This is a genomic window from Pedobacter rhizosphaerae (assembly GCF_900111155.1).
Classification (GTDB): domain Bacteria; phylum Bacteroidota; class Bacteroidia; order Sphingobacteriales; family Sphingobacteriaceae; genus Pedobacter; species Pedobacter rhizosphaerae.
Window position 1 is genome coordinate 17,048 of the sequence record NZ_FOGG01000008.1, and the last position, 115,343, is coordinate 132,390.

Genomic DNA, 115,343 nt, shown 5'->3' on the forward strand with positions numbered 1-115,343 from the left:
TTTTGTTTAGGCACTATGTCTAATTACTTTATACTAAATACTAACGACTACAGAAATAAGTATCAAGATCTCACTTCAAAAACTCCACGTTCCAGATTTTTTCAGCTTTGCGTCCAATTAACCAGAAAGAGGCGGCGAGAACGGAGAAAAATAAGGCTTTGTGCCAGCTGTCCCAGAAATATTCAAAATACCTCGTGTAAAGGTTAATAAAGAGGAAGGTAATGCCAAACTCGCGGGCAACATCATCACGATATTTTAAACCAATGAAAGTACTCGCTACGCATACCGCGGCCGAGATCAAGGCCCAATAGAATAGACTTAATTGTCTAACCGAATACCATTCTTCCAAACTGGCAAAGTTTCCGAAAACGGAGAGCCCCCATAATGCTACAAATAGGTATACCATTCCGGCGATGTACGTAACCTGAAAAAAATGTTGAAGATTGGGCATCTTTTTCATTAGAAATGAGGCAGCCGTTATTATGGCTCCAAAGGCTACGAAGCGTAGGGGATAGTTCATGCCAAGAAAGTAATAGTTCCATCGGCTTAAGTATCCCGTTTCAGTGCCAAACCATGCACCCAGAGAAATTAATGCAAAAATCCAGATCAACCTTGATTTGAAGGCATACCCCAAAGCGCCGTAGATAATAACCGAAATCAAAATCAATATGGTGAAATTCCCCGAGCCATTATCTATCGACTTGCCGAAATAGGCAATTGCATTTGCAGTTAATAAAATAGCCGAAAATACAATTGCCTCATTACTGAATTTCAGATGGCTCTGATTCTTTTTTCTTCTAAAACCCAAAATGTATAGCCAGGCCGCAATACCAGCAGAGATGATGGCAATAACAATATTCGGCGTGTTGTAAATGCTTTGCAGGTATTTAAGAATGGTATTGTCTATCAGTAGAGAGCCTAAAGCAATTACTCCGCAGGCCAGCGCAACCCAGAAAGCATATTGCGCCAGGCGTAGCCAGTCGAAATCTTTAGCCTCATAGCTCTTGCGAAGCTTTGTACTGGTTTCTTCAGTGATTAAGCCATCATTTGTCCACTGCTCAATCATTTCATCCAGAAACTCACTCTTCTCGCGATCTACTTTCATCAGTTTTTAGTTTACATTTCGCAATTTACAGTTTCCAGTTCCCAGTTTTCAATTCCCAGTTTGCAATATTCAGCTTTCAGTTCAACAATTAAGCAATCAAACAGTTAAACAATAATAACAATAAAACCTCAGTTCTAAATAACCTCTTTAATCTTCTTATTGTTCCCTACAATCCAAATAACATCTCCTGTATCAAAAACAAAATCCGAAGAAGGATTCAAGATTCTGTCGCTGCCACGTTCGATACCAACAATTAGTGCCTGGGCCTTCTCTCTTATTCCTGCGTTTCGGATACTTAAACCGTGAACGGGCGACTCTGCATGAACAACTACTTTTTGGAGCGTCATTTCTTTATCTGGAAAGGTATTTTCCTGTTCTATCTCCGGAGCTTCAATTTCTAAGATGTGTTTTACTGCGGCTAACTGATCATCTGCTCCAATTAAAAGGAGCTTATCGTTAGGGTAGAGTCTTTCTTCTCTTCCCGGCGTAGGAATACTATTTCTTCCGCGCTCAATCAAGGCAATATTAACACCGTACTTTTCCCTAATCATCAGGCTGGCTAATGTTTGTCCTACCACCTCAGACTCAGGAGAAACGGTTAATTCAGTTAAGTGGGTATCCCAGGGTAAAATGGCCGGTTTTTGGTTCTCCCGTGCATTAAGATTAAGAATGAAGCGTTTCTCCAGCTTATTGTAAAAGGCCTGGAGCTTTCTGGAGAAAATAACCATCACCAATACAATTAATACAAGTGCGATGCCGGCAGCCACCCAGGTATCGAAGAATTCATACATTAAAAAGCCCACGAAAAATATGCCTAAGCCTATCCTGAAAATCTCAATGGCAATTAATGGACCGCGGGTATACTTTTTGTTTAGCCAAAGGTGAGAATAGGCCGTTTTCTGAATTCTTCTGATAGATAGGGCCCATAAAAAAGGTGCCATAATAATAAAGGAAACAATTAAGCTAATAATGGTAGATTGAATACCAATTACCACATTTTCGGCAATGAAAGGTTGTATATATCTCGATGCAAGGAAAATTACTGCAACAATAATTACCGAATGGATAATGGTATTGAAAGCATAACTGCGGAGGAGTATTTTCCAATCGCTTAAGGTTGTAATTCCTTCTGTACTAGAGCTGTATCTGCTAATTCCATCCAGCCATTTCTGAGGTAATATCCTAACAAGAAAATTATAAAAGGATTCAGAAGATTTAATGAGGTATGGTGTGGTGAAGGTAGTAATGGCTGATGCCGCAACCGCAATCGGATATAGAAAGTCGCTGGTTACCTTTAAGGTTAATCCCAATGTGGCAATAATAAAAGAAAACTCTCCAATTTGGGCTAAACTCATACCTGCCTGAACCGAAGTTTTTAAAGGCTGACCTGATAGTAATGCACCAAGGCTAGAGCTGATTAGTTTTCCGCAAATGGTTGCTAAGGTAACTACAATGATGGGAAGGCTATAATCTAATAAGATCTGAGGGTCTATCAACATACCTACCGATACAAAGAAAATAGCAGCAAATAAGTCTTTTACAGATTTAACCAGGTGCTCTATTTTTTCTGCCTGAGTAGTTTCTGCCAATATTGAACCCATAATAAATGCACCCAAAGCAGGAGAGAAGCCAACTTTTACCGCCAATAAAACCATAATTAAGCAAAGTGCCAATGATACAACCAGCATGGTTTCATCATTCATGAGTTTTCTGGTGGCCTTTAAAAATGTTGGAATCAGGAATATTCCGCCTAAGAACCATAAAACTAAGAAAAATGCCAGTTTAAGAATGGAGATGAGCATTTCGCTACCTGCAAATTGCTGGCTTACGGCCACAGTAGATAGGAGTACCAGGAGTAAAATAGCTACTAAATCTTCAACAATGAGTACGCCGAATACCAAGCCTGCAAACTTTTTGTGTTTTACACCGAGTTCTTCAAATGCCCGAATAATAATGGTAGTGGAAGATACAGAGAGGATACCACCCAGAAATATGCTGTCCATGGTTTTCCAGCCCATCAGTTTTCCTGCAGCGAAACCAATCAGGAGCATGAAAACAACCTCTACCACGGCTGTGATGGAGGCGGAACCGCCTACTTTAACCAGCTTCTTAAAGCTGAATTCGAGCCCCAGGCTAAAAAGTAAAAAGATTACGCCAATTTCGCCCCAGATGTTAATGCTTTTGGTATCGGTTACTGATGGTAGAAAATCAAAGTGCCTGCTAACCAGTATTCCGGCTAAAATATAGCCCAAAACGAGCGGTTGCTTAATTTTTTTAAATATAAGGGTGGTAATTCCTGCGGCAGCAAGTATTAAACCAAGATCGGCTATTAAGTCGGGTAAATGCATTTAAATAATAATAGGTTAAATATTGTTTAAGCGCAATGCGCTTGTTATTTGTTTCAGGAAAAATACTTGGATGAGAAGGCGGTCAATCTGCCGAAATTCAATTCCAGCTGTTCGACAAACGTCTTCATTCATTCAAATACACCATTTACCAAAAAGCGTGCTTAGGGAACAATATTTTAAACCGACAGCTGTAATTACTTTTCAGGTGCTTAATGAAAACCCTTAGTACTTTAACAAAAACAACAAAAGTCAATAAAAAAAATATTGCTGTAAACGCGATAATATTTTCAAACTGAGGATGATTGATGAAATCCTTTTGCAGGGTTTCATTTTCGGTGGACGATGAATTTAACTTGGAAAAAATTTTATGCTTAATGAGATACTCTTTTACAATAGGTCTGAGCTCATGAGAAGAACTTTCGGTTAAGTTATTGGCCAAACCGATGCTCAATACCACGAAAATAACCAAGTAAAAAAGCCTCATTGCCGCTAATATAACGAAAATGAGGCTTTTTTGAAAGTTAAAACTGTATTTTGTATTGCTATTAAATGGAATCAAAATAAGCTAATGTAGCTTCTTTGTCTTTTTGGAGTTGAATAGTCAGGGCTTCTAATCCGGTAAATTTTACATCATGACGCAGGAATTTTAAGAAATTCATTTTAATATCCTGACCATAAATCTCCTGGTTAAAATCAAATATGTTTACCTCGATATTTCGGGTCATGCCATTAATAGTTGGCCGCTGACCGATATAGGCCATACCTTTGTAAGTTTGGATTTTAGCATCTTCCACTGGAAGTGCTGATTCCATTTCCACTGTTACTGCATAAATGCCATCGCTTGGAATAAGCTTATATGTTTCTTCTACAAAAAGGTTAGCCGTAGGGAAACCAATTGTACGACCAATTTTATCTCCTTTAATTACCCGTCCGAAAACAGAAAAAGGATAGCCTAAATAATCTGCCGCTAAGCTCACATTACCTTCAAGCAAGGCCTGACGGATTTTCGTTGAGCTTACCGCAACATCATGAATATCCTGTTCCATAATTTCCTCTACCGAAAAGCCATATGTTTTTCCGGCAGCCCTTAAATCACTAAGATTTCCAGATCTATCCTTGCCAAAACGGTGATCGTAGCCAATAATAATGTGTTTGGTGCCAATGTTATCTACCAGGGTATTTTTGATGTAATCTTCCGGATTTTGGTTAGAGAAATCTCTGGTAAAGGGCGTAATAATTAAATGATCTACCCCTAAACTTTCCAGCATCTTTGCCTTTTCATCAATGGTATTGATCATTTTCAAGTCCTGATTCTCAGGATCGATAATCATACGGGGGTGTGGGAAGAAGGTTAGGATGACACTTTCTCCCTGATCTTGCCTGGCCCTTTCAACCAATTGCCTGATGATTTTTTGATGCCCAAAATGTACACCATCAAAAGTGCCAATGGTTACAATAGCATGGTCGAGTTTTTTAAAGTCTGAAAGGTGGTGATATATTTTCAATGGAATAAAGATTAATGTAATGCATGGCGCTTAACCACTCCGCCTTTTAAATCGGCAATTTGTTGCTGTATTACAAAAGCATCTGGATCAATCTGCCTGATCATGCTTTGCAATTTACTCATTTCAAGCTTAGTTACAACGGTGAAAAGAATGTCGATATCTTTCTTATCGCCATATCCGCCTTCGCCTTTGTAAATGGTTACTCCACGTTTCATCTCGTTAATAATAAAGCCTTTAATGGCTTCCCGATGATCGGATATTATGGTAACTCCAGTATATTGTTCTACACCATTAACAATAAAGTCAATTGTGCTGGAGGCCGATAAATAGGTAAGGATGGCATAGAGTGCCGTTTCTATATTTAAAAAGTAGGCAGCAAAGGCAAAGATGATGATGTTTAAGATCAGGATAATATTCCCAACCGTTAGGATACTATTTTTACTGATGTAAAGGGCGAGTACTTCCGTGCCATCAATTACACAGCCCCCGCGCATGGCTAAGCCAATTCCTCCGCCCAGAAAAAGTCCTCCGAAAAAAGCAATTAAAAGTTTGTCGTGGGTAATCGGCTGAAAAGGAATAACAATTAAAGCGATAGACAGACAGGCAATAGCAATAGCGGTTTTAATGGCAAAGGCTTTGCCAATTTGCCTGTAACCTAATATGACAAACGGAATATTAATGAATGCAATGAGATAAGATAAATTCCATTTGGTTAACGTGCTTACCAAGAGTGATATACCAGTAACGCCTCCATCAATGAAATGGCTGGGCATTAAGAAACTTTTTAAACCAAAGCAAGCAGAAGTTACACCAGCAATAATTAAAAGTAATTCTCTTATAAAACGGGTGTTTTTACTCTTGAAATGTCTGTTCATATTTCGGTTTGAATTTTAGCTTCTTCTTTCCTGCTACGAATATAATTAACAAGTTCTAGTACCTCAAACGCATCCTGGAGTAAAAAGTTTCCACTACGAGTGCGGGTAAGTTTAGAAAGGTAGGCACCGTTATTTAACTGTTTCCCGAAATCAGATACCAGCGAACGAATGTAAGTACCCTTGCTACATACTATTCTAAAATCAACTTCAGGTAATGCTATACGGGTAATTTCGAACTCCGGAACGCTTACAAAACGCTTGCGTAACTCTACCTCTTCGCCTAGCCGGGCTTTTACATAGAGTCTTTCACCATTTATTTTAACTGCCGAGTGCGCAGGAGGATATTGTTCTATGTTGCCAATAAATGGTTTGCAAGCCTCATAAATAGCCTCTTCTGTTAAGTGGCCGATATCAAAAGTATGGTCTACTTCCGTTTCCATGTCGAAAGAAGGCGTGGTAGCCCCTAAAACCATGGTTCCGGTATATTCTTTTTCTTCTGCCTGAAAAGTATCTATCTGTTTGGTTAGTTTTCCTGTACAGATAATCAGTAAGCCAGTGGCCAGCGGATCTAATGTGCCTGCATGGCCCACCTTAAGCTTTAAGGGCTTTAATGAATTACGGATTTTACCTACTACATCAAAGGAAGTCCATTTGTATGGCTTATTGATTAGCAGTAACTCACCCTCAGCAAAGTTGAAGTCTTTAAATTTTGAATTTTCTGTACTCACGAATCTTTTTTCGGCAAAGATACAGATTATATAATTTGTAGGTTATGTCCGGTAGCCAACAAGATAATGATTACCAGTCCAGCTATGATTCTGTACCAACCAAAAACCCTGAAACCATTTTTATTTAAATAGCCAATAAAGCTTTTAATAGCCAATAGTGCTACCACGAAAGCAACTACATTCCCAATAATTAACAGGTTTACCTGCTCGTGGGTAATGGCATTTCCTTCTTTATAAAAATCATAAAGTTTCTTGGCAGTAGCAGCAAACATTGTGGGTACGGCTAAAAAGAACGAAAATTCTGCAGCCACTTTTCTACTCAATTTCTGGCTCATTCCTCCAACTATAGTAGCTCCAGAACGGGAAACCCCGGGAAGCATAGCAATACACTGGAAGAAACCGATTTTTAAAGCAGTAAGGTAATTTACATCTTCTTCTTCATTAATAGTAGGTTTATCAAACCATTTATCTACAAATAGAAGGATAATTCCGCCAATCAATAAAGAAATTCCTACTGCCATCGGACTTTCCAGTAGTTCATCAATCTTTTTACTTAGTAACAGTCCAAAAACTGCGGCCGGAATAAAGGCAACGGCGAGTTTAAGGTAAAAGTTAATGGACTTAAAGAATCTTTTGAAATACAATACAAAAACAGAAAGTATAGCGCCGAGCTGAATGGCGATGGTAAATAACTTTACAAAGGGTTCTGTTGCAATGCCCATTGTTGATGAGGCAATAATCATATGCCCCGTACTAGAAACAGGCAAAAACTCTGTTAATCCCTCTACAATAGCCAGGACAATCGCTTCAAAAGAATTCATGTATTTTTATGAGATAGTAATCGCATTAACGATAACAGGAAAACCCTTGGGTAAAGATTTTCCTGTCATTCTGGTTAATATGAATGATGATAATCCGGAAGGATAATTATTTTTTTAGAATAGCATAGATACCAAAGGCAAACCCAGCCAATACCACCAATGGGGCAAGTAAGGTTTTTCTAAAATCGTAGATATCTGTAGTGCCCATCATTAAGATAAAGCCTAATACTACAATGGCCATGCTGATAATTAATAGCTGGTAATTTTTCTTGGTGAAAACCAAGTCGCTGTGATTGTCCTTTGAAATCGGACTAGTTTTTTTTTCTGTCATTATCTGTAAAGATGATAAGATTTTAAACGTAAATATCTGCTTACTGCAAACCAGGTACTAATTCCGGTAATAAAAATGCCAATGATTAATAATCCAACAAATACAAAACCAAATTCTTTGTAGTTATTAAGGATAATGATTTCCGGCACCTCTTTTCTGGCGTAAATCAAGGTGGCCAACAAAATAATAATGGCAATAAACGCAGCAATTAAACCATGAAGCGCAGCATACAATAGAAAAGGACGGCGAATAAAATTTTTCGTTGCACCAACCAGTTGCATACTCTTAATTAAAAAGCGTTGCGAGTATATCGCCAAACGGATGGTATTGTTAATCAAAGCTAAAGCAATAACCAAAAGTACTGCAGCAAAGGCAATGATAATTAATCCTATGGTATTGATATTCTTGTTTACCATATCAATTAATGAACTTTGGTACACTACTTCTTTGACAACCGGATTTTTAGAAATGCTGGTTTTTAGTGCATCAATACTTTTATTGTTTGCGTATTCTGCCTTAAGATAGATATCGAAGGTAGAGGTTAAAGGGTTGTATCCCAGGAAGTTTACAAAGTCTTCGCCTAAATCCTGAGTCAGGTTTCTTGCCGCAAGCTCTTTGTTAACGTACTGTGTTTGCTTAACTGCAGGGTTAGCATTGAGCTCTTTTTGAAAAGCTAAAACATCAGCTTCTTTAGCACCTTCATCTACAATGATATTTAAAACAATGTTTTCTTTAACATAGTTAGATAGGTTTTTGGCATGAACAAGTACCAAGCCAAGTAGCCCCAACATTAACAAAACCAAGGCTATGCTAAATATCGTAGAGATATATACCGTTTTGGTTTTCTTAGATGCGTCGCTTACTTCGAATTCTTCCATGTATTTCAATTTTGTTTTTGCGAAAATATAAATTATACCTGATAAACGCCAATTTAATGATTTAATGATGCCGATGGGAATTATTGAGTGCTGAACTATTGAATTCTGAATGATTGAATTTTGAATAAACAGTGATCATTTTCCGAATGAACGAATAAACCCTTGAACAAATGAACCAATGACTAATGACCTGTACAATAAATGCTTCAGAATAGAGTGATTACCAGAAAACTAAAATGCCCGAAAAAAGCACAATGAGAAAGGTTTTTCCTTTTTTTGTAAAAAAACGGTACGAAATTTGGTATTCAGGCGTTAATTATTAAAACCTAAAACAATTTAATCTGCTATGAAAGCAAAAATTACATCCCTTTGTTTATTTATTTTAACCGCTATCTCTATTGTTTCTTGTAAAAAAGATGATGAATCTGTAAAGGCCCGTATTATAGGCAAATGGAATGTTAATAAAGTTGAAGTTACTGGTTATACCGGTACTGAGGCAGCAACTAAAAATGGAACATTCGGCGTAACGGGTGATTACATGGATTTCAAAGCAAATAATGATGACCAGGTAGAATTGCGTCTTACTAATCCCTTAACATCTCAATCAACCACCAACATCGGAACTTACATTGGTACTCAAGATGGTTTCAATATGGTTTTTGCTGTAGATGGATCATCGTATTGCACAATTAATACCTTAACTGAAACTAAACTAACATTCACTGCAAAAATCGATAAAACGAATGTAGTAAAGGTTTATACCTTATCAAGATAAATAATAAAGTCCCAGATTTATTTACTTAAGCCATATGACAAGTTCGTATGGCTTTTTTTGTATTTACACCTTGCTAACGCATTATTGCTGAGGTAGTTTTTGCCGAATTGGTATTTCCCTTCAACAAGTTTCAAAAAACCCTTTAATTTCTGTAATTTCGCTGCTTTAACAATTAAAACTTGCAATGGATTATCAATTCAAAGAAATAGAGCAAAAATGGCAAAAATTTTGGGCCGAAAACCAAACCTTTAAGGCCGAAAGTAATTCGGTAAAACCCAAATATTACGTGTTAGATATGTTCCCTTATCCTTCTGGGGCAGGCTTACATGTTGGCCATCCGCTTGGATACATTGCATCTGATATTTTTTCGAGATATAAAAGGTTGAAGGGATTCAATGTGTTGCATCCTATGGGATATGATTCTTTTGGTTTACCAGCAGAGCAGTATGCTATTCAAACGGGGCAGCATCCGGCCATTACAACCGAAGCCAATATTGCTACCTATCGCCGTCAGTTAGACCAAATTGGTTTTTCTTTCGACTGGAGTAAAGAGGTTCGCACCAGTGAGCCATCTTATTACAAGTGGACACAGTGGATTTTTATGCAATTGTTCAATTCCTGGTATAATATCGAGAATGATCGTGCAGAAGATATCAGTACATTAATAGAGAAGTTTAACGCTTCTGGTACCGCAGATGTAAAGGCTGTGAGCGATGAAGATACAAAATCATTCTTACCGAGCGATTGGGCAACCTTTACTGATGAAGAGCGCCAGGAAGAATTATTAAAATACCGCTTAACTTATCTAAAGGAAAGTACCGTTAACTGGTGCCCGGCATTAGGAACAGTTTTGGCCAATGATGAAGTAAAGGATGGCTTCTCAGAGCGTGGAGGTTTCCCGGTTGAGCAAAAGAAAATGATGCAGTGGAGCATGAGGATCACTGCTTATGCCGACAGACTTTTAAGAGGTTTGGATACCATTGATTGGCCTGAGCCATTAAAAGAAATGCAACGCAACTGGATTGGTAAAAGTGTAGGTGCTTCCGTAAAATTCCAGGTGGAAGGTAGCGAGAAGCAGATTGAAGTTTTTACTACCCGTGTAGATACCATTTTTGGGGTTTCCTATCTGGTACTGGCACCTGAGCACGAATGGGTGGCCGAATTGACTACTGCAGATCAAAAAGCCGATATTGAAAACTATATTGCTAAAACTAAAAAGAAATCGGAATTAGACCGCATGGCGGATACTAAAACTGTTTCGGGCGCATTTACAGGAAGCTATGTTATTAATCCGGTGAGTGGCGAACGCATTCAATTGTGGATTGCTGATTACGTTTTAGCGGGATATGGAACGGGTGCCGTAATGGGTGTACCTAGTGGCGATCAACGCGATTGGTTATTCGCTACACATTTTAATTTACCTATTGTTCAAATTTTAGATGCACAAAAGGAAATTGAAGTTCAGGCCGACCCAACTAAGGAAGGAAAATATATTAATTCTGGATTTATCGATGGCATGACCTATCAGGAGGCTGTACCGTTTTTAAATAATTGGTTGGAAGAAAAGAGACTGGGTAAAGCAAAAGTTAATTTCCGTCAGCGGGATGCTATTTTCGGTCGCCAAAGATACTGGGGAGAGCCTATTCCGGTTTACTTTAAAGATGGCCTTCCTTATTTATTACAAGAAGAAGAGTTGCCTTTACTGTTACCAGAAATTGATAAATATTTGCCTACCGAAACAGGTGAACCACCATTGGGCAGGGCAGAAAATTGGAAATATGAAGACCAGTATGAATATGAACTAAGTACTATGCCAGGATGGGCAGGAAGTAGCTGGTATTGGTACCGTTATATGGATGCAAAAAATGATCATGCTTTTGCCTCAAAAGAAGCTGTTGACTATTGGAAATCAGTTGATTTATATATTGGAGGTTCGGAACACGCTACCGGACACTTGCTATACAGCCGTTTCTGGAATAAGTTCTTAAAAGATTTGGGCTATACCCATGAAGAAGAACCTTTTAAGAAATTGATTAACCAGGGCATGATTCAGGGTAGAAGTAACTTTGTTTATCGTGTAAGTGATGAAGATGGAAAACCGACCAATACTTATGTTTCTGCAGGATTAAGAAAGGATTATAAAACATCTGCTTTGCACGTTGATGTAAACATTGTAGAGAACGATATACTGGATTTGAATAAATTTAAAGCCTGGCGTGAAGAATATGCCAATGCTGAATTTATTTTAGAAGGTGGCAAATACATCTGTGGCGTAGAGGTAGAGAAGATGTCTAAATCAAAGTTCAATGTGGTTAATCCAGATGATTTGATTGAGCGTTACGGTGCTGACACTTTGCGCATGTACGAGATGTTTTTAGGTCCGCTAGAGCAAAGTAAGCCATGGAATACCAACGGTATTGAAGGGGTTTTCAAGTTCTTACGTAAATTCTGGCGTTTGTTCCACAACGAAGACTTAACATTCCACGTAAATGATGCCATTCCAACGAAGGCAGAATTGAAGTCATTGCATAAAATCATTAAAAAGGTACAGGATGATGTGGAGCGTTTTTCGTTTAATACCTCAGTATCTAGTTTTATGATTGCAGTAAACGAGTTAACGGATTTAAAATGCAAAAACCGTCAGGTATTGGAAGATATGGTGATTATTTTATCGCCTTATGCACCACATATCTGTGAAGAACTTTGGGTTTTATTGGGTAATGAAGCGGGAACACTTTCTTACACCGCATTCCCAACCTTCAACCCGGCTTACCTGGTAGAAGATGAGTTTGCTTATCCGGTTTCTGTAAATGGTAAAATGAAAATGAACATCAATTTGCCATTAACTTTAGAGCAAAAGGAAGCCGAGGCAATTGTTTTAGCCAATGAGCAATTCCAGAAATACTTAGAAGGCAAGACACCTAAAAAGATCATTTTTGTAAAAGGAAAGATTATTAACGTAGTGGTTTAGGTTGAGCCAAAGCTAAGCTTAAATACAGAAGCTGAAAGCGAAGTATAAAATAAAAGAAAAACCCGAGGAGTTTGTACTTCTCGGGTTTTTTATTAGGTAGTCAACTGATTGTTTAATTGTTGAACTGTTTAATTGTTTAACTGGAAACTGCAAACTGCATGGTGCTGGTGAGTTGCTTAGCTGTTGAGTTGGTTAGCGGTCCAATTGCTCAACTGTACATCGTCAACTGCAAACTGATTGTTTAATTGTTGAACTGTTTAATTGCTCAACTGGAAACTGATTGCTTAATTGTTTAACTGGAAACTGGAATCTGCCAACTGAAAACTGCCTACTGAAAACTGCCTTAAGCTTTTCTTCTGTTGCCGCCAAACTTTCTGTTATTGCTTGCATTTCTAGGTTTGCCGCTCATGTTACCATCACCGCTTTTACCGCCGCCGCCACCTTTTGATGGGCGTTGTGGTTTGCGTTTAACCTGAGCCTTAGCCAACATACTTTGCCAGCTTAAAGGATAAGGATGGTCTTCAACAATTGGAAGCGTAATCTTAATCAGTTTCTGAATGTCTAGTAAATATTCATTCTCTTCTGCATCACAGAAAGAAATGGCATTCCCATTTGCACCTGCTCTACCGGTACGACCTATACGGTGTACATAACTTTCAGGAATATTCGGTAATTCATAATTGAATACGTGAGAAAGTTGCTCAATGTCAATTCCTCTAGCAGCAATATCGGTTGCTACCAATACACGGATTTTCTTTTCTTTAAATTCTGTTAATGCTCTTTGACGGGCATTTTGTGATTTATTTCCATGAATGGCTGCGGCTTTAACGCCTGCGTGACCTAAATCCTTTGCAATTCTATCTGCACCGTGTTTTGTACGGGTAAAAACCAGTGCTGTTTCAATGCTCTTATCTCCTAAAAGGTGAATTAACAACTTCTTTTTATCTGGCTTATCAACGAAATAAATAGACTGATTAATGGTTTCAGCCGTAGAAGAAATAGGGGTAACCTCTACCTTGGTAGGGTTAGATAAAATGGTATTGGCTAATTTTTGAATTTCATCAGGCATGGTTGCCGAGAAAAATAAGGTCTGGCGTTTCGCAGGGAGTTTAGCCACCACTCTTTTTACATCGTGGATAAAACCCATATCCAACATCCTGTCTGCTTCATCTAACACAAAAAGCTCGATAGTGTTTAAATTAATGAATCCCTGATTCATCAAATCCAACAAACGACCCGGTGTAGCTACCAGAATATCCACACCTCTTTTAAGGGCATCAGTTTGCGGTGTTTGTCCAACGCCACCAAAAATAACCAAATGGCGCAGGTTTAAATTCCGCCCGTAAGCCTTAAAGCTTTCTTCAATTTGAATGGCAAGCTCTCTTGTTGGGGTTAAAACTAATGCTTTAATATTTTTTGAAGCTTTAGTGTTGATGTGCTTCTCATGTAAAAGTTGTAACATGGGAATAGCAAATGCGGCAGTTTTACCTGTTCCGGTTTGCGCGCAGCCTAATAAATCTTTTCCTTTTAAAATGGTAGGAATTGATTGTTCTTGTATGGGGGTTGGTTGTGTATAACCTTCGGTCTCAAGTGCCTTTAAAATAGGCTCAATGAGGTTTAATTCTTTAAATAACATGTATAATTTCTAAATATTTGCGAAGAAGCCGGAACAATCATCAGAGATGAAGGACTAGCTTGCGGAGAGAGCGATTTATTGTGATAGAGAAAAAATCACAAATGCCATATTCCTGCTTCGGGGGCAAAGATAGGTAAATTAATTTGTATTTAAGATTACTGTGGTATTCTAAGGAATTAGCATGCAACTAAACATAGCTAATGCTTTAAGGCAAAATCAGGCTGTTAAAAAATGCTAAAATTTTCAGGCCCAAAGCAATAAAACCGTATTATTGCACTTATACGTACATATTAATATGTGGAATAAGAATCTAAAAAATTTCATGCTTCTGGTTTTTTTACTGGGCTTCCAAACAATTGCTTTCGGACAAAGTAAAAAGGTACAACTTCCTGCCAATTGGTTTAATCTTGATCTAATAGAAAGTGGTTATTTTGGAATCAGTACCGAAAAGGCTTATCGCGAGCTACTAAAGGACAAAAAGCCTAAAGAAAAGATTATTGTTGCAGTAATTGATGGTGGAGTAGACACGAAGCACGAGGATTTGAAGGATGTGCTGTGGACGAATAAAAACGAAATTCCAGGAAACGGTATAGACGATGATGGAAATGGCTATGTTGATGATATACATGGCTGGAATTTTATAGGCTCAAAAAAAGGAAATCTGGAGTTTGATAACCTGGAATTGGTTAGGTTGTTGCGGATATACACGCCTAAATATCAGTCTACTACAAATTTAACTCCCTTAGATAGTGCACAAAAGGAGGAATTCAGGTTATACAAAAAAATGGTTGGCGATTTTGGTAAAAAATATGAAGATGCCAGCAAAACCTTTCCTGTACTCATTGCCATTAAGAAAGTAATGGATTCTGTTGCTAAAATTAATAACAAACCAGTAGCCAGTTTAGAAGATATTGATAAATATGTGCCCGATAATGAAGATGAAGAATATGTAAAAACCATTATTAAAAAAGGCACCAAGGAAGAGGGAAGTGTAGAGAAGTTTTATAAGAGTATTAAGGATGGGTACGATCAATACGATGCCATGCTTAAATACAATTTGAATCCAAAATACGATCCACGTGCAGCATTGGTAGGCGATGATTATAGCAATTCGAACCAGCGTAATTATGGTAACAATGATGTAAAAGGACCTGATGCAAAGCACGGAACCCACGTTTCAGGTATTATTGGTGCCAATCGCCTCAATAATTTAGGGATAATGGGAGTGGCTAATCATGTTGAGATCATGGCCATTCGAGTTGTACCTACTGGCGATGAACGGGATAAGGATGTAGCCAACGGAATAAGATATGCGGTAGATAATGGGGCGAAGGTAGTTAACATGAGTTTTGGAAAATCGTACAAGTGGGATAAGAAAGTGGTAGATGAAGCTGTCAAATATGCAGAAAGCAAAGGCGTTCTACTGGTTCACGCCGCTGGTAATGATAATCAGAACAATGATATTGAAGAAAACTACCCTAATAAATACTTTGATAGCCCTGAAGCGGAAGCTTATAAGGAAGCACATAAAAAGCCCTTTAACCCCGACTTTAGTCCGCCAAAGGCAATTAACCAGAATGGAATGGGAATGAGGCCACCATTAGAACGGAATGCGATTATTAAACCTGCTCCCTTAGATTCTGCTAAATATAAACTACCTCATGCTTCTAATTGGATAGAGGTAGGTGCCAGTGCCTATAAAGATGATGATAACCTAAAAGCCGATTTTTCTAATTACGGTAAATATAATGTAGATGTTTTTGCACCAGGTTTTTTAATTAACTCTACCATTCCGGAAGGTAAATATGAAGAATTGGATGGTACAAGTATGGCATCTCCTGTAGTGGCCGGATTGGCAGCCTTAATTTTAAGTTACTACCCTCAATTAAAGCCGGCTCAGGTACGGGAGATCATCATGAAATCTGTGAGCAAGGTGAATCACAAAATCAAGTATAAGAATGAAAAAGACGAAAATGTGAAAGTTCCTTTTTCTGATATCTGCGTAAGTGGTGGTATTGTCAATGCCTATCAAGCGTTGAAGCTGGCCGAAACTTATAAGTAGATCGGTTGGCAGTTTTCAGTTTTCAGTTCGCTGTTAACAGTTCAGGTTTGAATTTACAGTTCTTGGCATCAATTAAATGGTTTGGATAAAATCATGAAAAGTGCCAAATGGATAGCCTTTTGCCTTCATCCAGGCGATTAGTTGCTCCATGCGTTTAATCATTTTCGTGCCTGTATTTTTCCGAACATACCCCGGGAAACCAAAACGTTCAACATCATCCAAATCGGTAAATTCCCATGGGTGAAAGTAAATGTTAAGGTAGTTATCTTTTTTATAGGTCCACTGGGCTAAAAACTTGTAAATACTGAGCGGTAGGTTATGGAAAGAAAGCCAAAATAACGGGAATCTAATAACAGGACTTACTGAGGCAGGAATCTGCAATACCTCATTTTTTCTAAAAAAGGTTCTGGATATATGGAAGTTATTATATCTTCCTGGCAAATAAGTTGGGTTAATGGAGGTATTGTAAACATAGCCAGCTTTCTGAACTTCTTTTTCATCTACGGGCATCATTCTGGCCATGCGGTAACCTGTTATCTCTACCCCCGATAACTTTTGCAGTTTGCGTTTAGATTGGAGTAAATGTTCGGGTTTAAAATCGGAATGGTAATAGCCATGTGAAGCGAGTTCATGCCCGGTTTCTGTAATTCTTTTAATTAAGTCAGGAATATTTTCGGCAAAGGTAACAGTACAGAAAAAGGTAGCTTTAACATCATACCGATCTAAGAGGTCTAAAATGGCTATGGTGCCGGCACGAGATATGGCAATCTGGTCTTCAAATGCAATCTCCTTGCCGTATTCAAATGGCATATCAAACTCTTCTATATCAAAACTTAGTAATACCATTATCTAGTTGGAATGTTGGTTGAACGGATAATATAATTAGGACGGTTTTTGCTCTGCATAAACATTTTCCCCACGTAAATGCCAATAATCCCTAAGATAATTAATTGTAAACCTCCGAAGAAGACGATAGTCATGATGACAGAGGCCCAGCCAGAAACTTCTACATGGTTTAAAAAGGCATAAAGTACATAAGGAACGTATAATACTGAAGCAAATGAAAGGATAAAACCTAAATAAACAGCAGAATAAAGTGGCTTAATGCTAAACGAAGTAACACCATGCAGGGCTAACCTAAACATTTTTTTAATGGTATATTTACTTTTTCCAGAGAAACGGGCAGCAGGATTATATTTAATGGCATATTGCTTAAATCCTAACCATTTTACTAATCCGCGTAGGAAAGGTTCATTTTCCTGGAAATTGCGAAAAACATTCACAACTTTCTGATCAAGTAATCTAAAATCGGCTGCTCCAGCTTCTAATTCAATATCTGATAGCCAGTTTAACAATTTATAAAATAGACTGGAAGAACTTCTTTTACCTTTAGACAGGTTTTTATCCTCTTCTCTAATGGTATACACCACTTCGAAGCCTTCTTCCCATTTTTGAATCATCTGGGGAATCAACTCTGGTGGGTGCTGCATATCGCAATCCATAGAAATGACACAATCGCCAAAGGCATGGTCCATTCCGGCTTTAACGGCTAATTGGTGCCCGAAGTTTTTGGAGAACTCTAAAAAAAAGATGTTCTCGGCCGTTGCGGCATATTCTTTTATTCTTTCGAGCGTATGGTCTGCACTTCCATCATCTACTAAAATAATTTCGTAGTTATAATTAAGCGTCGCAAATACACCTTTAATACTCTCTGCAATTACAAAAATATTATCTGCTTCGTTGTAAGCAGGGATAACTATAGAAACTAATTTATTCATTTATTGGCAATCTGATAGGTTCCAAAATCTTCTTTCAGCATTTGATAGGTCAAAGTTAGCCAAATTACCACGCATGGTAGTGCTTTAAGCGAGTTTAAACGGATAAATTCTTTAACGGTGCGAGGGAAAATATCTGTAGGGGATAAGCTTGTAAGTAGAAAGGCGAAAACAAATAGGGCGATGATCCATGCCGGTTTAGGGCTCGGTTGAACGATAAACCAAATGGCTACTCCGGCAAAAGCAATAATATAGGTTGGAGATTCGGATCCGCTGCTAAAAATGACTGTGAAAATGAGCGTTGAAGCCAGAAGCATGAGCTGGAACCCTAGGTTTTTATATTGTTTGATTCTGAAATAAGGCAGCGCAAATAAGATAAGTCCGCCAATTAGAAAGGGACCGTTAGGAATAGTCACATCTCCAGATATCCTGCGTACCATACCCATAAGTGAAATATCCTGAAAAGAAGTTAGTGATGCATTTAAGGAATTTTTGTGGGTTAAAGATTGATACCAATCCTGATAACTCTGTATAATAAAGGCTGGTGAAGAGATGGCCATTGGCAATACAAACAACACCAGAAATGCCGCAATTCCTCCTAAAATGAATTTAAACTTATTTTTAGTAAAGAAGAAAAAAGCCAGTCCTACAATACCATATAGTTTAATTAATGTGCCTAAAGCAATAAAAAAAGCCGATTGAACCTCTTTCCTTTGAACTGCGTAAGAAAAGCTCAATAAAATTAAACCGGTAAGTGCAATATTAAATTGAAAGCTGAATAATGCCGTTAAAGTTTCGTGGGCACAGATCCAGGCAATTATTGTTTTTTTATTTTGGGAAAGTGGCAAGCTGTAAATTCCCCAAAGTAAGATAGCTACATTAGCAATGTTCCATAGGAAAGTTCCCAGGCCATCGGGTAGTAAGGCAAAAGGTGCTGCAAATAACGAGAAAACAGGCCCATAGTGGTTACTATCCAAGTATTCAGCGTAGTTCTTGTAAAGATTTTGGGCATCCAGCGTATGCCAGAAAACATATTTATAAATGAGGTAATTATTGAAGCTATGGTGTAAATATTGTTTGCTGGTTGCGATAATAGCCAGTAAAACATATAAAACAATAATACATTCCTTTCTCAATAGAAAAGCGATCGCTTTTTGAAAATTTGGTTTGCTCAACAGGGTCATTGTGATTTTGCCACAATATAAGGAATTTCTGTGTAGTGAATTACTTCAACAAGGCACATAAATTTCTTTTAAAGGGATTGGAGTGCTGTTTAGTAAGCGGTATGCAGGCTGAGTGTTTTTTCAAATGTGACTTTAAAGGTTGTTCCTATTTCTGGTGAAGAGCTAACCTCAATCTTCAAGTTCAAATAATTAGCGATACTTTTTACAATAGCAAGGCCTAAACCATAACCCATATTTTCGGCATGTCCGGTTTTTTTAAAGCGATCAAAAATGTATGGAATTGCTTCGGCTTTAATGCCAAAACCGCTGTCGATAACATATATTGTGTAATTACCTTTTTCTAAGCCGTCAGTAATTTTTATTGTGCCATTGTCTTTGTTGAATTTGATGGCATTATTAATCAGGTTGTAGAAAAGCTGAAATAAAAGGTCGTGATTTATATTTTTAATTTTTATCTGTTGATTAAGATTGACCTGTAAGTGAATGTTTTTTTCTTCCATTCTATGGCTTATTTCCTCTGCAATTTCATTAAATAATTTTTGTGGCTCTAGCTGTTCCAGTTTAGAAAATTGTTCATTTTCAATTCTTGAAATTAGAAGGAGTGAGCGGGAAATTTTCTTTAATCTTTCGAGGGTCCTCATCATATCCACAATGTGCTCCTGCACTGTCTCGGAAGCCGATTCTTCGGTAAGTAAATTTTCCATCTTATTTTGTAAGATGCTGATGGGGGTCATAAACTCGTGAGAAGCATTGGCCGTGAACTCTCGCTCCTTCTCAAAGGCTTCATTGATCTGATCCATTAAAGATATGAGCGACTCATCGAGGTACTTAAAATCATAGGTACTGGTTGTAATGTTACCCGGGTTCTTTTTAAAAGGAAACCTGGTATTAGCCAGCCTGAGTTTTATGATTTGGCTTAGGGGTTTAATCAATTGACGGGTAAAAATTAAATCGATAATAATGCTCAAGGCGATAAGGAAAATAAGAACATATAAAGCAAAGCGTTGCAAGGCATCATTATACAGGTTGATACTTGCAGTAGTTTTACCGATTTCTAAGAGATAATTTTTCTTATTCTTTTGAAAAGTAAAACTCAATACCCGGTAAGCCAATGTATCTTGCTCTACAATTCTTTTGGTATCGCGTATAGTATCCAGTTTAAGGCCTGGAACGGCAGCTTCCAGTGCGATATACTCATCTTTAAGCATGGTATAGCTTCCGTAATTTTCTTCACCTTCGAGATAATAATCAAGTCCCTTATTATTGATGTTTTGGAGAACTTTTTTTTGCTGGTTCCTGAGGGAAAAGTTGGTGTAGTTAGCAGCAATCTGCCCAACTAAGAAGGGAAGCAATAGCACAAACAGACCTACAATTGCCAGTTTAGATCCGGTAATAAATAAAGTAAGTTTAGTAGATAGTTTCAATTACTTTTTAATTCTATAGCCAACACCCCGAACGGTTTCCAGCCAATCAGTAGGTGCATAAATATTTAACTTCTTTCTGATATTTTTAATGTGGGCATCTATGTAATTCGAATCGTAATCATCATCTACAAAGTTTCCCCAGATATGTTCACTCAACTGTATTCTGGTGAGTACCCTGTTTTTATGAAGCAGCAGATAGCTTAATAAATCAAATTCTTTACGGGAAAGTTCAATTTGTTCTTCGCCAAAGAAAACGAACCGTTTTTGAAGGTCAACGTTGAAGTTGCCGAGGGGGAGGAGTTCTTCTGCAACTTTAAATTTTCTTCTGGCAATGGCTTGCATCCTGGATTGGAGCTCGGGCAAGAAAAAGGGTTTTGCCAAATAATCGTCAGCCCCCATATCCAAACCAGCCACTCTATCTTCGAGCTTTCCTCTGGCCGTAAGGATAATATACGCTGCATCAGGATTACTTTTTTTTGCTTTAGTTAAGAGATCAAAACCATCACCATCGGGTAAACCTAAATCAATCAATACATAATCATACTGGTTCATCTCCAGTTTTTCGAAACCCTGTTTAAAGTTATGTGCAAGATCACATAAGAAAAAAGCCTTTTTGAGAAATTTTTCCATCTCAAAGGCAAGCGTTTTTTCATCTTCTATGATTAATACCTTCATGCTAAAACTGATAATAAACAGCCAGACCAAAGAATGATTGTTGATGTTTAACCTCCTCTTGCTTTGAATTTCCCAATATCGAGAATTGATAACTGGCTTCTGCGAGAAAGTTTCCTGTACTATAATTTACAGGCAATTTGAAGTTATAGGCAAGCAATTTGAATTGATTCGTTGAGCTTTCTATGGTTTCAGTGGTATTGCCATTCACAATTCCTGGGGCCGAGCCGCTTTTTCCGTTGCCATTAGAATTTTGTCTTTTACTTTTTTCTACAATGTAGGTTTCATAAAAACGGGTTGTGCCTGCCGTTATTTCGATTGCTGGTGTAATCGAGATGAGGTTATTGTCGTTAAAGATTGTTCCAAGTTCGATTTCTTTTGAATTACCGAGGCTTAGAAACAGGTCCCGCTGCCTTCCGAAAGCAAAGTCGATACTCATATCTGTTTTAAACCAGGGCCATTGATAGGCAGCCGAAGTATTTATATTGTTGCTATTGGATGCTTGCAGCAAAGGCGAGTTAGTTGGGAAAAAGGAGTGTGTATAGGCAATACCGGTGGTAAATTTTTCGTTGAAATCGTATTCATAGCCGATGCCTAAATCAGTTTCTGAGATTGCTGAGCCATAATTTAGAAGTTTGTAACCGCCACCTGAAAAATATAAACCGTTCGAAAACCTTAAGGTAGCATTGAATAAAACATAAGGGTATTTCTCTGATGTAACCTGACCGTAATAATTAATGTTGCTGTTGTACATGGCTGCAACGGTAAGTGTTGCTTTCGTCGAATCTTGCTGGGCATGCACCTTTGCTACTATAAAAGAGATGAATATTATGAGGCGGATCTTCATAGGTTTACCCGTTAAGGTCTTTTAATCTTCGGTTTAATAATTTTAATAGGTTTTACTTTTACGTTTGGCTTTACTGCCATTGGCTTAATTTGTCGTTTAGCTCTCGGTACCTCTTTAATTTTAGGCTGATCTGGTTTTGGGTGGCCTGACGTTTTTTTATCCAATTTTTTCTGATCCTGTTTTTTTCGCTCTTGCCCTTGTTGTGTATTTAGGGAAACTTCATAAGAGCCCACAACAGTATTGTCCATCCTTGAGGCGAGTGCACATGCTGAAATAAAAAATATGAGGGAAAGTGTAAGGGCTAATCGGATCATTTTATAAATATAAAAAAAGTTTACCCCATTACGAGGTAAACTCCTACCTAAAACCATCATGACAGATGGAGCTTATACACTCAAATGTAGATAGGCAACATGAAAATAAGATGAAAAAAATAAATTAAAAATTTCATGTTGGTTTCATCTTCGGCCTTCAACTTTGGGTATAAAAACTTGAAATAACATCTACAATTATGAAAACAAAATTTGCCTATACCGTTATAGCCGTATTAGTAACCGTGGTGCTGATGACTTTTAACGGATGTAAGAAAAATTCATCCAGTCAGGGAACTACTAAAGTTCAAATAAAAATGACTGATGCCCCAGGTAATTTCGATAAGATCAACCTGAGTGTAAAAGAAATCGTTTTGGTATCGGGAGATAAGCCTTACATTTTCGCGGCAAGCACTGGAATATTCGATATTCTGGATTTTAGAATCGGAACCAGCAATCCAGATATTTTAGTTGCTTCTGGCGAGATGCCTACTGGCGAGATCACAGAAATTAGATTGGTACTCAATGAAACCGGAAATACCATTGTGGTAAACGGTATTCAGCAGGAGCTTAAAACTCCAAGTGCACAAACCTCTGGTTGGAAAGTGAAGTTGACGGCCAATCCTGAATTAGTTGAAGGCGCAACTTATACGTTACTTTTAGATTTTGATGCTGCAAAATCTATTGTGAGCACGGGAAATGGAAAATATTTATTGAAACCAGTGGTACGTGGTGTAGCTGCTGCAACTACAGGATTAATTTCCGGAACAGTTTTACCTCTGGCCAGCCATCCTGAGGTATTGGTTATTGCAGGGACAGATACTGTGGGTACTGTAGCTGACCCGTTAACTGGCAGATTTACTGTGGGTGGTTTGGCATCGGGTATTTATTCGGTAAAATTTGTGCCGGTTGTAGGTTACAAAGACAGTACAATCACTGCTGTGAATGTTGCTTTGGGACAAAATACAGCCTTGGGTACCATCACCTTGAAACAATAAAAAACTGAAATTCACATCTAAATATAAACACATGAAAAAGTTACTTTTGCTGTTATTACTCGTACTGGGTACCAGCATTTCTTTTAAATCTCAGGCTCAGGTAAGTGTAAATGTAAATATAGGCTCGCAGCCACAATGGGGGCCCGTAGGATATGATTATGTAGATTATTACTATTTGCCTGATATTGAAAGTTATTATTATGTGCCTAAAAGGCAGTTTATTTATTTAGGTACTGGGGGCTGGGTTTTTGCTACCTCATTACCACCCAGATACAGGGGGTACGATTTATACAATGGCTATAAAGTAGTTATCAACTCTCCTCAACCTTACCGCTATTTTACTACACATAAAGTGAAGTATGCTAAGTTTAAAGGAAATCATGGTCAATCGGTTATAGCAAAAAGTAAGAACAAGAAATATGTGGTGGGGAATGCTAAGGGCAATTCCAAAGCTTACAAAGCTGTTTCTTATCAGAAGGCTAAGCCGGTTAAGCTACAGCATATTAATAAGGGAAACGGCAAAGGAAATGGCCAGGGTAATGGCAAAGGAAAACATTAGTTGTTTGTGTTATCAAAATAAAAAACCTCCAAATCCGGAGGTTTTTTATTTAATTCTTTTTTTGCTGTCCTGGAGCAAAGGGTCTTGCAGATTTAGAACCTGTACCCTTTTTTGCTTGCCCGGGAGGAACTTTTCCGCTGTTGCCAGCCGTTCTGGTGGTATAACATGCACTGGTTAAAAGCATTGCTGATAATGCCAGGATAAAGTATATCTGTTTCATAGTTTTTTATAGGATTGTACTATAACTGTGCCAAGTTCATATTCCACGGAGCAGATAAGCTGATCTAAAATTAATGGCTTGAGTAACAATTAAAATAGTCAATCGTTTGCGCTGTTTTTGATTTTGCTTTTACCTCATGAGTGCCCTATTTTTAAATTAAGTCAACTCAATTTGGCCTTATTAATAACCAAGCACTCAAATGAAACCAAATATGAAATCAGTATGGGTAATGGCGCTAACGGCGATGTGTACCTTAAAGGCAACTGCACAAACGAAAGATCCTGCCCATGTAATCATCTCTCCAAATGCTACCCTATCTAAACTAGACACTACTTTTAGAGGTGCTATTAGTAAATGGAGTAATCAGGCGCTGAAAGAAAAGGATTACAAATTGATAAAGGCGCATCCATCAGCAGCTAACTTCCCGGGGGAAGTTAAGCCCAATTACAAGTTTATTGACCGAGAAGTTAAAATAACCCATCAAAAAAACAGTGATGCATTGGTGCCGATTGTTTCTAAACTGGATTATTCTGGCCAGTGGAGCAATAATCTATACAGTACCGGTTTATATGCCATTGCTGGGGAATACATCGAAATTACGGTTCCAAAAGGCCTGAACACACAAGGTATGATTGTCCAGATTGGTGCACACAGCGATCGTTTAGATCAGTGGGTAGCCGGTAAGGAAGATTGGCGGCGGATGCCATTAGTGGTAAAAAAGGAGGAATTAAAAACAGGAACCCATCGCTTTGCTTCGCCTTTTGGTGGATTGATCTATATTGGTTATCCGCCGCGTGGAGAAAACTGGGAAGCCACTTTTAAAATTACGCACGCCATAGCGTCGCCAAGGTTTATTTTGGGCGTTACTACAGCAGAAGAATGGAAGAAACAACTTCAGGATAACAAAGCACCCTGGGGAGAGTTGGCAACCAAAAACGTAATTATTACTGTAATGGATAGCGTATTGCAAAAAGTTACCGACCCCGAGCATACCATGAAATTATGGGATTTAATTATTGAAGGAGAAATGGATCTGGCTCAGATTCCGTTACCTTTTTACAGGGCGCAACGTTTTGTGGTAGATGAGCATATTGGTGGTGGCTTTATGCACAGCGGTTACCCAATGATGGTTCACCATTCACCAAGCAGAAAAATGATTTCAGCCGATGTGATTGCCAATCCGGAATTGCTGATGAAACCTAGTGGCGGTGGTGCAAACTGGGGCTTTTTCCATGAAATTGGCCACAATATGCAAAATATGGACTGGGTGTTTGGCGGCACCACCGAAGTTAGTAACAACCTCTTCTCCTTATATATGTTTGATAGACTGGTTGGTGGAAGAGACAATAGCCACACCGCAATTTCTAATGCAAGTACGCAGAAAATATTGAAGAGTTACTTTGCCGAAGGCCCATCTTATGAGAAATGGAAGAAAGATCCCTGGACCGGATTAACAACCTTTCGCCAGTTGCAGGAAGGGTTCGGCTGGGAAACCTTCAAAACCTTTTTCAGGGCGTACCATAAGCTTCCTTTTAAAAATGGAAGAGCAAAGGATCAGGAAAAAATTGATTTCTTTGTGAAAACATTCTCTCAATCTGCGAAAAGAAATGTTGCTCCATTTTTTATCCAATGGGGAATTCCCGTTTCGGAAAGCGTCGTCAAGGAATTAGAAATACTTCCAGGTTGGATGCCTTTTAATTTTCCTCCCTTAAACTAGGTGATGAATAGAAGCACAAATAGTAATAACATCTTGATGGCATTTACTTAGGCAATAACAATTAAATATTCTTCAGGTTAAATAATGATGACTGCTGCAAATCTTTGATAAAATGGATTAATAGTTTGCGCATTTCTAAAGATAAATTATCAGTTGGCAATAGTTACTTTCGAACAAGCTGATTCCTTGGGTATGAATAAATCTATTTAAGTTAATATTTTGTACACTTCTGTTTCCTTGTTTTTTATATGTCGCGCAAATAAAAAACAATACAATGTTATGGTTATTCTATTTGATAACCAGTGATTTAATAGTTTTCATGCCTTTGGGAATAGCGATATCCAAACCCTTAATATTTACAGATTGGTAAAAACATTTTTGCTGCCTGAGCTTAACTTCTTAATATTAAAAACGAGCAAGGAACAAAGACTATCGCATTATCTTGACCTTATTTACCGCCAAAAGGAAAGCGTAACTATTAACAGTTTTGTTGCCAGAGCTTAACTATTCTTAACTTCAATGTTCTTAACCATGAAAACGAGAAACACGAAAGAACAAGGAACAATGAGCCAGGACTATTGCTCTAGCTCCATACCTATTTTTTTAGTACCGAAAGATATTACCCAGCCAGGACTAACTATTTAACTCTGGTCAAAATCACATCATCCACATAACAAAAAGCATTCGCATTTCCTTCAGCCACAAAACCGATTTCTACCTTACCAGATTTTACAGGAATTTCTGTTAAGGTTATGGTTTGCCAGTTGGGGTTTGCCGTTTTGATACGCGATTGAAACATGGCACCCACACTCGAAGCATACATTTCAAGCAGATTAAAGCCATCACTATTTTTTATTTTTGCTGAAAGCGTGTAAAGTCCGTCTTCCAGTTTTACAAATGGAGAGGAACCAATCACTTGAAAGGTTTTTCTTTTAAAGTTAACCTGATCACTAAATTGCAGACTCTTTTCTCCAATAACCTGTTTACGGTCGTTTTCTGTATTGAAAAAGTTTAAACTTGGCGATTTAATGCTGTCCAGACTTATTTTATTGCCTTCAAGCACCTGAGTAGTCCAGCCGGTGAGCTGTTCCTGCACAGGTTTGGCAGAGCTGGGAATACGCCTGCGATCGGCTTCAAAACTTCCATTCTTTACATAATTATTATCCGCTGCAACGGTCCATTTACCTGTTTCAATATCAAGGTTCCAGGAACTTAAAGAATTAAAATAGGGTATTTTGCCCTCAAATGAGATAGGGCACCATTGGTTATATCCCAAGCCGTTTCCGGCGAAATTGGCCCAACGATCGCCACAATAAACCACTGTTTCTTGCTCAGTACCTTTTATGGTGTAGAAAAAACCTGTTTGCGATACATGTGCATAATCTTCCGCTGCACCGTTCATAATTTGCATATTATTGGCTGGAAGGTAAGGACCACGAATGTTATCTGCAACCAAATAATAAGCATGTGAAGCATCCCAGCCGTAAATGTTAGAAGCGCACATGTAATAACGGTTCTTGTATTTAAATAAGCAATTACCTTCCCGACTTTCTCCTTTAAAAACTTCAGTACAATCTAACAGATTCACTTTTCCATCTTTAACGCCAATTTCCGAAACATATATTTTATTCCTGCCTCTGCCATAAGAATAGATCAGGTAAGATTTTCCGCTATCTTCATCTGTAAATACCGTTTGATCACCCGTATTGGATGTTCCGATCATTTCCTCCATGCTAATCTCCTGATGCCAGGTGAATTGTCCTGTCGGGCTGTCTGATGTCGTAATTAATACTTTATTGCCATGTTGAACAATTAAAGCATATTTATTTAAGGCTTTTATGTAGGCTACTCCAAGCCGGCCAACCCAGGTTTTATTCGGTTTATTTACTTCCTCAGCAGTGAGCACGTTATTTTCAAATTTCCAGTTTACCAAGTCGGTAGAACTGTAACAGGTTACCGCCTCAAAGTTACTTTTAGCCTGTGTAATGGACGGATTGCGAAGATAAAGCTCGGCCTCTTTGTAGTGAACGCCATACCAATAATACTTCTTTTCCCCTGTAGCAGGATTAGCAAACTTAAAAATTCCACCACCCTGACTATAAATCGGGCGATCATCCTCTGTGTTCCAAAATACGTCGTTTTTGATGTTTCGTTGCTGTGCCTGAGTGGTTTGTAGTCCGGAGACCCCTAATAAAAGTAAAACGAGAATTGGGCTAAGATGTATGCTAAATTTCATTATGTATTGCACTAATTCCTTCATCAACATTTCTGACCGATAAAGGTTTGTTTGAATTATTGGTTAGATGAGAGACGATGAAGTTAGCGATTAAACATTTAATTAAAAAACGACAGGGAAGGGGCTATGCAACAGAAATTTTATAATGGATATAATTTGTGAAAATTCTAAATGGCTATATTTACAGAACCATCCGAGAAAACAAGAAATCTATGTCAATTTATTTAGAGTTTCCATCCATTCAAAATTACCCTGTTTACAAGCCTTTAGAAGATGCGTTGTCTGTTGCTATTAATTGTTTGGTGACAACCGTTGGTGTCGAAGAAAGTAAAGAGCAGTCAGAGGATTAGTCAAAGATTAAGTTAAAAGTTTTAGATTAAAGATCCCGCTCAGTTTTGGCTCTTCTCCAATCCTCTAAAAACTGACCGTATTGCAATTTTGCAGTTTTATTTGGATTACTTAGCGACTGTGCTGTAATCTCCCACTCATCAACAGCTGTTACCTTTGCCTCCTCGTGTAAGATTAAGCTATCTTTTGGAAGATTATCAACACTTACCTTGATAATATCATTTACTTCTACTTGTTGAAATAGAATAAGATTGTGCACCACCCGCCAGACAGGATTTTTAAGGAGATCCTGGAGTTCGTATGAACGATAATAAGGTTTGTTTTTCCCAATTGCACTGGCCACAAAACACTTGTTTTTTGGGTCAAACTGAACTAAAAAACTATGCATTAAAGGGGCAATGAGCTTATCTCCCAGGTAAACTTTTTCACCTTTTTGAGTGAGGAAACCAGTAAAGAATTGTTCTGGATCAAGCATATCGTTTAACATTTTATTAGTTCTTGGCAAATTTATATAAATCAGCAATAAATAGTACTAAATTTCAATTGATGCCTTGGTATTCCTTTGACATTCTAGTGCAAGCATTCATATTTTCAGAGTAATCGCTTAGAGTGAATTTTCTCTTTTTAGTAGCCATGTATTTTTTATAAATTTGGTAAAACCCTAACCGAAAAGCAATGAAGAAAACATTAATGATACTGTTTACAGTATGTGCACTTTTAAGCTGCAAGAAGAAAAATAATGATATAACAAAAGAAACCCTAAGCGGAAAATGGTCTACAGCTGGATATACTATCACCTTGTATAATTCCTCTAATGTGGTGGTTAGCCAAATCGTTGCAGATGCCATAAAAACTTACTGGACTTTTGACGATACTAAAGTTACCTTAACAACTGATAACTACATAGCAGCAAGATCCGCAGAATATACCGTAACTAAAGCACAAAACACTAGATTTCTGCACATTTCGAGCAGTGAGATTGCCATGTATAGCGATTGGGAAATTGTAGAGCAAACCGATAATATTCTGGTGCTTAGTGCAGACGTAACGGATAGAAGTGCGCTTAACTATGGTAATGGCCAGGTGGCAGCCAGAGGAAAAATTACTATACGACTTAATAGGGTTGGTTAACCGAGCTGTTTGTATAGTAATTTGTATAACTAATTGTATAAAAATTGTCTTATTTGTAATTCAAAAAAAATAATTTTTGCATATTAAGAAAAAGTTTCTACCTTTGTTCTTGAGAGCGTTAATTTAGATACGGGCGTATATGCTTAGGCAGTACGTCCGTTTTTTTATGCCCGCTGTTCAAACAGTTGTTGTCATGTTGTTTGTGCTTGTTAACTAGTTAAAAATGCCGGTTGCTAACTGATACCTGCCAAATGCTAAGTATCTTTTTCTAGTTGTGATATTCTAAATATTTCCCTGGTAATGACTGCAACGTTTTCCTTCAGATCGTCTGTGCAGCAGTTCAGTACATTGATAGACACAGATATACCTCCAATTTTTTCACTGAGTTCCATTTGAATGCAACAACCCGAAATGGGATCTTTTTTACCTTTCAGTTTCTTAAATACATTTTTAGCTTCCTTACGGTTTTCGCCTAGCTGAAAGCTTCCATAATAATGGATTCCCACGGGTACCTGTAGGCTTAACGTTATGGAATAGCTGGTTCGCATATTTATTCAACGTTTTTTTTATCAACTTGTTTTAGTAGAAAGGGCATCTGGAGAAGAGATTTTTACAGGGAAAAGGTTGAGAGGAGATCAACTAGGCGAAATTTAAAGGAGTGAATATTTGAGGAGATTGCTTCAGCTCACTCAACCTGGTTTTGCAATGATGAAAGAAATAGACTGTTAACCGAAACTGAGATTTCTTACGTACCTAACGTGGGTTGAATTTATTGGACTTATTTTTTGCCCTGGCAAGCTTAGATGCCTGAGATACCTTAGGTGGTTATAATTTTTTCTTTATCTGAAACCTGCTTTTATAAAATCCGTAGGGCCGCTAGAGACCGCTACGGATATCATTTAGGATGGATTATTGAAAAGTAAAAGTAAATTGCCCGGTTAGCAGGCTTCCGGTAACTTTAGTCGTTTTATTTTTTTGTACAGGAATGGTCACCGGAATCGGATTTACTCCCGGTGGATCTACATCAAGCCATAATGTGCCGTTTGTGGCCAGAATCTTTAATTTTAAAGGTCCATCGGTTGTAGTATTTGTTGTGAAAAAAGGTCGGTGGGTTACTCCAAATTGTGGAATGCCGGAATCGAACCTGAGCGCGGTCATTTCGCCGCGAAGTTCTGCTATAAACTGGGGCGCATCGGTAAAAGATACCTCTATGGCACCAATTTGACGCTGCATAATCAGATCTACTGTTTTATTACCTGTAATGTTACTGGTGGCTTTTGCCATAAAGGTATCTGTGGTTCTATAGTTTTTTTCTCCTTCATAAGGTGCCGAGTAAGCCCATTGCATATAGGCCTCAGCATAAGGCAGCGCTAATGGAGCTGCACCAGGTGCTTCGTAAAGGCGGTTAAGGTTAAACACGGTATTGGAGCCAACAGCCACAAAATTGTAGTTGCGGGATGGTAGGCTGAAGGAAATCTGCCCATAGTTAACATCACCAGCTGATTGTACCTGTCGGGCCACTTCTGCTCCGGTGGATACATCGTAAACTACAATGCTGAGCTGGGTAATGTAGTTTTGTATAGGCTCGGTTTGAAATCCTACATTGGGCTCGCCCACGTTGTGATTTAATCCTCCAATGCGGAAATTTACCGTATACTTTTTGTTGCCGGATCCACCGTTGAAATAGTCTATCAGATCTTTTCTGCAGCCTGCCAGTAGTATCAACTGTGATATTGCTGCAATTAAAATTAATTTTCTCATAAGGCTTTTATTTACAAAGTACAAATATGTATAGTGTATAATAAGGTGTAGAAGTAGATTGTGAATGCGTTTCACAACTAAATAAATAAGGCCTGAAAAATTAGTTTTTACCAGATCCAAAGGCGAGGGACAGATTTTTTTGAAATTTTGACTGGCCTGTTTAATCAATAATGGTAAGGCATGTATAGTTGGTTTTACAGAAGGAGATAGCCATATACTTAATGTTGAGTATTGGATCAAAGCCATTGAAATAAAAAATGCTATTAAAATTCAATAAACCCGGCTTTGTACCCTCTGTGCCTTATCTCTGTGGGCTTTGTGGTTAAAAAAATATAAACCTTGTAAGAAATTGTGAGAACTCCATTATTTTAACCAGTTAATATGATTTTGAATAAACCCGGCTTAGTGCCCTCTGTGCCTTATCTCTATGGGCTTTGTGGTTAAAAATCTTCATTCTCTCAACCAGTTAAAATGATTTTGAATAAACCCGGCTTTGTGCCCTCCTGTGTCTACTCTCTGTGGGCTTTGTGGTTAAAAATCATCATTCTCTTAACCAGTTAAAATGAAATTTAATAAACCCGGCTTTGTGCCCTCCTGTGTCTACTCTCTGTGGGCTTTGTGGTTAAAAAAATATAAACCTTGTAAGAAATTGTGAGAACTCCATTGTTTTAACCAGTTAATATGATTTTGAATAAACCCGGCTTAGTGCCCTCTGTGCCATATCTCTGTGGGCTTTGTGGTTAAAAATCTTCATTCTCTCAACCAGTTAAAATGATTTTGAATAAACCTGTCTTTGTGCCCTCTGTGTCTTCTCTCTGTGGGCTTTGTGGTTAAAAATCATCATTCTCTTAACCAGTTAAAATGAAATTTAATAAACCCGGCTTTGTGCCCTCTGTGCCTTCTCTCAGTGGGCTTTGTGGTTAAAAAATTATTTAACTTGAACTTTCAGTATAATTATTTTATTTTTGAAACGCACTGGATACCTCTGGTAAAGTAATGAAAAAAACAACCCAACTTTCGCCTCCTTTAGCTTAATGCTAAACCTTCAAAAAGGTTCTTTAGGAAATGTTCGTTTCCTGAACGGATTGCTATGTCCGTAAGTCATTTGTTTTAATTATTACATTAAGCGATAACTGTTTCCGCTATCGCATAGTCATTTCATAATGAAAAAATCTTATTTACAGCTGCATGCCGCAGTTTTACTGGCCGGATTTACCGGTTTATTTGGTCGTTTAATTAATTTGAATGAAGGGTTAATCAGCTGGTACCGCCTCCTGATTTCTGCCATTGTAATGGGCGGCTATTTATTACGCAAAAAAATAAGGCCATAAGCTGGACAGAACGCCTAAAAATCGGACTTATAGGCTCGGTACTGGGTATTCATTGGATGTTTTTTTATGGAAGTATTAAATATTCTAACATTTCTGTAGGGGTAGTTTGTTATGCCCTAACCAGTTTTTTTAACGCTATTTTAGCGCCTATTATTAATAAAAAACGCGTTTCCTGGCAAGAAATAAGCCTTAGCGGGATTACACTACTGGGAATTGGGATGATTTTTGGGATGGATTCAAGCTTTAGAGTGGGAATTGCATTAGGGGTCATTTCTTCCATATTCGCAGCATTATTTACCGTTTTAAATGAAAGGCTGGTGAAGAAGTACGATAATAACACCATAATCTTTAATCAAATGGCTGGCGGTTGGATTGGGCTCAGTATGTTACTTCCTGTTTTTCTTTTGTTTTCTCCTGCAGAAACATTGATTCCGACATGGTCGGATTTCGGCTGGCTGATCATGCTATCTGTTTTGTGCACAGTAGTGATGTATTTTTTTATTACCAATGCATTAAAGAAGATTTCTTCTTTCACACTTAGTCTCACTTTCAATCTGGAGCCCTTGTATACCATCATATTGGCCATACTAATTTACCATGAAAATCGATCATTATCCTATGGCTTTTATCTTGGCCTGGCACTTATTCTTATTTCTTTAAGACTCCAAATGTATCGGGTGTCTCAAAGCAAACATGGAGCATAAGAGCAAAAACATTGATTTATTTATTAGCATGGGTCGCGAGAAGCTCGTCGAGGTTTCCGAGGCCCATTGCAAATCCTTCCTTAAATCCCATTTCCAAAGTTTTTTCCAGGTCTTCGAGTTTTTCGTGGTTAATGATAATCGTTACCAAAGTATTTTCCCCATCAGCACTAAAGCTGTTTGTCCACACTGATTGTGGAAAATCGGCCTTTACCTTTCCGTTCTCATCGCAGAAAGCGTCTGCAGCAACATAACTTTTAAACTTGTCTATTGATTTGTAGTCTGCTCTGCACCAGTGTTCTTCTCCTTCGGGAGATACCATGGCATACAGCCAAAACCCACCGACAGTAAAGTCCATCGATTTTGTTTTTACATAATATGGTTTAGGAGCCCACCATTTATCAAGCAGCTCACTGGAGGTCCAGGCTGCCCAAACTTGCTCTACTGGAGCCGCAAAAGCCCTTTTAACAGTAATTGTGTTTTCTTTCTTATCTGCCGAAAAATCAAATTGCAGGTTGCTCATCGTATTATAGATTAAATTGGCAATAAATGAAGTTAATTTCTATCCTCTCCATCCGTTTAAATGATAATGGATTTTAAAGGCAGATTGTTTTGGATTTAATAAAAAATGCAATGTGTTCTACTTTTCTTCTTTAAACTTGCTAAAGCATATTAAGGCTACTAAACAAAGTCCGAAACCTACAATGCCATTCAATCGGAGACCGAAATCATGTCCTGGATCTTTCCCATAAATGGTTAACATGGCAAAAATGGCAATGCCTAAAGTTTGTCCGAGTTTAACGAAGAGATACTTTACCGCGAAGAACATACCTTCATGGTTCTCTCCGGTTTCCTGTGTGTCCTTTTGAGCAATATCGGCCAGAATGGCTGTGGGTAGGATCCCTAAAGCGGCTAAGGGAAAGGAGGCCGAAATCACCAGTAGATAGATTTGTGAGTAGGGGCCAAATGGAAGTTTTCCAAGGAAAAATATGGTAACAAAAATTAAACACAAAACGGCAAATGCAAGGAGTACGAAAGGTTTTTTACCAAATCTGGCCGAACCTAAGGTAACAATGGGGTAGAATAGGAGACTGGTTAATACCATGGCCCCCATAAATTTCCCGCCTTCAGATTCCGGGAGGCCTAAGAGTACGGTACAGAAAAAGAGTAACCCACTGGAAATAATACTTAAAGCGGTATAGAAAGCAAAATCGGATATCAGGTAGTACTTAAAGTTTTTGTTATTGAACGTATTTACAATGGCTGGCCAAAGCGGAATGTGCGTAGGTTTTGCAACCGAAAAATCCTTCTCTTTTATGAAAATAATGGGCAGCATCATCACTATACCCGAAAGAATACATAATCCCCAAATGGCATATTGAATGGCTTCGCTGCGGTTGGACACGGCAAAGTTATCTTGAACTAAGTCTGCAAAATTATTGGTGCATGCTGATAGAATGATTCCCAGTACGAAACCTATTTGCTGATAACTGGATAGCTTTACTTTTTGTTGAGGGGTATGGGTAACTTCTGCCAGTAATGCATTATAGGGGATAATGTAGGTAGTAACCGAAATAAAGAACAGGCAAAGTGTTAAGGTAAGCCACCAGGCATTGTGTAAACTCTCTGTTTTTTCTAAGGGATAGAACACCAGACTGCAAAAAATCATGGCCGGTATAATGGCCCATTTCATAAAGGGCATTCTTCGGCCATTTTTATTGGTGCTGGCATCACTTTTTGAGGCAATGAAAGGATCAAATATGGCATCAACTAATCTTCCCGAAGCGGCAATGATGGAGAGAATATTAAAGGCACCAAGCAAAACCAATTGAGGAACTAAAGGGGGAAGTCCGGCGTTACTCGGTGGCAGATAAAAGTATGGCAACATGACAATAATAATATTGGTCATGATGCTCCATCCCATCATTCCTGCCGCATAGGCAACTTCCTGTTTTCTCGAGAGTGTTTTATTCATTTTTAAGAATGTGTGCTCTTGTTAAACAATCTACTGATGAAATAAAGGAGAAGAAATCCGATAAAAATATATAATCCATTTAATGCCGCATTCGGATCGTCAATATAAATACTAAAAGCAACAAATGTATAGGCAGCAATAAATATTAAGGGCAAAACCGGATATAAAGGAACGGTATAAATTGTTTTTTTATCTAAATGGGCAGTCTTTTTTCTCAATACAAAAAGCGTTGCGGCAGAACTGGCCATGCTGATGCTTTCTAAGAAGATGGTATAGTTTAATATTTTGTCGAATGTTTTGGCGTAGAAGATAATGGTAACGGCAATAAGGGTAAAAACGGTTAAACTAATGGTAATCACATTTGTTTTTGGATTTATTTTGCTGAAAATTTTTGGAAGCGCTCCTTCTTCGCCCATTGCGAACATAGCCCTTGGGTTACTTAAAAGGTTTACGTTTACATAACCCATCACTGAGCAAAAAATAATCACCGAAAGGAGATTAAATCCCGCAGGACCAAATATTTTAGAGGCTAAAATTGCAGCTATGCTTTCTGCAGATTTAAGATTTTCGAAACCAATAACCTTCACGTAGGCATAATTAAGGGCTAGGTATAAAATAACAATGATGGTTAGGCCGATAATAATGGAACGGGGAATAACCCGCTTTGCCTCTTTCACCTCTCCTCCGAAGTTGATGGTTTGTGCATACCCGGCAAAAGAAAAAGAAACTGCAATTAAACACAATCCCAGGGCCTTGCCATAATCGGCCCAGCCCGGCGACATGCCATCAGAAGTTTTGAAGATTGGGCTGGTGGTTTGCTCCTGGTTACCGAAAAAGATAGCCGAAATTAAGGTTAATACCATCCCTATCTTTATAATGGTTAATATATTTTGAGTTTTGGAACTGGCTTTTAAACCCAAAAGATTAATAAGGTAAAAGACAAGAATGGTGGTTATGGCAATGGCTACACGATAATTCTCTGTTTGTAAGGCTTCGGGTAAAATGATTTTACCAACATACTCGGCACCAATAATAGAAATGGCCGCAACAGATGCCGCACTGGAAATAATTACAATGCAGTTAATGGCAAAAGCAATGGAAGGGTGATAGCCTACAGAAAATATTTTGTAATATCCTCCGGTAACCGGGAACCGGGATCCGATCTCGGCGTAAGTTAATGCGCCACAAAAAGCAACAAAACCACCAATAACCCAAGCCAGGTAAAACAGCTCTGGTATCTGTGCTTTGGCTGCAACGTTTACAGGGGTGCGAAAAATTCCCATGCCGATAACCAGGCTCACTACAATCATAGATAAATCGAACAAGGAAAGTTGCTTTTTCTGCTGCATAAAGTTAAAATATGGAAAATGTGCTTAAGATAGGTAAAAGATTGAAAGGAGCAATGAGTGGATGATTGAATGATGGAATGAGTGGATGATGGAATGAGTGGATGAGTGAATGATACAGCAAATGTTATCTTTTTAAATATGTTGATATTTTTAGTTGACAGCCTCGAAGAATAAATCTATTATTGTATAATATTTCGCTATTTAAAAGTTTGATCTATCAAAGCATTAAACTTTAAATATCAAATCATCTCTAAAAAATTGTCATGTTGAATTAAGGATTGCTACCGACATCCCATCGGTCATGCCGCTTTACATCTTAGGGTTAAGGCTTTTCAAACTGACGAACTAAATATATTTATGGCAGAAGTAATTTATAACGACGACAGTATTCGATCATTAGACTGGAAGGAACATATCAGGCTGCGCCCCGGTATGTACATTGGTAAGCTTGGCGATGGCTCTGCTCAGGATGATGGAATCTACGTTTTGTTAAAGGAAATTGTAGATAACTCAATTGATGAGTTTGTAATGGGTACCGGAAAAACGATCGAAATCACCTTGTCTGAACAGAAGGTGAATGTTCGTGACTATGGCCGTGGCATTCCATTAGGAAAGGTGATCGATTGTGTGAGTAAAATAAATACAGGCGGTAAATATGACAGTAATGCCTTTCAAAAATCAGTTGGATTAAATGGCGTGGGTACAAAGGCTGTAAATGCGTTATCTACGAGTTTTACTGTTCAATCTTATCGGGACGGTAAAACCAAGAAAGTGGAATTTACCAAAGGAGAAATTGTTACCGAACAACCTATTATTGACACCACGCAACGCAACGGTACAGCCATTACTTTTTATCCCGATGAAAGCATTTTCCGGAATTACCATTATATCCCGGATTTTGTAGAAAGTATGGTATGGAACTACGTGTTTCTAAATACGGGTTTGACCATTAACTTTAATAATCAAAAATACTTTTCTGAACGCGGTCTTTATGATTTGCTTTCTAAATTTAATAAACCCGAAGAAATTCGTTATCCAATTATCCATTTAAAAGGTAACGATATTGAAATCGCCATGACCCATGGGCAGCAGTATGGTGAGGATTACCATTCTTTTGTGAATGGCCAACATACTACCCAGGGTGGAACACACCAGGCTGCTTTCCGCGAGGCGGTTGTAAAAACCGTTCGGGAGTTTTTCAAAAAAGAGTACGATGCTGCAGATATTCGTTCGTCAATTATCGCTGCTGTTTCAGTTAGGGTTCAGGAGCCTGTTTTCGAATCGCAAACTAAAACCAAATTGGGCTCACTTAACGTTGGTCCTGATGGGCCTTCTGTAAGGACCTTTGTAAACGATTTTGTGAAAAAGGAACTGGATGATTACCTGCACAAACATACAGAGGTTGCTGATGCTTTATTGAAGCGTATTTTACAATCCGAAAGAGAACGCAAAGATATTGCGGGGATCAAAAAACTGGCGAATGACAGGGCTAAAAAAGCCTCCCTACACAATAAAAAACTTCGTGATTGTAAAGTTCATTTCAACAGTACACACGAGAAAAGATATGAAACCACCTTATTTATCACAGAGGGAGATTCGGCATCGGGTTCTATTACCAAATCACGTGATGTAGATACACAGGCTGTATTTAGTTTAAAAGGTAAGCCGCTAAACTGTTATGAACTGACCAAAAAGGTAGTTTATGAGAATGAGGAGTTCAACTTGTTGCAACATGCATTAAATATTGAAGATGGGCTAGATGGCTTACATTATAATAATATTGTAATTGCTACGGATGCTGACGTGGATGGTATGCACATTCGCTTGTTGATGATGACTTTCTTCCTGCAGTTTTTTCCAGATTTAGTTAAGGCCGGCCATGTGTATATTTTGCAAACGCCCCTGTTTAGGGTTAGAAATAAAAAGGAAACCATTTATTGTTACAGTGATGAAGAACGCCGGAATGCAATAGAGAAATTAGGAAGTAAGCCTGAGATTACTCGCTTTAAAGGGCTGGGAGAAATTTCTCCTGATGAATTTGGTCTGTTTATCGGTAAAGACATCAGGCTGGACCCTGTGATTCTTAAAGATCAAACGATCAAGAGCTTGCTGGAATATTATATGGGTAAAAATACACCAGACAGACAGCAGCACATCATCAGAAACCTGCGCATTGAAAAAGATGAAGTAAAAGAAGACCCTAAACCGATTGAAGAGGTTGCATAAAATTCGGCGTTGATCGTTACACAAATCAACGCTATTGAAAACAAAAAAGAACACTGCGCTTAAGTACATCATTGTAATCGCCTTAATCTTATTGATTTTGGTATTAACAATTAGTTCATTCATCAATTTATCAAAAGTACCCTTATCAAAATCGGTTGATAAGATGATTAAGGTACAGAAGGATTTCTCCAAATTGGATAGTTGTATTTTTAAACTATATAATGCAGAGAATAGTTGTAGAATGTATGTTGCCAGTGGGAAAACTGCTCATTACAAAGATTTTGAGCGGGAAATAAAGGCTGTTGCTACTATTATGGATACCATAGAGCAACAGGATATAAAAGAAAAAGCACTTTCAAAAGAAAGTTTTGGGCAGCTCTTACTCCAGAAGAAGTTAAGAACTGCCCAATTTATACAGCTCCGGAGGCTTTCAGATAGCCTGATCAATTTTTCCTATTACGTAGATCACTTTGTGGCGCATAAAAGTCTAAAAAGCCAGCTTTTTACGGCGCGACAATTTAAAAGTATCGTCCATATTGATACCATTAAGCCTAAAACTGTAGCAGCACCTAAAAAGAAGCTTTTGGGAAGAATATTTGCAGCGATATCCAATAAGAAGGGTAAGGAGGCCGATACAGCACAATCGACAACCGTAAAAACGATAATTTCAGCTGATACTTCTTCCGTTAATGTTGCTTATAATAAACTTCAGCTTAAAACGATAAATGAATATTATCAAAAACTGTATAAGATTAATACAAAATTAAAGGATAAAGAAATTGCACTTTTAGATGCTAATCATTTATTAATTAATAGTATAGTTGAGGGATTAAAACAATATAAAATAAAAGAGCATACCTATTACTCCTCTATTCAGCAGGTAGCTAATGCTTCTATTTTGGAGACTATTAAAAAGATCGATACTTTCAGTCTCATTGTCTTCATCCTCCTGATTACCTTAATTATTTTCATTTTCTATGCGATATATAAATTATATCAGAATGAAAGAAAGTTAATAGCCTACAGTAATAAAGTTTCATTAAATGCCATTTCAAAAGGTAAGTTTTTGGCCAATATGAGTCATGAAATCAGAACACCATTGAATTCTATAATTGGCTTTTCTGAGCAGTTAACGCAGTTGGAGTTGGCAGGTAAGCAAAAAGAGCAACTGGGGGCAATCCGGAATTCATCCCTCATATTGTTGGATGTAGTAAATGATATTCTTGATTTTTCGAAATACGAAATTGGAAAGGTAAGCTTAGAGAAAAGGCCATTTTCGCCCTATTCGGCAATAAAAGATATTTTTGAAAGTATTAAAATTCAATCTGGAACAAAACAAATTGGATTCGAGTTGAACTGGACTAGGGATCAGACGATTTTCGTACTTGGAGATCCCTTGAGGTTAAAACAAATAGTAATTAACTTGTTAGGGAATGCAATCAAATTCACCCACACAGGAAAAGTAACATTGATTGGAAGTTTAAAACCAGAAACAGGTAAGAAATTAAGGTTAAAGGTAAGTGTTATTGACACGGGACTTGGAATAAGCAAGGAAAACCAGGAAGTGATTTTTGATGAATTTGCTCAGGTTTATTATTCTTCTACCAAACAATCTTATCAGGGAACAGGATTAGGTCTTGCCATATGCAAAAGGATTGTAGAGTTACACGGCGGAAACATTGAAGTGAATAGCGAGGAGAACAAAGGATCAATCTTTTCATTTGAAATCCCATATGAACAAATAGATCAAGCTGAAGTTAAAAATGGTTCGGTTAATCAAGTTATAGATAATCAGCGACTGGCGGGTAAAAGAATTTTGTTGGCCGAAGATAATGCATTGAATATTCTATTGGCCAAAACTATCCTGGAAAAATATGAAGTAATTTTTGATTCAGCAAATGACGGAAAAGAGGCTTTGGAATTGTTTAATCACAAAACTTACGATATCATCTTAACCGATGTTCAGATGCCAGAGATGGGAGGGGTAGAGCTGGCAAAGGAAATTAGAGCACATGCCAGCGAGGATAAAAGAACCATTCCTGTTTTGGGTATTACTGCTAATATCATGCAAGAAGATCGTGTAGTTTACCTAAAATCGGGCATGAATGAATTGGTTATAAAGCCCTTTTTGGAGCAAGAGCTTTTGGATAAAATTCTAAAATTTATTCGATAGATTCTTTATTCTTTCAACCACCTTAGATATATAAGGCCTTGTAGCGAGAGGAGTTTTTATACTATGTTCTTGATACTAAATACTTGATACTAGATTCTTGATACTTTTCTCTTCCCCACTAATCGCGCACATTCACTGTATCTTCGGGGTGTTGCGGAGGCAAAACATCAACTTTCTTTTCAATAATCGTAATTTTAGTATGCACTGCATATTTACTTGGGCTAATCCCCCCATCGTATTTTTCTGAATAAGCTTGGGTAAATTCTGCCCCAAAATAGAGTATAATTGAGGTATAATATATCCACAATAAAATCACAATGATAGAGCTGGCGGCACCAAATGCAGAGCCGGGATTACCTTTTTCAATATAAATACCGATTATATATTTACCCAATCCAAAAAGAACTGCTGTAAATAATGCGCCAATAATGGCCGATTTCCATTTGATATTTACATCGGGTAGCACTTTAAATATGATGGTAAACACAGCAGTTACCGCTGCTATCGTAATTACATTGTTCAGAATGTAGATTAAAAGTGCCATGGTATCATTGGCAACCGGTATCACATCATCTATCTTACTTTCAGATAATAGGGAAACCAGTTTTTCGCCTAAACCTACCACCAAACCGTTAATTACCAAAGAAACTAAAAGCAGGAAGCCCATAGATACCACCAGTGAAAAGGAGAGGAGCCTGTTGGTAATCATTTTTAGCCAACCCTTTTTGGGGACAGCCTTTACCTTCCAGATGAGGTTTATGCTGTCTTGAATTTCTATAAATATTGCTGTAGCACCTACTACTAAAGTTGCAATACCAATAATCAAACCAAGTGTAGATTGACCTGTTTTATTGGCATTCTCTACGAATCCTTTAATTTGAAGAGCAGCCTTGTCGCCAACCAATTCAGTTACCTCTACGAAAAACTTGTCGCGTGTTTTCATCTTATCTCCAAAAAATAAAGTTGCAGATGAAAGCACGATAATGATTAAGGGAGTGAGAGAGAAAATTGTATAGTAGGCCAGTGAAGCACTTAATTTTGTTACTCTATCTTCTATAAAACCTTTCCCTGCGGCTATAAAGAGATGATATATTGCTATAAAAAAATGCTTTACTTTTCTAACTAACTTCATAAGATCTAAAAAGGGTATCCGATACCAATATTGTAAATTAAATTCTGTTTTCTCCAGTCTTTGTTGCCAAAATCAATGTCGTCTATCACCCAGCGCTGACCAGAAGGTAAATACGGTTTGCGAATTGGAAAGGCCACATCCAGGCGAATAACAAAGATAGTCGCATCTACACGTACACCTGCACCCGTACCCACGGCCATTTCTTTAAAGGCGTTTTTCAATTTAAATTCTGAACCAGGTCTGGCAGAACCAGGCTCATCAGGATTACCCAGATCTTCTTTTCTTAACCAGATATTACCAGCGTCGGCAAATACTGCGCCATATAATATGCTTACCAGTTTGAATCGTAATTCGGTATTGAGCATCAGTTTAACATCTCCACCCTGATCTGCAAAGATTGCATCGTCGGGAACTTTATAGGTTCCTGGTCCCAATGTTCTGGCAGGAAAAGCCCGGATATCATTACTACCACCTGCAAAAAACTGCCTGACAAAGGGTAATGATGTGCTGTTTCCATAGGCATATCCATAACCAAGATTCAACCGGTTGGCCCAAATCAGGTTACGGTTAATTTTATAGTAATCTCTAAAATCGGCTTCTACCCGAATAAATTGCGTTAGCGGAACATTGAAAATAGACTTCTGTCCATTTTCATCTTTGGGTATAAACATTCCCCATACATTTCCACCTGTTTCTAAGCCCCCATAGAAATACATATTGTTTCTTCTCGAATCTTCCATCTGGTTAGTATACGTAAAGTTGTAATTACTTCCGATGATGAATTGACGTTCCAAGGTTGTTCTGAGCAAAGGGTTAGTAGCATATAACCGCTGTTCAACGCTATCCGAAGGAAAACCAGGTTTTACAAAGTTTACCGAGATCGGATTGAAAGTATGCTCTTTATATTGGTTTTCTTTAAAGTTATAACCAAATTCTCCCTTAAATGAGCTCAGGTTATATTCAGAGCCTCTATTAATGAATTGATAAGAAAGTGATGCTATGGTTTTAGGGATAAAGGCATTTGTACTATTCGGTTTGTAGAAGGGCACAATAAAGCGCGGGAAAGTTAATTTACCTTCCGCAGTAAGCGATAAAGAGTTTTTCCCTTGGGATGTTCCTTTTACCTGAGTTTCAAACCCACCACTTACACTTACATCCAGTTGTTCTGCGCCCCTGAATAAATTACGGGTAGTTTGGGTAACCTTTACTTCAGAACCCACAAAGTTGTTCGATTTGCTCGTTCCGGTCACGGAGAAACTCAATGAGTTTTTCTTTAAAGGCGTGAGGTAAATATTCAGATCGAGCTGGTTATTTTTAAAACTATCTATGGGTAAAAACTCGGCCCTAACATCTTGAAAAGCACCAATATTAACCATCCTGTTTAAGGATTGATTGTGATCCTTCCGGTTATAGTATTCTCCTTTTTGAAAGAAAACTAAACGGTCGAAAAGTCTTGGCTTAAAGGTATTCCTGTTATCATAAATATTAAAATCATGGTATTGCAAAGGTTTTAACCGGCGTAAAACACTATCTCTCCGTAAGGTGTAATTAGGGTAGATATTAATATTTTTAATGGTGTAGGGCTTTAAACCGGCATCTGGGGCAATATCTTTAACCTTAACCCGAATGTTCACCAAGTTTTTTCCAATGGTGCTATCTACCTGGAGGATTAAGTACTCAGGACTAAAATAAAAATACCCGGCTTCTTTCAGGTCATTGTCTATGCGGATGCGTTCATTTTTATACACATCCAGGTCGTAGAAATTCCCAACTTTTAATAAACTCTCGTTTTTGTGTTGGTTAATAATATTGGTTAAAACCCCTGAATCAGGAGGAAAGGTAATTTTATTGATTTTATATCTATTTCCTGTATTGGCCGTATATACTGCCTTTCCCTTTTTGGCTTTTACATTTAAAACTGTATCGCCTGTTACTTGGGCCTGCAAATATCCCTGACTAATGAGGTAACTTGTCAATACATCGTTATTGTACTTTAGTTTAACATCGTTTACCAGAACAGGTGGTTCGCCTTTTCTCCTTAACCAGTTTCTAAAACCCTTTGGCTTTTTAGGCTCTCCGGCCAGGTTATAAATGGCAAGTTTGTATTTAATGCCTAAAATAGATTTATTTGGTTGGGGCCTGGTTTTAGCTTCGAGATCTTGTTTTACTTGTTTCTGATTGTCTATTCTGGCTGAAGAATCGGGATTAATATCCACCTCAGCACCTGTGTATAGGTATTGACCTGGCTTTAGCGATTTGGTAGAACTACATCCGGCCCAAACTAAGCAGGCCAGAACAAATAATGATGGTCTAATTAGTTTTTTCATTCGGTTGTTTTTGTTCCATATTTCTTAATCTTACTCTTTTCTTTTGGAAAATCTCTTTGAACCTATTATAATCCACTACCAGGGTGAAGCCCAGTCCTGTTTCAATAATTTGGCCCTCAATTACACTTTCATTCTGATTTCTCCTGTATGCCCGCAAGCGATATCTTCCATCGGCAGAGAGGGCATATTCTACGTTAACATTACCGGCAATATTGGTGGCGTTTTGACCAGGAGCCTGCGGGCCTTCCAAGCCGAATGAGCTTCCAACAGTTACAGTTAGCCTGTCGTTCAATAATTTTTTAGATAAACCCACTTCCAGATCGGTTTTCTGTTGCAACGATCCCGTTGAGTAATCTTCTGATGAATTGACACCAAAGTTCAACTCTACACCTTGAATTAAATCTGATGCCAGGTTGTTCAGTTGCTCTTCTAATAATTTACTTACGCTAGAGCGTGCAAGTGTTGAAAGGCCACCTCCACCGCCAGCAAGACTTTGAAAGGGATTGTTGGCAATGAAACGTTCAAAGGCCAGTAAAGCAAAAACCTGTTTGTTTAATTCGCTCTCGTTACGGTTTACGTTTATTAATTTGGTGTAAACCTGACCATCTAATGCCCCTCGTTCATTTTCTGGTAAATCAATTTTGAAAGAGATAGTCGGTTTTAATAATTCACCTTTCATCATCAGATATACCTGAAACGGAAGCTTGGTTTTCGCCTGTGCATAATCCGGATCATTTAATAAATCAATTGGTGCTGCATTAACCTCATAAAGCGCGGTTAAATTTACATTGGCTGCGGTAGGTTCACCTGTCCATATAATCGTACTTCCTTTAACAATTTTAAAATCTCTTTTTACCACGGCAACCGTTAAGTTGTAAGAGCCCTCTACCACTTCATAACGACCGGTCATACTCATTTTGCCACTTGGATCCATGGTAAAGTTTAAATCGGCATCGCCTCTAACTTTTAAATTATCACCGTTAGATGGATCTACAACAACATTCAACTCTGCCTGTGGATCAATATTAATATCGGCAACCAAGTTGAAGCCTTTAATGGGTGATTTACTAATGCTGTCTACCTTCAATGCTTTTTGGCCGTTAAATGGCGGGGCATCTTCATCAATAAATTGGACAATCCCTTCTTGATCAATAATTGCAGGATCGTTGGCAGGTAAGGCAAAGAAGAACTTGGTACCTTTGTTTACCTTTACATTCATATTGATGTCGGGCTGATTAAGATCCCCGCGAACTTTTATATCGCTCGTTACAAAAACAGTCCCGTAAATCATCTCATTATTTGCTGCCGTAGAGTTGATTAATCTGAAATTATTCATTCGAACATCTAATCCAAACTTGTAATCTTTAAAATCAGTAGTAGCAATTTTGCCATTAATAGTCGCTTTTTGATTCAAGGAATCAATCAACGTGAAATTATTAAAACTAATTCCTTCATTATTGAAGGAGATTTTTTCATTTGGCATTCGGAAATATGAGTTCACGTAAGCCACATTGATACCTGCATTGTTAAAGGTTAAATCGCCCAATACTTTTGGAGCAGTAAGCTCACCTTTTACCGTAAAAGCACCACTCACGTAGCCCGTTCCATTTTTAAGCTGGCCTGCCGATAAACTCTCTACATTTTTGAGTTCAATTTTGTCAATGTTAATGGTTAAATCGAGTGCACTTTGAGGTGCAGTGTAATAGAAACCATTCGCCCTTAATTCATGCACGCCCGTTAAGGCAACATTTACCTCAAAGGCATTTTCCGTATTATTATTTACAGCTACCCTTAAAGTTCCCAGCTCATCCTTGAGGTAACGCAACTGGTCAATGCTTAAGTTGGCTTCAAATTTTGGATTACTAGCCAGATCTTTAACATTCGCGGTACCATTTAACCGGCCACCTACAAGGGTAGTATCTGTTTCTGCAAATTTTGTTAAGGTTTCCAGCTGAAAGTCTTTGAATTCTATCGCTAAAGGGGCATTTGGCTCAGTAGGATTACTGTTTATGCTTAAAGACTGGCCGCTGTTGCTAATTTGAAACTGGTTAACCAGGATACCTGATGAGCCGAACTGAATGTAATTCTCTGGCGATACCACCCATTTTTGATAATCGAGCAATAGTTTTTGCGGATCAAGGCTGAATTTGAAATCCTTCTCAATAGATTGAAAGGTACCTCCGATAACATATTTGTTTTTCAACTGCCTGTCTCTCAAAAACACATTAACACCCAGGTTGTTGTTTGCAGCCTCACCGCTAAGCTCAGTATTAAATAGGGCAATTGAAGGACTTTGTAAACCCTTAACCGTTAAGCTATAGGTTATTTTATTATTGTCGTTGTTAATGTTTAAACGGGTAGTGTCTATCTTGTAATCTCCATAAACAATCTGTGGGAAATTACCTTGAATTTGCAGACTATCCTTCTGAGTATCTATTAAGCCATAAAATTGAGAAGGTTTAAAGACCGTTAGTTCTGGCACAAATTGTTTTAGCAATTTGGAATCATAAACCTGAACGGCAAACCTTAAGCGTTGATCCGGAATTTTGGTCACCTTGCCAAAGGCATAATATTTATTAATCTCATTGATCACAGCACTACCCACCTGACTTAACTGATACTTGCCATCAATTTTAGCAGAAAGAATTTCAGATTTAAGCGTAAGCTCATTCTCGGTCGCTGTAGATTTTGCCCTCACCGAAATTGTATCTACGTTAATCCTTTGCTGATCTTTTACCACTTGCAAGCCCGTAACATCTACTGTTCCATTTAAATAGTCGGCATCGGCCGTTTGGAGGTCTACTTTTACTACACCAGCAGCACTTAAAACCGTGGGACTAAAGTTTAAGGCTTGAAGATTAACCTGTTTTAGGTTTAAATCTGCTTTCACTGCCGGATATTTTCCCGCTAAGTTGACGTTGGCAGTCAAATTAAAGTTGGCATTGCTATCAGGCATACTGCTTTTGATATTCACCTTCTGGTTACTGTAGTTTCCGGCTAAACTGAGGTTTCGGTAAGTGTACTTGTTGTAATAAGCGCTGAGCACTTTAGCATTAAACTTTGCATTGATTTTTTTAGCATCCAAACCAATACCTGTCACATCAGCCTTTGCAGAAACTCTTCCTAATTTAGGCTGCATTTTTAAAAGTCTACCTACATTGAAGTTATTCAAACTAATGTTGGCCTTATAGCTTTCCCTATTTTTCGGACCTTTCATGCCTGCTGTTAAAATAGCGCCCCCCATATCCGTTTGTACGTTAAGGTTGGTGTTGAAATCTGTCATCGAACCTTTAAAATTTCCCCGGGCATTAATTACATTAGGTAATTCAATGCTTGGTGGCAGCGATTTTTTCGGCACAACCACCAGGATATCACTTTTGGTGAGATACAGCTTCTTGATATTTAAATCGAGGTAGGTTTTATTAATATCTGGCAGGCCTTTAGCTTTTCCACTGATATCTATTTGGATGTTTCTTAATCCGCTTATCTGCAAACGCGGAATATTTAAATTGTTTAAATAGCCGTTAACATCTGCATTTAACTTAAGCTTTTCATTTCGATAATTGGCTGGAATAGCATCACTAAAGAAGCCAGCATCTTTTAATCCTATGGTGGTGTTTTTAAAATTCAGGCTCAGTTTTACTCTTTCCGGATGCTTGGTTAAGTCATCCATAGAAGTGAAATTGAGTTCTGTCGCGTTCTCAATCGTTGTGTTTGGCGTTTTCAGGATAAAATTGGCCAGCTTAATCATCTTATCATTATACACGGCATCACCTTTTAGTTCGTTCAAAACAAAACCACTTTTTTCTTTAAGCGAGCCGTTTTTTACATTAGCCTTTATCCCTGCTGCACTGTAACTTACATTGCTGGCACCCAGGTTCAAACCATCAATTTTCAGGTGGTTAAAATCCATCCCTTTTGCCAATGGTTTTGCACCTAAATTATCAAATTTAACACTATTTTCGGCCAGACTAATGTTTTTAATGGCTAAAGCCAATGGAGAGGTTTCGGCAACAACGGTATCTTTTACTTTTTTCAGATCATTGCTCGGAGCAGGCTTAAAGGCAAATAGTATGTTGGATTTATTTAGGTGCGCATCCTCTACTTCATACTTACTATGAGTGAGGTCAACTTTTAAATTCACAAGTCCGAGGTCATTCACATCAGCGATAGCCTTTGTTGTAGTAATCTGGTCGTCGTAGTTAACCTTTACCTGGTTAAAAGTAAATTTTTGCACTTCAATAAAGGGTAGCTTGCCCTGTTCTACATGTGCGCTGTCTACACTGTTGGTGATATGTTGTACCAACTGGGTGAGGGGTTTTTGTTGTGTATATTGAAGTGAAGTCTTATTCAGTGTCAGCTCTTTAATCACGTAGTGTTGGTTAGCCAAATCAAAATCCTTTATTTTGGTGTTAAAGGCGCCTAAATAAAGTTTTACATTATTTCCAGCTACATCATCAATGTAGTTGATGCCAATGTCTTCGAAAGAGACTTTATCAACAGAAAATTTAAGGGTTGATGTGGTGTCTTTGTCCACTTTTTCTTCAGGTTTTTTCTGCTCCGTCATAAAAGCATCTACCAAAAAGGAAAAATTGAAAGTAGTATCTGGATTAATGCGCTTTACATTGGCTCGAACAGTTTTCAGCTCAATGTTATTCACTTCTACTGTGTTTTTTAGTAGTTTGAAAAGGCTAATGTCAACGGCTAGTTTTTCAGTGTACAAAAGGGTATCGCCCTTTTTGTCTTCGATATAAAACTTATTCAGTACAACATCTTTCGGAAGGGCGATTTTGATGCTTTCCAGGCTGATCTCTGTTTTAGTTTTCTTTTTAAGGTAGCTGATGGCTTTATCCTTGACAAAATTTTGTACTGCGGGAATATTTAATGATAGGGCAAGCCCTACAACGAGTATAATGATGCTTGCAACTACCCAAAGTATAATTTTTAAACTTTTACGTACGTATTTATTCAAAGCTGTTGTGTTTGGTGTTTTACTAAAAGCTAAAAGTATGCCATCAAAATTAAATAATGGGCGATTTCATTAATTAATACAAAAAATAGCTTAAATTGTTCGCCCGCCGCATAAATTTAACAGTGTGCGGCTTTAATTTGCTAAAAATGAAGTCAATAAATTTAAATATAACTTTCCAACAGTATAATGACTTAAACGAGTTGAACGAACTGGATAAAACGCTTTGTGGCCTTGCCGAACAGGCGCTTGCAGGTTCTTATTCTCCTTATTCAAAATTCAGGGTAGGTACAGCGATCAGGTTAGCCAGTGGTGAAATTGTATTGGGAAGCAACCAGGAAAACGTAGCCTATCCTTCAGGTCTTTGTGCAGAACGCGTAGCTTTATTCTCCATTGGGGCAAACAATCCAAATGCGGTGATTCAAAGTATGGCCATAACTGCTCAAACAGATGCCTTTGAAATCTTGCAACCCGTTACATCTTGTGGAGGTTGTTTACAGGTGATGGTTGAGTTTGAGCGCAGACAAAAATTACCAATTGAGGTTATTTTCTATTGTATCAATGGAGAAATTTTAAAAGTACCTAGTGTAAAGAGCTTGTTGCCCTTTGCTTTTGTAGAGGAGAGATTGGAAGGATAACCTGAAGTAATGTTTATATTTGGACTTTTAGTCTATATGAAACCTTATTACATTCTACTCCTTTTAATTTCTTTCCCTTTTTTTCTTAGGGCTCAGTCACCTTTAAACAGCAAAAATACCTACAAGATTATATATTCCAGATTAGCAAATGGCAAGCCCCTCGATGATCAGCAGGCAGTAGTGGTTATTGCCTGCGCACAGCAGAATTTAATCAGCACAACAAGTGTTTTAGCTAACAAGGCTAAATATCCCTTCGAGCAAACCATAGTGGTTAAGCCATCGAATAATTTATTCCAGATAGCAGATTTAAGTCCGGGAAATCAAATTTCTACAGAAGATCCAACAGCTATTGGAAAGCAGAATTTTGAAATCAGTCAGGAAACTAAGGTTATTTTAGGTTACACCTGTAAAAAGGCCATAACGGTAGTAAATTCTAACAAAATTGAGCTCTGGTTTACTACAGATGCTGGTTTAAAAGCAGCTCCAACGGCTTTGGGCCAAAACCTGGGTTTGGTTTTGGAACAGGTACGCAATGGAAATACAATGCTAAAAGCCAGTAAAATTGAATCAATCAAGAATCAAAAGCTTATCAATGTAGCAGCCCAGAGTAATGCATCTACTGATGCACTTACTTATAAGGATTTGTTATGGAAAAGCAGGTTTACAACTTTAAGTATATTTAAGAATGAAACTATTAATTTTGTAGCTAAGCCAGAATCAAACGATAGTATTTTCAGATATGCAGGGGGAACTGTAATTGCAAGGAAGGTGAAATTTCCCGATTATTCTACCCCGCCAACCGCATTCGTCGATTTAACCGAACAATCTAATGGTGATGCGTATGACAGAACAGGTTCGGTTTTCATTATTCCAACGGATAAGAAAATTAGTCTGCTGGATGCCTTAAAAGGCTCAGTTAAAGAATTGCCTGTTTATGATAACGGAAATGGAACGCAATATCAGGGGGTAGTAGCCACCGCAGATTATAATCCGGTGATAGAACTCATGAGGTTTTTCACACCTTTTGGCGTAGGAAAATACAATGATTTAAAGCTGAAGGATAAGAATTGGGCTGATCAGGTTTATTACCGTCAGGATATTTCCGATTTATATCCGGTGCTAAATGGAAAAGAGATGTGGGTGGCCGTATTTGTAGGCAATTACGATAAAGGCGGACATAAAGTATCGTTAAATATTACTATGCATAAAGATGGACGGGCTACTGATAAAAAAGAAACCATTCTTCCTATCTTTAATTCTACGAATGTAATGGAAATGGCTGGACAAGAATATGGTACCATGTTTAGTAGTGACAAAGGCCTCGAGGTTACGTTTAGTTTATCAAAAGATTTAAAAAACGCGAAACTTCGCTATATTACCACAGGACATGGTGGCTGGGGTGGCGGAGACGAGTTTGTACCTAAGGAAAATACGATTTGGTTAGATGGAAAGATTGTAACTGCATTTACACCCTGGAGGCAAGATTGTGGTTCTTACCGGCTGTCTAACCCGGCATCTGGAAACTTTGAAAGTGGTTTATCTTCATCCGATTTAAGCCGGTCAAACTGGTGTCCGGGAACAGTTACCAATCCAAACCTGATTAATTTAGGCGATTTGGAGGCCGGAAGCCACACCGTTAAAGTAACCATTCCACTTGGAAAAAGAGAAGGAAGCAGCTTTAGTGCCTGGAATGTTTCGGGTATTTTAATTGGAACTGAGTAATTTGTAATAACCCGTAGGTAAGCACAATTGCTGACAACGGTGTTTATAACTTATTTTTAACAGAATTTAGCGATATCTTATATTTACAATCATCAATAATGCGATTTCTTAATGAGTGAAGAACTAGACCCAAACATAAACGAAGAACACAAACATACCATAACTCCAATTAACGGTTTATACGAAAACTGGTTCCTCGATTATGCGTCTTACGTAATTCTAGATCGTGCAGTTCCGCATATTCATGACGGGTTAAAGCCTGTACAACGCCGTATCATGCACTCGCTTAAAGAAATGGACGATGGACGTTTCAATAAAGCAGCGAATGTAATTGGTAATACCATGAAATATCACCCACATGGTGATGCTTCTATTGGAGATGCCATGGTTCAGATAGGACAAAAGGATCTGTTAATCGATATGCAGGGTAACTGGGGTGATCCGGTTACTGGTGATAGTGCTGCTGCCCCGCGGTACATTGAAGCAAGGTTATCAAAATTTGCTAACGATGTTGTTTTTAATCCGGATACAACCGAATGGCAGCTAAGTTATGATGGGCGGAATAACGAACCGATTACGCTACCTGTTAAATTTCCTTTGTTACTTGCTCAGGGAGCAGAAGGTATTGCAGTTGGTTTGGCCACCAAAGTTATGCCGCATAACTTTATCGAGTTAATTGATGCCTCTATTGAATCTTTACGGGGCACTCGCCCAAATATCCTTCCTGATTTTTTTACCGGAGGGATGGCCGATTTTTCGGCCTACAACGAGGGTCAGCGTGGAGGTAAAATTCGCGTAAGGGCAAAAATTACCGAAAAGGATAAAAAGACCTTAGTTATTACTGAGGTTCCTTTTAGTACTACTACAGGTTCTGTTATTGATAGTATTTTATCAGCCAATGATAAAGGAAAGATCAAAATCAAGAAGATAGAAGATAATACTGCCGCAAACGTTGAAATTGTGGTACATCTGGCCCCCGGGATTTCGCCTGATGTAACTATTGATGCGCTATATGCTTTTACGGCTTGTGAGGTATCTATCTCTCCTAATACCTGTATCATTAAGGACGATAAGCCGCACTTCATGAGTGTGAATGACATCCTTATTGAAAATACAAAACATACCAAATCATTACTTAAAAAGGAACTGGAGATTCGACTGCATGAATTGCAGGAGAAGATTTTCTTCAGTTCATTATTGAAGATATTTATTCAGGAGGGGATGTATAAGAATCCTGAATATGAAAATTCGAGTAATTTTGATACCGTTGTAGAGGTATTACACCTGTTATTCGAGCCTTTCAAACCCTCGCTTTACCGCGAGATTACCCCAGAAGATTTCAAAAAGCTGATCGATAAGCCCATGAGTAGCATCACCCGTTTTGATGTTAAAAAGGCTGATGAGCAAATGAATGCTTTGGAAGAAGAAATTAAAGTGGTTAAAAACCATTTGAAGCACCTTACCGATTATGCCATTGCCTGGTATGAAAAACTGAAAAATAAATACGGCAAAGGAAGAGAACGCAAAACGGAAATTCGATTATTTGATAGGGTAGAGGCTGCAAAAGTAGCACTAGCCAATGTTAAGTTATACATGAACCGTGAAGATGGCTTTATCGGTTCTGGTTTGCGTAAGGATGAGTTTGTTGCCGATTGTTCTGATATTGATGAAGTTATTGTTTTCCGTGAAGATGGGAAATGTATCATCACCAAAGTAGCCGATAAAACCTTTGTGGGTAAGGGTATTATACATGCCCAAGTATTTAAAAAAGGAGACGAGCGAACCATTTATAACATGATTTATAAAGATGGTTCGAGTGGTACGGCTTATGTTAAACGTTTTGCCGTTGTTGGCGTAACCCGCGATAAGGAATACGACTTGAGCAAAGGCACCAAAGGTTCTAAAGTGCTGTACTTTACCGCTAATCCTAATGGAGAAGCGGAGGTGGTTAACGTGGCCTTGAAACCGCACTCTAAGCTTCGTAAACTTCAGTTTGATTTAGATTTTGCTGAAGTAGCAATTAAGGGGCGTGGATCGCAAGGTAACATCGTTTCTAAATATCCGGTCAAGAAAATTATACTTAAAAGTAAAGGTGTTTCTACCCTTTCGGGATTGAAAATCTGGTATGACGATTTATTGAAACGCCTAAATGTAGACGGCAGGGGTAAATACCTGGGCGAGTTTGATGGTGATGATAAAATCCTGCAAATTCATAAGGATGGGTATTATGAATTAAGTTCATTTGAATTAAGTAATCACTTTGATGATGGCCTGATATTGATTCAGAAATTCGATGCAGATAAGGTTTTTGCTGCGGTACACTATGATGGTAAAGCGCAGAATTACTTTGTAAAGCGATTCGCATTTGAATCTCAATCTGTTGGCAAAAAGGTTAGCTTTATTAGTGAGGAGCCTAAGTCAAGACTATTATTCTTGACCTCCAATCCAGCTGCTAAAATAATAGTTGATGTATTAAAGGGTAAAACACAAACTCCGGAGACATTAGATCTTGTGCTCGCTGAAATGATCGATGTTAAAGGCTTAAAGGCAAATGGTAACCGTTTATCGCCGCATGATGTTCAGAAAGTAGTGCTGGAGGAACCCGAAGAGGAAATAGAAGAAACCATTGAACCTGAAGAGGAAACTGGTGGTGTAGAGGATGTAGAATTGGTAGACTCAGATGAGGCAATTGAAAACGAGGCTGTAGAAACAGAAAGTATTGCTCCTGAAAAGCTTGCCGAAGAGCCCGCTGTAAAGGAAAAGCCTAAGTTTGAGCGTACAGAAAAAACTGAGGTAAAAATAGAAAAACCTGCTGAAGCAAAACCTCCTGTAGTGGAAAAGGTTACTGCGCCTGCTAGCCCAAAAAAGGAAGAGCCTAAAGAGGAAGAAAAACCAGTTAAAAAGGTCGATTTCGAAATTACCAATCCAGATGATATCGATATGGACGATAAAGGACAATTGGGATTGTTTTAAACCTTTCTACCTGATCATTCAACATAAAATAATTTAATCGGCCGGTGTTTCATCGGCCGATTTTTGTTTATCCCCTCCATTTAGCCAAAGTTTTAAGTTCCTAAATTTAAAACCTATATTTGCCTTACTCAAAGGGGTGCTTTTTGGTATCGTTTCAATCTTTCGAACCAAATTGCTGAGATTATACCCATTTTAAAGGTCTATAGATGACGATTGGTTGAGGGCGTATTTGCTTAGCCTTATACCTCTAAACCCTATTCCTTTAAATGAACCTGATTCGGATAATGCCGACGTAGGAATTACTTATTTCGCTGTTTAGCCCCATACAACAGTTTAACTATTTATTGGCTTTGGAGGCTATAAGATTGTAATGAATTTTCAAGATTGGTGGAAGCTTTTTCAGGAGCAGATTTTAAATACATCCTTAATAGAGTGGTTTGCACTCGCATTTGGCGTTTCGGAAGTTTTACTGGCAAAAAGAAATAGTGTTTGGCTATATCCAACTGGTATTGTTTCTATTTGCTTGTGGATGTTTCTATTGCTTAAGGTAGATTTGTATGCAGAAACCCTACTGAATATCTATTATCTGGTAATGAGTATTTACGGCTGGGCAATATGGAAAACAAGAGCTCAGGATGCGGAAAATCAGGTAGAATGGAGTGATAATAAAGAGATAACCATAGCGGTGCTGATCTCAACACTGGGTTTTCTGGTTTTGTATCTGGTATTAAAAAATTTCACCAAATCTGATGTTCCCATTATGGACGCATTCGTGTCTTCTACAGCCTGGGCAGGAATGTGGCTGTTAGCTAAGCGCAAAATAGAAAACTGGATATTCCTCAATATATCTAATATTGTAGCCATTCCCCTGTTATTTCATAAGAAACTCCCTTTAATGGCTTGTCTAACTACCTTCTTGTTTATTGTCGCAATATTTGGTTTCCTCGATTGGAAAAAGATTATCGATAGAAAAAAAATAAAACTGGCCTAATGGAAGATGTAATTGCTGTAAACTGGAAGGAAAAAGTAAAGGAATGCGCGGCAGCCTCAGAAGAGATGGGCGCTCTGCATCCTGAAATTTTAGAATTGGCATACCATGAAAATTGGTTTAAGCTCTTTGTTCCTCAAAGATATGGTGGGCCAGGAAAACAGCTGCCTGAAATATTGAGGTTAGAAGAAGAACTGGCAGAGGCAGATGGGAGCTTAGGCTGGACAGTAACACTATGTGCTGGTGCAGCCTGGTTTGCAGGCTTCTTAGATGTAGAACTCGCTGAAGATATTTTCGCTGATCCTAAGGTCTGTTTTGCCGGAAGTGGCGCAGTAGGAGGGACGGCTATTCAAACATCATCAGGATACCGCGTAAATGGCTTTTGGAAGTATGCCAGTGGCGCTTTGCATGCGACTATTTTTACAGCCAATTGCACTTTAAAAAATACGGATGGCTCTGATGTATTGGACAAGTCAGGAAACCCTGTAGTAAAATCATTCATCTTGAAAAGAGAGGAAGTAAAAATTATTTCCGGATGGTCTTATTTTGGATTGGTTGCCACAGGAAGCCACGCCTTTGAAGTGGTTGACTTATTGGTACCAGAAAACAGAACATTTGTAATTAACGATGATATTCAGGTTGCAGATTCAGGTTTCGACTATCCATTTCTGCAGTTGGCTGAAACCACTCTTGCAGTAAATAGCCTTGGTATGGCAAATCATTTTGTTAAACTCGTAGAGCAGGCTTTTATTTCCCGATCGGGTTTAAATAGGTATACGCCGGCCCAAATTGATTTCTTCAACATAGAGTTTAATCAATGTAAAAACAATTTAAACCAATTAAGAACAGAGTTTTATCAATGTTTTGACGAATCTTGGAGTCAGCTTATTAACGATGGGGGAATTCAGGAATCAAAATTACTGGAGCTGAGTAAAATAAGCAGAATGCTGGCGCATGCTTGTCGCAAGACCTCCGATACACTTTTCCCTTATTGCGGGCTCGAGGCAGCAAAAAAAGAAACAGAGATCAATCGGGTTTGGAGAGACATTCATACGGCAAGTCAACATGCACTTTTAACTTTCTTAAGTTAAATACTCTGGTTTAATTTTTCCTTTAAAATCGGTAGCAAACTTGTTAAACTTAGGTTGGATAACAAATGCGCAGTAAGGTTTACTATGATTATCATTGAAATAATTTTGATGATAATCTTCTGCTTCATAGAATTCTGAAACCGGAACAACTTGTGTAACGATTGGTTTGTCAAAAACCTTTTCGGCAGTGAGCTGATCAATCATTTTCTCTGCCTCCATCTTCTGATTCTCATTTGCATAGAAAATAACCGATCGGTATTGTGTACCGATATCATTTCCCTGCCTGTTTAAAGTAGTAGGATTATGTGTTTTAAAGAATATTAATAACAGTTCGGTATAGGAAATAACAGTTTCATCAAACTCCATACTTACCACTTCTGCGTGGCCTGTGTCGCCATTGCATATTTCCATGTATGTGGGGTGTTTAAGTGATCCACCCATGTAACCCGATGTTACCTGATTGACACCTTTTAAGGTTTGAAATACAGCTTCAGTGCACCAAAAACACCCGCCTCCAAATGTCGCTTTTTGCATATAGCAATAAACGTAAAAAAAATCATAAAGGTTTTATTTCGATATAAAAAAAGAAGCCCTACTTTTTGTAGGGCTTTTTCCTTATTGATATTGAATGTATATCGGTTTTGGAGTAAGTTTGATCAACTCTTCTGGGGTCATCATTCGGTTCGGAGCCTTTTTCAAATCGTTTTTATAAAACAATTTAAATCCTGTAAACTGAACCGGTTCTCCGTAAATAAAGTGGCGATAAGTTCCTTTTTTCAATTCTGGTTCACCCCATCCATCCATGTGCATTACAATTTGTACTTCTGGTCGAAGCTTGATGTTTGGTGAATTGGTTACCATTTTACGCGTGAAACGGTGAACAACAAATACCTTTGGAGGCAGATTGTATTTCTTTACCATATCAGCTAAATATCCCGAAACATAGTTAATATCTGCAGCATCGTATGTTCCAATTCTTTTTCCTGGAAGAGAACCATCCTTCATCGAGAATTCAGGGTCAATACCCAAATGAACATAAGGCAATTGAAGATATTTTTCAATGTGAGGTAATTCTGCTTTGATATTACTCAATGCTACCTGAAGATCAAGGAAAACGATTGTATTGGGTTGCATTTTAGCAATTTTTAGAACAGAATCGATCTGTTTGTTGCCCATACGGTTGATGTACTTGCCATCTTTTCCCGGGGTTCCGCTGGCAACAGCTGCAATATAGTGTAAGCCAGGTTGAACAGGCGTAGTCGGATCAACTTTCTCCCAGTGCTTTACTTCTTTATTTAAGCGTTGCCACATTTCTTTAGGTGCGTATTCGCCCAAAGCCCCCATTTTTTTAGAGTGTAAGTTACCATAATAAACAACAATTCTTTTGAAAGGTAAGATAGCTCCAGCTAAAGGATAAGGTTGCTTTTTTACTGGCCATTTTCCGGTGGTATCGCCGTTGGCCAGCTTTTGGGTTAAAGAATCATAAAGCTTTGGATCTACAGGTTTCATAACGTTTTCTGTAGAATCAGCGTTCTTTTTTGTCGTATCTGAAGCAAAGATTTTGCCAATACCGCTAGTGCTCTTACCATCAGATTGACAGTTAGCAAATAGACTGATTGCGGCAAAACCAAGTATGAGTGTGCCCGCTAAAGGATGAAATTTCATAGGAATATTTAAGTATTAATGTTTACGCAGTATTTCCGAATCTGTGTGGATGAAAGTAATGCGGAAAACCGATAGTTCAAAATAATTTAATTAACATTTACACATTGCAGAATTTACCAAAAACACCTAATGGTAATTTGATTCCTGCAGTGGCTTGTAAATATAGTTCTCCAGTTTCCAAATTTTGCACTTGAGGAAATGAAGTTTTTATCAGGTTTTCTACAATAACTGATGAAAAGCCCAAAGAATAGGTGTTTAAAATTAAGAAATGTTCTTTTTCATCTAAAAGTTGAACCACGTCTTGCATCATTTCTTGAATGTGATCTTCCAGTTTCCATTTTTCTCCATTAGGACCGTGTCCATACGCTGGTGGATCGAGGATAATTCCATTATATTTTTTACCTCTCTTAAGCTCTTTTTTTACAAATTTCAAAGCATCTTCCACCATCCAGCGGGTATTTTTAAGGCCAGAAAGTTCCTGGTTTTCATTTGCCCAGGTAACCACTTGTTTGATTGAATCTACGTGGGTAGTTTCGGCACCTGCCGCATTGGCAATTAACGAGGCCGCACCAGTATAAGCGAAAAGATTTAAGACTTTAGGTTGTGGTGTTTTAAACTTTTTAATAGATGAAGAGATGTAGTCCCAGTTTACTGCCTGCTCAGGAAATACACCCACATGTTTAAAAGAGGTTAGTCCTAAACGAAGTTTAATGGCTACTTCATTGTTTTTATATTCTACATGCCAGCGATCCGGAATCGAAAGGTTTTTTTTAACCCATTCGCCTGAAGTTGCTGATCTGCCTCTGAAGGTAATATTGGCTGCCTTTTTCCACTCTTGATCGGATAATGTTTTTTTCCATACTGCCTGAGGCTCAGGTCTGATGAGCACAACATTTCCAAATCTTTCTAATTTTTCAAAATCCCCGCAATCTATCAGTTCGTAATCTTTCCAGTGAGTGGGGCTTAATAATTGTATCATGTATTAAAATAACTTTAAATTGGGGTAATTTCTGATGTGTTGATCATCAGTTATAAGTGATAAATCTTCAGTTATCGCCTGGGCAATAATTAATCTGTCAAAAGGATCTTTGTGAAGCATAGGTAGTTCCAAATAGTAATTTAAACTCGCTTGGCTGGGATAAAGTACTACAATTTCATGTTTCTCAAGAAGGACAAAGATAGAATCTATGTCATCTTTAAGCTTTAATTTGCCTATGTTAATCTTTATGGTGATTTCCCAGATACTTATAATGCTTATATATTTTTCTGCTTCTTTATTGTTAAGGATGTCAATAGTTTTTTTAGAAATTGATCTGTCTCCATTAATGAAAAAAAGAAAAATATGGGTATCTAATAAAAAACGCATTACATATAATCTTTAAGATCATCTAATGGTTCGTTAAAATCATCAGCTATATAAAGTATTGTTCCTTTTGCAGCACCGTACAAACTTTTTGGTTCTTCTAAATGTTGCACTGCAGATGGAGTGGTTATGTAGGGTTTTTTAACATGTTTTGCTTTTAAAAAATCGATAAAGTCTTCTACCTCATTAATCATGTTTTCGGGTAAAGTTTCCAGTTTATCGATAATTTGCTTCGTTGCGAGTTTCATACTCCAATATACAAAAAAATTAAAACTTATCCTTTGCTGCCTTCATAAAACGACTTGCAAATACAAAGTCGTTAAGTTCTTGTATATCAGTATGTGCAATCTCTTTATTACTGCCTTCCCAGAATTTTTTTCCTTCATGTAAAAAGAGGATATAATCGCCAATTCCCATTACCGAGTTCATATCATGAGTTACCACTATGGTAGTGGTTTTATATTCTTCGGTAATTTCTTTAATGAGTTCATCGATAACGATCGATGTTTTAGGATCAAGGCCCGAATTCGGCTCATCACAGAATAAATATTTAGGATTCATGGCAATAGCGCGTGCAATACCAACACGTTTCTTCATTCCTCCTGAAAGCTCGGCAGGATAAAGTTTGTTTTTGCCTTCCAGGTTTACGCGTTCTAAACAGAAGTTTACACGCTCTAATTTCTCTTTACGTGTTTGTTCGGTAAACATATTTAAAGGAAACATAATGTTTTCTTCAACGGTCATGCTGTCAAATAGGGCTGATCCCTGAAATAGCATACCGATTTCTTTCCTCACTTCAATACGCTCTTCATAAGACATTGGAGTAAAGTCTCTTCCATCATATAAAACCGAGCCAGAATCTGGTTGATGCAAGCCCACCATACATTTTAACAAAGTAGTTTTACCTGATCCCGAGCCTCCAATGATAAGATTGGTAACGCCTTCTTCAAATTTTCCAGAAATGCCTTTTAGTACTTCGTTACCAGAAAATGATTTATAAATATCTTTGATTTCTATCATTACAATAACAATTGGGTCACGATATAATCGCAAGCTAAAATGGAAATACAACTAATTACAACAGCCCTAGTACTAGCCTGAGATACCTCTAAAGCGCCACCTTTTACGTAAAAGCCTTCATAGGCAGGTACGGTTGTGATAATAAAACCGAAAACAAATGCTTTAACTAAAGCCACTGTAATGGTGTAAGGATTAAAATCTGTAGTAATACCCTGCATATATTCTGCCGGAGTAACGGCTCCAGATAATGCCCCGCCAATATAACCACCAGAAATGCTTAAAAACATTGAAATGATAACTAAAAGCGGTACCATGGTGATACCCGAAATTACTTTTGGTAAAATCAGATAACCAGGCGCATTAATCCCCATAATTTCCAGTGCATCAATTTGTTCGGTTACCCGCATGGTGCCAATCTCAGAAGAAATGGCCGATCCTATTTTACCTGCCAGTACAATTGCACTAATGGTTGGGCTTAACTCCAGAATGCTGGAGTCGCGGTTTACAGAGCCAATAATTGTTTTAGGGATAAAATCACTAACCAGCTGGAAGGCAATTTGTAATGTCATTACCGCACCGATAAAAGTAGATATAATGGCAATTAACCCTAAAGAGCCTACGCCAACATAATCCATCTGCTTGGCAATCTCCTTAAAATATATTTTAAATTTTTCCGGCTTTCTAAATACAGATTTGAGTAGCAGTATGTACCTGCCGAAATTGGTAAAATTCATTCCGTATGTGTTGCTTAATTTAAATGTTCAACTTATAATACTACAAAGAAACGATAAAAAAGTTGTCGGACTTTGTTAATTCTAAAAATATTCGTGGTTTTGAATATAAATATGGTTTTTTGTTAACAAAAATTAAACCACAAAATAATGAAGGCTGTCATTACAGGTGCCACCAAAGGAATTGGTAGAGCTATAGCGATTAAACTTGCTCAAAATGGATACGATTTAATTCTAATCGCCCGTAACCCAAATGAATTGAATGATTTTCGCGCTGAATTGCTGAAACATAAAATTGAGGTCTCAATTTATCCTGTTGATTGTTCCGAGAAAGAAGAGGTACTTGGCTTTTTGAAAAATGCAGAAGTAGATTTCGGCTTCGTAGATATTTTGGTTAATAATGTTGGGGCCTTTATGCCTGGTAGCCTTTTGGATGAAGCCAATGAAGTATTCGAAAAACAACAGCACATTAATGTCAATGCTGGCTATTACATCAGCAAGTTTTTTGGAAAAAAGATGCGTTCCGAAAAGAAGGGCCATATTTTTAACATCTGCTCGGTAGCCAGTAATGCACCTGTTAAAAATGGTGGAAGTTATAGTGTAACAAAAGCAGCGATGTTAAGTCTTAATCATGTATTACGGCAAGAGTTAGCCCCATACAACGTTAAAGTTACTGCATTTTTGCCAGGTTCAACTAAAACTGCTTCTTGGGAAGGGACAACAATTCCTGATGAGAAATTTGTACAGCCAGAAGATATTGCAGAAACTTTATATACCATTTTAAACTTAAGTAAAGGGGTAAACGTTGATGAGGTACTGATTACGCCGCTAGATTTTTAACACAAAATGAACAACGTTATGGAAAAGAAGCTTTTTAGAAACGAACACGATAAAATGATTGCTGGTGTAGCTTCGGGCCTTGCAGATTACATGCAGGTGGAAGTAACCATAGTTAGATTATTGTTTGCATTATCGGCCATATTTATGGCTGGAGGTGGCCTTGTTGCCTATATTGTGATGTGGATTATTGTACCCGTAAATAACGATCCGGCAGCAAGATTTTCAAAATTTAATGATTATTTTAATAAAAATAATCCCAATACTCCCCCTTTTGGCTCAGGCGGTGTAAACTGGACTCAGCCAGTTAATGAAGGTGCAGAGAAAAAACCTTTCGAAACACAAGCCGACTTTAGCAAATTTAATAAGCCAAATGATACAGGTCGAATAATAGGAGGTTTAGTATTATTGGTTGTAGGTTGTTTCTTCTTAACCAGAGAGCTGGGATTAATCCCTTATTGGATCAGCTTTAGAAATCTGTGGCCAATTATCTTTATTGCTTTAGGTATTAGCATTATTGCTAAATCTAAAAGGAAAAACGAATGGAAAGAGTGGCAGAGCCAGCAGGCTGCAGCAACAGAAGCACCCAAAACGGCAACATTTTCTGATACAATTGTAGAAGAAAAACCTATAGCTAATGATGATAACAACACAACACCTCATAACCCTCAAGTATAAATATTATGAAATTAGATAGATTAATTTGGGGTATTTTACTGCTATTTATTGGCGGTGTACTTCTACTGGAAAACTTTGGCGTAATTGATTTTTATTGGCGTACGGTTTGGCGCTTTTGGCCAATATTTTTGATCATTGCAGGAGTAAATATTTTATTCAACCGGAATAACTCTCAAACTGGTAATGTCATTTCAATTGCAGTATTGGTTATTTCTTTATCTTTTCTTTTTGTTAAAGGACAGCAAAGGCCTTCCAACTCCTGGTTTGGGAAACACTTTAATAAGGATATGGATATCAATATTGATGATGACGATGATAAAGACACCGCCTTTAACCGGTTAAACTTGTTCGAGCCTTACATCGCTGCTGATAGTGCTAAGAAAACAGTTTTAAATATATCTGGTGGAGGAATTTCCTTCAAATTGGATGGAGAAACTTCAGAATTAATTAATGCCGATATTAAAAAAAGGCATGGTAACTTCTCCTTGAAGAAACTGGTTACCGATAGTGCAACCATCCTCACTTTGAGTATGGATGATAGAAGGAATAAATGGAAGTTTAGCGATAATGGCAATGATGTAGATTTCAAATTAAATAAAGCAGCCAACTGGGATGTGTTGATGAAGCTTGGTGCAGGAGAGGCTGATCTGGATTTTACAGACTATAAAGTACGTACTTTCCGCTTTGATGGCGGTGCGGCCGCTTTAGATATTAAAATGGGCGACTTGCTGCCAATTGCCGATGTGATTGTAAAATCGGGTGTGGCAGATGTTAAAATTAAGGTGCCTACCAACGCGGGTTGCAGAATCAAAACGAAAACAGGATTATCTGCCAAAGATTTCGAAGGATTTGAAAAGTTGAGTGATGGAGTGTATGAAACTTCTAATTATAAAACCTCAACCAAAAAAATCTTTATCAATTTAGACGGTGGATTAAGTAACTTTGAAGTAGAAAGATATTAAGGAATCGCCAGAAATTATTTTGGCAATCTCCCAGGTATCTATATCAAAGTAACTACCACAATTAAATGAATACCGATCAAGAGTATACCGTTGTTGTTAATGGAAAGCCGGCTGGGCCATATAGTCTTTCTGAGCTCACAACTTTAAATATTAAACCGAATACCTTTGTAAGGAAACCAGGAATGGACGATTATAAAGAAGCTCACGCAATGCCAGAATTGCGTGAGCTTCTAGGGTTTACCTTCCAGAAAACTGCTCCTCAATACTTTGCTGCATTTGATCAGCGCTTACTTGCCTCTGTAATAGATCATTTCCTTATTGTAATGGTATACAGTGTAATTATTCTAACCAGTTACATTTATATTCAGGAAAAGCAAGAGCGTATTATGGCATTTTTAGTGCCGTTCCCACTCGTGTTTCTAATTAAACTAATTTATGCAAGTTTTGCCGAAGCCTCAAAAAACCGGGCCACAATAGGCAAAAAATTATTGAACATTAAAGTAACAGATTTGGAAGGTAGCCGTATTTCTGTAGGGACTTCTTTTATTAGAAACTTTTCCAAAATACTTTCTGTTATCCCGCTGTTCTTTGGTTACTTATATAGTTTTCTCAATAAAAAGAACCAATGCTGGCACGATATCGCCGCAAATACTTTGGTGATTAAGGATCGGTTGATCTAGTGGTGCCAGGGGATCTGAGGTTCGGGAAAGCAGAATGTGGAAAGACTGAGGCCTGGAGAGTTTAAAGTATAAAGTTGAAAGTGTAAAGTTAAAAGTGCCATCGGCTTACAACTTACCTTAACTTCTTAATGTTTGTATGGCAGAAAGCTGAAAGACTGAGGCCTGGAGAATTTAAAGTATAAAGTTGAAAGTTTAAAGTTAAAAGTGTAAAGTGCCATCGGCTTACAACTTACCTTAACTTCTTAATGTTTGTATGGCAGAAAGCTGAAAGACTAAAGCCTGGAGAGTTTAAAAGTTTAAAGTATAAAGTGCCATCGGCTTAATGTACCTTAACTGCTTAATGTTTGTAAGGCAGAAAGCTGAAATACTGAGGCCTGGAGAGTTTAAAAGTTTAAAGTGTAAAGTGCAATCGGCTTAACTTACCTTAACTTCTTAATGTTTGTATGGCAGAAAGCTGAAAGACTGAGGCCTGGAGAGTTTAAAGTATAAACTTAAAAGTATAAAGTGCAATCGACTTAACGTACCTTAACTGCTTAATCTTTATAAGGAAGAAAGCCGAAAGACTAAAGCCTGGAGAGTTTAAAGTTTAAAGTTAAAAGTGCAATCGGCTTAACGTACCTTAACTGCTTAATGTTTGTAAGGTAGAAAGCTGAAGACTAAAGTTTGAAGAGGTAAAAAACAATCTTGCTACCCGCTTCATAATCCTTGCTACTAAACGATCTTTTCTTTTACAACATTCCAACATTAAAACATTCCAACAATCATTATCTTTGCATCGCATGGAAAATTTATCGGTAAAGCACAGTTTAGAAGGCGGATATTGTAACAGTTTAACACAATATTCAAGGTTTTTAACCCGCGAAGTGAACATAGGTGATATTGCGCTGGGTGGGCATAATCCCATCAGGATTCAATCTATGACCACCACCGATACAATGGATACGATAGGTACAGTAGAACAAACCATTCGCATGGTAGAATCTGGCTGTGAATACGTACGCATTACCGCACCCAGTATAAAAGAAGCAGAAAACTTAGCTAATATTAAGAAAGAACTGCGTTACCGAGGTTATAATGTGCCTTTAATTGCCGATATCCACTTCACGCCAAATGCTGCAGAAATGGCTGCACGTATTGTAGAAAAGGTGCGGGTGAACCCAGGTAACTATGCCGACAAAAAGAAATTCGAAAATATAGATTATACCCAGGATGCTTACAATGCAGAATTAGACAGAATTTATAAAAAGTTTATTCCGCTGGTAAAAATCTGTAAAGAATATGGTACTGCCATGCGCATTGGCACCAACCATGGTTCGTTATCTGATCGGATTATGAGCCATTATGGCGATACGCCAAGGGGAATGGTCGAATCCGCAATGGAGTTTATCCGCATGTGCGAAGACCAGCAATACTATAATCTGGTTATCTCTATGAAAGCTAGTAACACCCAGGTAATGGTACAGGCCTACCGCTTGTTGGTAGAGACAATGGCTAAAGAAGGAATGAACTATCCTTTACATTTAGGGGTAACCGAAGCAGGAGATGGAGAAGACGGACGTATAAAATCGGCTGTTGGAATTGGTACACTATTAGAAGATGGCCTAGGTGATACCATTCGTGTTTCGCTAACCGAAGATCCAGAATTTGAAGCGCCAGTGGCCAAAGCCCTTGCAGATCGTTATGCTAAAAGAAGCTTAGAATCCATTACCAAGCTTCCAAATCCTCAACGCCCAACTTATTCTCCCTATGAGTATAATCGCCGGGTAACACAGCCTGTACAGCATATTGGCGATCATCATCATCCGCTTGTAATGATCGATGTTGCTCAGCAAAACTTGAAAGATCCCTATTTTTTAAACACCATTGGATACAACTATAGTGCAGGATTAGATAAATATAACCTGGCAGATCAGGCTTGCGATTTAGCTTATTTAGGAGATAATTTGCCTTCTTTTTCTTTTCCAGGAAATTTAAAGCAAATTTATAACTACAACACCTGGTTAGGTTTAAAGGATAAGCAAAATGCTCACCCCTTATTCTCTGTTCAGGAATTTGAAAAAGCTGAAATCAAGGATGAACATTTAAATTTTGTACAGGTTGATGCAGAACAATTAAACAGCTCATTAATCCAACAATTAAACAGTACCGTTGTCTTGATTCTGGAAACCAGGGCTGAACATGGCATGGCCGCACAACGATCGTTTTTTGTAGCACTACAAGATCAAAATATCCAGATTCCGGTAATCATTAAAAGAAGTTACACGGCGGTAGACGCAGACAATCTGATGCTTTATGCAGCTACCGATTTAGGAGCCTTGTTAACCGATGGCTTCGGAGATGGTGTATGGATTGATGCTCCGGGCCATAATCTCGCACTTATTAATTCGACCAGCTTCGGGATCTTGCAAGCTACACGTACCCGTATTAGTAAAACTGAATATATTTCCTGCCCAAGCTGCGGAAGAACGCTCTTCGATTTACAAGAAACAACCCAACTCATCCGTTCTCGTACCGATCATCTTAAAGGAATTAAGATTGGTATCATGGGGTGCATCGTAAACGGACCAGGTGAAATGGCAGATGCCGATTATGGTTATGTAGGTACAGGACCAGATAAAATAACACTTTATCGTGGAAAAGAAGTGGTGAAGAAAAATGTAACCACAGCCTATGCCCTTGATGAACTGATTGGGATTATAAAAGATGATGGCAACTGGGTAGAAAAATTATAGTCCTCAGGCAAATTCGAATAGCGCTAACTTCTCAATTCTTGTTACTTTTTAACTAAGAAACACTAAATTGCTTTCATGAATATATTGGAGTTTCGATCCATATTTAACGAGTTACGAAGTTTATTGACCCGGCAGGGGCTTACAGGTAATGAACTGATTTATTCCTACTTTTTTATTGGATTAATTGGGGTAATCCTCTTTTTGTTCATTACCATCTTTATTACACGTCAGGTTTTTATCGGAGCAGTAAAAAGTGCAAAGACAAAGTCCGATTGGCAAAAGGCACTTTTTGAATTTCGGGTTTTCAGGGCTTTTGCATTAATATTCGGCGCATACATCATTTACAATGTTGTGCCCTATCTCTTCGAGGATTTTAAAACTGCGCTTTTCTACGCCCTGATTTTTGCCAAAATTTATATTGTTTTGGCCGTTATGTTTGCCATAAATGCATTTCTTAATGCATTGGTGTCCATTATGGAGGCCTCCAAAAAGTATGCAGATAAGCCCATAAGAAGCTACAAGCAGGTTGCTAAAATCATTTTTTATATAGTAGGTTTTGTGTTAATCCTATCCATCATTTTAGGAGAATCCCCGCTCTATGTTTTTGGTGGTTTTGGCGCAGTTACCGCAGTCTTAATCCTGGTCTTTCGAGATCCAATTTTAGGGTTTGTAGCTTCTGTGCAGATGAGTGCAATAGATTTAGTGAGAGTAGGGGATTGGATCACCGTAGAAAAATATGGTGCAGATGGAGAAGTCACAGAAATCAACTTAACCACCATTAAAGTGCGAAACTGGGATAAAACAGTTACCATTGTGCCCAGCTATGCCATTGTAAGTGAGTCTTTCAAAAACTGGCGTGCCATGGAAGAAAGTGAGGGGAGGCGGATTAAACGGCACATCAATATCAAAATCTCCAGCATCAAATTCTGCGATGAAGAACTGATTAATCGCCTGAAAAGTATCGATTTCTTAAAAGACTATCTTCGGGAAACACAAGAACACATTGAACGGTTTAATGCCGAGCATACTGTAAATCCCAATAATCTGGTTAATGGCAGGCACATGACCAACATAGGGACCTTCAGGGTGTATGCGGAAAAATACCTTGAAAGCAACCCATACATCAATACTGAGATGACCTTTATGGTGAGGCAGCTCCAAGCCACAGAAAATGGACTTCCAATTGAAATTTATGTCTTCTCAAAGGAAAAAGGATTGAAGAAATTTGAGGAAGTTGCGGCAGATATATTCGATCATTTACTCGCGACGGTACCTTATTTTGATCTGGAGATTTTCCAAAGTCCGAGCGGCAGCGATATGCGGCAATTCATCAATAGAACATAAAGGAGGAGTCTGTATCCTATATTCGGCTCCGATTGAGGTAGCTGTTGATGAATATTAGGATACAGTCTCAATTGTTTATTCTTCTCTTAAAAACACCAAACACTTCTCACAAACCTTAAATAAAAGCGGTGGGAGGTTATCATTTTCATAAGGTTGAGAAGCACCATATACATGATTTGCACCTTCAATTTTCACTAATCTGCTACCTGGATTAGCCTCAGCCAGTTTTTGGGCAGTCTCAAAAGCAACATTTACATCCTCGTCTCCCTGAATAATTAACCAGGGGATATTGATCCGCTTTGCAGCATTTAAAATATTAAGGGTTTCTGCGTTGGCTTCAAAATCTTCTAACAAAGTAACATTTAAAGGCATCTGCTCCTGGGTACGGGCATTGGTAACTTCAATTTTACCTGTCTTTCTCCAATCAGCCTCTTGCTCCTTTTTCCAAAGACTGTTAAAACCTGATATTGCGCTCCAGGTAATCAGTTTGTTTATGCGTAAATCGTTAGCAGCCTCAATAATTGTTAATCCTCCCCCACGGCTATGGCCAATCAAATTGAGTTGAACATCTTTTCCATAAGATTTTTCAATAAAATCCAGCACTGCATTCAAATCAAATAATTCCTTAGAAACCGTATTATTGGCAAAGCTTTCTAAATCGGTCACATCCATAGGGTTATCGGCAGGGACGCCACTGTGCGATAAATTGAACTTTATATAACGATATCCATTGGCAGCAAAATAACGGGCAACTAAATTATGTGCTCCCCAATCTTTAAAGCCCTTAAAGCCATGTACAAAAAGAATAATAGGCGTATTAGGGTTTTTGTCGTCAAAAGTAATGTCTCCGATAATTAATTTTCCATCAGCCCCGGTAAGGCTAAAATTGCTTTGTGTAATCATAATTTTAAATTTTGCATCTCGCTATTATCAACAAATACATGAGTATTCGTTGTTTAGGTTTTATAATAATATGCAGCCCACAACATAAAAAGTAGCTGAAAAGGTAACCTAATCCATGCTATAAATGAGGTGATTTGTATATCGCCTAGCATGAAAGGAGCTTTTTCTATCATGTAAATATGAGCCGGTATAAATGCTCCAAGCATTAAAATAATTAACAGGGCAGCTTGCTTTCTGGTTTTTGGAAATAGTAATAAAATGCCCAAAATGATTTCTATTAACCCTGATAAATAAATTAAAAAGCGATGACCAGGCAACCAATTGGGCATAATGACGTAATATACCTCAGTGGAAATAATGTGATTAATGCCGGCCACAATGTAGAAAATGGAGTAGAGCCAAAGCAGGATTTTATATACCATAAAATTGATGTAGTTTGGATCTGTTTATTTAAAACCATTCTAAATTGCCCTAAATTACAGGTTAATGACAGTGAACTTAGCCTTGCTTGATTACTTTTGTATCCCGATAATAGTTAATAACGGAAGCAATTGGAATATTTCAAAGTAATCGCTTTTACGCACCATCATATAGACCTAAAATCTTTAGGGAAGTTAGTTATTTGCGACGAAAGTCTGGATAATAGATTGAAGAATATTCAGGTGGAACTTCCTGTAAGTGAAATCTTTTATATAGGAACCTGTAATCGTGTAGAATTTGTTTTCTTAACCAAAGAAAAGACGGATAAGGAATTTGTAACCAAATTTCTGAGGGTTTTAGATATGGGTTTACCGGAAGAGTTTCTGGAGCGCTTTATAGATAATGTTTCTGTTTATGAGAACGAAGAGGCTTTCAATCACTTGTTAAGGACCTCTTGCTCATTAGAGAGTTTGGTTGTTGGGGAAAAGGAAATCCTGGCGCAAATTAGAAGAGCTTATGAAAGCTGCCGTGATGCTGGCTTTACTGGCGACTACATGCGTATGATTATGGATCGTGTAGTTAAAACAGCTAAAGAGGTTTATACCCATACCAATATTTCAAAAAATCCCGTTTCTGTAGTTTCCCTGGCCTACCGCAAACTTAAAGAGCTTAATATGTGTAGTAATTCACGTATTTTAATCATCGGAGCAGGAGAAACCAATCAAAATATTGCCAAATACCTCAATAAACATAAATACTCTAACTTTTCAATTTTCAACAGAACGCTTTCTAAAGCACAATCATTAGCTAAAGAGCTTAATGGTAAGGCTTATACATTAGATGCCCTGGAAAATTTCAATGAGGGTTTCGATGTAATTATCACTTGTACTGGCGCTACAGAACCAATTATTACCGAAGAACTTTATGCCAGATTGCTTAATGGCGAGACTGGCAAAAAAGTAATCGTCGATTTGGCTATTCCTAATGATGTAACTCCTGCGGTCATTCATCACAATCCTGTTCATTACATTGAGGTAGAATCGCTTAAAGAAGTTGCACGCAAAAATATCCAGGAGCGCTACAATGAGTTGGTTCATGCTGAAGAAATTATTGCTAATAATATCTCAGAATTTTTCCTTGTTTTAAAGCAACGCCGCATAGAATTGGCTATGCAAGATGTTCCACGTAAAATTAAGGAGATTAAAAACACGGCTATCAATGGTGTTTTTGCTGATGAAATCAGTCAGATGGATGAGGCCTCTCGTGAAGTATTGGAACGTGTAATGAACTACATGGAAAAAAAATGTATTAGTGTTCCAATGATCATGGCTAAAGAAATTTTAGTTAATCAATCATAATCTTTCCTTCAAACATTTGTGATAATCTGAAAAGCAGGTTACTGTGCTTTTGGGTTAATGCAGTCCCGCTATTCGTTCCTGCCGATAAAAGAACGGCATCCACTGCTATCGGGTTTAGTTAACTTCTTCTGAGGTGCTTCGGTAGGAAAACCGATTTGTAAAGCTTTTCTGTTGCTTTTCTCAAATTCAGTACATCCGTTTTAGGTTTATTTACCTAAGAAAATTACATTACCTTTATTTTAAATGAAAATGAGCGGAGTTTATGTAACCTCACTGTCTCATTTTTAAACATTTTGTTAGATAAAGCGGTAATTACCTTAAATTTGCATTTCATTTAAATTTGATAGTGAAGAAATTAATCATCGGAACACGCGGAAGCGATCTGGCCTTATGGCAGGCAAACCACATTAAAGATGAGTTGGCTGCAATTGGCGTAGAAGCAGAACTTAAAATCATTAAAACGCAGGGCGACAAAATTCTAAACCTAAGGTTAGATAAACTGGAAGGTAAAGGCTTTTTCACCAAAGAATTGGAGGAAGAACTTTTAGGGGGAACCATCGATTTAGCGGTGCATTCACTCAAAGATCTCCCAACGGTGCATCCTGAAGGTTTGGTTATTGCAGCAATTCCTGCCAGAGAAGAGGCTACAGAATATCTTTTGATTTTAAAAGATTGCGTTGATGTTTCTCAGAAACTATCACTTAAAAAGGGTGCCATGGTAGGAACATCTTCTAACCGTCGTAAAGCGCAATTATTAGGCTTGCGTCCTGATTTAGAGATTGAAGACCTTCGTGGTAACGTGCCTACACGCATTCAAAAGCTTAGAGATGAAGATTATGATGCCATTATGCTGGCCAAAGCCGGTGTTAAGCGTTTAGGTCTGGATCTGAGTGATCTGCATATTGAAGAGTTAGAAACTACCGAATTTATTCCCGCACCGGCTCAAGGTGCTTTAGGTATTCAGATCAGGGAGCATGATGCCGAACTGTTTGAATTACTTCAAAAGATAAATAACCCCGCAACTGCCGAAGAAGTAGCTGTTGAGCGTAAAGTGCTTAATCTTTTTGAGGGTGGCTGCCATATGCCTTTAGGCTGCTACTGCAAAAAGGAAGACGGAGAATTTGAGGTTTGGACTGCCAAGGCCGAAACTGCCGAAGATTTTCCTGAACGTTTATTTTTACGTGCTAATAGTACTGAAGGATTGGCAGAAAAGATCGTTGCTAAATTTAGTGGAGAAAGAAAAAAGCCGGGCAAAGTATTTATCTCTCGTGAAATTGGAGAACACAGCTATTTCCGCCGTGCATTAGAAAATAATAATATTGAAATTGAAGGTCGTTCGCTCATCCGTACCTTTCCAATCGTTACGGTATTAGATCAGTTTATTCTACGTCATGTAGATTGGATTTTCTTTAGCAGCCGCAATAGCGTAGACTATTTCTTTAACCTTAAACCCGTTCTGCCTAAAAAAGCTAAGTTCGGCGTGGTAGGAAGAGGATCTGAAGATGCATTAAGAAAATATGGTCACTTTGCCGATTTCGTGGGTACCAGTGGTGATATCACTGAGGTAGCAGAGGATTTTGCTCAATTGGTTTCAGGAAAACACGTACTGTTCCCAAGAGCGCAAGACTCATTGCAGTCTATCCAGAAATCACTGCCAGCAGATGCTAAAATAATCGACTTGCCTATTTACGAAACTGTAATAGAAGAGGATATTGATCAAAGCTATGCCGATGTTTTAATCTTTACCAGCCCATCTAACGTAGATGCTTATTTTGTAGATAATCTGCTTGAACCAGGACAGCAAGTAATTGCTATCGGAAACTCTACAGGCAAGAAATTTGATGAAATGGGTGTGAAGTATACTCTACCCTATTCACCAGATGAAATTGGATTAGCAGAGGCTGTTTTTGGGATTGATATAAAGTAATGGAGAAGAAATAAAAAGTAGTTAGTAATTAGTCGTTAGTACTTAGCTATTGCGCCAATTCCTTCCTCTCGTTGGGGAATTTAAGGAAGGAGACTGTACTTAATTAGGTTTGTCATCCTGAGCCTGTCGAAGGATTTACATCAAGTGCATTTAATGCGTTTCGGCAACTTGTCCCGGTTTTACTAGGGAAGCTCAAGGAGACAACGTTGAAGAAGATTAATTGATTAAGGATACGGCCTTGAAGGCTTAAATGAATATTTTCTTCAAAATCGTCATGCTGAAATTGTTTCAGCATCTTTAATGAGGAATTTAATGAAGAGCCAAAATAAATAAGTATTTAGGCTGTAGTATACAGACATAGTAAATCCTGTCTTGATACCCGATACTAACTACTTGATACTAAAATAATAATTATGTTAAATCGTCCGCGTAGATTAAGGAAAAATCCTTTAGTGAGAGAGATGGTAGCCGAAACCCGGTTATCAAAAGATATGTTTGTTTACCCGTACTTCGTTGTGCCGGGGAGCAACGTAACTCATGCCATTGATGCGATGCCAGGTGTGAATCATTACTCTATCGATACCTTAGTTAAAGATGTAGAGTTAGGTTTAAAGAAAGGGCTTAACAAGATTATGCTTTTTGGTGTTGGAGATGAAAAATCTGCCGATGCTAAATCTGCCTATCATGATCATTCTTTAGTTCCTACAGCAACACGGGAGCTGAAGAAACAATTTGGGGATGATTTATACCTCATTACCGATGTTTGCGTTTGTTCTTACACTACACACGGTCACTGTGGCATTTTAGAAAACGATTACGTTCAGAATGACAAAACAGTAGAGGTGATTGCCAAAATGGCTTTAACCCATGCTGAAGCGGGAGCAGATATGTTTGCCCCGTCAGATATGATGGATGGTAGGATTGAAGCCATGCGCAACCTTTTAGATCAGAACGGTTTTGTAAATGCGGCCATTATGAGCCATGCTACCAAATTTGCCTCAGCTTATTACGGGCCATTTAGAGAAGCTGCAGATTGTGCGCCAAGCAAAGGGGATAGAAAAGCTTATCAAATGGATTTCAGAAATCCTTTAGAGGCTTTGCGCGAAGCGCAACTGGATGAACAGGAGGGAGCAGATGTTTTAATGGTAAAACCAGGTTTGGCTTATTTAGATATTATTCAGCGATTAAAACAAGATACCAACTTGCCTATTGCGGTATACAACGTATCAGGTGAATACTCTATGGTAAAAGCAGCTGCAGAGAGAGGTTGGATTGATGAGCAAAAAGTGGTTATGGAAACCATGCATGCATTCGCACGTGCCGGTGCCAGTATTATTACTACTTACCATATTAAAGATATTTTAAATAACGATTGGCTTTAAAAAGTTGTAAGTTATAGGTCATAAGTCTTACGTTTTGGCGTGCACTTAAAACTTAATACGTACTACTTAAAACTAAAATGATGTTAGATTCAATAAAAAAAATGTTTTCAGGCAATGAAGCCGATGTTCCAGTAAATACCGGAAGCAAACCTGATATTTCCAGAGTAAAATCTGCCGAACTCTACGAGAAATCAAAAACCTATTTTCCTGGAGGAGTTAACTCTCCGGTAAGGGCTTTTAAATCGGTATACGGAACACCTTTGTTTATAGAAAAAGGTGATGGATGTTATATTTGGGATGCTGATGGAAACCAGTTTATTGATTTTTGTGGCAGCTGGGGGCCTTTAATTTTAGGACACAACAATCCTAAAATAAGAGAAAAGGTAACCGAAGTGATGCAGAACGGAATGAGCTTCGGAGCACCTACGGCATTGGAAAATGAACTGGCAGAGCTGATTATTAAAAACAATCGCTTCGTTGAAAAAATTCGTTTTACGAGTTCTGGAACAGAGGCAGTAATGTCGGCAATCCGTTTAGCAAGAGGCTTTACCGCTCGCGATAAAATTATCAAATTTGAAGGTTGCTATCACGGACACAGCGATTCGTTGTTGGTTAAAGCAGGTTCTGGATTGGTTACCTTTGGCGAAACCTCATCGGCTGGTGTACCTAAATCTTTTGCAGAGGAAACGATTGTTATTCCATTAAATGATACCACGGCGATTGAGCAGGCTTTTGCCCAGTTCAAAGATCAGGTTGCAGCAGTAATTATTGAGGGTATCCCTGCCAATAACGGACTGATTATGCAGGATGAAGAATATATCAGATTCTTGAGGAAAATCTGTACCGATAATGACTCATTATTAATTTTTGATGAGGTAATTACTGGCTTTAGAGTAGGTTTTGAAGGTGCAGCAGCACATTATGGCATTACGCCAGATATTGTTACTTATGGTAAAATTATCGGTGGAGGGTTGCCAGTAGGTATGTACGGTGCCTCAAATGAAATTATGGCTCATATTTCTCCAGATGGGGGAGTATATCAGGCTGGAACACTTTCAGGAAATCCTGTAGCCATGGCAGCTGGTATTGCTACCTTAACAGAATTAAATAAATCGGGTTTTTATAAAGACTTAAATACCAAAGCACAAGAATTTGTAGCCAGCATTCAGCGTTTTGCAACAGCGAGAAACTATAAGTTTAAAGTATTTACAGTTGGCTCTATTTTTTGGTTTGCGTTTACTGATAAGGACAAAATTCAATCTGCCGATGATATTGATGCAGGAAGCATGGAGAAATTTAAGGTGATGCACCGAGAGTTGCTCAACCGTGGCATTTATTTGGGCCCTTCCGGATATGAGGTTGGTTTCGTATCTTCAGCACATACTAAGATTGAGTTGGAAAAAGCAAAAAGAGCAATTTTTGAGGCGCTGGATTTAGTGTTTAAGAAATAATCAATTGATCATACAAATCTGACATGAAAAAATCCATTATCATATTTTACTGTTTATTGCTCTATGCCTTAATTCAGTTAATTTCCTGGGGTACCTTGGTAGTACGCTTACAGCCAAGCCGTATGACGATGATTATGGGTGAGGGCTCTGTGTTTTTATTTTTACTTTGTATTGGTGGATATTTTCTTCACCAATCGCTAAAAAAAGAAGATAATTTAAGGGAACAACAACAGAATTTTTTAATGTCTATAACCCATGAGCTGAAATCGCCATTGGCAGCTATTAAACTTTCTATCCAAACAATTATTAAAAGAGATCTGGACAAAGCCAGACAAACCTCTTTGCTTAATAATTCGTTAAAGGATATAGAACGATTAGACGATTTGGTAGAAAATATGCTTTTGGCAACGAAAATCGAGAATCGTTCTTATAGTTTTCCTAAAGAATCCTTTAACTTTTCAGAATTGGTATATAAAATTACAGATCGGTTACAGGTACACTCATGTGGATGCGAGCAGATCATTAATGCTAAAATTCAGCCAAATTTGCAGTTAGTGGGTGACAAATTTGCCTTATCGTCAGTAGTGACCAATTTGATTGAAAATGCAGTGAAGTATTCTAACCCATGTGATGAGATAAATGTGCATTTAGATAAGATTGACGGGCATGTTATGCTTAGCGTAGCAGATAAAGGCCCTGGTATTTCAGATGCCGAAAAAATGTTGATATTTGATAAGTTTTACCGCGTTGGTAATGAGAATGTCAGAAAAGCGAAAGGAACGGGTTTAGGCTTGTTTATTGTGAAAGAGGTATTACAACATCATGACGCTGATATTATAGTTAAAGACAATCAGCCTCAGGGAAGTATTTTTGAAGTAACATTTAGTTAATCTCAATTATGTCACAAAAATTAAGAATTCTGTTGGTAGAAGACGAGGACCACTTGTTGGATGCCATTAAATTAAACCTCGAACTTGAGGGTTATAAAGTTCACGCCGTTAAAGATGGCAAAACCGCTCTTAAAGTATTTAAAGAAGAACGCTTTAATCTAATTATTTTAGATGTTATGTTGCCAGAAATGGATGGTTTCCAGGTTTGTGAAACAATTCGTTTAGAAAACACTGAAGTTCCAATTTTATTCTTAACCGCGAAGAACACATCAGAAGATCGTGTGTTAGGCCTTAAAAAAGGTGCAGATGATTATTTAGTAAAACCTTTCAACTTAGAAGAATTAATTCTTCGTGTAGGTATTTTAGTTAAACGCAGCTTAAAATCAGACGATTTAAAAGAGTTAAACTCTTATAAAATCGGTGATAAAACCATCTATTTTAATTCTTTTGAATTAAAACATGATGACGGAACCATCACTCCGCTAACGAAAAAAGAAACCATGTTGTTAAAGCTTTTAATAGAGCGTAAAAATGATGCCGTTTCTCGTGAGCAGATTTTGGAAACCGTTTGGAATTATGATGTTTATCCTTCAACCAGAACGATTGACAACTTCATTTTAACTTTCCGTAAGTATTTTGAGCCAGATCAAAAAAATCCAGTGTATTTTCACTCTATACGTGGTGTTGGTTATAAATTTACCGATAGTCATTAATGTACAATAACAAAGGCAGGTATGCACTAATGGCTGTTTTCATATTGGCCGCCGTAGTGTGTATAATTTATAAACAATACCAACTGGCCGCAGTTTCGGCCTTTTTGTTTGCTTTTGTAATATGGAGCCATTTTAAGCACAGCTCGGTGCTTATGGCTTCGAAACATTTCAAGAACAAAGAGTTTGGTAAAGCCAGAGAAATGTTGGCTGAAGTGACAAAGCCAGAGCAGTTGGCTAAAAGCCGTCGAGGTTATTATGAGTTTATGCAGGGTGAATTAGCCTTGAAGGATGAAAATTACGACAAGGCAGAATATCATTTTCAGGTAGCAAGCCGTTACGCGGTGGGTGGTAAAACACAAAAGGCTTACGTAGTGATTCATTTAGCTAATTTGGCCTTAAGGAAAAAGGATAAAGAAAGAGCAGAAACCTATACCCAGTTGGCAAAGGAATTGGCCGAAACCCAACGTTCGAAGGATATTATTGCTAAAATAGAAAGAGAAATCAGTAAATTATAATATTAATACTGTCATTTTGAATAACGAAGCACCAGTTTAGGAATAAAAAGGTACTTCGTTTTTTTTTTATTTATACCTTTGCGCAATTAAAATTTTATAGATATCGGAATCGTCTTGCTGAATGATGACCGAAGGGATGACAAATACAAATCATGAAGAATAATTTATTTTTAGACGCTGCATTTTCGAAACAAACTGAACGTCCACCCGTATGGATGATGCGTCAGGCTGGTCGTTTTATGCCACAATATTGGGAGATTAAGAACAAGTACTCATTTTTAGAAATGTGTAAAACTCCTGAGATTGCAGCTGATGTAACCATGTTACCAGTTGATTTATTGGGTATTGATGCAGCGATATTATTTTCTGATATTTTAGTAACCGGCGAAGCTATGGGCGGCGATTTGAGCTTTACCCAAGGCGTTGGTCCTAAATTTGCCAACCCGGTTCGTACAGCAAAAGATGTAGAGGCTTTAAATGTTGATTGTTTGAGCGAACTTCAATATGTGGCAGATGCCATAAAGGTAATTCAACAAAGATTAAATGGCAGTATTCCATTAATAGGTTTTGCCGGAGCCCCTTTTACGGTAATGAGTTACCTGGTTGAGGGCGGATCGTCTAAAGACTTTAAGCTAACCAAGTTGATGTTGCACAACCAACCTGAGCTTGCGCACCAGCTTTTGGCTAAAATTGCTAAAGTAACAGCCGAGTATTTAAACCTTCAGATTGCTGCAGGAGTGAACGCCATTCAGGTTTTTGACAGCTGGGCTTTAGCTTTATCATGGAATGATTATCAGGAGTTCTCCCATCGCTATATTCAAGAAATTATTGCCAACTTAAATAGAAAAGATATCCCAGTAATTTCCTTCTGTAAAGGAAGCTCTGTATTTGCATCTATTATGGCAGAGGCGAAGCCTGATGTAATTTCTGTAGACTGGAACGCAGATTTATTAAATATTAAAAATGCTTTACCTGCTGGCATCGCCGTTCAGGGAAATTTAGATCCACACATTTTATATGCTGATAAAGCGGTAATTAAAGCACAGATACACAAATTGTTTGAGCGTATGCGCGGTACAGAAGGCTTTATATTTAATCTAGGACACGGTATTATGCCTGATATTCCTTTCGATAACGTGAAATATGCTATTGAGGTAGTAAAGGAGTTTAAGTATTAATTTGCAGTAAATTCAAGTCCTTTGCTTATCTTAGTATAAAATAGTATTTCAATGACTGTTAAATCGCTAAAAGACGAAGATAAGTTGCCAATTAAGCAAGTAATCAATGCTATTAATAAAACAATGGATGATGTACTTCGTGTGGTTGATGCAATGGACTTGGGTAGGACGGAAGTTAAAAGTGACGGGGTATATAGAACTTTTAAAGATGGAAGAGTTATAAAAATTTCTGGTGGAAATTTCACAAAGAAAAGAGTTTCCCAAAAAAGAATAAAACTTTTCTAACATGGCTGTTAGGCCAAAGCTAAGAATTTTTGCCGGGCCAAATGGATCCGGTAAAACTACTCTTTATAATTCCATTAAACCGATATATTTTTCTACCAAACTGTTTGTTAATGCCGATTTTTTAGAATCAGATTTTGCAAAAAGTAATTTTTTAAACCTTTCAGATTTTAATATCTCCTGTTCTCAAGAAGAGTTCGAAAAATTCATTTTATTAAGCGGCCTATATGTAAAAGCTGGCTTTGATCCTGAGGGCTGGAATTTAGCAATTAAGGAAAATGTTATTGTTAGAGGTTATCATAAAAATGTTAATTATAACTCTTATCATTTCGCAATAATAGCAGATTTTATTCGCCATAAACTAATTGAAAATAAAAAGTCTTTTTCTTTCGAAACAGTTTTTTCCCATCCATCCAAATTAGAACTCATCAATTTTGCTCACGAACACAACTATAAGGTCTACTTATATTTTATAGGTACAGAAACACCAATTATGAATTTGGAGCGTGTAAAAGATCGGGTGAAAAAAGGAGGACATCACGTAGCGCAGGATAGAATTGAGAAACGATACTTTCTTACAATGGATTTACTTATACATATGTTAAAGAAAGTTGATGAGACTTATCTTTGGGATAATTCTGGAAGTAAACATAATTATATAGGTAATATTAAGGATGGAACTTTAAATTTGGAGTTTTTAAATATTCCAAATTGGATTGATACCTACATTTTGAATAAGATAAAATCATGATAGAAACCCTATTGCCTTATTACCTTTACTTTAAAGCAGTTCATATCGTTTTTGTGATCAGCTGGATGGCTGGCCTTTTCTATATTTTGAGTTTATTCATCTACCATACAGAGGCCAATGATAAACCTGAACCAGAAAAAAGTGTTTTGGTTGAGCAGTTCGTTAAAATGGAGGCTACTTTGTGGAAAATCATAGCTACTCCGGCAATGATCATTTCTGTTATAGCAGGTGCCGGAATGTTAACATTAAATTCTGGGCTGCTTCAAATGGACTGGATGTGGGTTAAGCTCGGTTTCGTAGTTGGATTACTCATTTACCACTTTATCTGCCAAAACATTGTTAAACAGCTTAAAAACAACCAATACAAGCTAACCAGCTTTCAGTTGCGCTTGTGGAGGGAGTTGGCTACCATTTTTATGATTGCCATTGTTTTTGTAGTGATCTTAAAAAATGCCATCAACTGGGTGTACGGCCTTATTGGTATCATGGGGGTTGCTATGGCCATCATGATAGCGGTTAAACTGTACAAAAATTACAGGCTAAGGAAATAAGCCTGATGATCAAAAAATAAGAACCAAGGCCTACAATTCTAAATGAAAATCTTTAATTCATTGTTAGCCTTTCGTCAACTTACATTTAATCTTGATACTTGAGTTTTTCTACACTATACTTTACGGAAAAACTATCCTAAATTTGGGCGTTAAAATCAAAGCCCATGTTTAAAACTTCAAGCCTGAAAAAGGCTGTACTCTTTATAACTTTTCTTTTCAGTACCTACATCGCTTCAGCTCAATTCAATCAATCGGCTTTTGAAAACAGAATCCGCCCTGATAGCAGCTTAACTGATGAAATTCATTTCAACTTCTACAACCTGAATTATGTTCGAAATTATGAGTATACCAATGATTTTCATGATGGTTATACGTTGTATGGAACACAGTTGCAACCACAAATAACATATTATGCCCACCCCAATCTAGCCATTACAGCAGGGGCTTTTATTCGCAAGGACTTTGGCCGAAATGGTGTTACAGATGCTAAACCCTTGTTTAATGTAAAATACCATAAAAGGAATTTGACGTTAATTTTCGGAAGCCTGGAAGGGGGAATCCAGCATAAATATATTGAACCACTTTACGATTTTGAAAGAACGCTTACCAACCCGATAGAGTATGGTACACAGTTGCTGGTAGAACGCGAAAAATTTAACTTAGATGCCTGGATTGCCTGGCAGAAAATGATTTATACCGGTGAAGCGGCGAAGGAAGAAATTATTGGAGGTTTATCAACAGAGACTACGCTGGCAGAAAGTAATGGCTGGAAGTTTAGTGTTCCTGCCCAATTCTTAGTTTTTCATCAAGGCGGACAAATTGATGTATTAAAGGAAATTCCAATCACAACGATGTTCAATGGCGCTGCCGGACTAAAATTACATAAGCAGATTAATACCAATATTAAACAGGTTTATACCGATAACTATATTGCAGCTTATAAAGATTTTTCACCAGATAAGCGCAGGGCCTACGAAGGTGGATTTGGTTTGTGGCTTAACGCTGGTGTGGAAAGTAAATGGGGTAGCTTGGTAGCCACTTATTGGAAAGGAAATAACTTCATTTCGATTAAAGGAATGCCACTTTATGAATCTGTATCGTATAATTTGTATAGCCCAGGCTTAACGCAAAGTAAAAGAAATATAGTGGCTTTAAGATATGCCTACCAAAAGGAACTGATACCTCATTTTTATTTAGATGTTCGCTTTGAGCCTCATATTGATTTAGATAACTCTGATAAGCAGCTTCAATTTAATCACTCTTTTTTCTTAACCTATAAGCAGGATTTTAAACTGTTTAAAACCAAAAAATAAACGTATAAGGGTCGGGGATTAATCCGACCCTTATGAGTTTAAAGCGGTAGCCAATGCCCGTTGGGTTTTTAGCAAAAACGTTGTTAGATAAACCCGATAGCAGTGGTGCCGGTTTTTCACCGGCAGGAACGAATAGCGGGACTGAACCATCAAGAGTATAGCTGTCTCTGCTTTTCTGTAAAAAATAATACATTGATAATCAGTCTGTATTAATGTTTTTTTAACTTTATTTAACTTTTTTGTAATCCCTATGCAACCATTGTTTGTGATCTGCCATCTTCTATATACAAACACACAATGAAATTGACGCATACCTATACGATAAACGAGTTGATGGAGGGCTGTAAGGCTGGCGACCGGAAGATGCAGGAGATGCTGTACAAGCAAACTGCATCGAAAATGCTGGCGGTTTGCCTGAGATATGCCAAAGATAGAATGGAAGCAGAAGATGTATTGCAAATGGGATATATCAAAATCTTTCAAAAGATTAAGGAATATAGGGGAGATGGATCTTTTGAAGGGTGGATTAGAAGAATAATGGTAAATACTGCAATCGAAAGCTATCGCAAGAACCTTAGGGGTTTAACGGTTGTAGAAATTGATGAAGCGTATGAACAGCCTTCAACAGGTTTTGATTTTAGTCGGTTGGGGATGCAAGACCTCATGAAAGTAATACAAAAATTAGCAGATGGTTATAGAATGGTTTTTAATATGTACGTAATTGAAGGATACTCGCATAAGGAAATTGGAGAGGCACTAGGTATATCTGAAGGAGCCAGTAAATCGCAATTATCGAGAGCACGGGCAATATTAAAAGAAGAAATTATAAAAATGGAGGGCTTTGGTTATGCAACCTATACAGGATAAAGATTTTGATCAGTTATTTAAAAATACTTTTGCAGATGCGGAAGTTGCCCCCTCAAGAGATTTGTGGAAGGATATTGAAGCGGAGATTGCACCCAAAAAGAAAAGAAAGTTGCCCATTTTGTGGCTCACAGCTGCGGCAATTTTAATAGTGGTTACCATTGGGATTTTAATTAACAAGCAGCAAGAAACTGTATCAACAGGGAATAAACTAGCAAACAATGGCATAGAGAGGGTAAAACCAGTAACCAAAGAGCCTGTGAAAGCTATTGTTGAAGCGACAATTAAGCCTGAAGAGAAAGTTACTGAAAAAACAGGTCAACTTACTTCTTTAGCAAAGAAAAAGGATAGCCAGCCTAAATTGGCAGATAAGCCACAAGTTGTAACAGCGCCACAAGATGTAAAACAAGATGTTCAACTGGCACACCACAATGAGGTAAAACCACAAGGTCAGGATATTTTGAAACAAAAAATAGATGATGCTATTCAAGAACCCAAAGAGGAAACCGTTATTGCTAATAATTTAACTCCGATTAAAGCAGATGAACCCATCAATGACAATGAGCAAAGTTTTAAGAATATTAAAAATGTGGGCGATGTAGTAAATATTATCGTCAATAAAGTAGATAAGAGAAAGGATAAATTCATCCAGTTTAGAACAGACGATGATGACTCTTCACTTTCCTCTATCAATATTGGTCCTTTTAAAATAGGTAAACGCAATAAGAAATAGTTCAGTTATCAGTTAACAATTTTCAGTTTGCGATTAGTGATGAACAGTTAAATCGGTCAATTATACAGTTAGAGAATTAATCAGTTAAGCAATTCAATAATAACACAACACAATATGAAACGTCTAATTTTTACAACACTTTTGGTAAGCGGACTTGCCGGTGTTATGGCTCCAGGTGCATTTGCACAACAAGACAGTACAAAGAAAAAAAACGATTATAGTGATGGGCATGGAATTATTATTAAAACCAGGTCGTCAGACTCTACTAAAAAAGGTCGTTTTGTTGGTGGAATTACTTTTACAAGAGTTGATTTAGGTTTTTCCAGGTTAATAGATAATGGTAACTTCAACCTATCTCCAAATAATGAATTTTTAGATTACAAAGGAGGTAAAACCAGTACATTCTCTTTCGATGTACTCCAGTTCGGTTATCGTTTCAACTCTAATTTTAAGATTTATGTGGCTGGTGGTTTCGATTGGACACTCATTCGTTTAAGAGACAATATCACCATTCAAAAGAATTCGCCTGTATTAACTTATGTAACAGAACCCATAGAGTTTTCAAAGAATCGTTTTTCTAGCAGTTATGTGCATATTCCATTAAACTTTGAGTTCCGTACTAAAGAAAATGATCACGGAAAAAGATTCTATTTCGTAATAGGGCCAGAAGTAAGTTTCTTGTTAAACGGAAAAGTTAAACAAATTAGTGAGGAACGGGGCAAAGAAAAGTTTTACGATAATTATCACTTCCAATCGGTTCGTTATGGAGGAACCTTCAGATTTGGTTATGGCGGCTTAGGGTTATTTACCAAATATTACTTTAACGATATGTTTAATACGCCGGCACAAGCGGGATTGAAAAACATGAGTTTCGGTGTCACCTTTGGGTTAAATTAATACACAACAACACAACAAATAGATTAAATCCTGTTTCGGTTAGGCGAAACAGGATTTTTTATTTATAATGTTTTAAGGAATTTTTTTCGGCTTTCAGCTTTTAGTACCAGGCTTTAAGCTTTCCTCTTTCAGCTTTCCGCTTTAATCTTTACTTTTACCCTGTGAGCAATACTATAATCAGCGTTAAGAATTTAACAAAGCAATATCAGGCCGAGCAGGCTGGAGGGATTAAAAATATTAGTTTCGACATACAGAGGGGCGACGTGGTAGCCATTATAGGTGAAAGTGGCAGTGGGAAGTCGACCTTATTGAAAACTATTTTTGGATTATTAAAAACAGATTCCGGTGATGTTTTCTTTGAGGATAAAAGGGTTTTAGGCCCTGATGAGCAGTTGATACCCGGGCATAAGCAGATGAAAATGGTTACGCAGGATTTTTCACTCAATATTTATGCTAAGGTTTACGATAATATTGCCTCACAATTATCAAATACCGATCTTAAAACCAAGACAGAGAAAACGTTAGCCATTATGGAGCATCTGCGTATCCTGCATTTGCAAAACAAAAAGATTATTGAACTTAGCGGGGGCGAGCAACAAAGGGTGGCTATAGCGAAGGCTATGGTGTCTGATACGCAGGTGCTGTTACTGGATGAGCCCTTTAGCCAGGTGGATGCTTTATTGAAAAACCAGTTAAGGGCAGATATCAAAAGAGTTGCTTCGGAGACTGGTGTTACTGTAATTCTGGTTTCACACGATCCGGCAGATGGATTATTCCTGGCAGATCAGTTATTAATTATTAAAGATGGAGAGTTGCTGCAAACGGGTAAGCCAGCAGATATCTATCAACACCCTAAGCACATTTATACCGCCCAAATTTTAGGAAATGCTGTAGTATTATCTCGTGAGGATGCAGAGAAAATAGGTTTAAAGACAGCGTTGGAATTTGTAGTATTTTATCCAGAATGGGCCGAAATTAATAATAGCTGGAACAGCAGGCGTTTTGAAGTTAAGGACGTTTATTACAAAGGCTTTTATGATGAGCTATTGGTGGAGCGGAAGGGAGTAAACATTCGTGCTTTGCAATTGAATAGGGGGGAGCATAAAAAGAACGATCACGTTCAGTTAAATATCAGCCATTTTTTGGAGTTTTAAATACAGGTTAATTACATTCTCAGTTATTGGAGAAGGTAATGGGCAGTAGTAATGGAGTAATTCACTCATTCTTTTTCGCGCATAAAAAAACGACTGCGTTTAAAGAACATCAGTCGTTTTTATTCTGTGTGAAGAAAATTACCTTATGTTACATTTTCTGCTGCTACCAATACAACTTTTATTCGCATTGGCGTAGTAGGTAGAGTAGATCTGCTAATGGTTACTCCTCCTATATATGTTTCGTAATCCATATCACCATATGGTAACTGGTAATAACTATTATAGTTTGGTGTAGCCGTATATACTAAGATTCCCTCATCATAAAAATTTATGTCATCTACCTCATCAATTCTTAAATCCAGGTAATACTTTCCATTTTCTAAAACCCATCTGTTAGGATTTACGTCAAAAACGATGGTACGATTAGGAGCGTTTTGAACAATTGTTTCTTTTTTGCAGGATACCAAACCTAGTGTGGCGATGCAAAGCATTAAAATGGTCAGTTTTTTCATGTTGATTAGTTTTTATTTGTGTGTTATCTGATCTATTACAAAACTGTTGCCAAAAAAACTTTTATCTGCCTTTATGGATTAATTATTGTGTAATTAAGTTATTATATGTTTAAAAACCATTTATTATTTTGTTGATATGAAATTATTTTTTCGCATTCTCCCTTGGTTAATTTTAGTCATTGCAGCTTACTTTTTCATTTCTAAAAAGTTTAGTATTAACACATCTGTAGAAAGTAAACATCAGCTTCTGGTAGAAAAAATTGAAGCAATAGGCAAGTTAGAGCTTGTTCGCTATCAGATTAGTGATGTTTTAGAACATAAAAATAAGACAGATTTCTTACCCGAAGCCAGTGTACTTTTAATTGTGAAAGCGGAGGCAGTAGGATGTATCGACCTCACAAAAATAACCAGGGAAGATATCGAAATTGATGTGGACACTGCTGTAGTAAATTTACCACAGCCAGAACTTTGTTACGTTAAAATTGATCATAAAAACTCGAGAGTTTATGATACGAAGATGGCTTTCTTTAGAGAAGCCAATCTGGTAGATGAAGCTTATAAAGCAGCAGAAAGACAAATAGGTGCTGAAGTGAAAAAGTCTAACATATTGGGCCAGACTAAAACCAATGCCGTTAATGTGCTTAAACCCATTATTGAAGGTTTAGGCTATAAGAATGTTCGGTTTACATTTGAGTAAAAAAAGACCACCTAAGATTATTAGGTGGTCGATATTATTTTAAGAAATCTTCGCGGTGAGGATTAAACACATCTATCAAAAGCCCTGCTTCTAAACAGCGTACCCCGTGGTAAACAAGGGTAGGTGCGAAGAAAACATCGCCTTCATTTAAGACCTTTTTCTCCTCTCCCATTGAAACTTCAAAGCTTCCCCTGGCCACATAGCTCAATTGTAAATGCGGGTGATTGTGGACGCTCCCAATGGCATCCTTTTCAAAGTCTACCTTTACCAGCATTAAGTTTTCATCATAAGCCATGATTTTGCGCTTAACGCCTGCCCCCAGGTCTTCCCAATCAATGTCGTTATCAGCAATTAAGCTTTTGTTTGTTAAATCTTTGAAATTCATTTTTTTTAAAATTAGGTCAAGTTGGCTTCCTGGTAAAATCGTACAGGTAGTTTTGGTCTTTAAACTAAATACTCAAATAAGGTTTGATCCTGATTTAGCTCAATCACATCAAATTTAAAGGCTTTTAGGCGTTCTAGTATTCCTGCGTAATCTTCTTTTTTGGTAAGCTCAATACCCACAAGGGCTGGCCCGTTCTCTCTATTGGTTTTTTTGATGAATTCGAAACGGGTAATATCATCATGTGGTCCTAAAACCTCGTTTACAAATAATTTCAAAGCCCCCGGGCGTTGAGGGAAACGAACGATGAAGTAATGTTTTAAGCCTTCGAACAATAGTGATTTTTCTTTAATCTCCTGCATACGTTCGATATCGTTATTGCCACCACTCACTACGCATACGACCGTTTTTCCTACAATCTGATCTTTAATTTGTGCCAATGCAGAAACAGATAATGCACCTGCAGGTTCTACTACAATAGCATCTTCGTTGTATAACTTAAGGATGGTTGTGCAAATTTGTCCTTCGGGGATCAAATGCATTTCATCCAATAAATCATTACAATATTGATAAGTGAGCGCACCAACACGTTTAACGGCAGCGCCATCAACAAAGCGGTCTATTTCATCTAAGGTAAATGGTCCTTTCTTTTCAATAGCGGTTTGCATAGATGGGGCTCCCAAAGGTTCAACCCCGATTAATTTAACATCTGGCTTAACCGTTTTGAGGTAAGCACTAACACCAGAAGCTAAACCACCACCACCAACGGGCATTACCACGATATCTAAGTCTGGAAGATCTTCAAAAACCTCCACGCCAACTGTTGCCTGTCCTTCAATCACTTTCTGATCATCAAAAGGAGGGATAAAAGTAGCGGCATGCAGGGCACTATAGTTAAGCGCTTCTTTTAGGCAGTCGTCAAAAGTATCTCCAACAAGAACAACTTCCACGTTATCGCCACCAAACATGTTTACCTGCGTAATTTTTTGTTTTGGAGTGATTTCGGGCATGAAAATTACGCCCTTAATGTTTAGTTTTTTGCACGAATAAGCCACTCCTTGCGCATGGTTGCCTGCACTTGCACATACCACACCATTGGTTAATGCATCTGGTGGTAAAGAGCTAATTTTGTTATAAGCACCACGGAGTTTATAAGATCTTACAATTTGTAAATCTTCACGTTTAAGGTAAATATTAGCATTGTAGCGCGATGAAAGTCCTGCATTAAACTCAAGCGGCGTACGTTTAACTACTCCTTTTAAACGCTGAGAAGCTGAGTTAAAGTCCAGCGTTTGTGGTGTTGTATTATTCATAATTAATTATCAAATAACGAGAATCTAGGTTCTCGTGAATATGTTTTTTAGAATAGTGGGAAAGAAACTGATGCGTCGCTTTTCCACCATTCGTGATTATTTTTTTGATCTGGCTAAGCTTTTTACCTCAGTATTTCAGCTCCAGGCTTTTCGATTTCAGCTTCTAAGCTAAATGCAAAGCAACCAACTGATTTAAGTCCTGATCGTTTATTCCTTGTTTGCTATCTGCTAAAACCAGGAATTGCTTGTAAACGATATCAAGCTCCTCTTTTTCTAATTTATGGCCTAAACGGTCTAAATGATGTTTCAAAGCATGGCGGCCACTTCTCGCAGTTAATACGATGGTTGCATCTGGGAAACCAACATCTTCAGGTTTAATGATTTCGTAGTTTTCACGGTTTTTCAAGAAACCATCCTGATGAATACCAGAACTATGTGAGAATGCGTTGGCTCCAACAATCGCCTTATTCGGTTGAACAGGCATATTCATTTGGTTACGCACCATATGGCTGATGTCATAGAATTGAGTACTGTCAATTTGAGTATTCAAGCCTAAAACTTTATGGGTTTTTAAGATCATGACGACCTCTTCCATAGAAGTGTTTCCAGCGCGTTCGCCGATTCCATTGATGGTACATTCAACCTGACGCGCACCGTTTTGTAGTCCGGCAATTGAGTTAGCAGTAGCTAAACCTAAATCATTGTGGCAGTGAACAGAGATAATGGCGTTATCGATGTTTTTTACGTTTTCTTTTAAAAACAAGATTTTTGAGCCGTACTGATCGGGTAAGCAATAGCCATTTGTATCTGGAATATTAACTACTGTAGCACCAGCAGCAATCACTGCTTCTACCATTTTAGCTAAAAATTCTATGTCTGCTCTTCCGGCATCTTCTGCATAAAATTCTACATCTTCAACATATTTCTTTGCATATTTCACTGCTTCAACCGCACGGGCTAAAATTTCTTCGCGGGTGCTGTTAAATTTATGTTTAATGTGGAAATCAGAAGCTCCGATACCAGTATGGATACGTGGGCGTTTTGCATAGCGTAAAGCATCAGCAGCAACATCGATATCATTTTTATTGGCGCGGGTTAGAGCGCAAATAATTGGGTTACTCACCGCTTTAGATAATTCAATTACACTATTGAAATCGCCAGGGCTAGAAACAGGAAAGCCAGCTTCAATTACATCAACACCTAAAAGTTCGAGTGATTTAGCGATTTCTACTTTCTGGTTTGTATCTAACTGGCAGCCTGGTACCTGTTCTCCATCACGCAATGTGGTGTCGAAAATATAAACTTTGTTAGGGTCGTGAATCATAATCTTATGTTTAGGTAGTGATTAATTTTTGTGATAAGAATTTTAAAACCAATTTACCCATTTCTGCAGTCCCTAAAACTTTGAAACGGTTTGTGCTTTGATCGGCGATGTCATGCGTTCTAAAACCTTCTTTTAATACCTGATCAATAGTATCAACCAATAATTTAGCTTCTTCTTTTAATCCGAAGCCAATTTCTAATAGTAAAGCCGCAGATAGGATAGAAGCCAGTGGGTTAGCGAGGTCTTTACCAGCAATATCGTGTGCTGAACCGTGTATAGGCTCATAAAAACCCGTTAATTCACCTACAGAAGCTGAAGCCAACATCCCCATCGAACCTGCAATTTGTGAGGCCTCATCTGTTAAGATATCACCAAAAAGGTTAGCTGTTAATACGACGTCGAATTTCTTTGGGTTCTTGATTAACTGCATTGCAGCATTATCGATAAACATATGTTCTGTTTCTACATCAGGATATTGTTTAGCAATTTCCTGTACGGTTTCGCGCCATAGGCGAGAGCTCTCCAATACATTGGCTTTATCTACAGAACACAAGCGTTTGTTACGTTGCTGTGCCGCCTGATAGGCTTTATGTGCAATCCTTTCTACTTCATAACGGTGATAAATCATTAAATCAGAAGCCGTATTTCTATCTTCCGAACGTGTTTTTTTACCGAAATAAACATCACCTGTTAATTCGCGGAAGAAAAGAATGTCTGTTCCTTTTAAAATCTCTGGTTTAATGCTTGAAGCCTGAAGAAGTTCGTCAAATAGTAATATTGGGCGGAGATTGGCAAAAAGACCTAATTCTTTGCGGATTTTTAATAAACCTTGCTCTGGTCTAACTTTTAAGCTTGGATCGTTATCATATTTTGCATGACCAACAGCACCGAATAAAATCGCATCACTTTTTTTTGCTTTTTCCAGTGTTTCATCTGGTAGCGGATTTCCGGTAGCTTCAATGGCTACGTGACCCATTAGGGCTTCATCAAATGTAAACTCGTGGCCAAATGCTGTTGCAATTTGTTCTAAAGCTGCTTTTCCCCATGCAGTTACTTCGGGGCCAATACCATCTCCAGGTATTACTAAAATGTTCTTCTTCATTGTACTAAACGCTTTCTAGTATAGTTTCGACGACTTTTACTTCGCCGTTTTCTAATAAAATTCTTTTCTCTATGCAGGTTGGGAGCTGCGTCTCAAAATGGCCAACGTATATCATCGTCATTCCATTATTACTCAGTTCGTTCACCAATTGGTTAAAGTGTTGTGTTTGTTGCTGGTCTAATCCCTGGCAAGGTTCATCCAAAATCAACAACTGTGGGTTTTTGATGATCGTTCTTGCCAGTAAAGCCAGGCGTTGTTTGCCTAAGGGCAGGGCCTTAAGCAATTCGTTTTTATGTTGTTTTAAATCGAAATACTCTATCAATTCATCAAGTTGTACTTTTTTAGAGTAGGGTATTTGCTGAAAAAGTCCAACAGAATCATAAAATCCTGAAGCAATACTTTCCCAAACAGTGGCCGTACTGTCAAAGTACCAGTGGAACTCTGGAGAGATTAATCCAATTCTTTTTTTTATGTCCCAAATACTTTCTCCCGAACCACGTTTGTGGCCAAAAAGATGTATATCGTTGGCATAAGCCTGTGGATGATCTCCGTTAATTAAGCTCAATAAAGTTGACTTTCCAGAGCCGTTGTGTCCCTGAAGTAACCATTTTTCCCCAGCCCTTACTTCCCAGTTAACATTTTTTAAAACTTCTTTTTCTGCGTAACGGATATTGACGTTTTTCATACGGATAATCTCATCCGTATTGTAAACCGGGCGTTCTGTTAAAAATGCGGGTAAAACCCCTAAAATTTTGTGGTGTACAACCGATGTACTTTCAAATGAGCTCCTTTCGTGTATTTGCCCATTTTCTATAATAGCAAAGCGATTAATGTTTACCGGTAATTCATCATCATTACTAATTAAAATCAGATTTACTCCCTGGTTACTGATCTCATCCAGCAAATCATTAAGATTTCGTCTGGACGCTACGTCGAGCCCGGTGTAGGGCTGATCAATAATCAATAACTGAGGCTTCAACCAAAGGGCTTTAATCAATTGTAGTTTCTTATGCTCGCCACTGGATAGCTCAATCAGTTGAGAATCTTTAAATGTGGTAAAGTTTAAAGCAATCAAGAGCCTTTCAACCTCGTTTGTATCAAGACTTTGTTCCTGGCCGTATTTTAAAAGTTCTGCCTGAACGGTTAGGGTATCTTTAGCCTGTTTATGATTATAGCGTTGCTGATAGTAAAAGTTAGCATCACCCTCCAGGTTTTTAAACTGATACCAGCTGGAAACGAAAAGAGTCTGAGCAGGTAAAGCGCTTTCCTGATCAAAATTGATTTTAATATCGCCCTGGTATTTCTCTTGCCCGGCAATAGCCTTGGCTAAAGAAGTTTTTCCAGTTCCACTAGTTCCTCCCAAAAGCCAGTTATCACCGCGCCGAATGGTCCAGTCTAAATCCTGCAAAACCGCCTTTTGGCGGTAGTGTAAATTTAGTTGATTGATATCGACGAAAATTTCTTTCATTTTAAGGTTAACTGTGGTATGCTATTTAATTTTTATAAAGCTTTACTTGCTTCAAAATCCTCGATTAAATTTTTCTGGTTTAAGATAAAGTCAATGTCATCGTAACCATTTATTAAGCAAGATTTTTTGTAAGGATTGATCTCAAAGGCAGTTTGTGCTCCAGTAGCTACAATAGTTACTGTTTGTTGCTCTAAATCAACTTCTAATGCCGAATTCGCATCTTGTTCTACAGCTTTAAAGATTTGAGCTAAAAACTCGTCACTCACCTGGATAGGTAGTAAACCGTTGTTTAATGCATTTCCTTTAAAGATATCAGCAAAAAAGCTGCTAATTACCGTATCAAAACCTGCATCCTGAATGGCCCATGCAGCATGTTCACGACTACTGCCGCAACCGAAGTTTTTTCCTGCTACCAATACTTTTCCTGTGTAGGTAGGGTTGTTGAGTACGAAATCTGCCTTTGGCTGGTTATCGCTATCATAACGCCAATCGCGGAATAAATTTTCCCCGAAACCATCGCGTGTGGTTGCCTTTAAAAACCTTGCAGGGATAATCTGATCGGTATCTATATTCTCTATCGGCAATGGAACAACCGATGAGGTTAATTTTTCAAATTTTTTCATGTTCTTGTACTTTAGCTTCTAGCGTTCTGCCATTAGCTTATTTAACAGCTTTAACTCTTAATCTTCTATAATCTGCAACCCAGTCGCCGTTTTTGAAATAGTTTGGTTTTAAGATTTCTACAGTCTGTTTTTTCACTTGTTCGGCTTCTTCAGTACTTAAGTTTTTAAATGCATGCTGCGCAAACTGATTGATCCACTCGTACATGCCATTTTCACCTTTAAGTACGGTTGGACGATCGAATAACCATATTTGCTCAACTTCAAATCGGGCTGCCTCCAGCAATACTGCATAATGACTTACTGATGGAAAGAACCAAAAATTAGAGATTACTCTGTGCTGAACACCAATGCTTTTGGCTGCGGCAGAAATGGCATCTGTTATAGATTTGATATTATCTTTTCCGCCAAATTCTGCAACCAGTCTTCCTCCGGGCTTTAAGCTTTTGTATACGCCTTCCAGTAAATCTCTTTGATTTTCAATCCAATGGAAGGTTGCATTACTGAAAACGGCATCAAACTCCTGATCAAAAGCCAATTCTGTAGCATTTTGTTGCTCAAATTTTAAAAGCGGATATTTTTGTTTTGCTGCATCAATCATCTCTGCCGATGCATCTACTCCAAAAACCTGAGCACCCGACTCTGCAATTTGATTTGCCAAATCTCCCGTTCCACAACCCACATCTAAAATGTTTTCACTTTTTTGAGGCGCTAACCATTGTAAAACATCTGCTCCGTAATCTGATACAAAACGATGTTTAGTGTCGTACACTTTATTGTCCCAAAATATTTCTGGCATAACTTTATTGTTTACTTTAAGCTTTAGAAACCTGAGGCATCTAAAAATTTTCTATTTAACTATTTCAATCGCGTTTCTAGAATTATAGTTTTTAAGTGTTAATCATTATATAATGCTCCACTGTTGGAAAAGGATCGTAAAAATGATGTAATAGTTTTTTCCAATCCTGATACTCAGCAGAGCCCCTGAATCCTTGAGTATGTGCTTCCAGCGTTTCCCAATTCACCAGTAAAATATATTTATCTTCTTCTTCCAGGCATTTCTGTAACTGGTGATTACAATAGCCAGCCATAGCTGAAATGATTTTCTGAGCTTTTTCAAAAGCCAATTCAAAATCAGCTGATAAGCCTTTTTTAATATTTAAAGTGGCTACTTCTAAAATCATATTTCATTCTGGCTGTTGTAGCGAAAAGCTAAGCTTCCGCCAGCAAATCCCTAACATCAGTAATTTTACCCGTAACTGCTGCTGCAGCTGCTGTTAATGGGCTCACCAGTAAGGTTCTGGCATTAGGACCTTGTCTACCTTCAAAGTTTCTATTAGAAGTTGAAACGCAATATTTTCCTGCTGGAATTTTATCCTCGTTCATCCCTAAACATGCACTGCAACCTGGCTCACGAAGCTGAAAACCAGCATTTTCGAAAATTTTATCTAAACCTTCATTTTTAGCTTGTTGCTCTACTTGCTTTGATCCTGGTACAATCCATACCGTTACATTTTCTGCCTTATGCTTATCTTTAACAAACTCTGCTACTTCACGCAAATCTTCTATACGAGAATTGGTGCAACTACCAATAAAAACATAATCTACTGGCTTTCCAATTAAAGAAGCATCATCTTCAAAGCCCATATAATCTAAGGCTTTTTGATAAGACAATTGTTCCGTTTCGGGTTGTGCCTTAGTTGCCGGGATATGTTCCTGGATACCCATACCCATACCAGGGTTGGTTCCATAAGTAATCATTGGGCTAATATCTGCCGCATCGAAAGTTAAAACGCTATCAAATTTCGCATCAGCATCACTATATAATGTTTTCCAATAAGCTAGAGATTTATCCCACTCTTCACCTTTTGGTGCAAATTCTCTTCCTTTAATGTAATCGAACGTAATTTGATCAGGTGCAATTAAGCCTCCTCTCGCACCCATTTCAATACTCATGTTACAGATGGTCATACGAGCTTCCATGCTTAAAGATTCGATTGCCGAACCTGCATACTCGATGAAATAACCTGTACCACCAGCTGCTGAAATTTTGGCGATGATATAAAGAATAATATCTTTTGCCGTAACTCCTTTTCCAAGTGTTCCGTTTACTTCAATTTTCATGGTTTTTGGCTTTTGCTGCAACAAACATTGCGTAGCAAATACCTGCTCTACCTGAGAAGTTCCAATACCAAATGCAATAGCGCCAAAGGCACCATGCGTAGAAGTATGACTATCTCCACATACCATTGTTTTTCCTGGTAGTGTAATCCCCAATTCAGGTCCGATTACGTGAACGATACCTTGAAATGGGTGACCTAATCCGTACAGTTCAACACCGAATTCGGCACAGTTTTTAGTTAACATATCAACCTGATAACGTGAAAGCTCCTCCTTAATTGGTAATAACTGATTAAGTGTAGGTACGTTATGGTCTGCTGTAGCTACCGTTTGTTTCGGACGAAACACCGGAAGGCCACGTTTGCGAAGTCCATCAAATGCCTGTGGCGATGTAACCTCATGAATTAAATGGGTGTCGATGTATAAAATATCAGGAAATCCTTCTTCACTCTTCACCACATGCGCATCCCAAATTTTTTCTACTAATGTTTTTGACATCTTTTTTATGTTTAGTTAGTATAAACCCCGCAGGCAGAACCTGCGAGGTTTTATTTTTTATTAAGCTGTTTTAATGGTTTTCATTGCAGTCATCGCTTTACGCAATTTTTGACCTACAATTTCTACAGGATGTGTACGTAGCGCTTCATTAACAGCAATTAATTCTCTGTTATCTACCGAACCATCTTTTCCTTCATTGAAGTTTTTACCCACTAAATCAGTATCTACTGTTTTCATAAAATCAGCTAATAAAGGTTTACAAGCTTGATCAAATAAATAACAACCGTATTCTGCGGTATCAGAAATTACACGGTTCATCTCGAACAATTTCTTACGTGCAATAGTGTTTGCAATAAGTGGTGTTTCGTGTAGCGACTCATAGTATGCAGACTCTGGTTTAATACCAGCTTCAACCATGGTTTCGAAAGCCAATTCAACACCCGCTCTAACAAAAGCTACCATTAAGAGATAGTTGTCGAAATACTCTTGCTCACCAATTTTAACATCACCAGCTGGAGTTTTCTCGAAAGCAGTTTCGCCTGTTTCTGCTCTCCAAGCCAATAAGTTTTTATCGCCATTAGCCCAATCTTCCATCATAATGCGGCTAAATTCACCACTCATGATATCGTCTTGATGTTTTTGGAACAATGGACGCATAATTTTTTTCAATTCTTCAGAAATTTCAAAAGCCTTGATTTTTGCAGGGTTACTCAATCTATCTAACATGCCCGATACGCCACCATGTTTTAAAGCTTCTGTAATTACCTCAACACCATATTGAACCAATTTAGAAGCATAGCCAGCATCGATACCTTTTTCTACCATTTTATCAAAAGATAGAATAGAACCTGTTTGCAATAAACCGCAAAGAATAGTTTGCTCGCCCATCAAATCAGATTTAACCTCAGCAACGAAAGATGATTTTAAAACACCAGCTCTATGACCGCCAGTACCCACACAGTAAGCTTTCGCTTGCTCTAAACCTTTTCCTTCAGGATCGTTAACCGGGTGAACAGCAATAAGTGTTGGAACACCAAATCCGCGTACGTATTCTGCACGAACCTCACTACCCGGGCATTTAGGCGCAACCATAATTACAGTAATGTCTTTACGGATTTGCATCCCTTCTTCAACGATGTTAAAACCGTGAGAATAAAGTAATGTAGAACCTTGTTTCATTAAAGGCATAACTGCATTTACCACAGAGGTGTGTTGTTTATCAGGAGTAAGGTTAATTACTACATCAGCAGTTGGAATTAACTCTTCGTAAGTGCCCACTTTGAAGTTATTATCCGTAGCATTTTTCCACGAGTCTCTTTTACCTTCAATTGCCTCTTTACGTAAAGTGTAAGATACATCTAAACCACTATCTCTTAAATTTAAACCTTGATTTAATCCTTGCGCACCACAACCTACAATTACCAGTTTCTTGCCTTTTAAAGCACTTACACCATCAACAAATTCTGTAATGTCCATGAAATCGCAAACGCCTAATTGGTCTAGTTGTTCTCTAAGTGGTAATGTGTTAAAATAATTTGCCATTGTTTTTATTGGTTAATTTTCTAGTTTTTATTATCAGTTATATATTATCTATTATTGAAAAGCAATTTCCTGTGCTTTTCTGTTCTTCCAGCCCCGCTATTCGTTCCTGCCAATGAAAAATTGGCATCCCCTGCTATCGGGTTTACTTTAGGCAGGTCTGTTTTTCAAAACCTGTAATCGTTAACTTTTTAAGTTACATCGTAAAAATTTTCTCGCCTTTATCTAAGAACTCATTTTCAATCAGTTCTTCTCCTGGTTCAATGGCTTCAAATTCTTTAAGCTTTTCGTGGAAACCTGCACTATCTTTAATAATGGCAACCCTTGCCGAGCGAACAAATTCAATCAATTCGTAAGGTTCTAAAGCCTTTACTAAAGCATCAGTTTCTTCTCTGTGGCCTGTTACTGCAAAAACGGTATAATCTTTACGGATAACCACTGCACTTGCTCCATATTGTCTCAACAAACGCTCTACCGTTACTTTTTCGGCAATTTCATCTGTAGATACTTTATAAAGTGCCAGTTCTTGCCAGATAATCTCATCATTGGTGTTAAAATATACCTTTAACACTTCAATTTGCTTTTCAATCTGACGGGCTAATTTCCTCACCACTTCGTAACCTTCTGTAATCACAATGTTGAAACGGTGGATGCCGTCGATTTCAGACGGGGAGGTGTTTAAGCTTTCAATATTGATTTTCCTCTTGGAGAAAATAATCGCAATTCTATTTAATAAACCAATGCGGTTTTCAGCATAAACGGTAATGGTATACTCCTGTTTACCATCGGCGTCTGTGTGATCTAATTTATGTTTTAATGTATCTTGAGTACTCATTGTTCCAGTTTTATTAATCTTGTTGGCTTTTTAGCCTTCTGCTTTGACCTTTCAGCTTTTGCTGCTTACTTTAATCTGATTTCACTTACGCTCATTCCTTGAGGAACCATAGGGAAAACGTTGTTTTCTCTTCCTACCATTACTTCTAGTAAATAAGCCCCATCATGGTTGATCATGGTTTCTAAAGCATTTCTTAGATTGGCTCTTTCATCTACTTTATTAGCCTCGATATAGTAAGATTTAGCTAAGGCTACAAAATCAGGACTGGTAATGTTTACAAACGAATAACGTTTATCATGAAATAGCTGTTGCCATTGACGAACCATGCCTAAGAAACGGTTGTTCAAGATCAAAATCTTCACGGCAGCACCAAACTGCATAATTGTTCCTAATTCCTGTGGCGTCATTTGGAAGCCACCATCACCAATAATTGCAATTACTGTTTTATCTGGAGCACCGTATTTAGCACCAATTGCAGCTGGTAAACCAAAACCCATGGTACCTAAACCCCCAGAAGTAATGTTACTGCGGGTGTTGTTAAATTTAGCATACCGGCAAGCAACCATTTGGTGTTGACCAACATCGGTAACAATTACAGCATCACCACCAGTAATTTCGTTAATTACACGAAGTACTTCACCCATCGTCATTTCATCACTTGTTGGGTAAAGTTCAGGCGTAATGACTTGATCAATTTCTTCCTGGTTATAGGCTCTGAATTTAGCCAACCATTCTTCGTGTTTTTTCTCTTCCACTAAATTGGTTAAGAGGGGAAGTGTTTCTTTACAATCGCCCCAAACACCTACTTCTGCTTTAACGTTTTTATCTATCTCCGCAGGATCAATATCTAAGTGAACAATTTTTGCCTGTTTCGCATATTTATCTAAGCGACCAGTAACACGGTCATCAAAACGCATTCCGATGGCAATAATTACATCAGCTTCATTGGTTAAAACGTTAGGACCGTAGTTACCGTGCATCCCTAACATACCCACATTTAATGGATGACTGGTTGGTATAGCACCCTCACCCATAATAGTCCATGCAGCCGGAATTCCAGTTTTTTCAATAAAGGCTTTAAATTCTGCCTCCGCTTTACCTAAAATAACACCTTGACCAAATAAAATAAAAGGTTTTTGCGCAGCATTGATTAAAGCAGCAGCTTCCTCAATAAATTGCATTCTTACTTTTGGTTTCGGTCTGTAGCTACGGATATGGTTACATTTTACATATGCAGGAAACTCTTCTACCTGTAACTGCGCATTTTTGGTAATGTCAATTAGTACAGGTCCTGGTCTACCGCTTTTGGCGATATAGAAAGCTTTAGCCAATACTTCAGGGATTTCTTTTGCATCTGTAACCTGGTAGTTCCATTTGGTTACCGGGGTTGTGATGTTAATTACATCTGTTTCCTGAAAAGCATCAGTACCCAATAAATGGGCGAAAACCTGACCTGTAATACAAACCAAAGGAGTACTATCAATTTGTGCATCTGCCAAGCCAGTTACCAGGTTAGTTGCTCCTGGGCCACTGGTTGCAAAAACCACACCCACTTCTCCACTGGCTCTTGCAAAGCCTTGTGCAGCGTGGATACCACCTTGTTCGTGGCGCACTAAAATATGTTCTAATTTATCGGCATAATCGTAAAGAGCATCATAAATAGGCATGATTGCTCCACCAGGATAACCAAAAATGGTGGTTACACCTTCTTCGATTAATCCATTCAACAAAACCTGTGAGCCTGTTCCTTTGAATAAGGTTTTTGAGGTATCTGTTTTGGCCTCGTTTTGTTGTATTGTTTCTTGTGCAGTTTCCATAGTTATGTATTTGCGGTTCTATTATTCTTTAATTTTAAACCCAATTCTCTGTCTATCGTTCCACTTCAATTGAGCAATTTTCTCGTCTATTAAATTTTCCATTGCATCATAAAGTTCATTAAGTTGAATATCATGTTCGCCAATTCGTTCTTTAATCTCAGTTAGTTGTTCGTTTATGTTGTTCTGTTTTAACAAAATCTTCCGAACATCAACAAAGGCTCGCATAATGGCAATATTCATATTAATTGCCTTTTCACTCTTTAAAACACCACTTAGCATGGCTACCCCTTGCTCGGTAAACGCATAAGGTAATTTTCGGGTTCCACCCCAACTTGAAGTCACAAATTGTGACTTCAAGTTGGGGTGGCTTTTTATCACGATTGGTGATGAGGCCCCTTGATTAATTGCATCTACCTGAGATTTGATGTTTTCAAACTCTGCAGCGGTTAACTGAAACATAAAGTCATCTGGGAAACGTGTGGAATTGCGCTTCACCGCCTGATTTAATACTTTTGTTTCAACTTCATAAAGCGATGCCAGATCGAAATCCAGCATTACCCTTTCATCCCTAATTGTATAAATTCTACTTTCAATGCTTCTTATAATTTGCATCTTGTATTTTTTAAATATTAATTTATAGTCTAGGGATGACTTTTATTTAATATTCGTCAGTGACACAGCCACTTGCCGCATCCGAAACTGTTTTAGCATATTTATACAGCACACCTTTACTTACTTTGAGTGCAGGTTGTACATATTTTTCTCTTCGCTGTGCAATAATTTCGTCACTTACCTGTAGGCTGATGATATTATTTACCGCATCAATTAAAATGGGATCATTATCTTCAACCAGGCCAATTAATCCACCTTTGTAAGATTCGGGAGTGATATGGCCTACTACGAAACCATGTGTTCCGCCAGAAAAACGACCATCAGTAATTAAAGCCACTGATTTTCCTAAACCCGCACCAATGATTGCTGAAGTTGGCTTTAACATTTCCGGCATACCTGGAGCGCCTACAGGACCTGCATTTTTAATTACAATAACGTCGCCCGGCTTAACTCTCCCACTGGAAAGACCTGCGATTAAATCATGCTCGCCATCAAATACACGTGCCGGGCCTTCAAATTTTTCACCTTCTTTACCACTGATTTTCGCTACTGATCCTTTTTCAGCCAAATTTCCGTACAGAATCTGTAAGTGACCAGTTACTTTAATTGGCTCGCTTAATTTCTGGATAATTTTTTGGTCGTAGTCCATCACAGATTTTACATCTGCTAAATTCTCTGCTAAAGTTTTACCCGTTACCGTTAAACAATCACCGTGTAGGAGGCCTTCGTTTAATAAATATTTTAATACCGCCGGGATACCACCATACTTATGTAAATCCTGCATTAAGTATTTTCCGCTTGGTTTGAAATCTGCAAGAACAGGAGTCTCATCGCTCATGCGTTGGAAATCATCTTGTGTAATTTCAACGCCAATTGCTTTACCCATTGCAATAAAGTGCAACACTGCATTAGTACTTCCACCTAGAATGATAATAGAACGAATTGCATTCTCAAATGCTTTTCTGGTCATGATATCGCTAGGCTTTATGTCTTTTTCTAACAGGATTCTGATATATTTTCCTGCATCTAGGCATTCCTTTTGTTTCTCTTCACTTACCGCAGGGTTAGAAGAAGAGTAGGGTAAACTCATACCTAAAGCCTCGATAGCAGATGCCATTGTATTTGCGGTGTACATACCACCACAGGCACCAGCGCCAGGACAAGTATGCTTAATGATCCCTTTGTAATCTTCATCAGAAAGATTGCCACAGATTTTTTGTCCTAAGGCCTCAAAAGCTGAAACAATGTTTAGCTCTTCTCCTTTATAATGACCAGGTGCAATTGTACCACCATAAACCATAATTGAAGGACGATCCAAACGGGCCATTGCCATAATCGCTCCCGGCATGTTTTTGTCGCAGCCCGGAATGGCAATCACGCCATCATAATACTGACCACCACAAATGGTTTCAATACTATCGGCAATTACATCACGGCTCACTAGCGAATAACGCATACCATCTGTACCGTTGCTCATACCATCACTTACACCAATGGTATTAAAAGTCAAGCCCACTAAATCATTATTCCAGACTCCTTTTTTGACCACTTGTGCCAAGTCGTTTAAGTGCATGTTGCAGGTGTTACCATCGTAACCCATGCTCGCAATACCGACCTGTGCTTTTTCCATATCGGCATCAGTTAAGCCAATTCCGTAAAGCATAGCCTGTGCGGCAGGTTGTGTAGGATCTTGTGTAAATGTTTTACTGTACTTGTTTAATTCGCTCATTGTAAAATGTATGTTTCTGGTTGTTTTGTTAATTTAATCTTGAGGCAAAAAAAAACCGCCTCTTTTGGAGGCGGTTTCGGTTTTGTATATTTTGTATTATACGCAACTGTATCCACCTTCCTGCTGGAAAATGACAATAATAATGTTGCTAATAATGTTTGTGTTAAAATTCATGCTCTTGATTGAACACAAACATACTAACTAATTAATAAATGCAAAGAACTAATTTAAAAAATGAGGCATTTAGATAATCACCTCGTAATTTACCTTTTCGAGTACCAGATTTTTATAGGCCCGTTGTATCGTGTATCCGATAGACTCTCTCCAAAGGGGGCGAAAGACAACATCGTCTATAGCGGCAACGCCTGCAATTTCTGTAGCCGTTCCACATAAAAATGCGCTATCGGCATTTTTCAGTTCTGCCACAGTAATCTCTTTTTCTATGCACTCGATATCTAAAACATGGCATAGCTCTTTCACGGTGGTTCTCGTGATGCCCGGCAAGATATTGCCAGTTTTTGGGGTAAATAATTTCCCGTCTTTCTCTATAAAAATATTGGCTCCTGATGCTTCTGCAACAAATCCATTCATATCTAAAAGTAAAGCTTCATCGAAACCAAGCGCTTTTGCTGCCGTAGTTGCCAAGATGGAGTTTACATAGCTGCCACTTAGTTTAGCTTCCATAGGTACAGACTTAGGATTCGGGCGCTCATATTTTGAAATACCCAAATTCAAAAGCTTACTGCCAGAATAGGCTTCCCATTCCCATGCGCAAATTAAAATGGAAACCCCCGAAGGCTCATTTAATTTCATGTTGGGGTGGCAAAAAACTAATGGGCGGATATAAGCATCCTTCAATTTATTTAATTGAAGTAACTTATAGGTTGCTGCAATTAACTCTTGTTTATCCCATGGAAAAGGAATGTTAGCCAGTTGGCATGAACGTTCCAGGCGGTGGAAGTGCGCAGCGGCTTTAAAAATCCGATTACCATTATGGGTTTTATAAGCTCTTATACCTTCGAAGGCAGCGTAACCATAATGCAATGATTGGCCATAAAGGTCGGTACTGCTGTTTATAGCTTTATCGAACTTTCCATCAAGGTAAATAATCGTGTTTGAATTATAGTAGTTCATTTTACACGTGTTTTGTTATTCAAAAAAAGCGCCCCGTTTGTGTCGGGACGCTTTAGTATTTTTTAGTTTTTTAATCTATTTAAACTGCGCCCGCTTATTACCTAAAAGGTTCAAGAGTAAGAGGTTTACCAAAATGACAGGAAACAACACTACATTTCCAGCTGCTAGCGCAGTAAGATTTGTTAAAGTATTGTTATTTTGAATCGTCATTTTTTTCTTATTGTTTATAAAAACCAATTTAGTTTTTGGTTCAGAATTATGCAAGGAAAAATGAAAAAAAAGAATAACAGAATTTAGTTTCTTTGTTTTCGTTTAAATCGGAATATTGTTTTGTTTGCTTGTTGAATTAGTGATTTAATACCGATGACTGTAGACCGAATATCAAATCGGTATACGGTATAGATATTATGCTTGCATTGTATTTTTTGATATTTTCTGCCTAAAATGGATTTATCGTGTAAAAAACTTACGTTTTTACCATTAAAATAGCTGTGATATTTTGGTTTTAGAAAATGCTTTTACAGCAGGTGATATTTCATCAGTTTCATCCCGTAAAGCCATCTATCTGAAACGCTTAGTAAACTTCCTTCAAATTCATATCCTGGAAAAAGCCTGGCAATTGCATTTTCTTTTTTTAATGATCTTTCTAATTTTCTGATGGATTTCCGACTAAGCTTTTGATAATAAGGTTCTATTAGGTTTTGTTCCTTTAATAGTAATTTGCCATCCCATATTTCTGCTGCTTTCCCTTTTACAGGTTGGTTTTCGATTAATGATTTTAAGTCCTTCCAGATATCATCAAATATTATAGCGTTACCCTGTGTTACAAAATTCTGGATTTGGCGGTTAGAATTTCCACAGACTAAAGCCATGGGGTTAAGCAGATGTTTTAATTTTTTAGTTGTTGATCTTGCTGCGCTGGCCCATCTGGTTTCGAAACCTAATGAATCTGTTTGCTGCTGAAACCATTTATAAAAAGAACAACGTTCTTCCAAATCTTGATATTGAAGATAACCATCTTGTTTTTTAATGTTGAAACGGTTGGCTTGATTCCAGATTTCATTATTCTGCTCCCGATCGGCTTTTAGCCAATTCCCATCCATTCCATTATGTTTTCCATTTGGATTGGATTTGTTATAGATTTCTATTGATACATACTCTTTGGCAGTAACTATTTTGCTCCAAAAGAGAGTGCTTATTATGACGATTGTTGTTGCAGCTAATTTATAAATACCCATAACTACAGTATCTTTTAATAAGATACGATTAAATGGGTATTTGGGTTGTGTAACCTGAAAATAAAAAATCCCTTTCGGAATGAACCGAAAGGGATTTGCAAATGTGTGTTGATGTATTTTTAAGCTATACCTTCAGCTAAAACAACAATTTTATTGTGGATAGCTTCTACAACTCCTCCTTTAATAAAAAAGCGTTCCTCGTCGGCTTTGCCTTTGATAATAACTTCCCCATCTTCTAAAGTAGAGATAATAGGAGCGTGGTCTTTTAAAATCTGAAAAGAACCTAAAGTCCCAGGCACCGTAACCGCAGTTACTTCACCTTCGTAAACTTTTTTATCTGGAGTTAATATTTCTAAATTCATTTTGAATAGATTTGAGATGTGAGACATGAGATATAAGACAAAGTCCTCTCACGTCTCACATCTAGTGTCTCAGGTCTGCTAGTTCGCTTCTGCTAATAATTTTTTACCTTTTTCAATAGCGTCTTCGATGCTACCAACTAAGTTAAATGCAGCTTCAGGATACTCATCAACTTCACCATCCATGATCATGTTAAATCCTTTGATGGTATCTTTAATATCTACCAATACACCTGCTAAACCTGTAAATTGTTCAGCTACGTGGAAAGGTTGAGATAAGAAACGTTGAACACGACGCGCTCTTGATACAACTAATTTATCTTCTTCAGATAACTCATCCATACCTAAAATCGCGATAATATCTTGTAATTCTTTATAGCGTTGTAAAGTTTCTTTCACGCGTTGAGCGGTGTTATAATGCTCATCACCTAATACTGCAGGCGAAAGGATACGTGAAGTAGAATCTAATGGATCTACCGCAGGGTAAATACCTAACTCAGCAATTTTACGGGAAAGTACTGTTGTAGCATCTAAGTGGGCGAAAGTTGTTGCCGGAGCCGGGTCAGTTAAATCATCTGCAGGTACGTATACAGCTTGTACTGAAGTAATTGAACCACGTTTAGTTGAAGTAATACGCTCTTGCATTAAACCCATCTCTGTAGCTAATGTTGGTTGGTAACCTACCGCAGAAGGCATACGACCTAATAAAGCTGATACCTCAGAACCTGCCTGAGTGAAACGGAAGATGTTATCAACGAAGAAAAGAATATCTTTTCCAGCGCCTTCTCCATCACCATCACGGAAATATTCAGCAACAGTTAAACCTGATAATGCTACACGAGCACGTGCACCAGGAGGCTCGTTCATTTGACCGAATACCAATGTTGCTTTACTTTCTTTTAATTTTTCAGTATCAACAGCGTTCAAATCCCATCCACCTTTTTCCATTGAGTGTAAGAAATCATCACCATAGTTGATTACGCCTGACTCGATAAACTCACGAAGTAAGTCGTTACCCTCACGAGTACGCTCACCTACACCAGCAAACACTGATAAACCAGCATAAGCTTTAGCGATGTTGTTTACCAACTCCATAATTAATACTGTTTTACCTACACCAGCACCACCGAACAAACCGATTTTACCACCTTTTGCATAAGGCTCTAATAAATCGATTACTTTGATACCTGTGAAAAGTACTTCAGTTTCGGTAGAAAGATCTTCAAACTTAGGAGGAGTGGCGTGGATCGGGTTACCATTAGTATTATCTACCGCGTTGATACCATCAATGGCTTCACCAACTACGTTAAATAAACGACCTTTAATTTGATCGCCGATTGGCATTTTAATCGCAGAACCTGTATCAACTACTTGCATTCCACGTACTAAACCGTCTGTTGAGTCCATCGCAATAGCACGTACACGGTCTTCACCTAAGTGCTGTTGAACTTCTAAAACAATTTTTTGTCCGTTTTCTTTTTTGATCTCTAATGCATCAAAAATTTTAGGTAGATGGGCATCATCAGCAAAGCTAACGTCAACCACTGGGCCGATAATTTGTGCTATTTTTCCTAAGTTAGGCATATCTGTTGTGAGTAAAATTATTACAGTCAATGAATTAAAGCAGTTTGTTAGGGCTCCAATTCGGTTGGCAAAGTTAAGCTTTTATAAATTAATTTTAAATATATTATATAGATTTTTTCAACAGTGTTTATAACTGTAGATTTTGAACAAAACAGACATTGAAAACATCTGGTTGTCAGGTCGTAATAGGGCGGTTTAAAGGACATATACATATTAAATTATAATCCTAATCGATAGAAGTGCTAATCGTTAAGACTAATTCTTGAAAATTATCTTGCATGGGTTCAACTAAAAATCTTACTCAGTACTTCACTGTTTTGTTTGTTTTTTGATGACACTTAGCCTAATTAGCATTGGATAGATAAACTTTAGAAAGCATAGTGCAAGTGTTTACCTGGTTTTCTAATTTGTGAGGAAAAATAATAGCTGTTTTTTTAGATTTTTTTGTTCCATATTTATAATTGATTATTAGTTTCAACTTATAATACGGATGATTCGAAACGAATATAGTAGGTATAATGTTGATATACAACTTTTTGAAGTAAAAATGAAAACTATATTAGTAACAGGGAGTAACGGTCTTTTAGGACAAAAAATAACCGAGAAAGTATTGGCAGAAGGGAGGGTAAGTCTAATTGCGACCTCAAAAGGCCAGAATCGTTATCCAATAAAGAAAGGATACGAGTATGCGGAAATGGATATTTTAAATCCTGCTCAAGTGAAGGTGGTTCTTGAAAGGTATCAGCCGGATGCGATTATTCATACTGCCGCCATGACCAATGTAGACACTTGCGAGGCGCAAAAAGCATTGGCGCACCAGCTTAACGTTGAAGCTCTGCAAACCTTAATTTCCCTTTGTGAGGAAAAGGATATTCATTTGGTGCATTTAAGTACTGATTTTGTATTTGACGGATTAAATGGTCCGTATAAAGAGGATGATGCCGTTAGTCCGGTAAGTTACTATGGCGAAACAAAAGTTGCGGCAGAAGAGTTGTTAAAATCGTCAAACACGAACTGGGCTGTTTTGCGTACTATTTTAGTGTATGGAATTACCAACGATATGAGTCGCAGTAATATTGTGCTTTGGGCAAAAAGTGCTTTAGAAAAGGCTTATCCAATAAAAGTAGTTAATGATCAGTGGCGGATGCCGACACTTGCAGAAGATTTGGCCGAAGCCTGTTTACTCGCTGTAGAAAAAGAAGCTCAGGGGATCTATCATATTTCTGGCAAAGATTACATGAGCATTGCAGACCTGGTGAGAAAAGTTGCCGATTATTGGTCGTTGGATAAATCGATCATTACGGAAATTAGTTCAGCTAGTTTGAACCAAACGGCTAAACGCCCTGTAAAAACGGGTTTTGTATTGGATAAAGCTATTAGAGATTTGAATTACCAACCACACAGTTTTGAGGCAGGGCTGGAGATAGTTGCTCAACAGATCAGTCTTCGGGATTAAGTTTTTAGTCAGCGGTCGATTCTCCAAACAATTAAGCAATTAATCAGTTATAGAATTCAGTTGGCAGTTTTCAATTAAGCAATTAAGCAGTTCAACAATTAAGCAATCAGTTGGCAGTGTTCAGTTGGCAATTTTCAGTTAAACAATTACACAGTTCAACAATTAAGCGATCGGTTGGCAGTTTTCAGTTGGCAATTTTCAGTTAAACAGTTACACAGGTCAACAATTAAGCAGTCAGTTGGCAGTTTACAGTTGGCAGTGTTCAGTTAAACAATTAAACAGTTCAACAATTAAGCAATCAGTTGGCAATTTACAGTTGGCAGTTTTCAATTAAACAATTCATCAATTAAACAGTTAAACAAATAAAAAATGGCATTAAAAGTAGGCGACATCGCACCAGATTTTAAATTATACAGTTCCGAGTTAACGGAGATTTCCCTTGCAGGCTTTAAAGGGAAGAAGGTGATTATTCATTTTTTCCCTTTGGCATTTACAGGTACTTGTACCGAACAACTTTGCACCATGAGGGATAATTTTAGTTATTATGAAGGGATCAATGCGCAGGTGATTGGTATTTCTGTAGATTCTCCTTTTTCTTTGGCTAAATTTAAGGAAGCACAGAGCTATCAGTTTCCTTTGTTATCTGATTTTAATAAAGAAGTGTCAAAAAGTTATGGCGCTTTTTATGATGAATTTGTGTTTGGTTTAAAAGGAATTTCAAAAAGGGCAGCTTTTGTGATAGACGAGGCAGGAAAAATTGTTTATGCGGAAATTTTGGAAGATGCTAAAGAGCTTCCTGATTTTAAGGCGATTAACGACGTTTTGAAAGCATCGGATGTGCAAGTGGGCTAAGAATTTTAAAGTTTTTTTAAAATAAAATTTGGAATTTAAGATTGAGTTCATACTTTTGCAGTCCGTTAGCGAACGGAAATGCATTCGTAGCTCAATTGGATAGAGCATCTCACTACGGATGAGAAGGTTTGGGGTTCGAATCCCTACGAGTGCACAATTTGGAAGAAGCCTTGTTGCCCCATGGCGACAAGGCTTTTTAATTTTAAAGATAACCTAAACCACGTTAATGCTTAATTTAGTTCTCTTTGGCCCTCCAGGGGCGGGTAAAGGCACCCAATCTGAAAAGCTGATAGCAAAATATCAGTTGGTACACGTTTCAACAGGCGACCTTTTTAGGGCACATGTTAAAAATCAAACTGAATTAGGGCAGAAAGTGAGTCAGTTGTTAGCTGATGGTGAATTGGTACCAGATGCGATTACAATTGCGATGTTAGAAGAAGAAGTAGATAAAAATCCTGAAGCAAAAGGATTTGTATTTGACGGATTCCCTCGCACAGTACCACAAGCAGAAGAGCTTGATTTATTTTTGGAACGTAAAGGTAGTAACATCGCTGGTGTTATCGCACTGGATGTAAACCAGGAAGAATTAACCAAACGTATCGCTGAGCGCCATAAAGTTAGTGGCAGGCCAGATGATGACGCAGAGAAATTGAAAAAACGTATTTCAGAATACTTCGATAAAACCATCCACGTATTACCTTATTATGAGGCACAAGGAAAGTTGAATAAAGTAAACGGAATAGGTGAAATAGAAACAGTATTTAATGATCTTTGCGCTGTTATTGATCAATACTAAGTTATAAGAGTTTTTTTTAATGGCGGGAAGGATTTATTTTTTCCGCCATTTTTTATTTAAGGAGAAATAATATGTCACAAGGTTCAAATTTCGTTGATTATGTAAAAATATGCTGCCGCTCTGGTAAGGGAGGCGCAGGCTCTTCACATTTACATCGCGATGTTTTAACATCTATGGGTGGTCCTGATGGTGGTGATGGTGGCCGTGGTGGCCATATCATTGTTAAGGGAAGTACGCATATCTGGACATTATTACACTTAAAATATAGAAAGCATATCATTGCCGAGGATGGTCAGCCGGGAAGTAGCTCGCACAAATCGGGTAGACAGGGTAAGGATGAAATTTTAGAAGTACCTTTGGGTACCATTGCTAAAAATGCAGAAACGGGTGAAGTCCTTTTTGAGATTACTAAAGATGGTGAAACCAAAATTTTAACATCCGGAGGTCGTGGAGGTTTAGGTAATGCTCATTTTAAAACGCCAACCCAGCAAACTCCACGTTTCTCACAGCCGGGAGAAGCGGGGCAAGAAGTATGGAATGTTTTAGAACTCAAAGTTTTAGCTGATGTTGGCCTGGTAGGTTTCCCTAATGCAGGTAAATCAACGTTGCTTTCTGTTCTTTCTGCAGCAAAACCAGAGATTGCCGATTACCCTTTTACTACTATTGTACCCAACCTTGGTATTGTAAGTTATAGAGGTGGAAAATCCTTTATTATGGCCGATATCCCAGGTATTATTGAAGGCGCATCAAAAGGTAAAGGTTTAGGTTACCGCTTCCTGCGTCACATTGAACGTAATTCGGTTTTACTTTTCATGGTACCTGCAGATACCAGCAGAAGCATTAAGGAAGAGTATGAAATTCTAAAGAAGGAGCTACTCTCTTATAACCCGGAGTTGATGCAAAAACCACATGTGTTAGCAGTTACTAAATCAGATATGCTTGATGAGGAATTAATGGCTGAAATGAAGCATGACCTACCTAATATTCCTGCAATATTTATCTCCTCTGTTGCTGAAAAAGGCCTGACAGAATTGAAAGATATGCTTTGGAAAGCTATAGAGGGGTAGTTCAGTTGGCAGTTTTCAGTTGGCAGTTTCGGTTAACAGTTGACACCAGTTCAGCAGTCTACCGTTGTTCCTTCAATTAAGCAATTAAACAGTTAGACAGTTTACAGTTAGCACCACACCTGCTCACCATCTCAACGACTAAACAACTCACCAGTTTATCCAGTTAAACAGTTTACAGTTGGCAGTTTTCAGTTAACAGTTGATAACAGTTCAGCAGTCTATCGTTGTTCCTTCAGTTAAGCAATTAAGCAATTAAACAGTTAGACAGTTTACAGTTGGCACGACACCTGCTCACCATCTCATCGACTAAACAACTCACCAGTTTATCCAGTTAAGCAATTAAACAGTTGGCAGTTTTCGGTTAACAGTTGACACCAGCTCAGCAGTCTATCGTTGTTCCTTCAGTTAAGCAATTAAGCAATTAAACAGTTAGACAGTTTACAGTTGGCACCACACCTGCTCACCATCTCAGCGATTAAACAACTCACCAGTTTATCGCTATTCTTCCAGTTAAGCAATTAAACAGTTAAACAATTAAGCAATAGTAGTTTATCTAAACCTATCCACCCCTAATCCAACCCATTCTTTAATTATCTTTTCCCATCCGGATAGCGCAGCTGCACTTGGGATTATGAAATCGTCCAGATCGAATGCTGTTTTACCCTCAAAATCTGTGGGGTAATAATCTAAATGACTTTTTGAAAAGCGATTAAAAATTAATTGGGTTCTTGGAATATGCCAGGCGCTGGTGATCACCAATATTTGAGCTTTCGATTTATATTGATCAATCAGTTTTAAACTATATTGAGCGTTTTCTAACGTATTTCTGCTTTGATTTTCAATAATAATTGCAGTATCTGGTATACCAATTTGCTTCAGGTATTTTACTGCTAAATCAGCTTCTTTAACACTTTTATCAATTAAGTTTCCACTACCACTACTAATGAGAATTTTCTCAATCCGACCTGTTTTATAGAGCTTGATGGTTTGGAAAAGTCTATCGCCCGAACTTTCAAATTCAATGCTGTTATTGCGCTTATTGTGTGATGAAAATCCGCCTAACAGAATTCCAACATCGTAATGCCTGGCTGATGGATACTCCGGTTCATACCAGTATGCCACTTTGCCAAAAATAAATCCATTGGAAAATAAAAGGAACAATACTAGCGCTGATAAGAGCAGTTTTTTTCTGGTAATTTGCTTTTTAGCTATTAATGCTGCAATTAGCAGTGCTAGTATCCAGATGATAGGTTTAATTAAGAAAAGCAAAATCTTAGACAGAATAAAAAACATGCTGTAAAGCTAAGAAATTGTTTGCACGCTTGCTTAGCCTTGCCCTTCCTGAACCTGTCCGTTTTCATAAGCGTGTTCCAAGATGTCTTTTACATCAGATTTACGCTTTTTAGTTGTTTTATGTTTAAAATGAGGTACTTCATGAGTAACAATGTCTTCCTCGATAGCTTCAACACCAAATACTTTTTCTTTAAGGAGGTTATATTTATCTTGAAAACCATATCTCAGATTTCTGGCACCACTGGCAATTTTGCCTCTTGTGCCTGCTCCGCTATCGGGGGCAAATAGAATACTAATTACAGCACCTGCAGCTAAACCTGCAACTAAAGCAATGGCTACCTGAGCATTGCTGTTCGATTTTTGCGTTAAAAAATTTCCGATTAACTTTCTGTATTTCATGGTTATGCATTTCTAAAACTAACAATCCCTATTAGATAAAGTTTCGTAAAATTTAAATCGAATCGTTATAGCGTGTAATATTTGTTAAGTTTAATTTTTATTTTTTTTTATCAAACATGGTTAAAGCAACAATAAATAGAGAGCACTACGCCTGCTCTGTTACCAATGGATCTCATGAACTGGTGGTTGATGAGCCTCTCGAATTAGGAGGTACGCATAAGGGCTTTGCCCCAAAGGGATTATTAATGGCATCGCTGGCATCCTGCGTTGCAATAACGCTTAGAATGTATGCCGACAGGAAGGAGTGGGACATAGATAAAATTGAGGTAGAGGTAAGTGTGGGGACAGAAAATAATCAGCTGCTGTTTCTGGAAGAGATTATCTGTACCGGACAACTAACGCGCGAGCAAAAAGACAGGCTGGAAGATATCGCGCAAAAGTGCCCCGTAAGTAAAATATTAGCTGCAGGTAATGAAATAAGGTCAAAAGTATTGTAGTGGCTTCCTATAAAATAGGATTTGAGTGTAATGTTGAAAAACGACTTTTTAATCCCCTGTATTTTGGCTGAAAGCTTTAATATCTTTGTACTATATATAGATCTGCTTGCGGTATCAAAGCCGGTATGATCAAATAACTATTTATCCAATGCCTACTGAAATAAAATGCCCCAACTGTGCCCATGTTTTTCCGATGGAAGAAGCTATGGCCGAAGATTACAAAAAAGAGCTTAGAGAAAAGATGTTGTCCTTTACAAAGCAAAAGGATGAAGAGTTTCAACGGAAACTTGCTACGTTGGATGCTGAAAAGCAGTTGCAACAAAAGGCATTTGATGCGCGGTTAGTAGAAGAAAAAAACAAGCTTAAGGAAGATTTAGAAGGAAACTTACGAAAAAGTATCGCTTCAGATTTTGAAAATAAGCTACAGATGCTGGAAGGAAACGCTAAAGAAAATGAAGAGAAGCTTAAACTGGCCCGAGAAAAGGAACTGGAGTTTTTACGCAGAGAGCAGAGCTTAAAAGTAAAGGAAGAGGAGATGGAACTTGCCTTTCAGCGCAAGATGCAGGAACAGCGAAATGAACTGGTAGAACAAATTCGTAAGCAGGAAGCAGAGAAAAATAGTATTAAGGACACGGAGCATCAGCTGCGCCTGAAGGAATTGGAAAAACAACTGGACGATCAGAAAAAGCTTGCTGAAGAAATGAAGCGGAAGGCGGAGCAGGGGAGTATGCAACTCCAGGGAGAGGTTCAGGAATTGATTTTAGAAGAACTCTTACGCAGTAACTTCCCTTTCGATTTAATTGAAGAAGTAGGAAAGGGTGTGAGGGGGGCAGATTGTGTACAAGTTGTTCGCAATCAATTCGGACAGGAATGCGGCAAAATCATTTATGAAAGTAAACGTACAAAGGATTTTGGTGGCGACTGGATTGAGAAGCTGAAAAAAGACATGCGAAGCATGGGTGTAGATGTTGCGGTAATTGTTAGCCAATGTTACCCTAAAGGAATGGATTGTTTCGGGCAAAGAGATGGCGTTTGGATCTGCTCTTTCGAGGAAGTTAATGCCGTAGCTTATGTTTTAAGGGATGGTATTTTAAGGTTGTCCAGCGCAATGAAATCGCAGGAAAACAGGGGGGATAAAATGCACATGCTTTATGATTATTTAACCGGAGCGGAGTTTTCTGAACAATGGAAGGCCATTAGAGAAGGTTTTATGAGCATGAAACTTTCTATTCAGCGTGAACGTGATGCCATGGAACGCCTGTGGAAAGCCCGTGAAAAACAACTGGAAAAGGTATTGTTAAATGCAACGCATATCAGAGGTTCAATTGAAGGCATTGCAGGAAGTGATACCATTCATCTCAGTTTAACTGAAGATGATGATGCATTGCTGTTGGAATAAACCGGATTGAAAGTAAGAACACATTGATTCTGGGCAGAGCAACTTCTCATAAGCTCCTTGCTGAATCCATTTCAGCTTTTAAAATCTCTTAGAAACCATATAGTGGTTGCTAACCTACAGAAAAATATAGTATATTAATAAAAGAAAAGCTGGTTGATGGAAGTATTAACCAGCAGTATAAACTTAATACATAAAAAAGTGAATAGGAACAGGAATATCGACAACACCGTTCAACAACTTTCTAAGTTTTTGGCAATAATTTGCTTCATTTTATTTTCCGGGAACGTTTCCGGTCAGGAATTGAAGTCGCCAGATGCCAAATTGGTTGCAAAATTTGCACTTAAAACGGGTGGTGTGCCTACGTATAGTTTAACCTATAAAGGCAAGGCAGTAATTAGGCCCAGCAAATTGGGGCTGGCGTTAAAAACAGGCACTTCATTGCTTGATGGCTTTACCATTACCGATACCAAAACGAGTACATTTAATGAAACCTGGAAACCTGTGTGGGGTGAAGTAAAAGAAATCGTTAACCATTATAACGAATTGGCTGTAACCTTAACGCAGCAGGCAACTGATCGGTACATCATCCTGCG

Annotated in this window: 105 protein-coding genes and 1 tRNA gene (1 of these 106 cut by a window edge); 48 read left to right on the plus strand and 58 right to left on the minus strand. The window is 37.9% G+C overall.

All coding sequences use genetic code 11. The annotated features are described in order from the left end of the window. Nucleotides 1-70: 70 nt before the first annotated feature. The 8 genes from BMX11_RS08295 to BMX11_RS08335 form a co-directional block, all read right to left on the minus strand. Entirely contained in the window at nt 71-1,105 is a 1,035-nt protein-coding gene (locus tag BMX11_RS08295) for a DUF2157 domain-containing protein (protein WP_090883375.1), read from the minus strand. A gap of 134 nt (nt 1,106-1,239) precedes the next feature. After that, complete coding sequence (locus tag BMX11_RS08300; protein WP_090883377.1) at nt 1,240-3,453, minus strand: cation:proton antiporter domain-containing protein; 2,214 nt, start codon at nt 3,451-3,453, stop codon at nt 1,240-1,242. Nucleotides 3,454-3,998: 545 nt separating this feature from the next. Continuing rightward, complete coding sequence (locus BMX11_RS08310; protein ID WP_090883381.1) at nt 3,999-4,958, minus strand: bifunctional riboflavin kinase/FAD synthetase; 960 nt, start codon at nt 4,956-4,958, stop codon at nt 3,999-4,001. Between the two features lie 11 nt (nt 4,959-4,969). Further along, entirely contained in the window at nt 4,970-5,833 is an 864-nt protein-coding gene (locus BMX11_RS08315) for a YitT family protein (RefSeq protein WP_090883383.1), read from the minus strand. Continuing rightward, nucleotides 5,830-6,561, minus strand: a complete 732-nt coding sequence (gene truB / locus BMX11_RS08320) for a tRNA pseudouridine(55) synthase TruB (RefSeq protein WP_090883386.1) — start codon at nt 6,559-6,561, stop codon at nt 5,830-5,832. The genes BMX11_RS08315 and truB overlap by 4 nt, the downstream gene beginning before the upstream one ends. Before the next feature lie 26 nt (nt 6,562-6,587). Further along, on the minus strand, nt 6,588-7,382 hold the full coding sequence (locus BMX11_RS08325) for an undecaprenyl-diphosphate phosphatase (RefSeq protein WP_090883388.1): 795 nt from the start codon (nt 7,380-7,382) through the stop codon (nt 6,588-6,590). Between the two features lie 106 nt (nt 7,383-7,488). Further along, complete coding sequence (locus BMX11_RS08330) at nt 7,489-7,713, minus strand: DUF3098 domain-containing protein (RefSeq protein ID WP_090883390.1); 225 nt, start codon at nt 7,711-7,713, stop codon at nt 7,489-7,491. After that, nucleotides 7,713-8,591, minus strand: coding sequence for a cell division protein FtsX (locus tag BMX11_RS08335; RefSeq protein WP_090883392.1), 879 nt, complete (start codon nt 8,589-8,591; stop codon nt 7,713-7,715). Before BMX11_RS08335 ends, BMX11_RS08330 begins: the two co-directional genes overlap by 1 nt. A gap of 346 nt (nt 8,592-8,937) precedes the next feature. Between BMX11_RS08335 and BMX11_RS08340 the strand changes: the two genes are divergently transcribed. Beyond that, on the plus strand, nt 8,938-9,366 hold the full coding sequence (locus BMX11_RS08340; protein WP_090883393.1) for a lipocalin family protein: 429 nt from the start codon (nt 8,938-8,940) through the stop codon (nt 9,364-9,366). Nucleotides 9,367-9,550: 184 nt separating this feature from the next. Further along, nucleotides 9,551-12,337: a leucine--tRNA ligase gene (leuS, locus tag BMX11_RS08345; protein ID WP_090883395.1), complete on the plus strand. Its 2,787-nt coding sequence runs from the start codon at nt 9,551-9,553 to the stop codon at nt 12,335-12,337. Between the two features lie 343 nt (nt 12,338-12,680). On the opposite strand, the gene BMX11_RS08350 is transcribed toward leuS, so the two are convergent. Continuing rightward, a complete protein-coding gene (locus tag BMX11_RS08350; protein ID WP_090883397.1) occupies nt 12,681-13,973 on the minus strand; it encodes a DEAD/DEAH box helicase in 1,293 nt (430 codons plus the stop codon). A gap of 322 nt (nt 13,974-14,295) precedes the next feature. On the opposite strand from BMX11_RS08350, the gene BMX11_RS08355 reads away from it, so the two are divergent. Continuing rightward, entirely contained in the window at nt 14,296-16,035 is a 1,740-nt protein-coding gene (locus BMX11_RS08355; protein ID WP_090883649.1) for a S8 family peptidase, read from the plus strand. Between the two features lie 72 nt (nt 16,036-16,107). On the opposite strand, the gene BMX11_RS08360 is transcribed toward BMX11_RS08355, so the two are convergent. The 7 genes from BMX11_RS08360 to BMX11_RS08390 all read right to left on the minus strand — a co-directional run bounded on the left by BMX11_RS08360 (nt 16,108) and on the right by BMX11_RS08390 (nt 22,251). Beyond that, nucleotides 16,108-16,881, minus strand: coding sequence for a polysaccharide deacetylase family protein (locus tag BMX11_RS08360; protein WP_090883398.1), 774 nt, complete (start codon nt 16,879-16,881; stop codon nt 16,108-16,110). Beyond that, nucleotides 16,881-17,813: a glycosyltransferase family 2 protein gene (locus BMX11_RS08365; RefSeq protein WP_090883400.1), complete on the minus strand. Its 933-nt coding sequence runs from the start codon at nt 17,811-17,813 to the stop codon at nt 16,881-16,883. Before BMX11_RS08365 ends, BMX11_RS08360 begins: the two co-directional genes overlap by 1 nt. Beyond that, nucleotides 17,810-18,985: a glycosyltransferase family 87 protein gene (locus tag BMX11_RS08370; RefSeq protein ID WP_394332672.1), complete on the minus strand. Its 1,176-nt coding sequence runs from the start codon at nt 18,983-18,985 to the stop codon at nt 17,810-17,812. Before BMX11_RS08370 ends, BMX11_RS08365 begins: the two co-directional genes overlap by 4 nt. A gap of 98 nt (nt 18,986-19,083) precedes the next feature. Continuing rightward, nucleotides 19,084-20,418: a sensor histidine kinase gene (locus tag BMX11_RS08375; RefSeq protein ID WP_090883404.1), complete on the minus strand. Its 1,335-nt coding sequence runs from the start codon at nt 20,416-20,418 to the stop codon at nt 19,084-19,086. Then, complete coding sequence (locus tag BMX11_RS08380) at nt 20,419-21,093, minus strand: response regulator transcription factor (protein ID WP_090883407.1); 675 nt, start codon at nt 21,091-21,093, stop codon at nt 20,419-20,421. It abuts the gene before it with no gap. Nucleotide 21,094: 1 nt separating this feature from the next. Next, a complete protein-coding gene (locus tag BMX11_RS08385; RefSeq protein WP_090883409.1) occupies nt 21,095-21,937 on the minus strand; it encodes a hypothetical protein in 843 nt (280 codons plus the stop codon). Between the two features lie 11 nt (nt 21,938-21,948). Continuing rightward, the gene (locus BMX11_RS08390; protein WP_139180148.1) at nt 21,949-22,251 is read right to left on the minus strand and encodes a hypothetical protein; all 303 of its coding nucleotides are present in this window, start codon (nt 22,249-22,251) and stop codon (nt 21,949-21,951) included. 197 nt (nt 22,252-22,448) lie between these two features. Here BMX11_RS08390 and BMX11_RS08395 point away from each other — a divergent pair, with 197 nt between their 5' ends. Then, a complete protein-coding gene (locus BMX11_RS08395; protein WP_090883414.1) occupies nt 22,449-23,246 on the plus strand; it encodes a DUF4382 domain-containing protein in 798 nt (265 codons plus the stop codon). A 31-nt stretch (nt 23,247-23,277) separates the two neighbouring features. Continuing rightward, complete coding sequence (locus BMX11_RS08400) at nt 23,278-23,805, plus strand: hypothetical protein (RefSeq protein ID WP_090883416.1); 528 nt, start codon at nt 23,278-23,280, stop codon at nt 23,803-23,805. Between the two features lie 49 nt (nt 23,806-23,854). Here the strand turns inward: BMX11_RS08400 and BMX11_RS24270 are convergent, their stop codons facing one another. Further along, a complete protein-coding gene (locus tag BMX11_RS24270; protein ID WP_175474510.1) occupies nt 23,855-24,025 on the minus strand; it encodes a hypothetical protein in 171 nt (56 codons plus the stop codon). 211 nt (nt 24,026-24,236) lie between these two features. Here BMX11_RS24270 and BMX11_RS08405 point away from each other — a divergent pair, with 211 nt between their 5' ends. Further along, a complete protein-coding gene (locus BMX11_RS08405) occupies nt 24,237-25,742 on the plus strand; it encodes a M60 family metallopeptidase (RefSeq protein WP_175474511.1) in 1,506 nt (501 codons plus the stop codon). A 637-nt stretch (nt 25,743-26,379) separates the two neighbouring features. On the opposite strand, the gene BMX11_RS08410 is transcribed toward BMX11_RS08405, so the two are convergent. Both BMX11_RS08410 and BMX11_RS08415 read right to left on the minus strand, forming a co-directional pair. After that, nucleotides 26,380-27,978 carry a family 43 glycosylhydrolase gene (locus BMX11_RS08410; protein WP_090883651.1) on the minus strand — a complete coding sequence of 533 codons (1,599 nt, stop codon included), beginning with the start codon at nt 27,976-27,978 and terminating at the stop codon, nt 26,380-26,382. Nucleotides 27,979-28,354: 376 nt separating this feature from the next. After that, the gene (locus tag BMX11_RS08415) at nt 28,355-28,801 is read right to left on the minus strand and encodes a hypothetical protein (RefSeq protein ID WP_139180149.1); all 447 of its coding nucleotides are present in this window, start codon (nt 28,799-28,801) and stop codon (nt 28,355-28,357) included. Between the two features lie 200 nt (nt 28,802-29,001). Between BMX11_RS08415 and BMX11_RS08420 the strand changes: the two genes are divergently transcribed. Next, nucleotides 29,002-29,457, plus strand: a complete 456-nt coding sequence (locus BMX11_RS08420) for a hypothetical protein (RefSeq protein ID WP_090883422.1) — start codon at nt 29,002-29,004, stop codon at nt 29,455-29,457. A gap of 254 nt (nt 29,458-29,711) precedes the next feature. Here BMX11_RS08420 and BMX11_RS08425 read toward each other — a convergent pair whose 3' ends face one another. Continuing rightward, nucleotides 29,712-30,005, minus strand: coding sequence for a hypothetical protein (locus BMX11_RS08425; RefSeq protein WP_090883424.1), 294 nt, complete (start codon nt 30,003-30,005; stop codon nt 29,712-29,714). Nucleotides 30,006-30,366: 361 nt separating this feature from the next. Further along, on the minus strand, nt 30,367-31,218 hold the full coding sequence (locus BMX11_RS08430; protein WP_175474512.1) for a FimB/Mfa2 family fimbrial subunit: 852 nt from the start codon (nt 31,216-31,218) through the stop codon (nt 30,367-30,369). 1,163 nt (nt 31,219-32,381) lie between these two features. On the opposite strand from BMX11_RS08430, the gene BMX11_RS24635 reads away from it, so the two are divergent. After that, nucleotides 32,382-32,549 (plus strand): hypothetical protein, encoded by a 168-nt coding sequence (locus BMX11_RS24635; RefSeq protein WP_245738615.1) that lies wholly within the window; start codon nt 32,382-32,384, stop codon nt 32,547-32,549. Between the two features lie 56 nt (nt 32,550-32,605). Next, the gene (locus tag BMX11_RS08435; RefSeq protein WP_245738616.1) at nt 32,606-33,253 is read left to right on the plus strand and encodes a DMT family transporter; all 648 of its coding nucleotides are present in this window, start codon (nt 32,606-32,608) and stop codon (nt 33,251-33,253) included. Between the two features lie 16 nt (nt 33,254-33,269). Here BMX11_RS08435 and BMX11_RS08440 read toward each other — a convergent pair whose 3' ends face one another. The 3 genes from BMX11_RS08440 to BMX11_RS08450 form a co-directional block, all read right to left on the minus strand. Next, nucleotides 33,270-33,773 (minus strand): SRPBCC family protein, encoded by a 504-nt coding sequence (locus BMX11_RS08440; RefSeq protein ID WP_090883428.1) that lies wholly within the window; start codon nt 33,771-33,773, stop codon nt 33,270-33,272. A gap of 117 nt (nt 33,774-33,890) precedes the next feature. Then, on the minus strand, nt 33,891-35,225 hold the full coding sequence (locus BMX11_RS08445) for an MFS transporter (protein ID WP_090883430.1): 1,335 nt from the start codon (nt 35,223-35,225) through the stop codon (nt 33,891-33,893). A gap of 2 nt (nt 35,226-35,227) precedes the next feature. Continuing rightward, nucleotides 35,228-36,574 (minus strand): APC family permease, encoded by a 1,347-nt coding sequence (locus BMX11_RS08450; RefSeq protein ID WP_090883433.1) that lies wholly within the window; start codon nt 36,572-36,574, stop codon nt 35,228-35,230. Between the two features lie 357 nt (nt 36,575-36,931). On the opposite strand from BMX11_RS08450, the gene BMX11_RS08455 reads away from it, so the two are divergent. Both BMX11_RS08455 and BMX11_RS08460 read left to right on the plus strand, forming a co-directional pair. Beyond that, nucleotides 36,932-38,800, plus strand: coding sequence for a DNA topoisomerase IV subunit B (locus BMX11_RS08455; protein WP_090883435.1), 1,869 nt, complete (start codon nt 36,932-36,934; stop codon nt 38,798-38,800). Between the two features lie 34 nt (nt 38,801-38,834). Beyond that, the gene (locus BMX11_RS08460; RefSeq protein ID WP_139180150.1) at nt 38,835-40,973 is read left to right on the plus strand and encodes an ATP-binding protein; all 2,139 of its coding nucleotides are present in this window, start codon (nt 38,835-38,837) and stop codon (nt 40,971-40,973) included. Between the two features lie 118 nt (nt 40,974-41,091). Here the strand turns inward: BMX11_RS08460 and BMX11_RS08465 are convergent, their stop codons facing one another. From BMX11_RS08465 to BMX11_RS08475, 3 genes are read right to left on the minus strand one after another with little or no spacing between them, the layout of a single operon-like run. Further along, the gene (locus BMX11_RS08465; RefSeq protein WP_090883438.1) at nt 41,092-42,105 is read right to left on the minus strand and encodes a YihY/virulence factor BrkB family protein; all 1,014 of its coding nucleotides are present in this window, start codon (nt 42,103-42,105) and stop codon (nt 41,092-41,094) included. 5 nt (nt 42,106-42,110) lie between these two features. Then, nucleotides 42,111-44,432, minus strand: coding sequence for a translocation and assembly module lipoprotein TamL (gene tamL / locus BMX11_RS08470; protein ID WP_090883440.1), 2,322 nt, complete (start codon nt 44,430-44,432; stop codon nt 42,111-42,113). Then, complete coding sequence (locus tag BMX11_RS08475) at nt 44,416-49,404, minus strand: translocation/assembly module TamB domain-containing protein (protein ID WP_090883442.1); 4,989 nt, start codon at nt 49,402-49,404, stop codon at nt 44,416-44,418. Before BMX11_RS08475 ends, tamL begins: the two co-directional genes overlap by 17 nt. A gap of 146 nt (nt 49,405-49,550) precedes the next feature. Here BMX11_RS08475 and BMX11_RS08480 point away from each other — a divergent pair, with 146 nt between their 5' ends. The 5 genes from BMX11_RS08480 to BMX11_RS08500 all read left to right on the plus strand — a co-directional run bounded on the left by BMX11_RS08480 (nt 49,551) and on the right by BMX11_RS08500 (nt 56,813). After that, nucleotides 49,551-50,039, plus strand: coding sequence for a cytidine deaminase (locus BMX11_RS08480; RefSeq protein ID WP_090883444.1), 489 nt, complete (start codon nt 49,551-49,553; stop codon nt 50,037-50,039). A gap of 36 nt (nt 50,040-50,075) precedes the next feature. Continuing rightward, nucleotides 50,076-51,761 carry a PNGase F N-terminal domain-containing protein gene (locus BMX11_RS08485; RefSeq protein WP_090883446.1) on the plus strand — a complete coding sequence of 562 codons (1,686 nt, stop codon included), beginning with the start codon at nt 50,076-50,078 and terminating at the stop codon, nt 51,759-51,761. A 111-nt stretch (nt 51,762-51,872) separates the two neighbouring features. Beyond that, the gene (locus BMX11_RS08490; protein ID WP_090883448.1) at nt 51,873-54,734 is read left to right on the plus strand and encodes a DNA gyrase/topoisomerase IV subunit A; all 2,862 of its coding nucleotides are present in this window, start codon (nt 51,873-51,875) and stop codon (nt 54,732-54,734) included. Nucleotides 54,735-55,104: 370 nt separating this feature from the next. Further along, complete coding sequence (pnuC, locus tag BMX11_RS08495) at nt 55,105-55,725, plus strand: nicotinamide riboside transporter PnuC (RefSeq protein ID WP_090883450.1); 621 nt, start codon at nt 55,105-55,107, stop codon at nt 55,723-55,725. Next, nucleotides 55,725-56,813 carry an acyl-CoA dehydrogenase family protein gene (locus BMX11_RS08500; RefSeq protein ID WP_090883452.1) on the plus strand — a complete coding sequence of 363 codons (1,089 nt, stop codon included), beginning with the start codon at nt 55,725-55,727 and terminating at the stop codon, nt 56,811-56,813. The genes pnuC and BMX11_RS08500 overlap by 1 nt, the downstream gene beginning before the upstream one ends. Here BMX11_RS08500 and msrA read toward each other — a convergent pair. From msrA to BMX11_RS08535, 7 genes are all read right to left on the minus strand, one after another. After that, complete coding sequence (gene msrA, locus BMX11_RS08505; RefSeq protein ID WP_090883454.1) at nt 56,805-57,347, minus strand: peptide-methionine (S)-S-oxide reductase MsrA; 543 nt, start codon at nt 57,345-57,347, stop codon at nt 56,805-56,807. The two genes, BMX11_RS08500 and msrA, sit on opposite strands and share 9 nt — an antisense overlap. 81 nt (nt 57,348-57,428) lie before the next feature. Then, nucleotides 57,429-58,478, minus strand: a complete 1,050-nt coding sequence (locus BMX11_RS08510; protein WP_090883456.1) for a hypothetical protein — start codon at nt 58,476-58,478, stop codon at nt 57,429-57,431. Nucleotides 58,479-58,575: 97 nt separating this feature from the next. After that, nucleotides 58,576-59,457, minus strand: coding sequence for an RsmD family RNA methyltransferase (locus BMX11_RS08515; RefSeq protein ID WP_090883458.1), 882 nt, complete (start codon nt 59,455-59,457; stop codon nt 58,576-58,578). Nucleotides 59,458-59,460: 3 nt separating this feature from the next. Then, a complete protein-coding gene (locus tag BMX11_RS08520; RefSeq protein WP_090883460.1) occupies nt 59,461-59,844 on the minus strand; it encodes a type II toxin-antitoxin system VapC family toxin in 384 nt (127 codons plus the stop codon). After that, nucleotides 59,844-60,089 carry a type II toxin-antitoxin system VapB family antitoxin gene (vapB, locus tag BMX11_RS08525; protein WP_090883462.1) on the minus strand — a complete coding sequence of 82 codons (246 nt, stop codon included), beginning with the start codon at nt 60,087-60,089 and terminating at the stop codon, nt 59,844-59,846. Before vapB ends, BMX11_RS08520 begins: the two co-directional genes overlap by 1 nt. A 19-nt stretch (nt 60,090-60,108) precedes the next feature. Beyond that, nucleotides 60,109-60,861, minus strand: coding sequence for an ABC transporter ATP-binding protein (locus BMX11_RS08530; RefSeq protein ID WP_090883464.1), 753 nt, complete (start codon nt 60,859-60,861; stop codon nt 60,109-60,111). Then, the gene (locus BMX11_RS08535; protein ID WP_090883466.1) at nt 60,861-61,595 is read right to left on the minus strand and encodes an MlaE family ABC transporter permease; all 735 of its coding nucleotides are present in this window, start codon (nt 61,593-61,595) and stop codon (nt 60,861-60,863) included. Before BMX11_RS08535 ends, BMX11_RS08530 begins: the two co-directional genes overlap by 1 nt. A 147-nt stretch (nt 61,596-61,742) precedes the next feature. On the opposite strand from BMX11_RS08535, the gene BMX11_RS08540 reads away from it, so the two are divergent. The 6 genes from BMX11_RS08540 (at nt 61,743) to BMX11_RS08565 (ending at nt 68,825) form a co-directional block, all read left to right on the plus strand. Further along, nucleotides 61,743-62,432, plus strand: coding sequence for an SDR family oxidoreductase (locus tag BMX11_RS08540; protein ID WP_090883468.1), 690 nt, complete (start codon nt 61,743-61,745; stop codon nt 62,430-62,432). Nucleotides 62,433-62,450: 18 nt separating this feature from the next. Beyond that, a complete protein-coding gene (locus BMX11_RS08545) occupies nt 62,451-63,107 on the plus strand; it encodes a PspC domain-containing protein (protein ID WP_175474513.1) in 657 nt (218 codons plus the stop codon). 5 nt (nt 63,108-63,112) lie between these two features. Then, a complete protein-coding gene (locus BMX11_RS08550; RefSeq protein ID WP_090883472.1) occupies nt 63,113-64,069 on the plus strand; it encodes a LiaF transmembrane domain-containing protein in 957 nt (318 codons plus the stop codon). Nucleotides 64,070-64,134: 65 nt separating this feature from the next. Further along, entirely contained in the window at nt 64,135-64,749 is a 615-nt protein-coding gene (locus BMX11_RS08555) for an RDD family protein (protein WP_090883474.1), read from the plus strand. A 779-nt stretch (nt 64,750-65,528) separates the two neighbouring features. After that, nucleotides 65,529-67,481, plus strand: a complete 1,953-nt coding sequence (ispG, locus tag BMX11_RS08560) for a (E)-4-hydroxy-3-methylbut-2-enyl-diphosphate synthase (protein ID WP_090883476.1) — start codon at nt 65,529-65,531, stop codon at nt 67,479-67,481. A gap of 75 nt (nt 67,482-67,556) precedes the next feature. Next, on the plus strand, nt 67,557-68,825 hold the full coding sequence (locus BMX11_RS08565) for a mechanosensitive ion channel family protein (RefSeq protein ID WP_090883478.1): 1,269 nt from the start codon (nt 67,557-67,559) through the stop codon (nt 68,823-68,825). Between the two features lie 75 nt (nt 68,826-68,900). Here BMX11_RS08565 and BMX11_RS08570 read toward each other — a convergent pair whose 3' ends face one another. Beyond that, on the minus strand, nt 68,901-69,728 hold the full coding sequence (locus BMX11_RS08570; RefSeq protein WP_090883480.1) for an alpha/beta hydrolase family protein: 828 nt from the start codon (nt 69,726-69,728) through the stop codon (nt 68,901-68,903). A gap of 53 nt (nt 69,729-69,781) precedes the next feature. After that, a complete protein-coding gene (locus BMX11_RS24800) occupies nt 69,782-70,105 on the minus strand; it encodes a DoxX family protein (protein ID WP_394332673.1) in 324 nt (107 codons plus the stop codon). On the opposite strand from BMX11_RS24800, the gene BMX11_RS24275 reads away from it, so the two are divergent. From BMX11_RS24275 to BMX11_RS08635, 13 genes are all read left to right on the plus strand, one after another. Then, a complete protein-coding gene (locus tag BMX11_RS24275; protein ID WP_175474514.1) occupies nt 70,034-70,240 on the plus strand; it encodes a hypothetical protein in 207 nt (68 codons plus the stop codon). The genes BMX11_RS24800 and BMX11_RS24275 overlap by 72 nt on opposite strands. Nucleotides 70,241-70,279: 39 nt before the next feature. Continuing rightward, nucleotides 70,280-71,506: a glutamyl-tRNA reductase gene (hemA, locus tag BMX11_RS08580; protein ID WP_090883484.1), complete on the plus strand. Its 1,227-nt coding sequence runs from the start codon at nt 70,280-70,282 to the stop codon at nt 71,504-71,506. Between the two features lie 346 nt (nt 71,507-71,852). Continuing rightward, the gene (hemC, locus tag BMX11_RS08585) at nt 71,853-73,433 is read left to right on the plus strand and encodes a hydroxymethylbilane synthase (protein WP_175474515.1); all 1,581 of its coding nucleotides are present in this window, start codon (nt 71,853-71,855) and stop codon (nt 73,431-73,433) included. Nucleotides 73,434-73,846: 413 nt separating this feature from the next. Beyond that, nucleotides 73,847-74,815, plus strand: a complete 969-nt coding sequence (gene hemB / locus BMX11_RS08590) for a porphobilinogen synthase (protein WP_175474516.1) — start codon at nt 73,847-73,849, stop codon at nt 74,813-74,815. An 80-nt stretch (nt 74,816-74,895) separates the two neighbouring features. After that, complete coding sequence (hemL, locus tag BMX11_RS08595) at nt 74,896-76,266, plus strand: glutamate-1-semialdehyde 2,1-aminomutase (protein WP_090883488.1); 1,371 nt, start codon at nt 74,896-74,898, stop codon at nt 76,264-76,266. A 23-nt stretch (nt 76,267-76,289) separates the two neighbouring features. After that, on the plus strand, nt 76,290-77,156 hold the full coding sequence (locus BMX11_RS08600) for a sensor histidine kinase (RefSeq protein WP_090883490.1): 867 nt from the start codon (nt 76,290-76,292) through the stop codon (nt 77,154-77,156). Between the two features lie 8 nt (nt 77,157-77,164). Beyond that, a complete protein-coding gene (locus BMX11_RS08605; protein ID WP_090883492.1) occupies nt 77,165-77,869 on the plus strand; it encodes a response regulator transcription factor in 705 nt (234 codons plus the stop codon). Continuing rightward, nucleotides 77,869-78,384, plus strand: a complete 516-nt coding sequence (locus BMX11_RS08610; RefSeq protein WP_090883494.1) for a hypothetical protein — start codon at nt 77,869-77,871, stop codon at nt 78,382-78,384. Before BMX11_RS08605 ends, BMX11_RS08610 begins: the two co-directional genes overlap by 1 nt. Nucleotides 78,385-78,536: 152 nt before the next feature. Next, nucleotides 78,537-79,562, plus strand: coding sequence for a uroporphyrinogen decarboxylase (gene hemE, locus BMX11_RS08615; protein ID WP_090883496.1), 1,026 nt, complete (start codon nt 78,537-78,539; stop codon nt 79,560-79,562). A 51-nt stretch (nt 79,563-79,613) separates the two neighbouring features. Beyond that, the gene (locus BMX11_RS08620) at nt 79,614-79,847 is read left to right on the plus strand and encodes a hypothetical protein (RefSeq protein ID WP_090883497.1); all 234 of its coding nucleotides are present in this window, start codon (nt 79,614-79,616) and stop codon (nt 79,845-79,847) included. A gap of 1 nt (nt 79,848) precedes the next feature. After that, a complete protein-coding gene (locus BMX11_RS08625) occupies nt 79,849-80,595 on the plus strand; it encodes an ATPase (RefSeq protein WP_090883499.1) in 747 nt (248 codons plus the stop codon). Further along, on the plus strand, nt 80,592-81,146 hold the full coding sequence (locus BMX11_RS08630) for a CopD family protein (protein ID WP_090883501.1): 555 nt from the start codon (nt 80,592-80,594) through the stop codon (nt 81,144-81,146). Before BMX11_RS08625 ends, BMX11_RS08630 begins: the two co-directional genes overlap by 4 nt. A gap of 164 nt (nt 81,147-81,310) precedes the next feature. Then, on the plus strand, nt 81,311-82,459 hold the full coding sequence (locus BMX11_RS08635; protein WP_090883503.1) for a hypothetical protein: 1,149 nt from the start codon (nt 81,311-81,313) through the stop codon (nt 82,457-82,459). On the opposite strand, the gene BMX11_RS08640 is transcribed toward BMX11_RS08635, so the two are convergent. Further along, entirely contained in the window at nt 82,443-82,652 is a 210-nt protein-coding gene (locus BMX11_RS08640) for a hypothetical protein (protein ID WP_090883506.1), read from the minus strand. The genes BMX11_RS08635 and BMX11_RS08640 overlap by 17 nt on opposite strands. A 104-nt stretch (nt 82,653-82,756) precedes the next feature. Here BMX11_RS08640 and BMX11_RS08645 point away from each other — a divergent pair, with 104 nt between their 5' ends. From BMX11_RS08645 to BMX11_RS08660, 4 genes are all read left to right on the plus strand, one after another. Continuing rightward, nucleotides 82,757-83,326 carry an RNA polymerase sigma factor gene (locus tag BMX11_RS08645; RefSeq protein ID WP_090883508.1) on the plus strand — a complete coding sequence of 190 codons (570 nt, stop codon included), beginning with the start codon at nt 82,757-82,759 and terminating at the stop codon, nt 83,324-83,326. Continuing rightward, a complete protein-coding gene (locus BMX11_RS08650; protein WP_090883510.1) occupies nt 83,307-84,056 on the plus strand; it encodes a hypothetical protein in 750 nt (249 codons plus the stop codon). Before BMX11_RS08645 ends, BMX11_RS08650 begins: the two co-directional genes overlap by 20 nt. Before the next feature lie 114 nt (nt 84,057-84,170). Next, entirely contained in the window at nt 84,171-84,953 is a 783-nt protein-coding gene (locus BMX11_RS08655; protein ID WP_090883512.1) for an outer membrane beta-barrel protein, read from the plus strand. A gap of 161 nt (nt 84,954-85,114) precedes the next feature. Further along, the gene (locus BMX11_RS08660) at nt 85,115-86,107 is read left to right on the plus strand and encodes an ABC transporter ATP-binding protein (protein ID WP_090883514.1); all 993 of its coding nucleotides are present in this window, start codon (nt 85,115-85,117) and stop codon (nt 86,105-86,107) included. Between the two features lie 143 nt (nt 86,108-86,250). Here BMX11_RS08660 and BMX11_RS08665 read toward each other — a convergent pair whose 3' ends face one another. Then, complete coding sequence (locus tag BMX11_RS08665) at nt 86,251-86,619, minus strand: hypothetical protein (RefSeq protein WP_090883516.1); 369 nt, start codon at nt 86,617-86,619, stop codon at nt 86,251-86,253. Nucleotides 86,620-86,755: 136 nt separating this feature from the next. Between BMX11_RS08665 and BMX11_RS08670 the strand changes: the two genes are divergently transcribed. Further along, the gene (locus BMX11_RS08670) at nt 86,756-87,316 is read left to right on the plus strand and encodes a DUF4230 domain-containing protein (RefSeq protein WP_090883518.1); all 561 of its coding nucleotides are present in this window, start codon (nt 86,756-86,758) and stop codon (nt 87,314-87,316) included. Between the two features lie 34 nt (nt 87,317-87,350). Here BMX11_RS08670 and BMX11_RS08675 read toward each other — a convergent pair whose 3' ends face one another. The 18 genes from BMX11_RS08675 to atpD all read right to left on the minus strand — a co-directional run bounded on the left by BMX11_RS08675 (nt 87,351) and on the right by atpD (nt 106,991). Continuing rightward, entirely contained in the window at nt 87,351-87,701 is a 351-nt protein-coding gene (locus BMX11_RS08675) for a cupin domain-containing protein (protein WP_090883520.1), read from the minus strand. A 59-nt stretch (nt 87,702-87,760) separates the two neighbouring features. After that, nucleotides 87,761-89,011, minus strand: coding sequence for a threonine ammonia-lyase IlvA (gene ilvA, locus BMX11_RS08680; protein WP_090883522.1), 1,251 nt, complete (start codon nt 89,009-89,011; stop codon nt 87,761-87,763). Nucleotides 89,012-89,174: 163 nt separating this feature from the next. Next, entirely contained in the window at nt 89,175-90,335 is a 1,161-nt protein-coding gene (locus BMX11_RS08685; RefSeq protein ID WP_090883524.1) for a 2-isopropylmalate synthase, read from the minus strand. A 10-nt stretch (nt 90,336-90,345) separates the two neighbouring features. Beyond that, nucleotides 90,346-91,437 carry a 3-isopropylmalate dehydrogenase gene (gene leuB / locus BMX11_RS08690; protein ID WP_090883526.1) on the minus strand — a complete coding sequence of 364 codons (1,092 nt, stop codon included), beginning with the start codon at nt 91,435-91,437 and terminating at the stop codon, nt 90,346-90,348. Between the two features lie 4 nt (nt 91,438-91,441). Continuing rightward, on the minus strand, nt 91,442-92,905 hold the full coding sequence (locus tag BMX11_RS08695) for an ATP-binding cassette domain-containing protein (RefSeq protein ID WP_090883528.1): 1,464 nt from the start codon (nt 92,903-92,905) through the stop codon (nt 91,442-91,444). A gap of 32 nt (nt 92,906-92,937) precedes the next feature. After that, the gene (leuD, locus tag BMX11_RS08700) at nt 92,938-93,528 is read right to left on the minus strand and encodes a 3-isopropylmalate dehydratase small subunit (RefSeq protein ID WP_090883530.1); all 591 of its coding nucleotides are present in this window, start codon (nt 93,526-93,528) and stop codon (nt 92,938-92,940) included. Between the two features lie 37 nt (nt 93,529-93,565). Beyond that, nucleotides 93,566-94,324 carry a class I SAM-dependent methyltransferase gene (locus BMX11_RS08705; RefSeq protein WP_090883532.1) on the minus strand — a complete coding sequence of 253 codons (759 nt, stop codon included), beginning with the start codon at nt 94,322-94,324 and terminating at the stop codon, nt 93,566-93,568. Between the two features lie 91 nt (nt 94,325-94,415). Beyond that, complete coding sequence (locus BMX11_RS08710; protein WP_090883534.1) at nt 94,416-94,709, minus strand: antibiotic biosynthesis monooxygenase family protein; 294 nt, start codon at nt 94,707-94,709, stop codon at nt 94,416-94,418. Nucleotides 94,710-94,737: 28 nt separating this feature from the next. Further along, complete coding sequence (gene leuC, locus BMX11_RS08715) at nt 94,738-96,144, minus strand: 3-isopropylmalate dehydratase large subunit (RefSeq protein WP_090883535.1); 1,407 nt, start codon at nt 96,142-96,144, stop codon at nt 94,738-94,740. 60 nt (nt 96,145-96,204) lie between these two features. Then, nucleotides 96,205-97,686, minus strand: a complete 1,482-nt coding sequence (gene ilvC / locus BMX11_RS08720; protein ID WP_090883538.1) for a ketol-acid reductoisomerase — start codon at nt 97,684-97,686, stop codon at nt 96,205-96,207. A 193-nt stretch (nt 97,687-97,879) separates the two neighbouring features. Next, nucleotides 97,880-98,518 carry an acetolactate synthase small subunit gene (ilvN, locus tag BMX11_RS08725; RefSeq protein ID WP_090883540.1) on the minus strand — a complete coding sequence of 213 codons (639 nt, stop codon included), beginning with the start codon at nt 98,516-98,518 and terminating at the stop codon, nt 97,880-97,882. Between the two features lie 65 nt (nt 98,519-98,583). Beyond that, entirely contained in the window at nt 98,584-100,335 is a 1,752-nt protein-coding gene (gene ilvB / locus BMX11_RS08730; RefSeq protein ID WP_090883542.1) for a biosynthetic-type acetolactate synthase large subunit, read from the minus strand. Nucleotides 100,336-100,356: 21 nt separating this feature from the next. Beyond that, complete coding sequence (locus BMX11_RS08735) at nt 100,357-100,947, minus strand: ORF6N domain-containing protein (RefSeq protein WP_090883544.1); 591 nt, start codon at nt 100,945-100,947, stop codon at nt 100,357-100,359. 46 nt (nt 100,948-100,993) lie between these two features. Continuing rightward, nucleotides 100,994-102,676, minus strand: coding sequence for a dihydroxy-acid dehydratase (gene ilvD, locus BMX11_RS08740; RefSeq protein WP_090883546.1), 1,683 nt, complete (start codon nt 102,674-102,676; stop codon nt 100,994-100,996). 243 nt (nt 102,677-102,919) lie between these two features. After that, a complete protein-coding gene (locus BMX11_RS08750; protein ID WP_090883551.1) occupies nt 102,920-103,810 on the minus strand; it encodes an aminotransferase class IV in 891 nt (296 codons plus the stop codon). A 518-nt stretch (nt 103,811-104,328) separates the two neighbouring features. Then, nucleotides 104,329-105,048 carry a hypothetical protein gene (locus tag BMX11_RS08755; protein WP_090883553.1) on the minus strand — a complete coding sequence of 240 codons (720 nt, stop codon included), beginning with the start codon at nt 105,046-105,048 and terminating at the stop codon, nt 104,329-104,331. A 119-nt stretch (nt 105,049-105,167) separates the two neighbouring features. Next, a complete protein-coding gene (atpC, locus tag BMX11_RS08760) occupies nt 105,168-105,410 on the minus strand; it encodes an ATP synthase F1 subunit epsilon (protein WP_090883555.1) in 243 nt (80 codons plus the stop codon). Nucleotides 105,411-105,488: 78 nt separating this feature from the next. Next, entirely contained in the window at nt 105,489-106,991 is a 1,503-nt protein-coding gene (atpD, locus tag BMX11_RS08765; RefSeq protein ID WP_090883557.1) for a F0F1 ATP synthase subunit beta, read from the minus strand. A gap of 547 nt (nt 106,992-107,538) precedes the next feature. Between atpD and BMX11_RS08770 the strand changes: the two genes are divergently transcribed. From BMX11_RS08770 to obgE, 5 genes are all read left to right on the plus strand, one after another. After that, entirely contained in the window at nt 107,539-108,447 is a 909-nt protein-coding gene (locus tag BMX11_RS08770) for an SDR family oxidoreductase (RefSeq protein ID WP_090883559.1), read from the plus strand. Between the two features lie 369 nt (nt 108,448-108,816). Beyond that, the gene (locus tag BMX11_RS08775) at nt 108,817-109,299 is read left to right on the plus strand and encodes a redoxin domain-containing protein (RefSeq protein WP_090883561.1); all 483 of its coding nucleotides are present in this window, start codon (nt 108,817-108,819) and stop codon (nt 109,297-109,299) included. Nucleotides 109,300-109,379: 80 nt separating this feature from the next. After that, nucleotides 109,380-109,453, plus strand: a tRNA-Arg gene (locus BMX11_RS08780). Between the two features lie 72 nt (nt 109,454-109,525). After that, entirely contained in the window at nt 109,526-110,095 is a 570-nt protein-coding gene (locus BMX11_RS08785; protein ID WP_090883563.1) for an adenylate kinase, read from the plus strand. A gap of 71 nt (nt 110,096-110,166) precedes the next feature. Beyond that, nucleotides 110,167-111,162: a GTPase ObgE gene (obgE, locus tag BMX11_RS08790; RefSeq protein ID WP_090883565.1), complete on the plus strand. Its 996-nt coding sequence runs from the start codon at nt 110,167-110,169 to the stop codon at nt 111,160-111,162. A 549-nt stretch (nt 111,163-111,711) separates the two neighbouring features. On the opposite strand, the gene BMX11_RS08795 is transcribed toward obgE, so the two are convergent. Together BMX11_RS08795 and BMX11_RS08800 are read right to left on the minus strand one after the other, a co-directional pair. Next, a complete protein-coding gene (locus BMX11_RS08795) occupies nt 111,712-112,455 on the minus strand; it encodes a YdcF family protein (protein ID WP_090883567.1) in 744 nt (247 codons plus the stop codon). Between the two features lie 33 nt (nt 112,456-112,488). After that, nucleotides 112,489-112,854 carry a YtxH domain-containing protein gene (locus tag BMX11_RS08800; RefSeq protein ID WP_090883569.1) on the minus strand — a complete coding sequence of 122 codons (366 nt, stop codon included), beginning with the start codon at nt 112,852-112,854 and terminating at the stop codon, nt 112,489-112,491. A 116-nt stretch (nt 112,855-112,970) separates the two neighbouring features. Here BMX11_RS08800 and BMX11_RS08805 point away from each other — a divergent pair, with 116 nt between their 5' ends. The 3 genes from BMX11_RS08805 to BMX11_RS08815 all read left to right on the plus strand — a co-directional run. Beyond that, complete coding sequence (locus BMX11_RS08805; protein WP_090883570.1) at nt 112,971-113,351, plus strand: OsmC family protein; 381 nt, start codon at nt 112,971-112,973, stop codon at nt 113,349-113,351. A 148-nt stretch (nt 113,352-113,499) separates the two neighbouring features. After that, complete coding sequence (locus BMX11_RS08810; RefSeq protein WP_090883572.1) at nt 113,500-114,750, plus strand: DUF2130 domain-containing protein; 1,251 nt, start codon at nt 113,500-113,502, stop codon at nt 114,748-114,750. A 198-nt stretch (nt 114,751-114,948) separates the two neighbouring features. Next, nucleotides 114,949-115,343 carry the start of a glycoside hydrolase family 97 protein gene (locus BMX11_RS08815; RefSeq protein ID WP_245738617.1) on the plus strand. It continues 1,747 nt past the right edge of the window, so the window shows 395 of its 2,142 coding nt (coding positions 1-395); it begins with the start codon at nt 114,949-114,951; its stop codon lies beyond the right edge, outside the window.

Coding starts and splice junctions, on each gene's coding strand:
- ilvA (WP_090883522.1), bottom strand. CDS start 89,011: ATGAATAATACAACACCACAAACGCTGGACTTTAACTCAGCTTCTCAG.
- ilvC (WP_090883538.1), bottom strand. CDS start 97,686: ATGGCAAATTATTTTAACACATTACCACTTAGAGAACAACTAGACCAA.
- BMX11_RS08440 (WP_090883428.1), bottom strand. CDS start 33,773: ATGAGCAACCTGCAATTTGATTTTTCGGCAGATAAGAAAGAAAACACA.
- BMX11_RS08675 (WP_090883520.1), bottom strand. CDS start 87,701: ATGAATTTCAAAGATTTAACAAACAAAAGCTTAATTGCTGATAACGAC.
- BMX11_RS08385 (WP_090883409.1), bottom strand. CDS start 21,937: ATGAAGATCCGCCTCATAATATTCATCTCTTTTATAGTAGCAAAGGTG.
- BMX11_RS08710 (WP_090883534.1), bottom strand. CDS start 94,709: ATGATTTTAGAAGTAGCCACTTTAAATATTAAAAAAGGCTTATCAGCT.
- BMX11_RS08480 (WP_090883444.1), top strand. CDS start 49,551: ATGAAGTCAATAAATTTAAATATAACTTTCCAACAGTATAATGACTTA.
- BMX11_RS24270 (WP_175474510.1), bottom strand. CDS start 24,025: ATGAAACAGATATACTTTATCCTGGCATTATCAGCAATGCTTTTAACC.
- BMX11_RS08490 (WP_090883448.1), top strand. CDS start 51,873: ATGAGTGAAGAACTAGACCCAAACATAAACGAAGAACACAAACATACC.
- BMX11_RS08325 (WP_090883388.1), bottom strand. CDS start 7,382: ATGAATTCTTTTGAAGCGATTGTCCTGGCTATTGTAGAGGGATTAACA.
- BMX11_RS08500 (WP_090883452.1), top strand. CDS start 55,725: ATGGAAGATGTAATTGCTGTAAACTGGAAGGAAAAAGTAAAGGAATGC.
- leuB (WP_090883526.1), bottom strand. CDS start 91,437: ATGAAGAAGAACATTTTAGTAATACCTGGAGATGGTATTGGCCCCGAA.
- BMX11_RS08300 (WP_090883377.1), bottom strand. CDS start 3,453: ATGCATTTACCCGACTTAATAGCCGATCTTGGTTTAATACTTGCTGCC.
- BMX11_RS08695 (WP_090883528.1), bottom strand. CDS start 92,905: ATGAAAGAAATTTTCGTCGATATCAATCAACTAAATTTACACTACCGC.
- BMX11_RS08415 (WP_139180149.1), bottom strand. CDS start 28,801: ATGCTTGATCCAGAACAATTCTTTACTGGTTTCCTCACTCAAAAAGGT.
- obgE (WP_090883565.1), top strand. CDS start 110,167: ATGTCACAAGGTTCAAATTTCGTTGATTATGTAAAAATATGCTGCCGC.
- BMX11_RS08640 (WP_090883506.1), bottom strand. CDS start 82,652: ATGTATTATTTTTTACAGAAAAGCAGAGACAGCTATACTCTTGATGGT.
- BMX11_RS08295 (WP_090883375.1), bottom strand. CDS start 1,105: ATGAAAGTAGATCGCGAGAAGAGTGAGTTTCTGGATGAAATGATTGAG.
- BMX11_RS08570 (WP_090883480.1), bottom strand. CDS start 69,728: ATGATTACACAAAGCAATTTTAGCCTTACCGGGGCTGATGGAAAATTA.
- BMX11_RS08395 (WP_090883414.1), top strand. CDS start 22,449: ATGAAAACAAAATTTGCCTATACCGTTATAGCCGTATTAGTAACCGTG.
- BMX11_RS08455 (WP_090883435.1), top strand. CDS start 36,932: ATGGCAGAAGTAATTTATAACGACGACAGTATTCGATCATTAGACTGG.
- BMX11_RS08610 (WP_090883494.1), top strand. CDS start 77,869: ATGTACAATAACAAAGGCAGGTATGCACTAATGGCTGTTTTCATATTG.
- BMX11_RS08775 (WP_090883561.1), top strand. CDS start 108,817: ATGGCATTAAAAGTAGGCGACATCGCACCAGATTTTAAATTATACAGT.
- BMX11_RS08515 (WP_090883458.1), bottom strand. CDS start 59,457: ATGATACAATTATTAAGCCCCACTCACTGGAAAGATTACGAACTGATA.
- BMX11_RS08620 (WP_090883497.1), top strand. CDS start 79,614: ATGACTGTTAAATCGCTAAAAGACGAAGATAAGTTGCCAATTAAGCAA.
- BMX11_RS08795 (WP_090883567.1), bottom strand. CDS start 112,455: ATGTTTTTTATTCTGTCTAAGATTTTGCTTTTCTTAATTAAACCTATC.
- BMX11_RS08405 (WP_175474511.1), top strand. CDS start 24,237: ATGAAATCAGTATGGGTAATGGCGCTAACGGCGATGTGTACCTTAAAG.
- atpD (WP_090883557.1), bottom strand. CDS start 106,991: ATGCCTAACTTAGGAAAAATAGCACAAATTATCGGCCCAGTGGTTGAC.
- BMX11_RS08805 (WP_090883570.1), top strand. CDS start 112,971: ATGGTTAAAGCAACAATAAATAGAGAGCACTACGCCTGCTCTGTTACC.
- BMX11_RS08330 (WP_090883390.1), bottom strand. CDS start 7,713: ATGACAGAAAAAAAAACTAGTCCGATTTCAAAGGACAATCACAGCGAC.
- atpC (WP_090883555.1), bottom strand. CDS start 105,410: ATGAATTTAGAAATATTAACTCCAGATAAAAAAGTTTACGAAGGTGAA.
- hemL (WP_090883488.1), top strand. CDS start 74,896: ATGTTAGATTCAATAAAAAAAATGTTTTCAGGCAATGAAGCCGATGTT.
- BMX11_RS08425 (WP_090883424.1), bottom strand. CDS start 30,005: ATGCGAACCAGCTATTCCATAACGTTAAGCCTACAGGTACCCGTGGGA.
- BMX11_RS08450 (WP_090883433.1), bottom strand. CDS start 36,574: ATGCAGCAGAAAAAGCAACTTTCCTTGTTCGATTTATCTATGATTGTA.
- ilvN (WP_090883540.1), bottom strand. CDS start 98,518: ATGAGTACTCAAGATACATTAAAACATAAATTAGATCACACAGACGCC.
- BMX11_RS08510 (WP_090883456.1), bottom strand. CDS start 58,478: ATGAAATTTCATCCTTTAGCGGGCACACTCATACTTGGTTTTGCCGCA.
- BMX11_RS08340 (WP_090883393.1), top strand. CDS start 8,938: ATGAAAGCAAAAATTACATCCCTTTGTTTATTTATTTTAACCGCTATC.
- BMX11_RS08735 (WP_090883544.1), bottom strand. CDS start 100,947: ATGCAAATTATAAGAAGCATTGAAAGTAGAATTTATACAATTAGGGAT.
- BMX11_RS08520 (WP_090883460.1), bottom strand. CDS start 59,844: ATGCGTTTTTTATTAGATACCCATATTTTTCTTTTTTTCATTAATGGA.
- hemB (WP_175474516.1), top strand. CDS start 73,847: ATGTTAAATCGTCCGCGTAGATTAAGGAAAAATCCTTTAGTGAGAGAG.
- BMX11_RS08800 (WP_090883569.1), bottom strand. CDS start 112,854: ATGAAATACAGAAAGTTAATCGGAAATTTTTTAACGCAAAAATCGAAC.
- BMX11_RS08650 (WP_090883510.1), top strand. CDS start 83,307: ATGCAACCTATACAGGATAAAGATTTTGATCAGTTATTTAAAAATACT.
- BMX11_RS08355 (WP_090883649.1), top strand. CDS start 14,296: ATGCTTCTGGTTTTTTTACTGGGCTTCCAAACAATTGCTTTCGGACAA.
- BMX11_RS08365 (WP_090883400.1), bottom strand. CDS start 17,813: ATGAATAAATTAGTTTCTATAGTTATCCCTGCTTACAACGAAGCAGAT.
- BMX11_RS08430 (WP_175474512.1), bottom strand. CDS start 31,218: ATGAGAAAATTAATTTTAATTGCAGCAATATCACAGTTGATACTACTG.
- BMX11_RS24275 (WP_175474514.1), top strand. CDS start 70,034: ATGACCAGGCAACCAATTGGGCATAATGACGTAATATACCTCAGTGGA.
- BMX11_RS08435 (WP_245738616.1), top strand. CDS start 32,606: ATGTTTTTTTATGGAAGTATTAAATATTCTAACATTTCTGTAGGGGTA.
- BMX11_RS08315 (WP_090883383.1), bottom strand. CDS start 5,833: ATGAACAGACATTTCAAGAGTAAAAACACCCGTTTTATAAGAGAATTA.
- BMX11_RS08625 (WP_090883499.1), top strand. CDS start 79,849: ATGGCTGTTAGGCCAAAGCTAAGAATTTTTGCCGGGCCAAATGGATCC.
- BMX11_RS08685 (WP_090883524.1), bottom strand. CDS start 90,335: ATGATTCACGACCCTAACAAAGTTTATATTTTCGACACCACATTGCGT.
- BMX11_RS08770 (WP_090883559.1), top strand. CDS start 107,539: ATGAAAACTATATTAGTAACAGGGAGTAACGGTCTTTTAGGACAAAAA.
- BMX11_RS08530 (WP_090883464.1), bottom strand. CDS start 60,861: ATGATAGAAATCAAAGATATTTATAAATCATTTTCTGGTAACGAAGTA.
- BMX11_RS08565 (WP_090883478.1), top strand. CDS start 67,557: ATGAATATATTGGAGTTTCGATCCATATTTAACGAGTTACGAAGTTTA.
- tamL (WP_090883440.1), bottom strand. CDS start 44,432: ATGAAAAAACTAATTAGACCATCATTATTTGTTCTGGCCTGCTTAGTT.
- BMX11_RS08665 (WP_090883516.1), bottom strand. CDS start 86,619: ATGAAAAAACTGACCATTTTAATGCTTTGCATCGCCACACTAGGTTTG.
- BMX11_RS08400 (WP_090883416.1), top strand. CDS start 23,278: ATGAAAAAGTTACTTTTGCTGTTATTACTCGTACTGGGTACCAGCATT.
- BMX11_RS08535 (WP_090883466.1), bottom strand. CDS start 61,595: ATGAATTTTACCAATTTCGGCAGGTACATACTGCTACTCAAATCTGTA.
- BMX11_RS08350 (WP_090883397.1), bottom strand. CDS start 13,973: ATGTTATTTAAAGAATTAAACCTCATTGAGCCTATTTTAAAGGCACTT.
- hemE (WP_090883496.1), top strand. CDS start 78,537: ATGAAGAATAATTTATTTTTAGACGCTGCATTTTCGAAACAAACTGAA.
- ilvB (WP_090883542.1), bottom strand. CDS start 100,335: ATGGAAACTGCACAAGAAACAATACAACAAAACGAGGCCAAAACAGAT.
- BMX11_RS08550 (WP_090883472.1), top strand. CDS start 63,113: ATGAAATTAGATAGATTAATTTGGGGTATTTTACTGCTATTTATTGGC.
- BMX11_RS08785 (WP_090883563.1), top strand. CDS start 109,526: ATGCTTAATTTAGTTCTCTTTGGCCCTCCAGGGGCGGGTAAAGGCACC.
- ilvD (WP_090883546.1), bottom strand. CDS start 102,676: ATGAGCGAATTAAACAAGTACAGTAAAACATTTACACAAGATCCTACA.
- BMX11_RS08600 (WP_090883490.1), top strand. CDS start 76,290: ATGAAAAAATCCATTATCATATTTTACTGTTTATTGCTCTATGCCTTA.
- BMX11_RS08335 (WP_090883392.1), bottom strand. CDS start 8,591: ATGGAAGAATTCGAAGTAAGCGACGCATCTAAGAAAACCAAAACGGTA.
- BMX11_RS08485 (WP_090883446.1), top strand. CDS start 50,076: ATGAAACCTTATTACATTCTACTCCTTTTAATTTCTTTCCCTTTTTTT.
- msrA (WP_090883454.1), bottom strand. CDS start 57,347: ATGCAAAAAGCGACATTTGGAGGCGGGTGTTTTTGGTGCACTGAAGCT.
- BMX11_RS08555 (WP_090883474.1), top strand. CDS start 64,135: ATGAATACCGATCAAGAGTATACCGTTGTTGTTAATGGAAAGCCGGCT.
- leuD (WP_090883530.1), bottom strand. CDS start 93,528: ATGAAAAAATTTGAAAAATTAACCTCATCGGTTGTTCCATTGCCGATA.
- ispG (WP_090883476.1), top strand. CDS start 65,529: ATGGAAAATTTATCGGTAAAGCACAGTTTAGAAGGCGGATATTGTAAC.
- BMX11_RS08360 (WP_090883398.1), bottom strand. CDS start 16,881: ATGGTATTACTAAGTTTTGATATAGAAGAGTTTGATATGCCATTTGAA.
- vapB (WP_090883462.1), bottom strand. CDS start 60,089: ATGAAACTCGCAACGAAGCAAATTATCGATAAACTGGAAACTTTACCC.
- BMX11_RS08410 (WP_090883651.1), bottom strand. CDS start 27,978: ATGAAATTTAGCATACATCTTAGCCCAATTCTCGTTTTACTTTTATTA.
- BMX11_RS08420 (WP_090883422.1), top strand. CDS start 29,002: ATGAAGAAAACATTAATGATACTGTTTACAGTATGTGCACTTTTAAGC.
- pnuC (WP_090883450.1), top strand. CDS start 55,105: ATGAATTTTCAAGATTGGTGGAAGCTTTTTCAGGAGCAGATTTTAAAT.
- BMX11_RS08645 (WP_090883508.1), top strand. CDS start 82,757: ATGAAATTGACGCATACCTATACGATAAACGAGTTGATGGAGGGCTGT.
- BMX11_RS08380 (WP_090883407.1), bottom strand. CDS start 21,093: ATGAAGGTATTAATCATAGAAGATGAAAAAACGCTTGCCTTTGAGATG.
- BMX11_RS08390 (WP_139180148.1), bottom strand. CDS start 22,251: ATGATCCGATTAGCCCTTACACTTTCCCTCATATTTTTTATTTCAGCA.
- BMX11_RS08630 (WP_090883501.1), top strand. CDS start 80,592: ATGATAGAAACCCTATTGCCTTATTACCTTTACTTTAAAGCAGTTCAT.
- BMX11_RS08540 (WP_090883468.1), top strand. CDS start 61,743: ATGAAGGCTGTCATTACAGGTGCCACCAAAGGAATTGGTAGAGCTATA.
- leuS (WP_090883395.1), top strand. CDS start 9,551: ATGGATTATCAATTCAAAGAAATAGAGCAAAAATGGCAAAAATTTTGG.
- BMX11_RS08445 (WP_090883430.1), bottom strand. CDS start 35,225: ATGAATAAAACACTCTCGAGAAAACAGGAAGTTGCCTATGCGGCAGGA.
- BMX11_RS08705 (WP_090883532.1), bottom strand. CDS start 94,324: ATGCCAGAAATATTTTGGGACAATAAAGTGTACGACACTAAACATCGT.
- BMX11_RS08605 (WP_090883492.1), top strand. CDS start 77,165: ATGTCACAAAAATTAAGAATTCTGTTGGTAGAAGACGAGGACCACTTG.
- BMX11_RS08755 (WP_090883553.1), bottom strand. CDS start 105,048: ATGGGTATTTATAAATTAGCTGCAACAACAATCGTCATAATAAGCACT.
- BMX11_RS24635 (WP_245738615.1), top strand. CDS start 32,382: ATGAAAAAATCTTATTTACAGCTGCATGCCGCAGTTTTACTGGCCGGA.
- BMX11_RS08545 (WP_175474513.1), top strand. CDS start 62,451: ATGGAAAAGAAGCTTTTTAGAAACGAACACGATAAAATGATTGCTGGT.
- BMX11_RS08655 (WP_090883512.1), top strand. CDS start 84,171: ATGAAACGTCTAATTTTTACAACACTTTTGGTAAGCGGACTTGCCGGT.
- leuC (WP_090883535.1), bottom strand. CDS start 96,144: ATGTCAAAAACATTAGTAGAAAAAATTTGGGATGCGCATGTGGTGAAG.
- BMX11_RS08670 (WP_090883518.1), top strand. CDS start 86,756: ATGAAATTATTTTTTCGCATTCTCCCTTGGTTAATTTTAGTCATTGCA.
- BMX11_RS08635 (WP_090883503.1), top strand. CDS start 81,311: ATGTTTAAAACTTCAAGCCTGAAAAAGGCTGTACTCTTTATAACTTTT.
- BMX11_RS08465 (WP_090883438.1), bottom strand. CDS start 42,105: ATGAAGTTAGTTAGAAAAGTAAAGCATTTTTTTATAGCAATATATCAT.
- BMX11_RS08810 (WP_090883572.1), top strand. CDS start 113,500: ATGCCTACTGAAATAAAATGCCCCAACTGTGCCCATGTTTTTCCGATG.
- BMX11_RS08750 (WP_090883551.1), bottom strand. CDS start 103,810: ATGAACTACTATAATTCAAACACGATTATTTACCTTGATGGAAAGTTC.